This is a genomic window from Pseudoalteromonas porphyrae (assembly GCF_001298125.1).
Lineage (GTDB): Bacteria > Pseudomonadota > Gammaproteobacteria > Enterobacterales > Alteromonadaceae > Pseudoalteromonas > Pseudoalteromonas neustonica.
The window spans coordinates 173,015-288,357 of sequence record NZ_LHPH01000001.1; the positions used below are offsets into that span (position 1 = coordinate 173,015).

Consider the following 115,343-nt stretch of genomic DNA (forward strand, 5'->3'; position numbering starts at 1 on the left):
TCAATTAACCCTTCATGCCATCCATAACCGCGGGTAAATCACAGCAATGTCGACAATAAAAGCTAAAATAAAATATTTAACTTGAAATGAACAAATTAAAATAATACATTGTCGACAATAACTTCAGGGAGATAATATGTGGTATAACTTATTTGGAACAATCAACACACTCTTTATTTTTGTTAGTCTATATGGCGTTTTTTTGCAGTTAAATAAAATTTGGGCAAGAAAAAAAGATGGAGAACCTAGTGCGACTAATGTTTTATCTCAAAACCAGTTCACAATGAGCTTTCTAGCATATTTTTCTTTTTTTATATACGGATACAGCATAGAGCCATTAAATCATTACATCGTGTGGCCAAGGCTTATTGCTTCAATATTGGTTACTTTAATATTATTTGAAATGTGGCTCGACCGAAAATCAAAAACTTCATATTTTTGCATTTTATTCATCGGATGTAGTTTTATCTTTGGCATTACAGGGTTTATTTTCAAAGACAATTTTTCTGGTCAAAGTGAAAATTTGTCTACAATCTTGATTTTGGTAATAACCTTTTTATTAGCCCAAGGCTATATCCACCAAATAAAGTTAATTATGAATACAGGAAACACTGGCGCAATCGATATCCGAATGAGTCAATTTATTTTAATGATGGACGTTTCCACTATAGCATTCGCGATATCAATGGGCATCAGTCAAGGTTGGCCTTTAATTGTACTTGCTTTAGTGAGCGGTATAACTAAAATAATTATCATGTATTTATTCAGATGGGTTCGCATTAGTCCACTAGCTGAGTTTCGCAGGGCCTACAATAAGTCACTATAGCTTTTAAGTTAAGCACTCAAGCAACCTCAAAATGGAGCGTCACTTTTAAACCAAACAACTGGACGATAGATAGGAGCCTATTCTCATATACCCTGATTAAGAAAGGTAAGATTTTGAAGATCTGAGCTTATAGTGACAGTAACTATCCCTATTTGAAGCGAGAAGTAACTAATTTTCATAAATGTACGTTTAAATAATACTGTTTTAATCAATAGTCATAATTCTGTAATTTAAATAGTGGATACTTTCTATCCGATATAATTAATCACGTACAGACGACACACATAAATGACAGCTCCCATGGTGCAACTTGCATTTGCACTGCAATCTTATGAAGATCCATTATCAGCAGCTATGGCACATACCACTGAGTATGATCCGTTAATATTGCATGCAAATTCAGATCATAAAATTAGTTTTTTATGTGTATTACCTGATGATGCCCATGAAGGTGACATAATTTCGTTAAGTGCAACACATTTAGCGGCTAGAAATGCACGCTATTTTGTGACGTATACGTTAAAACAAGCTGATTTAGAACAAGGCACAATCATTTTAGCGTTTGATAAAGTAACCTGTAGCGATGATTACGTATTACAAATGATGTTACATGGCTTACATGCAACGCTCAAAGACAGCGCTCAATTTGACGTCTCAGTGAATGCTTTTAAGTGTGGTTACGTATCTGACGATCCTACACCACTGGCACTCACTAAAAGCCTTTCGTTTCGCCAGTATCTAAGCAGCTTTAGTAGCTCATTTTTATCTTTTTTTTAATCTGCAAAACTAATTTTACCCATTGTAATATTGGGGATCCCTTGTGTTTGATTGCCAAAACGCTGTTTTTCCCCCGCAAGACACTCGTTCGCTAAAATCGCAAATAATACCGCTTCTTTTGCATCAGGGTTAATACCTAGTGCCTGAGTATTCTTGATCTCGTCAAGTTGTGGGCATAATGCCAAAATATGTTTCATGAGTAATGGGTTATGAATTCCACCGCCACTTGCGTATACCTGGACATTAATTAGGTTAACGCTACATTGATTAATGGCATTAGCGATAACCTGCGCTGAAAAACGATTTAAAGTTGCCATCACATCAAAATGGCTTAAATGCGTTGTCTCACTTGCTGCCTGTGCTGTCGCTAAATACTGTAAATTAAAGACTTCGGGCCCGGTAGTTTTGGGAAAACCCAATGCAAAAAATGTGTTTTCACATAATGCATCAAGTAATCGTTGATTAATTGAGCCTTGATTTGCGACTAACGAATCACGGTCGTAATGCAGTGGTGCAAAGAAACGCTGAATATACGCATCCATGATGGTATTACCTGGACCGATATCTGAACTAAAAACCGCCTCTGGATCTGCACTTTTAGGCAAGTATGTTAAGTTCGCAATTCCTCCCATATTAAGTAAAATGCGATTTTCTGCGGGGCTAGTAAAAAACAAATAATCACCATATACCGCCAGTGGTGCGCCTTCGCCTCCTGCTGCAATATGCTTTTGGCGAAAATCACCGATTGTAGTGATGCCTGTTGTGACTGCTAGATGGTCGCTATCTCCAATTTGCAAAGTACCATGCTTAAAATCAGCATGTTGATGCTGACTTTTAGGGCAGTGGTATATTGTTTGCCCATGACTTGCTATAACGTCTATATCCTTTGCGCCTAGCTGCCACTTAGCTAGGCATTGGTTAACTATTTTTCCATGTAAAACGCCAATCCACGGATTTAATAAAGTAACGAGTTCAAGGTCGCAGTCGCGCTTTGCGAATACGGTTTTTATTTTTTGTTTGTAATCATCATCATAATCAACTGTTTCAAAAGCAAGCAACTCAATCTGAGTATTCATTCCATTGCCTGACATTTTACATAATGCGACATCAAGCCCATCTAATGATGTTCCGCTCATCAAACCTATTATTAGTTTTTGTTGTTTTTTTGCGCTGTTATAAAGCGCTAATATGTGCTGATGCATTTTATATGCCCTTGAATATCAATATATAAATTAGAATAAATACAAACCAACCCAAGGAATACTTTATACCTTACAAGTTAAGAATGAAAGAATAATTATTGCAAACAACTATGAAATGCTTTAAAACTAGGCATTCTATCAATTGTATTAAATAAGTAACCAGTGAGAGCTGCGAATTAACAGCGTGCAACATTGAATCGTATTTTAATGCAAAGATATTTTACATGCTTAGCCAATGCATGTACTGACAACAACCCATGGTAACAACATTACATAATAACGGGAACGACAATGAAACACTGCAATAACCGCTCAATGCGCCCTCTCATGTTACTTTCACCTATTGCGCTTGCTATAGTCACAACCACTAGCCCAGCATTATTCGCTGCAGAACAAACCACTGCAAAAAAGCAGCCTGAGGTTATTACTGTTACTGGTTCGCGTATTCAGCGCACAGAGCTGGTATCAAGTAGCCCTGTTATGAGTGTTGACGAAGTACAAATTCAACTCGACCGCGCTGTTAATGTTGAAGATATAACTGCAAAACTTCCGCAAGCCGCAGCGGGTGCAAATAGCACTGGGGCAACAGTCGGTGATTCATTTGGTTCATCAACAATCGATCTTCGTGGCCTTGGGCAAAACCGAACATTAGTGTTAATTGATGGTACCCGTGCAGTTCCTTTTAGTTTTCGTAATTCGGTTGATGTAAATATTATTCCTGCTGGGCTTATCAAACGTGTTGATGTACTAACCGGTGGTGCCGCGGCTGTATATGGCGCCGATGCAGTTGCTGGCGTAGTTAACTTTGTACTTAATGATGACTTTAATGGCGCTGAGTTTTCAAGCAGTTATGAAACGGCGGATGGGGGGAATGAAAAACTCAATTTTGAAGCCATTTTTGGTGGTGATATCGCGGATGGCAACGGTCACGTTACTGGTTACTTAGGCTATTCAGAACGTAAAGAGTTACTTGCCGGTGAGCGCGATTTCGCACTAAAAAATAGCGCAACGATGATCAATAGTGGTGGTTTTTATACCGATGTAGCCTCAGGAAATAGTATCGCTATTAATGATGCAGGGCAAACAGTCGCTGAACGTCAAACCAGTGATTTCACCCGTCAACGTTACTTAACCCAACCAATGGAAAGACTTTCAGCTGGGTTGCTATTCGATGTAGATGTTGCTGATAGCGCCATTGCTTATGGCCGTGCGATGTATTCTAAAGTCACAGTGAATGGGGCTGGTGCCAGCGGCCAGACGCCTATATTTGTTAATGAACAGGTTACGCTCAGCCAAGATAATCAATATATTCCTGCAGCATTACGCCAACAATTAACATTTGATACCGAAGGTAATGCACTCGTCAATGTAGAGCGAAACTTAGGGCTCGGTGTACAGCACACTAAAGCCGTACGCGACTCTTTACAATTTCAATTAGGCTTAAAAGGCGATATTACTGATTATTTACGTTACGACATTTACGGCCAGTATGGTCAAACTGATGAAGTAGCTACGCTTTATAATAATGGCTATAAAACGGATAGTAACGGCAATAGTCGCTTTGCCAGTCTTGCTAATACTAAGGACATTTTTGATCCTAACCTTGATTTGAGCAGTTTTAGCGACCCACTTATATACACTACTCGTGAGCGCACACAAAGTGTATTTTCTGCAACACTATCAGGGGATTCAAGCCCTTTATTTGAACTACCAGCAGGCTATGTTGATTTTGCAATTGGCTACGAATACCGTAAAGAAACCGGTAAACAAACCCCAGGGGATGCGTTTAGAAACCGTACTAGCTTTGCCGCTGTAAGCGCCTTCGATATGGATGCCAGTTTTAGCAGTGAAGAATTTTATGCTGAAATTTTAGTGCCTATTTTAGCTGATATGCCCTTTGTAAAAGAATTAAGTTTTGAAGGTGCTTATCGTATTTCTGATTACTCAAATACCGAAGCAGAAGACACCTACAAACTCGGTATTAATTGGGCAATCAACGACGATATTCGTATTAGAGCAAACAAACTCACAGCCTTTAGGGCACCAAATTTAGGTGAGTTTGCCAGCCCAATCACTGCGCTTTCACTGGCCTTATTTGATCAAAATAGTGATCAATTTGTTCCGCGTTTGGCTGGCCGCTACGATGGCGATCCTTGCTTACTAGGCACCGGTGACGCTACGCAATGCGCCGCTTTTGGCGCGCCAGCAGCAGGCTCTGTGTTTGATACCAGCCAAGCCGCTTATACTTACGGTGGTAACCCTGATATAAAACCTGAACAAGCCGAATCAGATACCTTAGGCGTTGTATTCACCCCGAGTTATATTGAGGGCTTTGATCTGTCATTAGATTATTACAGCATAAGAGTAACCGATGCAGTAAGCCAAATTCAGCCAGGTGCTGCGCTACAAAGCTGCTATATTGATAATCCAAACCCAAATAACCCACTGTGTAATGCCGTGCTTCGCGACCCTAATACCGGGTTTATTAGCACTGCGATCGTGAATGACTTTAACCTTGCCGCTATTGAACAAACGGGCTTTGATCTTGCGGCTAACTACGTGTTTGATGCACCGATGGACTTAGGTGGGCGTTTTCGATTTTCTTATCAAGGTAATTTTATTACCGAGCAGACTCGCCAAAATAACAGCACAGTAGCTGAAGTTGACTGTAAAGGTACGTATGGGAGTGCCTGCTCAGGCGACTTTGCCAGTATTTTACAAGCTGACTATAAGCACAGAGCAACATTTGACTGGCAACTTGATACTATGAATTTTCAGTTAGGCTGGCGCAGAATTGGAGAAGTAGACTACGCTGTAGATAGATCAGAAACAATTTCAGCACAAAATTACATGGATTTTGCTGCGTCGTGGCAAGCAACTGACGATATTGCCGTTAACTTTGGTATAGATAACTTGTTTGACAAAGCACCACCAACACCGGAGGTGGGCGCAAACCATTTTAATACTGTCAGCGATTACAGTGTAATTGGCCGTACAGTGGGTATTGCAGTTCGTTACTCACCACATTTTTAGTTAATCCAAAATTGCGACAGCAACACAGGATTAAACTCTAAAAGCGCACCCTGCCCGGTGCGCTTTTATTTCTATTAAGCTACTCATAGTAAAGTGGGTTTTAAGTGAATTATTCACAAAGAGGTTATGAAACGCTGCGCTGAAGAGGTAAATACGCTAGGTTCTAGAATTGTTCCGCAGTACGTCGCGCGAAACACGCAGCATTTTTGGTTTCTCATTTACTCTCATTCACTTCTCTTTGTGCAAATAGGTTTTATAGTTTGGGTTCAGCCCAAAATACCTCACCACAGAGCTGACTGAGAAAATAGTAATCGCAGCTAAGATCAATAAATGTCACCCAGCTTTGCTATAAAGCTAGCACTTCTATCGCGCCGCGTTTTTGCATTGTTACATAAAGCTTTGTTTGCTCTTCATTAAACGCAACGTTCGTTGGGTGCTGGCCTTTTAATGTGTATGTGTGGAGCACCTTGCCAGCTGGGCTTATTTTTAATATAACTCCTGCACCATAACGTGCTACAAATATATTCCCTTGATTATCAACCCGCATACCATCCATACCATGCTCGTCAAAACTGATCAGTAACTGTTTATTGCTGATATTTAAATCACTATCAAGGTCATATTGCCAAATATTGCGCTGTACGCTTTCGTTCACATAAAGTTTAGTATTGTCGTTATTGACCGCTACGCCGTTGGTAGTGCCCATTTTATTTTCAAGCAATACTGTTTGGCCGTCGGCATTTATTCGCCATAATTGCCCTGAACTATTTGCCCAATTAGGGTCGCTGGCAAACAGTGCACCGCGTTTTGTTATGGCTATATCATTAGGCTGGTTCATAGCGCTGTTGTGCGCAAATACACTAATTTGTTTCGTGTCTGCAGCTACTTTTAGCACATTATGATTTACGTAATCAGCAACATATAAATTACCTTGTGCATCAAATTGTAAACCATTACCAACGCTGTCATTAGGTAGCTTAACAAATAACTGTGTGTTGCCTGCGTTATCTACTTTGCCTATAGTCCCTTGCTGCGCAAAATTTACAGCGTATAAATGGTTTTTATAAAAGGCTGGTCCTTCAACACCTTGAGTGAAGGTGTTGTCGGTCACAAGATCGGTGCTTTGCTCAGCCAAAACGTAAGTACAACTTAATGCACATAAAAGTACAGGGAAACTATATTTCATGTCTTTCCTAATTAAAATTTTTGCTAGTGTAAATGGCTAAAATTGGATAGTCGGCTTCACCGAATGAGACTGTCACAGAGCGTAGTTCGCCATCATCGAGTTTAATCCCGTCAGTTAACGACGAGGGTCCTTTACGTGAGCCATCAGCAAATAATGCCATTAAGTGCGATCCTTCTAGAATACGCGAACCCGACGCATCATTGCGCACAGTAATAACAGCCAAGCGTTTCCCCGCTTCGCTACTCATAAAAACAGAGTTAACTACACTAAAGTCACTATTTTTTGGCTTAATGCGAGCATCGTTCTCAAAGGCAAACTGCATTCCTTGTAGCCCAACTTGATCGACAGATAAAACATCGTTCGCCGCCGCAGAGATAGGTAGTAATAGACTACATAAAAACAATAAATGCATGTTTTTCATTTCAATCCTTTGTTCTTTACGTTTATTCTTTAACCACCGTTTTTAACATACCTAGTCCCTTTTTTCGAGCTAAATCTGTAGTAAAGCCCACTATTGCAGATATGCAAAAATCATTACCTGTACAGAGATAAACATACCATTGAATTTGTACACCGCGCCCTAACTTCATATCTAAACCTGCTGATTTACTGCTAACAACGTGAATGACTGAGCATTTAGATTTACAGTTTTTACGAATAGCATTTCTTTATAGAACATGGAGCCTTTTTATGCAATCAATTGAAAATAGACAATTCACACTCGCATCTCGCCCACACGGCGCGCCTACCGATGAAAATTTCACGTTAAAAACAGTACAATTACCTGCACTTGAACAAGGTGACGTGTTGCTACGCACTATTTATTTATCGCTAGACCCTTACATGCGCGGCCGTATGAGTGATGCTAAATCATATGCTGAGCCTGTTGCGATTGGTGAAGTAATGGTCGGTGCGACTGTCTGCCAAGTTGAACAATCAAAAAATGATCAATTTACGCAAGGCGAATGGGTATTGGCCTACACCGGCTGGCAAGAATACGCGATAGTAAAAGGTGACGGTTTAATGTCGTTGGGCCATGCCCCTAGCAAACCATCTTATGCGTTAGGTATTATGGGTATGCCAGGCTTTACAGCTTACATGGGATTATTGGATATAGGTGCCCCTCAAGAAGGTGAAACCGTTGTTGTTGCTGCTGCAACAGGACCCGTTGGCGCAACGGTAGGCCAAATAGCGAAACTTAAAGGCTGTAAAGTAGTCGGTGTAGCAGGTGGCAGTGATAAGTGCCAATACGCTGTTGATAAACTTGGCTTTGATACCTGCATAGACCACCGAGCTGATGATTTTGCAGAGCAGTTAAACAAGGCGTGCGACAAAGGTATTGATGTTTATTATGAAAATGTGGGCGGAAAAGTATTTGACGCCGTACTACATTTACTTAATACCGCGGCCCGCATTCCTTTATGCGGACTAGTTTCACAATATAACGCCACCGAGCTACCACAAGGCCCCGATCGCTTAGGCATGTTGATGGGGCAATTACTCACTAAACGTATAAAAATGCAGGGCTTTATTATTTTTGATGATTATGGCCACCGTTATGATGAGTTTGCAGCTGATATGCAAACGTGGCTCAGTGAAGGAAAAATTCACTATCGCGAGCACCTCGTTGATGGGTTTGAAAATACCCTCAATGCATTTAACGATATGATCTCAGGTAAGAACTTTGGTAAAACTGTAGTTCAAGTAAATCAACCGCTTTAATATTATTTGCGCAGCAATTAATTGCTGCATGCTTAAGGACACACATGATTAAATTACATCACTTAAATAAATCACGTTCAAAACGTATTATTTGGTTACTAGAAGAGCTAAATCTGGATTACGAGATTGTTGCATATCAACGTAACAGTGACACTTTTTTAGCCCCTGATGAGCTTAAAAACATTCATCAACTTGGTAAATCACCTGTAATCGAAGACGAGGGTTTAATTGTTACTGAGTCAGGTGCAATAACCGATTACTTGATCACAAAATACGGTAACGGTGCATTAGCACCAAAAGCGGGCACAAATGAATATGTAGATTACCAACAGTGGCTGCATTTTGCAGAAAGCTCTGCAATCTTACCGCTGCTCTTAAAAATGTTTGTACTAAAAGATGGCGCTAAAACGCAATTTTTAGAAGGCTACGCAGACGCTGAATCAGCAAAAGTGATCAGCTACTTTAACGACCGCCTTGAAGGTAAACGCTACTTAGTAGGCGACACTCTCACCGGTGCAGATATTATGATGTCGTTTATTGTCGAGATTGTTAAAAATACAGGTCAATTAGCACATTTCCAAAATCTTGTACGTTATGATGAGCAACTACAAAGCCATGAAAAATGGCACACATCACAAGAACTCGAAGCTAAATACGATTAAAGCGTAATAGCTAATTATTTGCCAGTAAAGGGGTGTAAAGCCCCTTTACGTTTTATTTAGTCATTAACGTTATGTGAGCTTTTATACCCAAGCCACCTCAAGATGCAGAATTCGCATCTTGAGGTGGTTTGGGTATACTTATAAGCTTGGTGAGCAAACTAAAAGTTATAATACCTAAAATATCCGCAAGTAAATCAAACGCATCTAATGTTCTATTAGGTATGTAGTACTGACTTAACTCCTCCACAAGAGCAAGTAAAAATACCACCGTAGAGCCAACATATATATTGCATGAAATGAGTGAATATGACTTTAGTTTAAAGACAAAGTTAATGCCTAAGGTGAGCAGACCAAATAGACAAAAATGTCCGACTTTATCGCCGTAGGGAATGCTTCTGACAAGTTCAAAAAAAATGCTATTTTGTCCTGTGTTGGCTAAATATATTACCCACGCAATAAACCCGAGAAAGGCAACTGACAAACTAGAGATTAACTTATGCATAAATCGTTTTTAATATATCGTTATCGTTCAACAAACAATAACGGAGTAACATTTTAAATTCAATAACCTAGCCTAAATCGAGTGACTATTTTTATTAACACGTTAGCTTATTATATACCCGCTAACTCGCGTTCGGTAATACATTCGCCAGAGGCCATTTCAAACTCACGACACACCAGTGGTCGGTTTTCATAGATTGAGCACATTAAGGTGTTGCGATCGAGAGCTTGGCACCAGCCATCATCGGCGCGTTTCATCACTTCGCTGCCCCATTTATCATATTCAATATAATGAAATGGCACACCGGTGTCGGTCACTATACGTACCTCTAACTGACAACAACATGCTTGGCAATTAGCGCATGTAACAGGCTCTGGTGTGTTAGTAACTGTTTCGATTGGGGTAATAGGGATGACGGTTTGAGGCATAGCGGCTTACTAAAATAACGTTAGCCGCTTAGGATACACGAGCAAAACTAACGTGCCAGTAGTTTCGCTTTTATTTCACTGTAGCGTTGCTGCTCGCACAATCCAAAACCACTCAGTTGCCGTACTTTATTACGGGCAAATAATGGCACGCTCATACCCGCTAAAAAACGACATTGGGTTTCTATACCGATATTGTTAAAACCTTTTGCGGCCAAGTGGCTCAATAATTCATCCGTTCTTTGATAAATCACATCATCTGCAACATTGGTAGGTGTAATAGAGTATTCAAGCGTGACTGCTTGCCCACGACACACCGAGCAATGCCCGCATTGCTCGGGCGCTTTGTTGTCATCAAAATAGCGAGCCAAGTTATAACTTAAGCAGCTTTTTAGCTCAAAAAAGCGAATAAGTGCCGCTATACGCTTGATCTCTGCTTGCTCCTTATCAACAAAGTAATTATGCAATTGCTGAGCAAGCTCAGGATTATTAATTACCTCTGTATGCACTTGATACACCTGAGTAATGCGTTTGGTTTCAAGCGCGATTAAGTTTTTCTCTGCTAAATAATCAAGCGCCGCAACCACCCGTTTTCTATCAACTTGAGCGGCTTGAGTGAGCGTATCAAAATTAAGTGCGCCCCAGACTTTCTTAAACTGGGTGTGGCTGAATATTAAGTTTAAAAATGCTTGTCGTGTCGCATCAAAGTGACCAAGTAGCTGCGCTTTATCAACCAAAAATTTATATTTAAAATCGGCGTAATATGCGTAAAGTGGCGTAATAGCACCTTGCATTTCAAGTTGAACGAGCAGTGTTTTAAGTGCAAGTTGACGAATATTACTGTCGCTAGATAGGCTATATTCTTGCATTTCCCAACGCTGTTGCTGATCTAAATGTTGGCGAATATCATTAATAACATGCTCTATACCACTAAGCTCTGGCGTATCGCCATAAACAAAGTTTTCAACCGTGTTTAAACCATCTAAATTAGCCAGCGTAAAGCACTGCGATGGTTGTCCATCACGCCCTGCCCGGCCTATTTCTTGGCTGTAGTTTTCTATCGACTTTGGTAAATCATAGTGAATAACAAAACGAATGTCTGATTTATCAATGCCCATACCAAAAGCAATAGTGGCAACAACGACATTGATTTTACCGGCCATAAAATCATCTTGAATACCATAACGTAGCGTATCTTCAAGCCCTGCATGATAAGCGACAGCGTGTAAGCCTTGGCGGCTAAGCTCTGCAGCAACTTGCTCAGCGCTGTGTTGTAGCGTCACATAAACAATACCTGGGCCTTGTTGATCGCGGACAATATTAGCAAGTGTACTGGCTTTATCAGCCGTTTTAACACTCAGTACCGATAAATCTAAATTAGCGCGATAAAACCCCGTTTGCACAATACATTCTGGGGCTATTGCAAAACGTTCGCTCATATCGCGTTTTACTTTTTTAGTGGCCGTTGCTGTTAACAATAGCACTAAAGGAATATTCAGCTCTTCACGGTAACGTGGTAGTTTTAAATAATCAGGCCTGAAGTTATGGCCCCATTCAGAGATGCAGTGAGCCTCATCAACAACCAACATTGAAATAGCAACTTGATTAATAAATTCCCTAAAACGCTCATTCTTAAAACGCTCTACAGACACCATCAGTATTTTAACTTTTCCCGCGCGTACATCACTCATCACGGTGTGGCTTTGCTCACTGGTTTGGCTGGAATCTAAGCTTGCTGCATAAATACCTTTACTGTTTAAAAAACTAATTTGATCTTTCATCAAGGCCAATAATGGCGACACAACCAAAGTGAGATTGGGTAAATGTAATGCGGTTAATTGATAGCACAACGACTTACCAGAACCTGTTGGAAAAATAGCCAGTGAAGATTGCTGATTGAGGAGTTGCTCAATCGTTTGCTGCTGTCCTGAGCGAAACTGATTAAAACCAAAGTGTTGCTCAAGCGAAGTAATTAGCGAAGCCGTCATGTTATTCCTTTGTAGTAAATTCCCTAATAAAGGAAATAATAGCCGTAAATTTAACAAACTGCCATGTTACCTTTTTTGTGGCTTGATTTCTTTGCCTTTTTTACTGACAAATATATTTAAAAGGCGCACAATTAGCCTGTTGCCAAGGTATAGCCATACCTAAGTAGTTTACCCAGACTATTTAAGTATAATTCTTTTGAGGGCAACGTAATGATAACCACACATCCTAAAATAGTGATCATCGGTGGCGGCGCAGGTGGCTTAGAACTGGCAACACAATTAGGGCATAAATTAGGAAAGAGAAAACACGCAGATATTTTACTCATTGATAAAAACCGCACTCATATTTGGAAGCCGTTACTTCACGAAGTAGCAACAGGCTCTATTGATGCCGATTTAGACGGCGTTGTTTACTCAGCGCATGCAGCTAAACACCACTACAATTTTCAACTTGGCACCTTTTGCAACCTCGATAATACGCAAAAAACTATTACTCTGAGCCCATTAAATGATGAGCTTGGTCATCAAATACTTCCCCAGCGCATAGTGCATTATGACTACCTAGTGATCGCCATTGGCAGCGTAAGTAACAACTTCAACACGCCAGGTATTAAAGAGCACTGCTTTTATCTTGATTCAAACCAACAAGCTGAACGCTTTCAACATGCATTACTGGATAACTTTACTCGCTTACACCAAGACGACGACCCACAACATGCTTTAAATATTGCCATTGTTGGTGGTGGTGCTACGGGGGTTGAGTTAAGTGCTGAGCTTTACCATGTCTCTGATTTATTAAAAATCTATGGCTTGACGAATATGTCGGCTAAACGTTTGCATATTCATTTAATTGAAGCGGGACCACGTATTCTGCCCGCATTATCCGAGCGTATTGCCAGCGCAGCTAAGCGAGAGCTATTAAAGCTCGGTGTAACGGTGCGCGAAAATACGCAAGTTAAGCAAGCAATTGAGCATGGTTTTATTACCCAAGATGATGAACAGATTAATGCTGATATCATGCTCTGGGCCGCAGGTGTAAAAGCACCTGACTTTGTTAAAGAGATCGACATTTTTGAGCTAACCCGCAATAATCAAATTAAAGTGAACGATTATCTACAAAGTAACAATGATGAATTTATCTATGTGTTAGGTGACTGTTGTGCATTTACACAACCTGATGGGAGCTTAGTCCCACCACGTGCGCAATCTGCTCATCAAATGGCGCAATGTATTGAAAAAAACCTTATTGCAACTTTGCGCCAGCAGCCATTAAATAGTTTTAAATACAGCGATCATGGCTCGTTGGTTAACCTATCTCGCTACAGCACAGTAGGCAGTTTAATGGGTAATCTCACCAGTAACAGCTTTTTTATCGAAGGTAAAATAGCCCGTTTTATGTATATTTCACTGTACCGAATGCACCAACGCGCGATTCATGGCAGCGCGAAAACATTTGCACTGTGGATAAGCGAAAAAGTGCTGAGAGTTGTTCGTCCAAAAATGAAGTTGCACTAAAGTTAACCCGGTGAACTTTAATGTTCACCGGGTTATCATACTAATCTGCATAAATATTTGAACAATTTAACGAATTAAATTGACCCCATATCTACGCGGATTGGTATCACTGTATACTTTCGATCGTGATTTTTTATTTTGCATATCTGCGAAAGCGCCTTGTTATTACAAGCGGTGTCTTTAGCTAAAGTTGTTAGACAAAATAATTTAGCAATAACTGTCTTCAATTTTTAATATTTGCTGTGTAAAGTAAGATAAACCACATAAAGGAATGATGCTATGGCGCCCAAAACGCTGATTTTCAATTTTGATGGCACGGGAAGTGAGCCTCGTGATGCAGAGCAATTTAGCTCTGATCACTTTAAAGAAGATGCCAGCATTTCTAATATCCTCAAACTGCATTTATTGTTAGGCGGTACGCTAAACACTGAAAAAGCGGTGAAATTCGAATCACAACATAGTTTTTATTATCAAGGCATTGGCACTAAAGGCAGCAGGCTAAAGCGCGTTCTAAACCAAACATTTGCCCCGCGAGATGACGATGTAGCCAGTATTTTAAATCATGCGATAAGCGATTTTAAAAAATATTATGTTGGCGGTGACACCGTTTTATTAACTGGTTTTAGTCGTGGCGCCGCCTTAGCTCGGCGCTTTGCTAAATGCTTAGAAGCTTTGATCACACATCATGTTTATTTATGTGTATTTGATACTGTTGCTTCCATTGGGTTATCTAAAGTCACCAAAGCAACACGAGGTGCTGAACACGTTATTTTTGAAAACCACACCTTAGCAAATAATATTACGCAAGCACTGCATTGTGTTGCGCTGGACGAGAAACGTCGTGCTTTTGAGCCCACTTTAATCAATCATCAGCAAAACGTACAAGAAGTGTGGTTTGCAGGTGCGCATTCTGATATTGGCGGCGGCTATTATCGTGATGGATTGGCTGATATTTGTTTGCGCTTTGCGATAGAGTGGCTCTTAGAACAACCCCTTTCATTGCATTTTTTAACCAGCCAAGCTATTGACTACCAATCATTATTTGCCCAAGGTCAACATGCCTTAATTGCTCAAGATGACATGACTGTTACCCCAGACCCTTTTGCATTAAGCCACCAGCAAAATTACTTTTGGTTTAACCCCTTCTTTAAATTAGTTGATCGTGAATGCATAGTGCTGGTAAACGATGAAAAAAGTGAATTATTACCTCATGTTCATCATAGTGTTGCTAAACGTATTCATCATTTAACTAGCTATCGCCCTGAGTCACTCAAAAGCTTACCGTATCAATTGCTATATGCAGATCAACGCACACTTAACTTTATTGGTTTCAGGGATCATATTGCACTGGTTAATCAAAATATGACGGTACTACAAATAGGTCAACACCTTGATGTGATGATTTATGCCGCAGAGCAATATAACGCCACAGGGCTAATGCTCGAACAAGGTGCAACTTATCGTTTTCAAGCCTACCCTGAGCAACAATGGTATGACGACGGCATTAAGTGTGGCCCCCAAGGCTGGCATCGAGATGGTGTTAGATTAGGTGTAAAAGAAATATCGATGGCGATATTAGAACCATTTCGTCGCTTAGCGAGTGCACAATGGTTTGCATTAATTGGCGCGATTAATTATACAGATGATGATGTGTTTGAAATATCCGCAGGCGGCGAATTTAAAATGACTAAATCAGGCGAGTTCACGCCATTTGCAAATGATTTAATGCGCTTTTATGGTGCTAATGCGGGGCATATTAGGCTTAATGTGACGCGCTTAGGTTGAGTTACCCAAAAATGGTCTTGATTGGGTATAACTCTCGATAATTTGCTTTATTGCTGCTTGGTTATTGCTGATAGCAATATTTATTTTTTTTAGCTCAAGATGAGACAGGCTTTTACGACTTAACATAAAATGTATGGGATTATCATGCACAACGTGAGGGTGAAGTGTCACACCCGCTATTTTCTCTTGTTTAATTAAATACAGACCAGAGGTCTCATCATCAATCATAAAATCAACTCTTTTTGCTTTGAGCATATAAAGGCGTTGTTTAATCATTGGCACGCGCACTATCAACTCTTTAAACTGCTCCTGACTGCTGAGTGATTCAAACTCTTTCCCGTAATACCCTCCGTTGTTTACCACGAAGGTTTGTCGTAAACTCATTAAGCTCTGTAGGTTGTGATTAAATAACTTAGCGTCTTCATACCAAAAAAGACGCATCCTTTCACGCCTATAAGGAATAGAAAAATAACTATATTGTGCCCTTTGATGACTAAAGCTTGCTGCAGGTACTAAATCGACATGCCCTTTTTTCAATTCTACCAACCCTCGAATTGAAGAGGGTAGAACTACGAATTCACTGCAAAACCCCGCTTTATTTAATATAAGACGAGTTACTTCAATATCTATTCCTGATAACGTTTGCTCTCCTTCAAAGTAAAATGGCGGCCAAGGTTGCCCTAACCCTATTTTCATAGTTCTTTCACATGCAATACTGACTTGCGCAATCAAAGCGAACAGAATAAAAATATATTTGATAGGTGGCATACTCATTTTAAAACTCTTTAACTATTAGTATGGAGTATTAGAATGAAAACACAAAAAAAAGCAGCTCAGAAGCTGCTTTAAAAGGTATTTTTCACATTAATTAATCACCCAAGAGTAGGCTTGGGTGAAGTATTAATTAAAGTGATTTCCATACGTTTGCTTTGCCTGGCTCTTGTCCTTGAGTCCACCACTTAGCTTGGTATTTACCACCATTGTGAGAAACTTGGTCACCACTGTTATAAACAGCTGATGATTGCCAAATTACATTACCGCCACCATCAACTGGTTTTGTAGTTGCTTCCCAAACGCCACCTAAATCAGGACGGTTACCTTGAGTCCACCATTTAGCTTTGTATGTTACGCCGTTAAATACAACAGTATCACCACCTGTGTATACTTTACTCGCATCCCACGTGTCACCTGGAGGAGTTGTGGTGTCTTTGTTAGCCACTGTTACGGTAAAGCTGCGTGTTGTTGCAACTTGGCCATCACTTACTGAAACTGAAACAGTTAAGTTTGTGTCGGCGTCAACTGCACCAGCTGTAAGGCTTACATTTGCGCCATTACCTACAAGTGTTAAACCAGCAGGTACATTCCAGTCATAAGTAAGTGCATCATTTTGTGCATCCGTTGCTACAACAGCTACTGCTGCAGAAGCACCTTCTTCAACTGTAATGTTGGCAATTGCATCTACAACAGGAGCGGTGTTGTCGCCACCCGTTACTGGTGCAATAACGTTAACAACTACATCTTTACTTACTGTAGCTTTACCATCTGATACGCTTACAGTTGCAGTAAACTGGCTATCTTGCGTTACGTTTGGTGCAGTGATTGCAAGTGTGCTTGTTGAAGTACCTGTTACAGTAAGTTCAGCAGAAGCAACCCAAGAGTATGTAAGTGTATCGTTATCTGCATCGGTTGCTGTTGCGCTAACAGATACTGACTCACCCGCATTGACTGTTACAGCGTTTGTTACAGATAGCACAGGTTTTTTATTAATTGGTGCAACAACACCACCTAAGCCATCATGCATTGCATTAAGAATATCGCCGTTATCTGCATCAATTTCCCATGCAAATAGGCCACCTAGGTTATATTGGTTTACATATTGACCTTTAGCAATCACTGAACGAGGGCTATCATAAGTGATTAGTTTACCCGTTGAGCGGTTCCATACATATGCCGCCTCAGCTTGTTCGTCATAACCAACTTCAAAGCCATTTACACCATTACCTGATGCGCCAACCATATATGCTTGAATGCCTTTATAATCAATAACGCCTGCTTCCCACACACCTTGCGCTTTAGTGCCGGTAAGCTTGCCATTACCTGGCGCTGTCATTGGGTTATTTGCAATTGTAGCGTTACCCGGTGTTACACCTTCCCAACCACGGCCATACATTGCAGTACCTACAACGATTTTCTTAGATGGTACATTTTGCGCAAGTAATAGCTGCACTGCGTTATCAATTGTATAAGCAGGGCCTTTACGTGGTTCACCATTTTCATCAACACCTGTGCCATTACATTCGCCAGCACTGATGTGCTCACCACAGTAAATACCTGTTTGATGACCTGTTACATTATTCCAACCACCAAAGAAGTCATAAGTCATCGCAAAGATGTAATCCATATACTGACTTGCTGCTTGGTAATCAACATCTTGTATTTTGTCATAGCCGGTACCAATTGCAGAGCTAAGCTCATAAGTACGACCTGTTTCAGCTTCTAGCCTATCTAGCATCTCACGTAATTCTTTCATTAACGCAACATAAGCAGGACCATCTTTTACAGGGTCACCTAGATTTGGATTAGGGCCATCACCACCTGGGAATTCCCAGTCAATATCAATACCATCATAGAATTTCCATGTTCTTAAAAACTCTTCCATAGATGCTACAAACGTGTCACGGTTTGCTTTTTCAGTAAACGAGAAAAACGGGTCAGATAATGTCCAGCCGCCTACTGATGGTAAGATTTTAAGATCAGGGTAACGTTGCTTAAGTGCCATTAACTGTGAATAAGTACCACGAATTGGATCTTTTGCATCAACACCTGGAAGTGCTTTTTGTACTGCTGCCCATGGATCATGGATAACGACTTCAAAGTCGCTAGAACCCGCACATGCTTTTTCTAGTGCACGCCAGCTGTTACCGTTTTCGATTTCTTTTAATGATTCATTAGGGCCACAAATTGGAATGAAACCGTACAATAAATGCGATAAATTTTGCGCTGGAATATTTGATACATCGTAATCACGACCATAAATACCCCACTCAACAAAGTAAGCACCCGTCACTAAACCTTGTTTAGTACCGATGTTACGGTTGTTAGGGTTAACATCCATAGGTAGTGGTGCTAAATGGCCACCGTCTGTATCAGCAATTACAATTGGTTTACCTGCGCTGCGTGCACATGTTGCGCCAGCTTCACATAATTCAATATAAAGCGTATGACGACCAGATTTATCATACGGGAAGCTAATAGTGCCGCTTTTTGTGCCTGCAGGTAAAGCGCCCTCATTTACAAGCATGTCATCAAAGTACACTTTATAGCTATCGCCACCAGTACCACTCCATGCATTCCACTGTAAGTTGATGTTAACAGTGTCAACACGCTTGACCAGTTGCTTATAAGAGCCATTACTTTCAAGGTCTACTTCAACAAAAGAATACTGTTGAGGTTCCCAATTTAAGCTAGGTGTTGATGGCGCAGCTGTAGCCGTACCTGCGAATAATGCAACACCAATGGCTGCTGTTAAATGTTTAATATTCATATTTCTCTCTTATCCATGTTTTAATTATTGGGTAATAAGTTTGAACTACAAAACTTAGTAATAAAGTTATAGTTTTTTCCATACACTGGCTTGTCCAGGAGTATCACCTCGAGTCCACCATTTAGCGCTATAGCGCTGTCCTTGATACGTTACTTCTGCGCCACCTTGATAGGCTTTTCCTGCATTCCAATCTGTACTTGTGCCCGGATTAGATGCTGCCTTCCACGCATTTGAACTATCTGGCTGTTGCCCTTGATTCCACCATTTAGCTGTATACACAACGCCTTGGAAGGACGCCTTATCGCCAGCTTGATATGTCGCTGAGCTATCCCAAGCTGGTACTGTTGGATCAACTGGGTCGACAGGATCAACAACTGTTATGTCGTTAACTGTCACTTTAAACCGAGTTTGTGTAGTAAGTTCACCATCCGATACAGACACTGATACCGTATAATCGGTATTAGCTGTTACTTCTGGTGCACTAAGTTCAATATTTGCATCGCCACCTGTAAAGCTCAGCGGTGCAGGTACTGACCAGTTATAAGTCAACACACTTTGCTCATCATCAAATGCGTGTAAGTGCACTTTTGTTGTGGTGTTTTCGTCAACGACTAAATCAGCAGGTGTATGAACAATAGGCGCTGTATTAGCTGGTGCACCTTGTACACTTAGCGCGTAGGTATAATTAGCATTGCTACTATAAACTTGGTTAATCAAAGTGTCGGCGTCATTAAATACAACATCGCCAGCTTGGTTTTGCACACCGATTTGTACTAAATGTGCATAATCAAGATTTAGCTGTGTTGCAAGTGCTTGTTGCCAATTTGATTGGTTTTGCGTAGTCACTTTTAGTTGTTGATTAATAACCTCTTGGCCATTTTCATCAAATAAACGTGCCCATACGGTATCACCCGCGATTGCGTTTTGCCCTTGACGAACAAAGTAACCAACGCTGGTCCATACACTTGGATCTGTTGGAGTTGCGTCATTTACTATATTGATATCGCTACAGTTATAAAAACCTTCGCCAACTACATCATTACGCTGCCAACGGCTATACAAAATCGCATCACCGCTACGATCTTGCGGGATCGCAACGTTCATTTCGTAATAACGCTTACCATCTGGATCTTTAACAAAATCAATATTAGCGTGTTCTTGCACTAGCTCTAAATCAGCCCATGTCAATACATCAGTTGCTGCATTAAAGCTTGGTTTAGTTAAATAAAATTGCCAAAAACTCGGATTGTGGGGCGTTGCAGCAAGGTAACGAATTTGGATTTCACCATTAGCATTTGGCACCACATCACTGCGCTGCCAATGAGGCGATGGTAAATCCATACCGCGTTTTGCATTATCACCACCGGCACATAGCAACCCATTTGGTACCTTAGCTTCTACGGCTGCTTGATTTAGGTAATCAGGCGTATTTACAGAAAATTCAATATCTTGAACGAACTGCACTGTACCTGATTCTAAAAAGGCAGCACGACACGCTAGATTTGGAATATTGCTACCATCTGTTGGCCACCAATAACCTGCATCTGCCTGACAAAATGCTTGGCGAGCTTTAGGGGTATCCATATACCCATGCGCACTCACCTGTGCTGGCATTAATGTAAGTAATAAACCACTTGCTATTGCACTTAGTGATAATGTTTTAAATTTAATTGATGTCATTGCTCTGTCCTTTAAAAGACTCAATGTTGGGGCAAGTAATTACCTACCCCTTATTGTTTTATTATTACTTACAGGCTACAGCTCTTAGTCCAATCAGCCGTCGAACCAGGTGCTGAACTTGTCCACCACTTCGCTTTATAAACTGCGTTATTGTGAACCATTAGATCACCGCCTGTAGCGTGACTTGGATTGCCTGCCCAGTCTTTTTGAGCAAAATTTGGATAAACAGGGATTGCTGTAATAGCGACACCTTCACATGTACCAGATGTGTCACCACCGCCGTTACCTGGATTACCTGGCTCGCCAGAATTACCGCCTGTTGTTCCATCTGGAAGTTTTGGATACTCAAATTTGAATGCGTATACTTTGCCATCTTTTTCAATAGTAAAGTTACTTGGACCTGTGATTGGCATGTAGTACATCACTTGTGCATTTACAGTTTTACCTGCACTGAAGTCCTTAGGCTGACCGCCCCATTCGTTATTAAGCGTGATTGAAAAACGGTGGAATTCATTTTCATAACCACCAATATTATTACCTGCTGCATTAGAACCATTTACTTCTACTGCCATGCCCAGTTTTTCTTGTGCATTCCAGTTAGATTTAAAAATAGCCGATGTTGATACAGGTACATCAAATGAGATTTTCGCACCGCTTAGATCAATATTTGAATTATTAGTAAACGCAAATGTTGGGCTAATTGGGTAGTTATCATCACCAATTGGGAAGTCTTTTGCTTCAAACGTTACATCAACAGCTTCAGTTGGTACTGTGAAACTTGGGTTACCGCCATGTACATCATACGCAACACCACTTTGATTAAACTTGTCATACGCTAATGAAGTAAGTGTTGAACCCATGAAGTACTCGCCTTTAGCTGCATCGTAATCAAAGTCACCAGCAAGTTCCCAGAACATGATACCGCCTAGGCCATTGTTGATTACATAATCAACTTTAGTCGCCATAGACTCTTCATCTTCAATTGAAAGGAATACTTTTTTCTCTGCGTTCCATAACCAAGGTGCTACGGCAACGTTGTCATAATGGCGAGTATAAGTACCTGTTAGTTGATCGTTAGGATCTGTCTCTGGCGTTAAACCATAAACACCTAAATACGAACCAACAATACCGTTTTCTAAGTTTTTAACATGCCAAAGTGGATTAGACCCTGCAGGCATTTCTTGACCTGCGTCGTTCTTGTCATGCCAAAGGTTATCAATACCTAATGCACCGTTACCACATTTATTCTTCTCACCAACGCCTGTACCTTTAGCACAATCAGCTTGATTAGGAAGTGCAGCTTGACCCCAAAGACCATTTGTACCGCCACTTACATCTTTAAAACCACGCGTGTAATATGGAATACCGATATTAATACGACCAGCTGACATAGCACCACGGAAGTAACGCACAGCCCAATCAGTGTTTAAATAACCAATACCTTCAAACTCTTTAGTACCGTATACATTCCACTGTGCAAGTTCAGAGTCTAGCCCTGTATCGAATAATGCAGCGTTATGACCAACGTGTGAATTCCATGCACCGTGCAAGTCATAAGACATAATATTTACATAATCTAGGTACTTAACAGTTTGGAATGTTTCCATACCACGTAGTAAATAACCTGAAGATGGAGATGCGATAGTTAACAGATAATGTTTACCTGCTTTTTCACCCGCGCGATCTAATGCTTCACGTACTTTTTTCATCAGTACTTTATAAGACGCGTTTAAACCACCACGACGTGCATTTGAAATAGGGAAATCATCTGGATGACCAGAGTCTTTCATTGATGAAGGGTATTCGTAATCGATATCAACCCCGTCAAAACCATATTTCTCAATAAACTCAACTGAGCTTTGTGCAAATGCATCAATACCTGCATGGTTAACTGATCCATCTGCATTTGTTGTCATGGTGTAAAAACCACCACTTGCAACACGACCAGTTTCATCGAAGTAACCGCCTGTTTCAGCCCAACCACCAACAGACACTAATGTTTTTACATGTGGGTGCTGTTTTTTGTATTTATTTAGAAGGTTAAAATGACCTTTATAAGCAAAGCTAGGGTCCATCTCAGCGCCACTCACACCAGGCCATTCCATATTCGTTGCAGGGTTACCTGCTGAATTTGGATCGCCAATTGATACCTTATTGTTTGCATCAACATGTGCGAACGCATAGTTAATATGAGTGATTTTGTCCCACGGAATATCGTTTACTAAATAACTAGGCTGACCATTTGCGCCATTTCTCCAGCTAGTAAAGTAACCAATTACACGACGAGGATGATCTGCACCCATGATCTCACGACCATCGGCATCATATACGGTACAATAAGGCGTATTTACACCAGGTGTTTGGTATAAACCCTGAGGACGACAATCAGTGCCCGTACCAGGAGGAGTGCCCGTACCAGGAGGAGTGCCCGCTTCAACAACATTAAGTACTTTTGTTGTTTGTGACGTAGCGCCTTCATTATCTGTTGCGGTCAAGGTAAATGTGACTTGTCCAAGTGCAGTCGCTTGCCATGCATAGCTACTTGCGGCTGAATTTGCTTGATGAACATCTGCGCCATTAGCAGCAAAACTCAACGACGTTACTTGACCATCGCTATCTGTGCCAGAAAGTGCAAATACAACTTGTGAACCAACGATAAGCTGCTCAGGTAATGTACTGAATGAAATAGATGCTACAGGTGCCTGGTTAACTGGGTCAACTACGCTGCCTTGCACGCTAATCATACTAATGACTTCGCTCGACTGTGCACCTTTATCATCTGTAGCAACAGCACTAACTTGATGTGAACCAACGATGGCTTGCCAATTTGTACTAAATGGTGCACTGCTATCAGTTGCGACAAGGGCACCATCTACAAAAAACTCAACTTTAGTAACTGTGCCATCAGCATCAGATGCTTGCGCACTTATGACAACGCTGTCTTTTTCGTTAAATTGAGAATTATTTGCCGGTACTAAAGCTGTCACAGTTGGTATAAAGTTCTCTGTGACAGCGCTGTCACACAAACCCAATTTTTTCCATTCTTGCCATTGGCCAGAATTCTCTGCTGGATTAGATTGCGTCCACCACTTCGCTTCATACGCATTATTTTGCGCTTGAACTTGGCTTCCACCAGTATGTGTTTGACCAGCTTGCCATTGTGTTAACGCACTGCAATCAACTGCAGCTTGCGCACTTAAGCCAATAAAACTAAGTGACAAAGCACTTAGCTTAAAAGCATTTTTTATTATCATTGATGAGCTCATATGCTCCTCCGCCCAGGGGTTAAAAATAACATTTAATTTACAAATCTTCATTAAAGCTATCATAGTTTACACGCACGTCAACTTAATTTAAAAAAGACACGTACATATAATAGGTAAATTAGTAACAAAAAGTAATGATAAAGTCTAGTTTTTATATAGGTTATAATTGAAAATTGTATACCCGTATAAAGTTTGGGGAATTTTACGCATTAAACATGAACGCAAGGTTAACCTAAAGTTAACCAGCATAATCAGTGTTTACAGAGCTTTTTATTGCCCTTTACGGGCACGTAAAGTGATGGAATGAAGACGTCAGAAATATAATTACAGCTATATAACCACAAAACCCCGCTTAGAAAAAAATTATCTAAGCGGGGTTTATATTTTTATTCAGTAGGTGAAAGTTGTTAAACGAAAACAGCAAAAGCCCTATTTGATCACAACTATATTATGCAGCGATTAAATAGGACTCTTGTCCAGCATGTTTTTTGTTGCGCTTAAAAGACCCTTTGCCTTTTTTAGCTGATACAATTTGTGGTTTAAATATTTTAGATGTGACCAAAGCTGCCAACGCATTATCACGAATAACCCCTCGACCAGTATCAACACTGTTATTGTGAGATTTTTGACCTTTTTTATGTTTTTTCATTAATATTTCCAGTTCATAAAGTGAATAAATTAAGTAGCAAGTACCATGGTACTTGCTGCGGATTGTAGGACTTACTAGCTAATTAGCAAGTGTTTTTAATACTATTTTAAAGATATATTCTAGGGCGTGTTGACCTTTGTGGATTCAAATTTGTTCAATCTAGGGGCGATTTAATCGCGGCGAGAGATTTGTAACCTAGCGGGCTAAGTAAAAACCGAACTACAAAGAGTTAATCGCCCCTAGAGAACCCTTTGGGCAGCGCATGTTTGGCATTTATACTGTGTTATCGCCTATTTATGGGGAGCAACCACACACCATAGGCTCTGCCTTGCCTAAATACCAAACATACTGTTGCAAAATCAATCTCGAAAGGTCAACACGCCCTAGCCTTTAAATTAGCTTAAAATCCCCCTGCATAATTGCAAAATGTCCTGGAAAGGAACAAAAGAATTTATAAACAGTGCCTGCATTCAAATTCTCTGTTGAAAACTCGATAGACGTAGTCTCCCCACCACCAATAACCTCTGTAGAGGCCAGCACTCGAGGGTCATCTTTTGGAAGGTAACGATTCTCAAGCCCTGCTTGCATACCTGCCATCGCCAGCTCTTTAACATCAGCAGCCACACTAAGCACCCAATTATGTCCCATAACATTGGCGGGTAATTTACCGGTATGATTAAGTGTTAATGTTACAGTTTTACAGCTTTTATCAACTTCAAGCTGTTTAGTGGAAAATGCCATAGCATCATTAGCAGAAATAGTGACTTCGCATTTTGCAAAAACACCTGTAGATAAAACAAGGGAGGCTAAAAGAAAAAGTGGCTTGAACATAACAACACCTATAATGAGAATAATTATCAATACTATATATTGATATTAATTCTCATTCAATAAATATTTTTATGTGCGCAGTGAGTACTTCGCATATATTCTAAGTACTTATATCCGAAGTACCTACAGAAGCAAAATTCGCTTTTTAAGGCACTTCGGTGTGCATCAGAAGCTAAAGCTTACTTTTGCATAATACGTCATACCATCAAACCCATATGGCAATGCTCTAACTGGATATTTAAATGCACCATTTGTAATAAAATCAAGGGCCTCATCTTTCCCTAATTCATCAGGTGTTACATCAAACACATTATCAATACCTAAGTTAAAAGTCAGTGATTCACTCAGTTCATACCCAAAATTAATATCAACTAATACCGCAGATTCAACAACACTGGTGTCTTTAAATTCACCTGTTGGCGATAAAAAGTCAGGTAAACCGATATGATCATTACCAAAGTACTTAACGTCGGTTTCTCCAAAATAATTAAAACGTACCATTGCACTCATTGCATCACGCTCATAATCAAACGTTAACGTACCACGCTCACCTGGCTGTCCATTTGTTAAAAAGCTGCGTTGAGTATCATCTAAAGCTATCTCTTTAGGGACGCCTGTGGGGGCGTTTACTTTATCAATGTATGTGCGATTAATATTACCCGCAAATGTTGCAGAAAAGTCACCATCGTATAAATCTGTGCGATAAGAAAGAATGACATCAACACCCTTGGTTGTTGAATCGACTGAATTTGAGAAATAAGCGGCTTGATCTGCTCCCGTAGCATTAAGTGCAGCAACAGCCGCAGGGCTAAACGCAAGATCTTCGGCCTTCATAAAGTTACCCAAAGTAATACGATCTTTTATTGCTGTATGGTAAAAATCAACGGTTAATGACAACTCGCTACTTACATCATAAACAAAACCAAAACTAACATTTTTAGAGCTTTCTAGTTCTAAACTTTCAACGCCTAAAGCGACAGGAAGATCTGATCCTGCTTTAGCAATAAATGATTGTTCCAGTACACCACCATCACCTAAGTTTGTTGTAAAAGCTGTATATGCACTTTGTTGTAATGAAGGTGCTCTAAAACCACTAGAAATCGCACCACGCACAGCAAAATCATCATTCAATTCGTAACGAGATGCAAGCTTACCAATAATATCATCACCCGCGTCTGAGAAGTCTTCATAACGAAGTGCGGTACTGATATTCCACGCATCCGTAATCATCGTCTCTGCATTAACATAAAGTGCATGGCTATTACGACTTTGGCTATTTGATGCCTCAGGGCGTAAACCATTGTAAGCTTGGAAACCACACTCAGCCGAGGTACTTGGATCATTTGCTGAAGGGTAAACAATATTCTGATTCGCTAAACCACATGCATATGATGCTTCATCACCAGGCACTATTTGATAGTTTTCTTTACGGTATTCTGCACCAAAGGATAGGTATATAGGCTCACTTCGACCAATATCTATAATCCCATTTATATCGGCATTAACGGTTGTTTGATCAAAACGAAAACCACCCGAATATCCCCCATTTGGGCCTGAATTTGCTGCGATATCAGCATCAGTCGCATTAGGATTATTTAAAACATACTCGGCTGCATACGATGCATTTAGTGTGTTACGTGAAGTAAAATCATATTGATTTTCACCGTACACGGCTGACACATCGTACCCCCAGTCGGTATTAATGTCGCCTTTGATGCCCAACGCTAGCGAAATATCCTGCGCCTCATTATAAATACGTGGTAAAAAGCCATCGCTGTATACTTGAGTAACATTTTTAGAGGCCGCATCAAAATTACGATAAAAGCCATTACCTAACGCTGTACGTTCAGAGTAACCACCAAACGAATATAATTCTGCATCATCAAGTGGTAACGACATATTATAAAATAAAGACGTAAACTCACTTTCTGAATTCCCTTGCCCCCAACGTACGGTATCAGATAATGTACCTGCAGATACCGCTGCAGAGCCACCGGTATCACGTTCAGCACGGTTAGTTCCGTCAGCATCACGATACTCAGCAGAGACGTTTATAAAACCGCCTTGATCGCCTAAATCAAAACCACGGTTTAAACCAAGCGATATGGTATCACCATCGCCCTCACCCGTACTGCCAGCTTGAAAATAACCTGTTGTAATACCTGTTGAATCATTCAATGATAAGTTAATAACACCTGCGATTGCATCCGAGCCATATTGCGCAGCTGCGCCATCACGTAACACTTCAACCCCTTTAAGTGCAGATAAAGGAATCGCATTCATATCAGTACCGGCAGCACCAGCACCAACGGTGCCAACTAAGCCGAAAATAGATTGATTATGACGACGCTTACCATTTACCAACACTAGCGTCTGATCTGGCTGTAAGCCACGCAGTGTTGCCGGACGAAATAAATCTGAACCATCTGATACTTGCGTACGCGAGAAATTAAAAGAAGGTGCCGTTGCTTGTAAGCTTTGACCAAGTTCTGTGAAGCCACCTTTGTTAAGTGTATCAGCATCAATTAAATCTATCGGAGAAGAAGATTCCGTTACAGTTCGGTTTGATACTCTAGATCCCAAAACTGAAATTTGTTCAATGTTTTTTTCTGCTTGGACTTGTGCTTCTTCTGCAATAACCGAAGAGGCACTAAAAGCCAGTCCCACTGCAATAGCCAGTGTATTTAAACGAAGTGTTGTCATGTGTGTTCGACCCTGTTGACTCATTTCTGCTTTTAAGCTCGCCTTAAATAACAGTTGAGTTCATATAAAGATTATTAGAATTATTAATTTAATAGCTCGTCATTTACATAATGACGTCCTCTCAAACATCCTAGCAACATCTATCAACAAAAAGAAACATATTTAGCTACTACTATGGTCGAAATATGCAATATTCAGCTATTATTTATCTTCATAACTATTTTTGATTGAATTTTGGACAAAAAAAAGCATGATTATTCAAATCATGCTTCTCGAATCATTCTTTTTTGGGTATAAAAGTTCTAACCTTCCTCTTCAAACTGTGATAACTTTTCATCTTCAAGCATCAAAGCCATTGATGCAATTGCCGTTAAACTTTCATCCAAGCTTTTATATAGCAACGGGAAGTTAGCACTAAGTTTGTCTGGTTCGGGCTGCTGCGTTAATGTATTTTCCCATGCAGAAAACGTTGCCAATAAATTCAACGTAGCTTCAAAATTATCAATGAATAATTGCCCATCAGCTTGATTCGTAACTTGTTGCTTATCTGCACTGACCAAAAAGCTAAAATCTTGCTCCCACACAGCTTGATTTACTTCATAACCTGCCAGATAACCCTTGCACCAATGCTGCAAGCGCGGACTTGGCATTGTATCTGAGTCTGAATGTGGGTAAGTTTCAGCTAAAAAATGTCTCTGTTCAACCTGTGCCTGCGTAATATTGTCGAGCAAGGTAATCATTGCATCTCGTTCTTGTGACTCCGTCATCATAATTGCATAAGCCGGATCATTTTTATCCGCGATATAACCCACTATTTCTGACTCCCCATAAAATTCTGAGCAAGCAAGTAATCCACAAATAAAACCAAGCACACTATCAATGTCTGTTACTTTAAATTCAGCATGTTGACTAAGATAGTCGCTAAATATGATGGTACTTTTTTCATTAAGCATAAGTCACCCTGAGATTATTATTTAAGTTTACAATTACACTAGCTAACTATTGAGCAATTTAAAAGCAATTATTAATCACTGGAAATAAACACCGTACATTCGTCCCTTGATTTGCATGACTACTAATATCAATTGCGCCTTGGTGATCGCTCACCATTGAATACACTAAAGGCATCCCCATGCCAGTTCCTTTTCCCACCGATTTTGTAGTGAAAAACGGATCAAAAATACGCCCTTTAACTTCCTCGCTCATCCCACAACCATTATCTTCAACACCTATGATAATGTGCGGATCAGAAAACTTAACTTCAATATAGATTCGACCTTTCTTCTGCATTAAATTTTCGCATGCATGTTTCGCATTAATCAGTAAATTAACAACTATTTGATTAATAGCTGATAAGTTGCAATACGTTAACGGGATTGGCTGAAATTTAGTTATCACCTCAACCCCCTTGAGCTGACTCTTTAATAATTTAAGCGCATTATTTACACCATCGGTCATATCTACTAGAATTTTTTCATTATCTGACGGGCGTGCAAAATTAAGTAAATTGCGGACAATTTGATTTATCCTTCGCAAACCTTCAACACTATCATCAATCAGCTCGACAATATCTTGATTAATAACGTCAAAAGCATGTATTTCATTCATCTTTACTAGGAATTCTCGAAACTCTCGCTCACTCACCTCTCCCTGAGCCAACTTTTGGCTTAGCTCAAGTAACTTAAACACTGACTGGTTAATGTACTGAAGGCTTTCTAAATTACTCATCGCATAGGCTAAAGGGTTATTGATTTCATGGGCAACACCCGCAGATAATGTCCCTAAAGTGGCCATTTTTTCCGCATGAACAAGCAGTGCTTGCTGATGCTCCAAAGCAGCTACTTTCTTTTCTAACTCTTCATTTAATGCAAACAATACACGGCTTTTATCTTCAATCAGTTGCTCCGCTTGCAAGCGTGCTGACTGTTCACGTAGATAAGCTTGTTTATAGTCTATATCCATTGTCATTTATTTAGCCGGCTGGTAATAAATATTCAAAGTGCAGCGTTCATCCTCTCGAAGTAAACATTGCTCATGCTCAATCGTTACATCCATTAAAAAATACTCACCAGCGCCATAAATTAATCCTTCAGCCAAAAAACATAATTGCCGTGGTGATTGGTAATGCATCACGATATGCCCAGGACAGACCATCATACAATCCATAGTAGGTAAATTTGTATTTTGATAAAGCTTGCTCACCTCTTTATGAATAACACTATCAATATTTAATATTAGTGCTTCAAAATGCGAATAATGACCTACAACAACACTATAATGCTTCATAAAATAATTAAACAAATAGCGACCAAATTGATTCAACACCTTAGCCCTGCTAAGTTGTAACTCAATACAAATATCACTGACCAGAGCATTTAGTTCTTGATCAGGGTAATTATTAACTGATACATAGGCACGATCTTTCGGTGCATTTTTAGCGAGTAATTGATTCCAACAAGCCATGTCTCTATGAGTTAACACCAACCCTTCAAGCGACTGAAAAATAACACCTTTCATATAGTTACTAACTCCTGTATTAAAACAACTAAATCGAGATTTTCTAGCGCCTGAATATCACCTTCTGTTAATTCAAATTCAGGTGTTTGAACCACTTCTCGCGCTAAAAAATGTATTGCTATTATGGGATCCGTTATTTGGGATAACGTTTTTGGCAGCAACATTGCCTGGGTAATTTGCTCTGAAAAACCCCACAAATTTAATATGTATACAGATATAAGCTCTTCAGAGAGCAACGTCTGCTCACCTTCATTCAATTCTTTTACTAATACATAAAGCGCCATAGAGCCAACACCGCTTAATAAACCTAAAAGAAAAACAATATCTTGTGATTGAGAGGAAAGATGCGCTTTTTTTGCAAATACTTTGGCTTGCGTTGCTCGTGCAAATGCATGATCTGAAATAGTCGCTAGCAGCTTATTTGATAGTATTTTTTGATAATGACTCTGTACCTCACTGTTTACCACAAGTGCCCTACATAAACTTGTACCCACACGTATTAAAGCTTGCTGCAAATTGGTTGTTTCACTTGCAAAGCCTAATAAAGCTGAATTAGCTGCTTGAATCAGCTTACTACTTAAAAGTGGTTCATGTGAAATTAACCCTATGAGTACTTCAAAATTAACTGGTTTTTGCAAAAGTGCATTCGTGATTTGTATAACTTGTTGGCGTATTACTGGCAGCCCTTTCATTTTCCCTAACAAATTTTTTAGCTCTGGTGCTATTGCTAAATTAAGCAAACGTTGCGTGCATTGCATAACATGACGCAGCTGCGTATAAGTGAAAGGTTTTGCCAAACAAAAATGTGCCATTTCATCAGCTTGCCATGGTAAGTCATCAAAGCTAGTACCTTTTAATATGCAGCGAATTGTTGCAGGACTATGCTGCTGAAAACAGATAAGTGTTTCTTGAGTGACACGACTACTCATCCCTACTCCACATAAAACAATTTCTATACTTTGAGTATTAATTATCTCGATACATTTATCAGCATCAGTTAAGGCAGTCACAACAATGTGCGATCCTGCTCTTACAAGCGCTTTTGTTAGGGCCCTCAAGATTAAAGGCTCATCGTCAATAATCAGCACATGAATAGCTATTTGCATACCTATCTCAAATAATCTTGCCATTACTTAAAATTAGCACAATTAATTTCTATCGTATGTTTATATTAGAAAAACCCACATCAACCAACTATGCTTACAGAAAAGAATGCAATGAGGCATTAAGTGGATCAACTATCAAAAAAAAATGAATTACAAACAGTTCAAGTGCTATGTGTTGATGATGATGAGATTGTCTTACGCTCATTATCAAGACTGGCAAAGAATAATCAACTTTCAGCCATCACGTGTGACTCACCAGATAATGCATTAAAGCTATTAACGCAATATGAGTTTGACGTAATTATCTGCGACATGCGTATGCCAAAAATGACTGGCGCGGAGTTTTTAGAACAAGCACAAAAACTTGCACCTGACACTCAACGCATCTTGTTAACTGGCTATGCCGATATAGAAACCACTCTAGCCGCCGTTAATCAAGGGCAGATTCATGGCTATATACAAAAGCCATGGCAAAATGACCTGCTACTTAGAAGTATTGTTGGAAGCATTGAAAAATACCAACTCAAAAAGCAAAACAAGCTACTACAAGAGCAAGTAAATAAACACAATACCGCACTTAAAGAACTCAATAACTCTTTAGAGCAAAGAGTCGAAAAACGTACAAAACAAATCAAACAAGTATTAAAGCAGTTAGAAACCGCCAATGCCCACGAAATAAATGAACACAGATCGACTGTTGAGTTACTTTATAATTTTATTAATGCCAACCCCTATTTAGATAGTAATAAAGCACAAAATATTGCTAATACCTGTACCTTGATTGCTAAACAGCTACAACTTCCTGATAAAAACGTAGAAATGGCCTCTATGGCAGGATATTTAGCGCAAATTGGCTTACTTGCTATGGATCCTGAGCTATATAAAAAACCGGTCCATCAACTAACCGAACAACAACGTAAAATTTTTTATACTCACCCAAGTACAGCACAGTTAATGTTAATGCCTGCCACACATCTACATGATGTGTCTGATGCAATCTATCATCAGTACGAACGCTTTAAAGGTAACGGATTACCAAAAGGATTACGCGGTAATGATATTCCATTAAGTGCATTAATATTAGCACTGGCGCGTGATTATTGGGAAGCCTATGAGCAAAGTAATGCGACAGCAGAACAGCGTCATCAACATGCATTAGATACAGTAAAAATGTATAGCGGTAATTTCTATCATCCCAAATTAGTTAAAGCGTTAGATGCATCAGGAATCGCTAATTTCAAACAACAGTCGCAAGTCGGCTCGATGCAAATAATTAATGCTCAAGCACTAAAACAAAACATGATTCTCGGCCATGCTATACATAGCCATGCAGGTATTATGTTATTACCAAAAGGCCATGTATTTAGTATCAAATCAATCGAAAAACTACAGCAACTCGAATCTAAAAAACCGAGCCCTTTTAGGATCATGATCAAATCTACGTGAGAAAGTGATCACAAATCACCGTGGGTTCGTTACAATACCCATTAAAGTACCCATTCACAATTTTATTTGCTCAACAAGGAGCTTTGCGTGTCGCGATTTTCAGCCGTAACCGATAATCCCCATGATAGTCGTTTTAATCAAAAAACAGGTATTCTGCTTACTAACTTAGGCAGCCCTGATGCACCGACAGCTAAAGCACTACGGATATATTTAAGAGAGTTTTTATCAGACCCTCGGATAGTAGAAATTCCACGTATCGTGTGGATGATAATACTACATGGTATTATTTTACGTATTAGACCAAAGCGTTCAGCTAAACTATACGAAAGTATTTGGACTGAAAATGGTTCACCTTTAACGCACATTACACGCTTGCAACGCGATAAACTTGACGCTTATATCAAAGCCCAAGGATATACTAATACTGAAGTAGTGATGGCAATGCGCTATGGTAACCCATCAATTGAAGCGGGCCTTGAACAACTAAGAGAGAAAGGCTTGACGCGTATTGTTATTTTGCCTTTGTACCCACAATACTCAAGCCCTACTACAGGGTCCACATTTGATGCTGTCTCAAATGTACTACGTAAGTGGCGCTGGGTGCCAGAGCTACACTTTATTAATGGCTATCACAAAAACAGTACGTATATTGAATCTTTAGCTAACAGTATAAGCGAAGACTTACAAGCTCATGGTATGCCGCAAAAGCTCGTATTTTCATACCATGGCATGCCAAAACAATTTTTAGATAATGGCGACCCATACCATTGCTTATGCCTACAAACCACGCGTTTAGTGGTCGAAAAACTCGGGCTTGATAAAGATAATGTTATTTCTACTTTTCAAAGCCGCTTTGGTAAAGCTGAATGGCTTAAACCCTATACCGACGCCACACTTGAGGGTTTTCCTGAACAAGGTATCAAAGATATAGCAATTATCAGCCCAGCTTTTAGTGCTGATTGCCTAGAAACTCTTGAAGAAATTGAAGGCGAAAACCGTGAGATTTTTGAGCATGCTGGCGGCGAAAAATACCGTTATATTGCCGCATTAAATGACCGCGATGATCATATCGAAGCATTATTCGAAGTACTCAAACCTAATTTATAATTTTACACTGCCGCGCAGCGCTTTGGTGTTGCCGTGTTTGGTTTTTTTATCCATACGCCTGCGCTGCGAATTTCGTGTTGGTTTTGTTGCTCTTCTTGCTCGTTCTACCTTGGTAGCCGATACTATTAACTGTTTTAAACGTTTTAATGCATCTTCCCTGTTTAATTCTTGTGTGCGATGACTTTGCGCCTTGAGCACAATAACGCCATCTTTTGTAACGCGACTATCATTTAGAGCAAGTAAACGCTCTTTGTAAAATTCAGGTAACTTCGAGCGCTTAATATCAAAACGTAGATGAATGGCGCTAGCCACTTTATTGACATTCTGACCCCCCGCACCTTGAGAGCGAATAGCTGTCAACTCAAGCTCCCACTCATCGATTGTTACGGTATTCGAAATAATTAACATGACGTTCAGCTCGTTTTGGTAAAAATACAGTATATCATTATTAGAATTTTAAATAGCGCGATACTGATTTTTAGACTTTAATCCAAATAGCCATATAAAAAAGAGACCACCCTATGAAAAACATACTTATCTCACTTAGTTTATTAGCAATCAGCTTCTCAAGTTTTGCTAAAGATATTACTGAAAATGAATTACAAAGCTACATGAAAGCACTCCCTGCTGTAGTGGACTGGTCACAAAACCAAGACTCACTGCAAAGCATGGACTTTGGGAGTATGCTCGGTGGCTCCGAAGGCGGCACGAGTGCGCTGGCATTAAGTGCATTAGGTATGATCAAAGACAACGATCTTTATAAAGACTTTGCTGCCGTTACTAACGAATACGGTTTTACACCTGAACAACTTGTATCTGTCGGTTCAGAGGTATCAATGGCCTACTTAGAAAATATCAAAGGCGATTTATCTCCTGAGAATAAAGCTAAAGTAAACCAGCTAATGGGTGGCTTACAGTCAATGAGTAGCACGAAAGATAAAGGTGCAAGCGCAATGATGGGTACAATGGGTCATTCTGCTAATGCAGCGCAAACACAAGCAGAAGCCCCTGTAGTAAGTGACAGCAATTTAAACTTAGTAAAGCAATACATGCCACAGCTACAAAAGCTGTTTTCTATGGTGCAATAAAAACTATAAAATACAATAAAAAAGCGGCATTAAGTCGCTTTTTTATTGCTTGTTATAGTGTGATCTTTATACTCATTGTATTGTTTTAATTACTTTAGTTATTTTATGTCTTTGACTAACTTGCCTCGCGTTCAAACCGAAGATGAACAAAAACAATTATGTGTCTTGCTCGCTGTATTATTAGCCGCATCATCATATGGTTACCAAAACTCAATTCAACAATTCTCGCAGCGCCTTTTTAGCCATGTTAAAAAAGGCTATTCTTTTTCAAACGCGCAAGTCGCTAAATACGCTAAGCAATTAGAACAGCAAGAACTTATATGGAAACTCCCCTACGGCCCGCATTATAAAATATCGATCAATGCGGTCGCATACATCTGTGTGAATATTCTCAAGCAGCAACCAACACTGATACGTCCTTTTCTTGTTGAAGCATGCCAAAATTACTATCAACAAGACAAAGCATTAAATTTTTTAGTGGTACTCCTGCATTATTTTGATGATAAAAATAACAACAGAAAAACCGCTTTAATTAATATTGAGCGAGACTTAGACCCTCATTTTGTGAACTTATTAGGCCAATCTCGATTTAGTAAACAGTTGTGGGAAGTGCTTCCAGAGCAGTGGCAACAGGCTTGCTTAGTGCATTTTATTCGTGGTCAATTTTTTAATTTACATGACAGTCAGAGCTGGCCGTCATTGCTTTCAAATCCCACGTTAGCGTGTGAGCGAAAGCAGCGTATTTATCTCAATGAAAGCATGGCCGTTTTACTGCAAAAAAACGATTATGATGAATTACTCATTGATAAATCAGATCAACTTTTAGCCACCTTTATTGAGCCAAATATCAATGCAATTAATGGCAATCAATTAGATGTGACAATAGCTCAATATAAAAGCGCACTCACTGTTTTTAGAAAACAACACGGTAAAGGTGTCTATCCAGGGGAAATCACCGGTTTACTGTATATCACCTGCTTATTTGCCAGCGGTACTGCAACCGATCTTAAACAGTTACTCACAATTAAAAAGTGGTATCACAAGCACTTCGGCGAACTTAGCTATATCAGCCAAGCAAGTGATTACTTACTCGACAGTGACCCAATAGTGCACTTTAAAGATTATCGCATTAGCAGCACACTTGAGTATTTATTAGCTAACCCAAACGCGTTACCGGCACTTTTTAGTTTATTACTTGCGCTCGTTAAACACAGTAAAGACGAACAAATAAACGAGCTAAGAGGCAACACTGCGCTACTTACAAAACTTGTCAGTTACGCCCAGCAGCAATCACACTGGCTAGGCGAGCAATGCTTAACACTCGCTAATTGGTTACGTGACGACACGCCACTGCCTGATCAAGGCCTACTTCAACACTTTAAACGTGTGCCTCAGTGGCAACGCTGGTTGGATGAAGTGAGTCAAATTGAGCCACCAAAACAAAACCAGCGAGTTGTTTGGCAACTCGACTTAACACATTTAGATTTGCCGATTATTCAACCCAAAGTGCAACAACTTAATAATAAAGACGAATGGACTAAAGGGCGCAAAGTTAATGTTCACGATCTTGATAACGCGCAATACCTGCCTGCGCTATCAGAAGCTGATCGCAGTTTAATTCAAGTTATCTACAACCATGCAGGATTTGGCTATAAAGAAATACAAGCCACTGGCGCCGTTTTACAGGCATTAGTTGGATTTGTAGGTTTAGAAGATCACCACGGCGAGCCGCTTTCGCTTATCAAAGGTGAATTTATTATTGAGATTGCTCAAGATAAAAACGAATGCTATCGGTTAATTTTACAACCAGAGATCATCGACGAAAATGATGACTTTATACTCATCCATAGTCACTCTAATTGCTATCAAGTTTTTATTTTTGATGACAAACAACGTAAACTTGATGCGCTACTTTGTGAGCAACCAAATAATTTAACACAAGAAAAACTCCCTCAACTCAATGCAGCGCTTACTGCATTAGCCGCAGATCACCATATCAGTAGCCAACGTACAGAGTTTGCACAAGTGAATAATGTTCGCCAAGGGCTATGTGATTTCAGTGCAGTGATAAAACTAACGATGATGGGAATTGACGTTAATTTTTATGTCATGCCATTTGGTCTCGACGGCCCTTGGCTTGCCCCCGCACAAGGCGCAACAACCTTGGCACACAACGACGACACGCAAAACAACAGTATTGTAATTAAACGTGACCTGAAAGCAGAAAAACGCGCATTTAAAAAGCTACTTAAAGCATTGAGCGGTGTTTTTATAAATAAAGAATATCAACAGCACAGCGATCATCATCAATTCTTTGTGCCACCCGATATAAGCCAAGCAATCGAAATACTTGAAAATGCACAAAAAGACAACGCCCTCACATTAAGCTGGGACGAAAACACGCAAGGCATGAAAGTGGCTAAAAGTCAGCATTTATCACTTAACTTAAATGATGATAATGATTGGTTGAGCCTCAGTGGTAATGTTTCATTACCAAGTGGCGATGTTTACGCATTGCAAACACTACTCAAAGCCCCGCGTAGAGGCAGTATTATTAAGTTTGATGAAGATAACTCACTTTTATTGGATCAACGTTTAACTAACTTATTAAACCGCCTTGAAGGCATGCAAATTGACGATAAAAATACCCCTGATGACCAACTTCGTATCGCTAATGCACGCGCTCTGCCACTGTATCAAAGCGTCGCTGATTTAGGTGATGTTACTTTTGGTGAGAGTTGGCAAACACGATTAGCTAAATTCAATCACACAATAGAACCAATCCTACCCGTTCACCTTGTAAACATTCTGCGTGATTATCAAGTAGTAGGAGTAAACTGGCTAATGCAATTGGCTAATTGGGGCCTAAATGCGTGTTTAGCTGATGACATGGGACTAGGAAAGACTTTACAAACGCTTACCGTATTACAAATGCGTAGCAGCCTTGGCGCAAGCTTAGTTGTAGCACCTAAATCAGTGTGTCATAACTGGCGTGTTGAAGCAGATCGTTTTGCACCAGCACTCAATATAAAAACCATAGATAATGCCAGCACATGTGAGCAGGTACTCGCAAACGCCGCAGCAGGTGATATCGTGGTGGTAAGTTACGGGCTATTACCGCTAATTGGTGAACAACTGGCAACACATGAATTTGCAAATATAGTGTTTGATGAAGCACAAGCAATTAAAAATCCACTCAGCTTGCGAGCCAAAGCCGCGTTTGCATTAAATGGCCATTTTAAAATCGCGTTGTCTGGCACGCCTATCGAAAATCATTTAGGCGAACTGTGGAGCTTATTTAACTTTTTAATGCCCGGCTTTTTACACACACTACCAGTATTTAAAAAACGCTTTGGCAACGCAGATAAAAACCAACAACAAGCTGATACTCTCAAAACCTTGGTATCACCCTTTATTCTGCGCAGAACAAAACAAACGGTGCTCACTGAATTACCTGAAAAAACCGAGATCAACCTTACATTTGCGCTGAGTGAGAAAGAACAAGCCTTATACGAAGCAACCCGCTTAAATGCATTAGAGCAAGCAAACCAGGAAGACAGCCAATACATTACAATTTTGGCATCACTTACTAAACTACGCCGCGCGTGTATTGCACCGCAATTATTACTTGCTAACAGTAAGCTGCCTTCGAGTAAACTCGACACCGCAGAAGCGATTATTGAGGAACTACTACAGAACAATCACCAAGCGCTTATCTTTAGTCAATTTGTGGATGTTTTAAAACTGGTCGAGCAGCGATTGCAAAAAAGAGGCATAAACTATTGCTACCTCGATGGCAGTATGAGCAGCAATAAACGCAAACAACAAGTTGATAAATTTCAAGCCGGCGACGCACCACTGTTTTTAATTAGCCTTAAAGCCGGTGGCACAGGACTGAATTTAACAGCCGCAGATTATGTGTTGCATTTAGACCCTTGGTGGAACCCCGCGGTTGAACAACAAGCCTCAGATAGAGCACACCGCTTGGGGCAAACGCGCCCAGTGACGGTCTACAGATTAATTGCGCAAAACACCATTGAAGAAAAAATCTTGAAATTGCATGAACATAAACAAGCCCTTGCCGATAAAGTACTTTCTGGCACCGGTGATGCTGGGCAAATGTCTAAAGATCAACTACTGGCGTTATTAAGTAATACTGAGCTGTGATGTGATGGTTACTCTTGGTGCGCCAAAGTAACCAAAAATGCACTGCCGTCTTCTAATGCCTCAAGCATTGGCGGTGTCGGCAGGCAAATATCTTGCACAAAATGCAGTACATCGGGCTGTGGTTCACCAAATAAAATATCTAATGCGAGCCTATCTTTTCCGTATAGGCCGCGGTGAATCATATTCGCCGAAAAAATTAATAAGTCGCCAGCCCGCATTTCTATTACGTGCCCACTGTCTAAATCATCGCTTGGGTTATTATGCTCAGTAGCCAAACGTTTAGCTAACTCAGTCGGCGTATCCCAGCGCCTATGAGTCCCTGGCACAAGTTCAATACCAGGCTCATCCTCTAGTGCCACACGACAATGTATAACTTCAGGCCCGCCTAGTGCTGCTTGTTGCTCTTCTAAGTCTAAATGGTACTGCATATCCCGATGCCAATAATTTTCCTGCTCAGGGTTAACAGGATTAAAAAATAGCTGAGTATTCATAAATGCCGAAGTATTAAGCACGGAGTCAACTTGTGCCATCAGTTTATGCCTTGCTATAAACTTAAATAACACCAAACGCTGCGCATCATTTAAGTACGTATTGGCAGTTAAGTAAGCGCTATTAACAGCTTTGGTGTGATAAAAATTATGATTATCTTTAATCCATTGTTCATGAAAGCAATGGATTACTTCCCGCACTTGTGCAAGTTCACCTTCTGTATAAAACTTTTTCACATGAAAAAAGCCATGTTGCTCAAATTGCGTATTTATCATCACTTAATCACCCTGACACTCTAATATAGTGGCTACTCGTTGTGCTAAATGCGGCAGAACGTCTTGTTCAAACCATGGGTTTTTACTCAACCAAATATTATTACGCGGGCTGGGATGTGGTAACGGTAAAGTAGATGGCCAATAGTCACGCCACGATTTTACCAACTCAGTAAGCGGTAAATACTTAGTCTCTGGTAAGTGATACGTTTGCGCATGCTTTCCCAGTACAATTGTAAGCTTAATATTTGGCAGCGCCCTTAAAAGTTGTTCACGCCAAGCTGGCGCGCACTCTTTACGTGGCGGTAAATCGCCCGACTTACCTTTACCTGGGTAACAAAACCCCATGGGTAAAATCGCAATTTTAGACGCGTCATAAAATACCGCTTCAGATAAGCCTAGCCATTGACGTAATCGCTGGCCGCTGGCATCATCAAACGGCACACCACTTTGATGTACTTTAATTCCCGGCGCTTGCCCTGCAATTAATATTCGCGCTAGCGGATTAAACTGCACCACAGGACGCGCACCTAAAGGGAGCTCAGGTTCACAGATCACACATTTACTAACTTGGTTCAGTAACAAATCAGCTTTCATTATTATTTTGACTAATTCGCCATAACACACCACTTGGATCGTAGAGCACAAAATCAATCATATTCCATACCTGTAAGCGTGGTTCGCTCATCTTAACGTCATATTTTTCTATCAAACCAGCGCTTTTAAGCTGTGCATGCCATGCATATACATCCTGTACCAATAGATGCATCATAAAATTATTAGCGTGCTCCGCATTATAAAAATTTTGTAATAAAAAACTGCAATCACCATGATAAAAGTAAGCCATTTCAGGGCTTTCCCATGCAATTTCAAACCCCATGTCTTTATAAAAATGGTTGCTAACTATAAAATCCTTTGCTGGGACGAATGCTTTAATCTCTTCGCAGGCTAAATTTGCCACTATAATCATTTCCTTTAGTTAGTAAAATAATGATCTATATCCAAGTCACCTCTAGGTGCAGAATTTAGCTGATTTTAAAGCAATTTATACTGCGTTATTAATTTTTATAAAGGAGTAAACAGTGTTTGCAATTAATCCTTGCCTAAATCGCTTTTAATTCCAACGACGCTGACATTTTGAGGTGACTTAGGTATATGCACTTTACTCTGACCACACCGCAAATTCATTACCGCTAGGCTCTGTAAAATGAAACCGACAGCCACCTGGAAAATCAAATAGCGGCTTAATCACTAATCCACCGTGTTGCTCTACCTTTGCCAGTGTTTGCTGGATATCAGCGCTATAAAATACCAGCAGAGCTGAACCATTTGCTGTTAATGCGTTAAGCGGTGCTTTATAAAAACCACCATCAAGGCCTGCTTTATCTGCGCTAAAAGCCGTATATTCAGGGCCATAATCAGTAAATTGCCAGTCAAATACCTGACTAAAAAATGCTTTTGTTGCCTGTAAATCATTTGCTGCAAATTCAACATAATTAAGTTGTTCATGTACTGCCATAACGTCTCCTTTTAATAATGCCTATAACAATCATTCATCTTGCTTAATTAAGCATACAAGCAGTTGAAAAATTTGCGAACTTTTCTATTAAAAACAGTCATCACCAGCTTGCATACCCAAACCACCTCAAGATGAAGTCTGCATCTTTAGGTGGTTTGGGTATGGATCACTATTTTACTAAGTATAACGGGTTAGCTTTTAAGATTATAATAAAACCCAGCTATAATCAGGTAACCCTCCTTTCGAACGACCGCCTATAAATCAATCATAAAACATTCGTATTTGAATATTTAAATACGAATCACTATCTTTTCAGAACCTAAAATATATAATAGCCTTTTATTCACTCCCTTTGCAGGGGTTTTAAGGGACTATCTATGCATACTCAACCTATAGAAAATAGCCAACCACTCATGGAACGGGCTAAGTTAAGTCAATTTTATCAAACGCATAAATACCGTTTTGCTGTTTTCTCTCGCTTTTTGGCTGCCATTTTAGGTGGCTACGTTTTTACGGCTGTATTTACTTCATTATTGAGTATCATTTTACCGCTAAAAAAATCTGATGCCGTGTTGCTGAGTATCTCGTTAACTATTTTGGTATACAGCTGTGTATTTATTTGGGTATTTGCTATTAAGTCTCTCAAAAGAATTTGGATCACTATTTTACTAACAACTACTGCGTGTGCATTGTGTATTGCAATACTTAAGGACTGGCTATGAAAGAGAGTTTTTTCCGTTCAATGACCTGGATGCATACTTGGGTCGGATTATTGGTCTGTTGGCTGCTTTATTTAATCTTTTTTGCAGGCACGATTAGCTTCTTCCGTGATGAAGTAACGCTTTGGAACCAACCTGCATTACACCAAATAGCCACGCCGTCAAATCGCATACAAATACAACGAGAACAAATCGTTGCCGGCTACGATTATCTTAAAAACACGGCGCCTGACTCTAACCGTTGGGGGGTTTATTTACCTTCAGAACGAGAGCCGCAGCTTAATTATGCTTACGAAAAACCACGCCCAGAAGGTAAACGCTTTGGTGGCTGGCAAGATCATTATATAAACCCAGTAACAGGCCAAGAGCTTGATCAACCAAGAGAAACTCAAGGAGGAAATTTCTTTTACCGCCTACATTTTGACTTGCATTACCTCGATACACGTACCGCACGCTGGATTGTATGCTTAGCCAGTTTATTTATGCTGGTTGCATTAATATCTGGTGTCGTTATTCATAAGCGCATATTTAAAGATATGTTTAGTTTTCGTAGTAATAAAGGCAGCCGAAGCTGGCTTGACGGACATAATGTATCGTCGGTTTTAGCCTTGCCATTTCATATTATGATAACTTATACAGGTCTGATCACGCTGATATTTATGTTATTTCCCTACCCTGCGATGACAGCGTATGATAATGGTGTTCGTGGCTTATTTGATGATGTACAGCCAACCAATGTTCGCACTAAAAGCAACCCTGAAAAAGCATCGTTAGCCCCTATTGAACATGTATTAGATCAAGTTTATACCAACTGGCCAGATGCTGATTTAACACAAGTAACAATTCGTGACCCAAATAAAGCGTCTGCAACTATCACTGTAAGAGCAAACACTGGTTCACTGGTTCAAGATCAAAGCCCCACGATGCTTTTTAATGGTGTTGATGGCAGCTTAATAGCGAAAACTAAGCAAGAGTTCAGCGCCAGTGAAACAGTCTTCGACTCAATGACTGCCCTACATACGGGTCGCTTAGCAAACCCATTACTGCGCTGGCTATACTTTTTATGTGGTATTGCTGGCTGCGTCATGATTGCCAGCGGCTGTATTATGTGGGCTAAACGTATTCGTGAACGAATGAAAAAACAACAAACAGCCTCATTTGGCTTAAAGTTGGTAGAAGGGCTAAACCTAGCCACCTTAATGGGCTTACCACTGGCGACATGCGCTTTTTTTATCGCTAATAGATTACTTCCTATTACAACAGCTGAGCGTGCAGACAAAGAGATTTTGGCCTTTTTTCTAGCCTGGTTAGCTGTGGCATTATTTGCATTGTTTAAACGTGGTAAGTGCCAATGGATTCAATTGGCATGGCTCAACTGCGCAGCCTGCTTTAGTGTGCCACTCATTAACGCTATAACAACCGAAGGTAACCTAATTAGCTATCTAATCAACGGCCAATGGGCATTGTTTAGCTTTGATTTGATCTGTTTAGTATGCGCAGCTTTATTTATTGTTCAGGTCAAAAAATTACGTACTGCAACAAGTAAAATAGCACCAGTAAAACGTTCAAGCCGTTCACCTAAAAAACAGCTTGAGGAGCAAAAAGCATGAACGAATTACTGCAATTTAGCCTCTGTTTACTGGCATTTAACTGTTTTGCATTAGCAAAATTTAACCATTACCGCGATGTGTTTAAAAATCGCCCAACACAAAAGCAAAGTCAGCGCTTTATCATCGCCGCTTGGATCAGTATTTTACTAAGTTTAGTGCTCAGTGTCGCTCAAAATAACGGCTATGGTGCTTTGCTTTTTTGTGGGTATATGGCGCTAAGCCTTTTAATTTTAATGATTTTTTATAGTTTCAAGGCATCATGGGTAAAAATAATGAGTGCAGTAAATATCACGGTATTAATGCTTAGCGGGCTATTTTTAAGTGTTTTTTAGTCCAAGTTAGTAAAAATGTGATCTCAAATAAAATGTAATAAAAAAGGCAAGCTCATGAAGCTTGCCTTTTAAGGTTAATTCCACTCTAACTGCATATCCCATACATACCGCTTTTCTTCTTGTAGCGGAGCTTGTGACTCATCAACAACCTCAAGCACATTTTTAGCTTTGATCAACGTTGCATCTCGGCCAAATAAATAACTTTGCTCTTTTACAATGGTTAAATACGCTTTATTTAATTGCTGAGCACGCGCTTTAGATGGCGTAATTAATTCATACAAGTTCTTAGCACTGCGCACTTTTTGTTTATTAACCGTACCATCTTGATTAAACCAACGCATTAGCATTTCTTGATTTTGACGAAACTCATCTCCCCCGCCAACACGTTCAAAATACGTTAAAAACTCACCTTGTTGTTCGCCTTTATTTGGCACATCTTGCATTGCTCGTAAGTCAATGTAACCCCAGCCTTCCCGGCCTTCTACCTTACGTGGGAATGAAAAACTTTGGTCATATGTTGAGCCCACCGTTTTATGACACCCATTACAAAAAGCCAATTCTTGTTTATGTTGCGGCCTAAGATCACCCTCACTATCTTCGATGTAGCCATTGATAGTCCAACCAAACATGTTGTTGATCCCTTCATCACCGAGGTATCGTGTTTGCGGTAAGTTTTCAAAGTGTTTTTCTTTTGCCTCACTATAATAAGATGATGCTAAAAGCTGCTTAGATTTAAACGCATGCTTTTTCATATAACGCACTTCTTTCATACGAGGTGCATTATAGATTTCTCCATTCTCATCTACGCCAATGTAGCGCACAGTGTGCAAAAACTCAGTATCTTGCGGGTATAACTGATAGCTTAACTGGGTGTTTTTCGCATCGCCCACATAATTTGCTTGCTTAGTTATTTGGCTAATAACAGCACTGAGTTTGCCATCACCATCTAAATCTTGGCCGATTTTTTGTTCCGATATATCGGGCGTTGTAATTTTATCTAAATCTTTTACGGCCATTTCAACCAAGCTTAAGTTAGCAATGTAAACATCTTGATTGTACTGCCCTTCAAGCTGACGGAAATTATCACCTAAGCGGATCATCACATCCCCCGTAGAACCATTTGTTGGCCAAAACGTACTTGGAAAAGGCTTATAATTGAACGCGACCCAATGGCTGCCATCTTTTGCAAAACCCTGTGCATCAAATGCCTGTGCCGGGTAAGCTAGATTCTTCACTTCAGCAACTTCGCCTTGCCAATCTGGATTCGCTTTGAGCTTTTTAATAAAGTGGCTGTAATTATCTTGGTTTACCCAGCTGCTAATTTGATCATCTGAAATTTGTTCAATCAGCGCAGTGCGATCGATAAATAAATTTTTCCAATGATTTTTAAGCCCTAAATCAGAGAATTCATACACTCCCTGTAAGTGGCCATCGTTCATGGCATTAGGTCTATTTTTGTTTTTCTTATCGGTTTGATGACACGCATAACACGGGTTATTTGTGCCCTCTGTTTTTGTATAACATTGCGGCGGAATAACTGATTCAGGATTGTATTCTTCATCATGTTGCATATAGGCAAGTGCAGGAATATCATCCCCAACCTTGTAAGGGGGAGACTCTACTAACAGCTCAATATCTTCGCTTACTAGACTTTTTGTGGCCGAATCAAAGCAGCCACCTATTAGTGCAAAGTTAACTAACAGGAATAAGGGAATAAAATACTTCATTTTTATGACTCTGATTTTTTTTGCAAAAAAATGGGCAAGCGTATTGCTTGCCCTAAATATTACTTAGTTTTAGGATCATACATCCATAAAGTATTGTTCTCTTGGAAACCATCTTCACCGATAATGATACGGCCATCGCGCATAACAATAACGTTATCTGGCTGCGATAATTGCTCAACATCACAGCGCTCTGCACCGTTTAAGCTTGAACGGTAAGTACCGCCCATCACAACAGGTTCAATACGCGTTAAGCTGTAGCTTGTATCGATATGAGCACGGTAAACACCGCCACAATCTTTAACTCTACGTGATAACTGAATATCACCTTCGTCATCAATCATCGTGTTATCTAAATCTGCAATACCTATGTACATATACGCTTTAGTAACCACTTCATCTGCAATCATATCTTGGCCAGTAATTGCTTCAAGAACACGGTCGTGATTGATGCTAATACCTTCAAGCTTGCGCCATTCAGCTGTTGCGCCTTTCATTTTGGCCGCTTGACGTGACTCTAAAAATGCAGCGCGATCATCCATAGCTTTACCCGCTGTAACCGGGCTACCGCCTTCGGCTTCTGTAGGGTATGTTGCTTTACCATCTGCCCATGCTTGTACGTCAGCCAGTGTCATGTAACTGGTTTTACCTGCAACATAATCGCTGGTATCAATACCATCGTACTCACTGATCCACGTTTCGATGTTTGCATTTGTACCACTTGCAATTTCAACCCAATCAACATCAAAGCCAGTAACCGTTGGTTCGCTTAAGCCTGCATCTTGAGTTAGTTTGGCACCGTATAAAGTACCCGACGATAAATCTTCTGGTTGATCAGCAATAAACTTAAACAACACACCACCGGTATCATCCTGTGATGAATATACAGTGCGCTTGTCTGGCATAACGACTGAGTTTTCATGCTCATAACGACCAATCGTGTAATGTTTAACAACATCTGGTGTATCTGTCATTGGGTTTTGAATTTCAGCAATGTAGCCATAGCGGTAAGGATTAGGGAAATCGGGGGCTACTAGCGCTTCAAGGTTGTCTGTGCTGGTATTTGCCGGATCATTCCATGATGCATCTGTTGTTGAATCAACCGTTGAACGCACTATCCACTCTTCAGATGTTAACGGTGTGCCCCAAGGTGATACCGAGCCAAAGCAGTTAGCCGCCGTGCCTTTTACACCATCAAAATTAATCATCATCGCATCTGTCACTGACCATGCGCCTTCGGTATTTTTAGTCATTTTTAAACGACTTACACCACCTGGGTAGGACTCCCAGTTAGTAAATAAATAACCTTCGTTATCACCTGAAGCAATAAAGCCATTAAAGTCAGGGTTATCATTATCTAGAATATGTTCATTTGTGCTAATACTATAATGAACACCTAAACCACCCGCTAAACCTTTCTCGCCTAAATCAGCAAATGTATCGCCTGTTTGACCCAGTATTTGGTATTCGCCCAAAGCTGCAACAACCGTTTGGCGTTCAAACTCACTTTCAGGAACCGGCGAGTTCACAACATTACGAGGTAAGTTATTAAAATTAACACCGCGCAACACACCAACAGTACCGCGATTAATTACTTTACCATTAATTGAATCTTGCGCTGTATTGGTATCTGATGGATGCTGAACGTTGAAGAACAAATCACCACCATCACTTAAAAATATACCCGTTACCTCAGCACCGGCAGGCACAGTTGCCAAGCGTGTTAAGCCACTGCCACCATTTTGACCTGATGCACCATCAGCGCCATTTTGGCCGTTACTACCATCAACGCCATTTTGACCATTCGTTCCATCAACGCCATTTTGACCAACTGAACCTTGTGCTCCGGCTACGCCTTGCTTACCATCATCACCATTACAGGCTGTTAATGCTAAAGTGACGGCTCCAGCGATTAAAGAAAATGCTACACGCTTCATTATAAACTCCAGTAAAAATATTTTATTGTTAGGTTAACGCGCAGCATAGTCTGAGGTGTAACTATGACAATTGCCTTACAGATATATTATTATTTAGAGTCAATGATTTAGGAGGGTATTAAAGCGATAAGATCATATAAAATAAGAGGCGGTGTCACCCAGAAGCATTATAATATGCTTCTGAGCTTTAACATGAAGGGATTAAATTTGATTATCTATCGTGGCTCTGATTGTCGCCAAGCTTACTTCTTTAATAAGTTTACCGTCCTCAAAAACCACTTCCAATAAGCCCGTTGCTTCCTCTGCTTGTGTTACATCATCAAAAAGCACTAATTCTCCGTCAACACGCTCAACCTTTAACAACCCTTTTGCTGATTTTTTCTTACTATCCGTTTTAGGATCTTTAAAAATCGCTACTCGCTCGCCATTTTTAACCACACTCGTTGCTTTGACAGCTGATCCGTGTGTATCACGTGTCACATATTGATAACTGTAAGAGCCAATCCCCAATACCACCTTTGAGGCAAACCCTTTATCAAGCAAACGTTGTAAAATTTCGCGTTGGCGAACTAAGGTAATTGCATCACCATAAATCGCGCCAATATGTTCATCAAGCAACTTAAAGCCTTTATCTGTCATTGTGCCGCCAAAAATATCCCACAAGCATTCAATTAACCCTTTGATTTCGCAAGCCATCAGCGTGATTGTGCGCTCGCCTTCAAAACCAAAGTACTGACCATTAAAGCAATACGCTTCGTAGCCTTGTTGAAGTACCTGCTGCTCTGCTTCTTGCTGAGTTTCAAAAAGTGCGGCATGATCAGCAACAGGAGACACCTTATAACCCGTTAAAATTTTAACAGGATCCCCAGAGTCCGGACGAATAACTAACGTACCATCTCGCGCCATTATCTCATTTTTTAACTGGGGTAAATAATCCGTTACTAAAGTCCAAAAATCCCATGTATCAGATACAACACTTAACACACCCGTTGGCGATTGTTCTTTCATTAAATACTTAAAAAACTCAATCTCACCTTCCATAATCCAAGAACATGTTACTGAGTGCTCAGTTGCATCCACAGAGCAACCAACCAATTCCTTATCTACATTAGCGCCATAATATTTTTCAGCAAAAAGGACTGCCGTAATTGTATCTGTACCAACCAAGCCAGATGCCAAATGACCAAAACCACTCATTGCAGCCGCATGTTTACCAAACATCCCTCTAAAACTAAAATCATGACCTTGAAAAGGCACAAACTCTAAAGGCAACCCAGTTTTAAGTGCAAATTCTTTAAAGACCTTCAAATATGCAACGGATGTTGTGGCGCTCGTTTGGATAGGCCAATTTTCGCAGCTTAATACTGTTTCAATCATATTGGTTAACCACTGAAAGCCTTCTTTTGTATTCACAATGGTGATCGAAGGGACTAAATAAGGCACGAGTGTTCCCTCTGGCAATGCCTTTATTCTTAGCGGTAAGTAGCCTAAATCATGCAAATCTTCGAGATATTTAACATCGACTACGTACCCAAGCATCGCGCTTAAAATACGCTTATGCTCGCCAACAGCCGAGGCTTTATCTGCACTAAAAAATGCGCCCCATTCTTGTTCTAAATAACTTTTTATAAAATATTGTAGACCTACAAACGCTACTTTATTGTTATTTTCGACATTGCTTAACTTGCCACTTCGTGATGTAAAATTAGCGTACACCTGAGATACATCAGGGTGATAAGCGCGGCTATGAAACTCTTTATAAACGTCTTTTTGCATACTTGCTGCGGTAATAGTCATTATCGTTTCCTTACATTTCAATTATTTGTAATTTTATAGTGGTACTTGGCTTAAACTCGTTAACAGGCCTAAATGAATCCGTAGTGTAAATAGCATCTATCAGCCCTTCAAACACCGCCAACCCCTTAGAAAAAATACCATGCGTTATAAATAATGATATTTCTGCGGCCCCTTGGCTTTTTAATACTTTTGCAAGTTCAATAAACGTACGGCCCCCATCGCAAATATCATCCGCTATCAGCACACTTTTACCTTTCACATCACCCAAGATTTGCGTTTCGATGATGTTGCCTGTTTTTAAATCTCTGACCTTTTGCGCTTGAATAACGTCAAGCTCACTGTTAAATGTTTCAGCTATTTTTAAGGTTTTTTTACTCGCGCCAGCATCGGGTGAAATCAACGTTAACTCGCCTTTCGCTAAACGCGTACTCAACTCCTCACAACGGGCAAGTAATGCCATTTGCGGTACATTGACAACATTGTTAATTAGCGCGGGTGAAACATCACTGTGCGCATCCCATATGGTCACTTTTGATAAACCCATATTGTTAATAAACTGAGCCATTACCGCAGCGCCAAGTGCTTCCCCCTCAACGCATACACGATCTTGTCGTGCGTATGGAAAATATGGAATCGTTAATTCAATAGGTATAGCACCGTACGTTAATCGCTTTAATGCATCAACAGCGAGCATTAATCGTATTAATTTTGATGAATCAGTCAGGCGTTCAAATACTTCGATTTTTGTAGTCTCTGCAAAATCACTGGCATTAAATCGAATATGTTCTTCACCACCAGAAAATGTAAAGTAATCAAAATTGAGTAACGTTTTATGGCCCGTACTGGTATGACTAAATATTTCCATTTCATTCTTCCTTATTTACAATTAATGTCCCTAGGACACAATTAAATTTAGCAAAGACTAATCAATAACTCAAGCGCTTTGTGTCAAAAGGACACTATTTTATATACCTGAGCCACACGAACCATTCTTAGCCGTTTATAATAACGTTACCCAACGAATATAAGTAACCTTGATTTGCTTAAATATTGATATAAATGTAAAACTGCTTTAACGTGTCGTTAAGACATTAAGTTTATCTGACACTAATTAAATGACCGACTCTTACAATATTAATGAATACAAACACCCACTTTTTACCGTAGACAGTGTGCTTTTTACGATCACCGATAGTGCTTTAAAAGTACTTTTAGTCAAACGCGCAAATTCACCTTTTGAAGGAAGTTGGGGACTGCCTGGCGGGTTCGTGGATATTGACTCAGATAGCACCACAGACATCACCGCGCTGCGCAAATTAAAAGAGAAAACCAATGTAGAGCCACCTTACTTAGAACAATTGCAAACCTTCTCTGGCGCGCACCGTGATCCAAGAGGTTTCAGTGTTACATTGGTATATTTTGCACTTATTGCTGCACAAAATGTCAGTACCCACATAAAATCTATTGATGATGTACAGTGGGTAGACATCAACACTATTCAAGATTTATCTATTGCCTTTGATCATAAACACCTTATTGAACATGCCAAACAGCGGCTGCAACAAAAAACGCTGTATTCAATGGTGCCAATATATTGTTTGCCAGAATATTTTACCGTAGGGCAGCTAAAGTCTGTTATCGAAATAATCCTAGGAAAAACAATTCAGCGTAAAAGTTTAATAAGACGACTTGAATCAACAAACATTGTAGAAAAGAGTGATGAAAAAGTAAGTTCTGGTGGTCGTTTAGCACATTTGTACACGCTAAAGTCAGGGGTTGATATTGTTAATTTTGAACGAAACCTGAGCGCATAGCTTAATATGTCAGGCCATCTAGCGATGGCCTGACATATTAACCTATAAAGCCCCTTTACAGCAGCTACAAAGGTGTTTGTGTTACCCAAATTAACGAATCAGTATCAAAACCACGTGTTTTTGCAGCATTAATAAAATCTACTTTGCGTTCATTCGTAATTGTTGGTGTACGCGACAGTAACCATAAATATTCATTATTGTAACCAGACACATAAGCGTAATTATAATTTTTTTGATCAAGCCCAAACACCACATAAGAGCTATAAAAAGGGCCAAAAAACGACACTTTTAAATGCCCTGTATTTTTGTCGTCTACAAATTTAGCTTTGCCCTCAGCATCACTCCATGCTTGTTCTCCTTGATCAAACCCACGGTTTAAAACTTTTATGCTCCCGTCATTGTTCAAAGAGTAATCAGCGGTGACATTTTGCAAGCCACGCTCAAACGAATGATCTAATCGGGCAATTTCGTACCACTTTCCTTGATATCGCTCAACTGAAAATGGGCTTACGGGGTTAACTTTATCTGGCATACCTGTGCAACCAATCAACGCACTGGTAAAAATGAGTATAAGCACAACAAAAATTGCATTTTTCATATCAAATCCTTCTATAATTTTTTCTTAATACGCAACAAACATCAAAAAAGTTCACTAAACACTGGTTGTTATAAAAAGCTTAGGTTAGGATCATTTTTTTACTAACTATTCGAGCTAATAATGAAGATATGGGTTGATGCAGATGCTTGCCCTGTGGTGATCAAAGAGATTTTATTTCGCGCCGCTGAACGTACACACACACAGACAATTCTAGTCGCCAATCATGCAATGCGCATTCCGCCTTCTAAATATATTAGCCGTGTGCAAGTATCGTCTGGTTTTGACGTAGCCGATGACGAAATTGTAAAACGTATTGAAGCAAACGATTTAGTGATCACCGGTGATATTCCGCTGGCCTCAGAAGTAATTGATAACGGCGGCCAAGCTCTTAACCCTCGCGGTGAGTTGTATACCACTGAAAATATTCGCTCGTTGTTAAATGTACGTGACTTTATGGATACCATGCGCTCAAGTGGTGTTGAAATGAATGGCGGCCCGCCTCCATTGAGCCAAAGTGATAGACAAAACTTTGCCAATAACCTTGACCGCATACTCGCACAAAATAAATAATGCATCAGCAACCTATTGGTTTTGGCGATCAACCCTTTAACGTCGCAGTGTATATTGCCAATATTCCTAACATGCCGCAGTACAGTGAAATTAGCTCGTTACAAGCGATGATAGATGGGCAAATAGATACAATAAATCAAGCCTGTGGCAACGGTTGGCGCAAGGTATTTAATGTTTACGCTAAAGTACTGTTTGCATTGCCTAGTGAATATTATCACTTTGCTAAATTAGCCCCCACTTGGCAACACTACCGTGATACGCAGCTGCTGCAAAAAAATAGCCATACAGCGCTACTATTTAGCCCACCTATATTAACGAGCAATAATACTTTGCATATTATTGCCGGGCGCACGTATGCTAAAACACTGATCAATCAAGGGCAATTAACTGCGCAACTCGATTGGCTTGATGACGAATTTGCCATAGACAAAACAAACAAGGTTATTGTTTGCCCCTACTTTGATTACCGCCAATTAAGCAATATAAAAATAGCCCGACTAAGTGAATTAGTAGCGAGTATTCAATTTATTAACTAACCTTAAGGCTTTTATAGTCAAGTCACCTCAAGCCGCCTATTTCAGTTGAAATTAAAAACAAAGCATTGATTGCAAATAATAGCGGCTCTATTGTTAAATTAGTTTTGAGGCAGCTTGGGTATAGCACTTGCCACGGAGGCTTTAACGGTTATGAAAATACTTGTAGTAGATGATATGCCACTAATGCGCCATGTTTTAATCAACATGCTGCGAAAACTGGAGTTTAAAGATTTAATTGAAGCAACGGATGGCGTACAGGCTTTACAATTATTGCATCAACACACTTTTGATTTAGTGATAACCGATTTACACATGCCTAAAATGGATGGTAAAAGCTTACTAAATCGCATTCGTGATGATCAGCAGCTACAAAACACCCCTGTGCTAATGGTCACCTGCGAAGACAATGCCACCGAAATAAAAGAAATTATCGCCGCTAAAGTATCTGGCTTTATTATTAAGCCCTTTAGTTTAAATATTTTAGCCAAACAATTAAAAAAAATTGCTGAGCTTGTTTAGCTCTTTAATTTTTATAGCTTATATTACTGGCAGCCCTAAAAATGATGCGCCCTAAAAGGGGTTTTTAACCATTGCATATAATCATTATTAAGATCAGGAAAATGCGCAGCCAATGCACTTTGCAACTGCAACGGCGTTAATTGCACACAGGGTGATTTTTGCTGTTCTAGCATAATACTCTTTAAAAAATCTTTACCTTGTTTAGAATCCATTAAAAAGTAAACGCCAGCCCAGCTACTGGCATAAAGTTTTGTACTCTCACCTCGCTGCCAATTATCCTGTTGGTTTAATAACTCATTTAACGTCAATATGCTTGTCGATAATGTGTGGTTTTTTAGCCATGTCGTGCTTGGCTCTACGCTGACAGTTTGCATGGTATTGTTTGTATGCTCAAAATACTCAGCCAACCCTTCGTCTAACCAGCGGGGCGTACTTCCTAATACAGCTTTATTAATTGCATGCACCGCTTCATGCACTGCCGTGCGCATTGCACTTTGCTCGTTGTTATAATTTATAAAAGCCGTGTTACTGGAATTAAAATAAATACCCTGCGTATTGGTTGGATCTCCACCACGTCGCCTTACCGCATTTTCATAGTCAGTTTGTGTGGCTAAAACCCTAAGATCTAATTTTACTTTCCTCAGCGAATCAACACCGATAATTTGGCCATATACTTTAAACACAGCATTGAGCTTAACCCGTAATGCTTGCTTAAATGACGCTGGTAAATTAGGTGTACTTAAAGTCAGCTCAAAGTAATCGAGGGTATCTACAAAACCTGTGTTGTAAGGCGTTGCGTTAAGACTTGGTTTTTTATCACTAAAATGTGCAATACCCTCACTATCTGTCCAGCTATAAATATCGCCTTGTTGGGTATATTTAACCTCACCGAGTGATACATCAACACAGCGGGTTGTATCAATTTGCGGCCTATGATGTTGTTTAAGTATTTGAAGAGAGATGGGCTTAACAACAACTTCGTTCGTCTGAGCGTTTTTAACTGTATCGTCATGATAAATGTACGTCACTAAATCAACGTATAATTCATTTGCACTGCCTACCAACCCTTTATAACTCAATTGCCGACCTGATAAATACTGAGCCAGTAAAGCCGATGCAATTAACATGGCAATAAACAGCAAAACATTCCGTAGCTTGGTTTTAAACACTCTCAATCCTTGAGCTAATTACTCTGCGTAACTAACTGATATTTTAAATTAAAAGTAAATATAGGAGATTGACACTCAAATAACAACAGACGCTTTCAAACTTATCACACTCCCATTTGATTACTATTCGCTTTTGTTTAATCACTGCGGTAGTATCTTAAGCGGGTAAATAATCAACAAGGAAGGCAGTATGTTTACAACTAAATTTATACGCAATGTATACTCCACTTCCCTGTTGCTACTGCTGTTTATAAGCTACAACGCTAACGCTGATCCCGCCGTATTAAACCCTAATTTGAATTCAGATCTAACCACATTAGAGCTAAGCGCTGGTGAGTGGCCGCCCTTTATGAGCGAATCACTTCCACATCAAGGTGTTGTTGCCCATTTGATCAGTGATATTTTTGCCCAGGCAGGCATTAAAGTTAGTTTTACATTTTTACCTTGGTCACGGGCATATCACGATACTGTAAATGGTAAGTATGCGGCAACAGCAGTATGGATGTTAAGTGAAGCAAGAACGAAAATTTATTTATATAGCGAGCCTATACTCAGTGAAAAATTTGTGTTTTTTTACCAAAAACAACACCATTTTGACTGGAAAAATATAGCTGATTTAAAAGGCCTTTTACTTGGTGGCGGGCTTGGCTATAGCTACGGCACTGAGTTTGATAACGCACTAGAAAAAGAGCTTTTTGAAATGTCACGCGTTGGCAGTACAGAGCAAAACTTTCGCCGTTTAGCCATGGGCCGAATCGATGCCTTTGCTGAGGAACAAAGTGTTGGCTACTATGCACTCAACAACCAACTACCTGAGCTTGCTAATGTTATTAGTCATCACCCTAAACCATTATTAATAAATAAAAGCTTTTTATTATTCCCAAAGAACTCCGTTTATAGCAAAGAGCTATTAGCCATATTTAATCATCATTTATTACAGTTTAAACAAACGGGGCGTTATCAAGCTTATTTTGAAGGCTTAGGCAAAGGCGACTATCAAAATAAGTAATCCCCTTAGCACTACGTAAAACCCCACCTACGATAAGCCTGCTACTTATTATACAGGTAAACATTTTTTTCAAACCAATTGAAAAAATCACTGTTTAACATATTTTCCGGATCGAGTAGATCGATAGTATTTTCTTCGTTCACCGTTGAGCAACGCGGCAACATTTCATTATATAAAAACGAAATAAAAGGGTTTTTATCTTTTGGTAAACTACTAAAATACTGCGTATACACAAGGCTCGATGCATACAATATGGCTTCATCTTCTTGCCAAGATTTATTGGGTATAATCAAATCATCCATTACAAAGGGCTGACTCATAGAGCCTGTGCGCTTATCCCACTCATCAATTCGCAAAGAGGCAAGATGTTCGCCACTTTCAGAACGATAAGCAAAATATTGAGCCAGTCCCTCTTGTGCCCAACGCTGCATATACCCAAATTGTACAAAGTTAATGGCATGTACGGCTTCATGTGTAAGGATATCTATAAACAATGTGCGATTTAGGTAACCATTATCATAACGAGGTAAATTAATATAAGCCTGATGAATCCAAGGGATATACACTCCAGGGTTATTTACTGAACTTTCGGCACCATGCTTAACTAACTCATTAAAATATTGCTTATCATTAAGCGTTACTTTTAAATCTATAACACTTTTGGATAAGTTCTCTGGTTCAAACCAATCCATATACTCCTGATAAACAAACAATAAATTTCTGCGCAGTTCCCACTTAAGATCATCAACGAATTGTTCTGAAAAATAGTGTTCAAGTGGCCGATATTCTCCGCGAAATAACACCGAAATATTAATTTCAAAAAAACCGTAATACCTATTCATATAACGCTTAGAATCTGGGTCGTATATTCTTGTAAATTTAAGCGGCGGGCGCTCCAATAAACTACATAACCGTTTTTGTTCTGATGTAGGGTTAACCGCCAGCCATTGGTGAGGAGTATGCTCTATATGCGGGGGAGCTTCATGCTTTATAGTGTCAATGTTACGCCGTAAACGCTTTTCAACGTGCTCAGGTTTTATTTTATTCACGATCGGGGCCGCTGCAGGCTTAAAACCCTCATAATTTACATACACATTTTCCACAAGTGCTTCAATTGGCTCTGCATATACTCGCGTGTCTTGTGAATCGAACGAGTTAATAAATAAATTAACTCCCACAACCAAAATTAACACCGCCAAAAGTACTAAAAAAATGACCTTCGACCTACCCGCCTGTCTTTTATACACTTACACCTCTTAAACAATATTTGCAGAAAGCGACGAAGGCTTTTTTGCATCACCAAATCTTTGAATATAAAAACAGTGTAGCGAGTTTAAATACAATAAAGTACTCAAAAGAGGTCTAATCAGTTACTAGGCATCGAATAGGGGTTGTTAGCGAGTGAAAACCAAACCCGTAGGCGGGAGTTTACCTCGCGCTGTTTTACATTTTATGGTGCTTTATTTGCGCGGCGTAAAGCCCCGCCTACGACAAATCCTAGCACTTTTGTAGGTCGTGCTTTAGCGCGACAATAAATACACAAAGCAATCATCGCAGCTAAAGCTCGCTCCTACCAACAAACCCATGAACTAACCAAATATCGTAGGAACCCGCTTTAGCTGTGATTTTTGTAGAGCTAGTTGATGAACAATAAACCAAACCCGTAGGCGGGAGTTTACCTCGCGCTGTTTACATTTTATGGTGCTTTATTTGCGCGGCGTAAAGCCCCGCCCACAACAAATTAATGGTCTTTAAATTAAATTTTGATTAATCGCTTTTATTACCGCTTGGGTTCTATCTTTTACATTAAGCTTGGCTAGAACTTGCGACACATGGTTACGAATTGTTCCTTCAGAGTTATCCAACCTATTAGCAATCACTTTATTCGACATTCCCAAAGACATACACTGCAGCACAACTTGCTCTTTTGCCGTTAAACATTGTTGGGGTGTTAACTGTTGTTGTAATAAATAATCAGTCACTGCACTTTGCAGCACACGTTTACCCGCAATAACACGTTTAATCGCATCTATTAATTCTTCAAGCTCTATATTTTTAAGAACATAACCACGCGCGCCCAAATTTATAGCTTTAACTAATACGTCACAATCCTCAAAGGTAGTAATTATTAGTACCGGCGTGTTGTTTAAGCTTTCACGCATTTTCTCAAGAACACCGAGCCCATCAAGGTTTGGCATTCGCATATCTAACAGCACAATATCAAAGCTACGCTGCGTTAATTGAGTAATAGCCTGTAAACCATCCTCAGCATGGCCATCAATAAATATATCCTCATCTAAATTAAGTAAATTAGCTAAACCAAGGCGAACTAAAGTCTGATCTTCTACTAGTAGGCACTTAATCATTATTCGTCTCTATTAAAAATCAGTGGCAAAGCAATAGTATTTATAAGCACACCTTGCTCAATATACTGGGTAAAATCGCCATTATATTGCGCCATGCGCTCCTTTAATCCAGCTAAACCATTACCTTGTTTTGGTAACTCTGTTTCTGGTTGGTTGTTGTATGCCTGTGCGATAAGCTGTGTTTGTTGATCAATATGAGTGACCTTTGCACTCAATGTTATATGGTTTGCTTGTGTATGTTTAAGCGTATTACTGATCATTTCTTGGCAAAAGCGTAGCACACATAAGCCATAATCTTGGGGTAATTGTTCTGTTTGTGTATCAAGCTGTAAATCACATTGTAAGTTAGGGGTTAGCGCACAGAGGGCCTCGAGCGCATTTTTTAATATGGTTTTATTATTACGTTGGGTCGATACGATTTCTCGTACCTCTTCTAGTACTTCTTGGCTTAATTGATGACAACGAGTCAACGTTTCGACAGTTTCAGGGTTGGCTGTTCGTTTAGCAAAATCTAAGTTAATACTCAGCGCAGTGAGCTTATGACCCAAAGAGTCATGTAATTCTCGTGAAATGTTCTGACGTTCCTGCGCAGCACTCATCGCTCCCATCATTTGTTGCGTAGCTTTGAGTTCTTTATAGTTTTGTCGCGATTGATAATGCATATTAAGACTCTCCACAATACGCCTACTTACAAACCAATTCATCACACAAAAGAAAAACCATACTACAAACGTCACCCAAGGCACACTAGTTTCCCAGCGCGTATAATGTGTTGCGCCATATACAACCATGGCGCTCACCACCGCACACAGTATTTTAGGTAATGAAAAGTGAGGGCTGAAAGTTGCCGTAAACATCACTAAATGCAAAAACACGAGCGACGTCGACGTAAGTTGCATGAGTCCCAAGGTCAGCAAAAAATAAGTTAACGCAATTATATAAACGTGTTTATTTGGCTGCTTTAAAACATAAAATAGCAGTGCCAAAATAGCACCACTCACACCACCTTGTAGCAACAAAGCAAGTTCAGAGTTAGCATAATATGCGCAGGCTGAGGTTACCCCCAACCAAGAGGCCAACGTTGAAAAACGCCAATCTGTTGTATGCCGTATATTTGGAACCATTGAATAACCTACATTTTTTACTAATTATTACAGAATCAAAAAGTTAAGAACAGTGACATATGTCATAGCCCAAGCTATGAGGTTTGTGACTAGAGGGCTCAAGATACAATCACGTATGCTTTTAATACGAACTACACCACCCGAGCACTTAAAATGAATATGAATAATAGACTACATTACATTGATAATTTACGTAGCCTAGCGCTATTACTAGGTATTGTATTTCACGCAGCGCTGGCATACAGCCCCTTTTTTAGTAATCTTTGGTTCACAGCCGATCCAAATACACATTTCATCTTTGATTATATATCGCATGCATTACACTTATTTCGTATGCCACTCTTTTTTATTATTGCAGGTTTTTGCAGCGCCCTGCTTATAGATAAATCTAATACTAATCAATTTTTACGTCATCGAGCTAAACACATACTGTTGCCCTTTATGATCTTTTTGCCTTTAAGCTTTGCCATTTACTATCATGCCCTTAGCTTTGGTGCGAGTATTGCTAAACCAACGCCGCCCATTTTTGCTGTTTTTCAGGTCATTAAAGAGCCTGTAATCAGCACAATGCATTTATGGTTTTTGTGGAATCTATTTCAGTTTTGCGTCATCTTTTGGCTACTAAATAAGAGTAAGTTAGTAAGCAATAAGCTCGATAACTTCATAACTCACCCCGTATTTTTATATTGTATGCTACCCATTTTATTAACAGTCTCATTAATTGCACAGCCGATACCATTCCCAGCCCCCGATAAACTCACGCCTCAGCTTTGGTCATATGGCTTTTACGGCAGCCTTTACTTGGTCGGTGCAAGCCTTTTTAAAAAGCAAAACCTACTTTCAACGTATCAAAACTATATATGGCCTCTATCAGGAATAGCCACAATATCTATTGCGGCTTATTTTTATCTACTTCCAGCAGCGCCTACACTTGAAATGGTTATAACCGCCGCCTCCGCCGGAGAATTCACCCCAACAGGCCATCAACACTTTTTGCATGTAATGGTACAAACGAGCTGTATTTTATCGTTGACCGCAGTGTCTATTTTACTCGGCCACCGCTTTTTAAATAATGCAAATCGCGTAAGTCGCGCCATTTCCGATGCTTCGTATTGGGTTTATTTAATCCACGTACCAGTACTTATTTATATTCAAATGCCACTGATCAACACCGCACTCCCCGCACTGAGTAAATTTATTATTTCCGTATTCTTAACCTTATTGATTGGCCAAGTCAGTTACTTGCTATTAGTAAAAAGAACATGGCTTGGCTTATTACTCAATGGCAAAAAGCATTAAAGGAAAGCTACCCAGTTTATAAGTTGTGCATTAGCTTTATTTGCGCGGCATAAAGCCCCGCGCTTTTGTAGGTCGTGCTTTAGCGCGACAATAACAATAAATGCTAAAGCAATCATCGCAGCTAAAGCTCACTCCTACAATCAACCCATATCGTAGGAACCAGCTTTAGCTGTGATTGTTTGTAGAGTTACTGAAAAATAAACCAAAACCGTAGGCGGGAGTTTACCTCGCGCAAGTTTGCGTTTTATGGTGCTTTATTTGCGCGGCATAAAGCCCAGTCTACAAAAAAGCCCCGCGCTTTTGTAGGTCGTGCTTTAGCGCGACAATAACAATAAATACACAAAGCAATCATCGCAGCTAAAGCTCACTCCTACCGTCAACCTATATAGTAGGAACCCGCTTTAGCTGTGATTGTTTGTAGAGCTAGTTGATGAAAAATAAACCAAACCCGTAGGCGCGAGTTTACCTCGCGCTGTTTGCATTTTATGGTGCTTTAATTTGCGCGGCGTAAAGCCTCCCCCTACGACAAATCCTAGCACTTTTGTAGGTCGTGCTTTAGCGCGACAATAAATACACAAAGCAATCATCGCAGCTAAAACTCGCTCCTACCAACAAACCCATGAACTAACCAAATATCGTAGGAACCCGCTTTAGCTGTGATTGTTTGTAGAGCTAGTTGATGAACAATAAACCAAAACCGTAGGCGGGAGTTTACCTCGCGCTGTTTGCATTTTATGGTGCTTTATTTGCGCGGCGTAAAGATCCACCTACAAAAAAGCCCCGCGCTTTTTGTAGGTCGTGCTTTAGCGCGACAATGAATACACAAAGCAATCATCGCTATTAAAGTACACTGCGTTTATGTATCCCCAAGCCCCAAATATTAAACACTACCTGATTACAAGTACGGTTTAAACGCCTCATCATCTTGTTTAAATTGTGACAACAGCCATTCTTTAAACGCAATGACCTTTTCCCATTTAAAGTGATCTTTCGGACCCACTAAATAATATTTATAACTACACGCATACTCAAAACCAGGAAATAAAGCCAGCTGCCCTAATTTAATATGCGACTCAATTAAACGCCGCCTAACTAAAGCAATCCCCTGGCCAGCTAAAGTAGCTTGAATCACTAATGCGGCATTATCTATTTCTAAAAATACAGGAACTGATGCTGGACAAACTCCCAAGCTAGTGATTAAGGTTTGCCATCCTTGCTCAGCATCGGGGCAAATATCCATAATAATGTTTTGTTTAAGCAACTGCTCTTTAAGCGGCAAATTAACATCAAGTAGACCAGGCTTATAAGCTAAAAATAAGCTGTCATCAGCCAGCAGTTCACTATGTACATCACTGTAATTACCTAAACCAAACCGTATCCCTAAATCAACATGCCCCTGAGAAAAATTAGCATGATGGTCACTGGGGTCAATGCGTAAATGAATACCCGGATAAGCACGTTGAAAACCACTGACATGTTGCAACAACCAGCCACTGGCAAATGAAGGTAATACTGATAAGTTTAAACAATGGGGTTGTTCATCTTGGCGTAATGAATTCACACCATTTTGTAAGCAACTAAAGCCTTTTAAAACATGTGGTAATAATTGCTCACCTTGACGGGTTAGCGCAACAAATCGAGTATGACGAGTAAATAACTCACACTGTAAATTCGCCTCTAACAATCGAATTTGCTGACTTACAGCTGCTTGACTCACAAATAATTTTTCAGCCGCAAGCTTAAAACTTCCCAACTCTGCAGCATGCTTAAAATACCAAAGACTTTTTAATGGCGGTAAATTCACAGCTCACCCAAGTTAAGAAAAACTTAAGCATAGGTAACTTTTAATCGTTTGTCAGTATTTTTTATACACGCAATACTCACCCAGTCAGCCATCCGAAAACAGGAATATAACTTATGAAAAACCTAATAGTATTAGCTTTCTTTTTATTCAGTGGTCTCGCTCATACAGCACCTACAACCACATCAAAAATAAATACTGATGAAGGTTACCCTTATAAAAACTTAATTAACAAATCAGAAAGAGTAGAGCTGCGCTACACAGAAAACGGTCATAACGTTTCATGCAGAGTCGTTGTTCAATCTAAAGAAATTAAATACGCAGGGGAGCTGCAAACAGCATCAGCAAAACGCTTTAAAAAAAGCCCAATGAGCACTTGCTTGACCAGAGATAAAGCGAAAGAGATTTTAGCGCTATTGTAGATATTAAATCAGGAAAAAAATTAGTAAAAAATACATTGCAGAACGCTTGAGCACAGGGCAGATAATCTGCCCGCTTAAAGTTTAAATCATGTGTAATTTATTAATCTCTACAGGTAACGCAAGGGCTGATTCATAAAATGCGAACACCTCTTTCACATACGGTTGCTGGTAATGTTCATCAAGTGCAGCTTGTGATGCAAACTTTTCTATCAAAAATAAACACTGTTGATCTAAATCTTCATATAACTCAAAACGAATACACCCTGGCTCTGCTAATGTTGGTTGTAACATTTGCTGTAAACGCCCTTTACACTCAGTAAATAATGCCGCATTAGGCGTGATTTTTGCCACTATATTAATCATTTTAAACCCCTATTAAAAAACGTAATAACAACACAGCGAATAGGTGGAGCAACAGTAAATGCCACCACAAAAGCCGCAGGCCACGCATTAATAAATGCAATTAGCCAACTGTGTAAAAATGTTTCACTGAAACCTAAATTAACGTAGGTTACCCAAGCAGATAACAAAAACGACATCAAAAAAGATGCACCGCAAACTCGCCTAATTTTACCTTACACCCAAACTCAGTTACCAACAGGCATGCTTAACAAACTAACAGAACTCTACAGCGAAATAAGTTATTGCTTTGATATAACAATAGCCAGAAAAATAGTTGAAGAAGGTAATGGGGTTGGTTTATTACCGATGAGTGAAATTAGTTGTATTACTGACAAACAGGCTTTTGACTATATTGAATTGCAGCCAGCTTTTGCAAACAGGCCTATTTATGCCCTATGGCATAACACACGCCAGCCAAGTAAAACGGCAAGTCAGTTAATTACCTTAATACAGAGCGTAATTGAGCAAACGCCATGTTTACAGGGTGATATTGTAAAGTTAGGTTAAGGTTTTTTTATGCTGTAGGCGTGCAGCTTGCGGACGCGAAAAGCGCAGCTTTTAATATCTAAGCTCGATATCAGTTAAAACAGCTAAACTAAACGATTTAAATACATCAAATGCATGTTCCCAATTAACGCTATGACTACCGTAAACCATTGGAACAACATATTCATTAAAGCGCGTTTCATAGAGTGAATTAGTTTGCAATACATCTAAAGCAAACTTAAGTTCAACTATAGGATCTTCCATGAATTCTAAATGCTGATTACCGTAGCGGGTAATATCTTCTGCTATGACTTTTTTGACTAAAGGTGTACATCTTGAACATTCGCCAATGCTGCTTGTTGAATATAATAGGTATCATAAATATGACGAATTAGCGCAGGATCATCGTCTCTTTTATTATCACGTGCAAAGCTCGCTGTTCGCCTAAGCATAGACACTAACTTTTCAGCTTGTGTACTCTTAATACTAGAAAAATCCATCAGTGACACTTCTGGTGACTGTTGAGTTACCTCGTTCACTAAAGAAGATATATTGCGGCTTTGCACATTATCAAAAAGTAACGTTTCTATAAGCTCTAATTTAATAAAAGGTCGTAAGCATGGAGCTTTTGAATGGGCTTGAGGATAGCGAATATCAATTTGTTGATATCGATATTCATCGAACACGGTTGGAGTATTTTCTACAGAAAAATAATCATCTGAATTAATTGCATCAATTAGCTGTAAGTGGAGCGCTTTTCTAGCCTTTCTTCTTTTAGTTTTAGACGTGTTAGCAGCTAAATCTTTAGGAATGATTTTTATATCAACATCTTCAGACATTCGATGAGTTTTAATACCTGACTTTGTTAATGCCGTACCACCTGAAAAAACTAAAGTATGCGTATCAAAAGATAACTCTGAAAGTAGCTTAAGTAATAAAACTACGTAATAATCTTTTTCAACAATGGCAGGGTTACCCATACCAAGAGCATCAGCTACATCTAAAAATAAATCGCTATCAATTCGCATTGATAGCGCTATTATTTACAACAATCTTGCGCTTAAATCGACTGTTGGTCATTATTTTAAATGAAGCGGGAACCTGTAAGCTTTCACCATTAAGACTGCGTTGTGAAAATTCATCAAACTGATACTCAACGCCCAGTTTTTCAATAGCCTCTAAAATGACTCCATCTGCACCCGCAGGTGATGCTGGCATTAACTTACCAGTAATGCGATTTTCTCGCGCTTTGGTATAAAGCCCATAACCAATGCGTAACAATTGGCCACTATCAACCAACTTTTTTAGTACACGCCCAACTTGGTCGTAACCTGCAATATCAGCAAAATCAGCGCGCTCAAAAACATAACGCTTAGAGCGGTTTATTCTTGTGGTTACTTTACTTGCTATTGTCATATTAATTACTCTCGTTACTTAGATAAAATATAGCAAATATACGGCATCTAAACAATGCAAACATACGACATCCATATGCTTTGATCATTCGTCAGCTCTCGGCGCCCCGAGCATTTTGCTATTTCCTCAAAGCCTAAATTAATATGAGCGTAACCGCCGTGTAAGACGAGTAATTTGTCAGGCTAAAGCTTACTACCTTCTGAATCTATATTATTTATTAGTTCCTTAGATACTTCTTGCAGTGCTCTTTTTACATCTAAAGATATAAAACCAAGATCTAAAGGATTAGAAATCGCTAAATCGGAATTTTTAAATTCACGTAAATTTGCGATATTAGCTAAATAGCTTTCAAGTAATTCTGGCTTTGCTTTTCGCTTTAAATTTTGGCGGAATGTTTCTGTAAATTTACGCATTTCTTCAGGTTCATCATCTTCAAAGCGCTCACAATAAACTCGCTTGGCCATTTCTTTTTGAGTTAAACCTAGCTCTTTAATAATTATTTTAATTTTATTTTGTAATTCTTCGTGTTTTTCCATTTTCTGTCCCAGTTTGTCCCAACACCTTATTTATGATGATTTTGCTCTCAAAGCGAAGAGCATTCCTTAAACTAAACAAAGGTAATATTATGAAAAACATGAATCAAAGTGCCGCTGCACGAATCCAAGCTGCCGAGGCAAAAGCTAACAATGGCTTAGTTGAAAAAGGCGGTTTTGCTGCACGAGCTCAAAGAGCTGCTGCAAATAACCAGCAAACTTCACGTCCAGCCCCAAATAATGGACCTAGTAAAACAGGGAACCCTTCGGGCCCGGGCAGAGGTAATAATCCACCAAAATCGAAATAAAAAGAGTACCTTTAGCGATACGCAAGTATCGCTATCTACATTGACTTAACTTACTAACAAAAGTGTTAATAAATTTCTTCTTGTTTGACGATAACTCCGCCTCAGGTACAATTTTCATTGTTTCATCTAATGCGCAAATACACATCCTGGCATTAACGCGTAAATTGTTTTTACTAATTTTTGCTTGAGGGTTAGAACAAAAACTAACTATTTCAACAATAGCACCTGTCGAGTAGCGACTAGGCTCAAGTAACTCTCTATCTAACTTATACGCACCCACAGCACCTATTAATAGTGCAACTTTAGCTGTTAAAAACGGTTTCTTAAATTTTTTATAGGTGTGGCCTGCAAACGTTTTTGCACATTTACTACAAGTAATATGGTTTCCGTATTCTAAAGAGCTTTCTTCAGAACAGCAGGGGCAAACTAAGTTGAGCTGTTTTTCATTAGAGGTTGTATTTGGTGAGTTTCTACTAGCGTCCATTGCTATACCTTACTTCTGAATCCTTGTTATCATATCTTATTGATATTAATTAGATAAATCAATAAAATTAACGTGCCGTGAATTTATTTGTCGATATACCAAGAGTTATGTATATTAAATTTATACATAACTTGAGTAACTTAAATGGCTAATCAGGATCTAAAAGGTAAATGGCTTTCGAGTAAAGAAACCATGAAACAATTGAAAATATCAGGCTGTGAGCTTATGCACCGTCGCGAACGTGGTGAGCTTAAGTTTGAAAAGCGCGGGCGGGCGTATTTTTATTATTTTGAAAACCTCAAAAGCATTACCAAATGAATTTCCCAGAGTATCGTGATTTAGTAAAAAAGCTCAAACATGGTAAATCATTACCAACAGCCATTTATTTACATAAAAGTGCATTAGCTGAAGCCATACCACCTGAATTATTAAGCTTTATAACAAACACAATAAACAAGCTTGAAGTAGAACAACCGTGGAACCTTATAAAGCTCTATAAACGAGACTTAAAATTTACACTACTTAACTACCCTAATTTTGATGAATACGCATACCCTGCACTTCACACCAGCTATACAATTGATGCCCAAGAGCTAACTATAAAAACAACTAACTACAGTGGCTCAAATAACCCTCCCATCTTGCACCGTAAAGAAACCTTTGTTCTCCCTAATTATCCTCACTACCCATTCTTTAAAGCTATTACCAAGGAAGGAGAGCAAATTGGTCTGTACCAAAACACCAAAAGCATTGGTTTTAAACAGCAATGGCAAAACTTAATAAAGCGCAAAGGCTACGAGCTTGATGAGCAAGGCAGGTTAAACAAACTAGCAGAAATACCAAAACCTGAAATTGAACATGAGCCACAAAAAATACAGCGCCATTTAACGGCTATAAATCGCGATAGGCTTTCTGCTCCTTTTCAAAAGCTCGCAAAGTACGGTTATTTAAATGGTGATTATTCAATACTTGATTACGGCTGCGGCCTAGCTGATGACGCAACTGAGCTTGAAGCCCACGGGCTTAATATAAATGCGTGGGACCCAGTACACAGGCCAAACGGCAATAAACAAAAAAGTGATATTGTTAATTTGGGCTTTGTACTCAATGTTATTGAAGATCAACAAGAGCGTATAGATACACTAAAAGCAGCTTACCAACATACTAAAAAATTGCTTTTAGTATCAGTAATGCTCGCCAATGAAGCCAAACAAGAACACTTTAAACAATACAAAGATGGCGTAATAACTAAATGGAATACGTTTCAAAAATACTATAGCCAAGCCCAAATAAGAGCCTACATAGAGCAAACCCTAAATGTTAAAACAATGGCGTTTGGGCAAGGCATAATTGCTATTTTTAAATGCCCACAATTAGAAGAAGCACATCATTTAGAGCTGCAATTTCAAAATTATAATTGGCAACATATAACCCAAAGACCGCAGCCAAAAGCATTACCCAAAGCCCAACAAAAAACCTTGTTTGAAAAACACCAAATACTGCTTGATGATTTTTGGCAACATTGCCTGCACTTTGGCCGTTTACCTGCAAACGATGAGTTTGAGCAAAGTACAGCACTGCGTAAATACTTTGCCAGCCACAACAAAGCATTTAGCTTGCTGCAAAATTACTATGAACAAAATGTGTTTGAGCAAGCGCAACAAAAACGAAAACATGATTTACTGGTTTATTTTGCACTTAGCCTATTTGGTAAACGCCAAGCTAAAAGTCATATGCCTGCAAGGCTAACGCGAGATTTAAAAGTACATTTTAGCGATTACAACCAAGCATTAGAGCAAGCAAAGCAACTGCTTTTCTCGATTGCAGAGCCCGCTAATATTGGCAATGCCTGTTACCAAGCTTACGAGCAAATTCAGCTCGGTGAGTTACACGACAACCACTCGTATATTTTACCCACTCGTTACTTAAATCAGCTTCCCGCAATACTACGTGTTTACATTGGCTGTGCCGTGCAGTTGTATGGCGATATTGACGACGTAGATTTAGTAAAAATACATATGCGGTCGGGTAAAGTTACCTTTTTAAAATACGATGACTTTAATAAAAAGCTGCCATTACTCACTGAGCGAATAAAAGTAAAAATGCTAGAGCAAGATATAGACTATTTTTACTATGGCGATACCTACCCCTACCAGCCCTTTTATAACAAAATAGATTATTTACAAAAAGGCAGTAGCGAATACAAAAGCCAACAACGGTTTGATAAAAAATTAGCCGATATGCTAAAAGGGGTAACCAAAGCTGAGTGGCCCAACTGGCCTATTTTACTCAAGGTGTTTGACTATTGGGCTGCAGAGTTGAAGGGAGATAAATTTTTTAAGAAATAAAATTACTATTCATAATAAGGAACTATGTTTCCACGTATCGACATTGCGATAAATAAAACAATAAAAACTGTATTTATCACGTAAGGTACGTAATAATATTACGTACCTTACGTGATGAGATTAAACTATGAGCAACCTTGAAAGCAATTATTGCTACAGCTTCCCCGCAGTTCGTGGCCAACAGGCTGGCAAACCATTTTATATAGCAACCTGCCCTTTAAGGCTCATACCTAAAATATTCATGTATGATGAAGAAGAAGTCCCCGTAGAGCTAAGAGCTCAACGTACTCTCAATAAAGGTCGCATACCCGAAATGGCTCGATACCTAGTTGAGTCACCACACGATTATGTATTTTCAGCTATTACCGCCTCAATTGGTGCTGAGATCGATTTTATTGAAGTAGATAAAAATAGCAATATTGGCAGCTTAAAAGTACCAATGGATGCACAAATTTTAATAAACGATGGGCAACACCGTCGAGCAGCCATTGAAGAAGCCTTAAAAGAGCGCCCAGAGCTCAGTCAAGACAACATAGCCGTATTATTTTTTGTCGACGAAGGCTTACAACGTAGCCAACAAATGTTTGCCGATTTAAATAAATACGCAGTACGTCCTAGCCCATCGCTTGGCACCATGTACGATCACCGCGATCAAGCATCTGAACTTGCTCGTTATTTAGCTTTAAATACAAAACCGTTTGCAGGATTTACTGAATTTGAACGCTCTACAATTGCCGTTAAAAGTAGTAAACTGTTTACCCTTAGTGGCATTAAACAAGCAAACCGCGTTTTACTTGGCAAAGGGACTAAGGAAGGCTTTAATGAAGACGAAAGGCAAATTGCTGCAAAGTACTGGGAAGCACTAAATATTTATATGCCAGAATGGATACAAGTACAAAACAAACAGCTTTCGGCTGCAGAATTTCGACAAGAGTATATTTCGGCACATGGTATTGGTCTTCAAGCACTTGCACTAGTTGGTAAAAGCTTACTTACACTTAGCGAATCAGAAAAACAAAAAAAGCTTAAGTTAATTGCCAACATCAACTGGCTTAAAAGTAACCCAGCTTGGGCTCACAGAGCAATGCAACATGGCAGACTTTCAAAAGCTATGAGCAATATTTTCCTTACAAGCATGCAAATTAAACGTGAAATTGGCCTCCCTCTTTCGAAAGAAGATGTACAAAAAGAGAATGAATACTTAAACGCATGAAATTATTAAACCAGTACGATCTAGAAGACTACATCGAATTTATCGAAAACGAATCGTTTGCAGGTAGCCAACTACATAACTTTGTAGCCGACACCCAACGAGTATACATGGCTGACAAACGCCCATGGGTGTTAGGTTACAGTGGCGGTAAAGATTCATCTGCCGTGATGACTCTAATTTACTTTGCATTACTTGGTTTAAAACCAGAAGACCGTCATAAGCCTGTTTTTGTAGTCGCGTCCGACACCTTAGTTGAAACACCTATGGTGGTTGATCACGTCGAAAAATCATTAAAGTTGATTGAAGAAGGTGCAAAGCGCGAAGGCTTACCAATTACTTCACATAAAGTAGTGCCAAAATCGAATAATACGTTTTGGGCTAATCTACTTGGTAAAGGTTACCCTGCACCAACGCGTAACTTTCGTTGGTGTACAGAGCGAATGAAAATCGACCCTGTAAGTACCTTTATTAAAGAACGTGTAAGTGAATACGACGAAGTAATTGTTGTATTAGGCTCTCGCTCGCAAGAAAGCGCATCCCGTGCGCAAGTAATTAAAAAGCACAAAATTGATGGTTCAGACTTAGCCGTACACACCACTTTAAGCAACGCCTTTATTTACACACCAATTGATACATGGAGTGTTGACGATGTGTGGAAAATTCTACGCCTGTGTCACTTAAAAACCGAAGAAACGCCATACGGCACTAAAAACAAATGGTTTGATAAGTACGACCTAGAATGGGAAAACCCATGGGGCGGTAAAAACCTTGTGTTATGGAACCTATACAAAGATTCATCAGGCCAAGGCGAGTGCCCAATGGTTATTGATGAAACCACACCATCATGTGGTAACTCACGCTTTGGTTGTTGGACATGTACCGTAGTAACGCGCGACCGCGCAATGGAAAGCCTCATTCAAAACGGCGAGCAGTGGATGACACCACTACTTAAATACCGCAATATTTTATCGCGTAGTACATCGCCTAAGCTTAAAAAGAAATACCGCAACCATATTCGTCGAGATGGCCGGTTAGCGTTTAAAACCCTAAAAGAAGACAAAGAGCGCGTATTAACAGACGACTACACAACAGGCCCTTACAAATTAAAGTATCGCCAGCATGCCATGCGCTTACTGCTTAATATACAAAAGCAATTTAACGACCAAGGGCGTGATGTAGAGTTAATTACCGTTGATGAATTACACGCAGTAAGGCACGAATGGTTAAACGATCCCAACGAACCAGATTGGGACGATACCCTACCCGGTATTGTATTTGATGCGCTAGGCATAAAGCTCGACTGGACAATAGACGACTCAAACCAATTTAGCTTAACCGAAGGCCAATTGCTTAACGACATTGCACCTAAGCATGGCGTATCGCCGCAAATGGTTAAAAAGCTAATAGATGTTGAAACCCAAATGAGTGGCCTTGCTCGTCGTACAGGTATTTTTAATCGCATTGGCCGCTTAATTCAGCAAGACTGGGAAAGTGCCGAAGTTATTATTGCCTCTAATTTAGATATTCGTCAGAGCCAAATGCGCCAAAGTAACGAAGTAAAAGCGCTAGAAGACGACCTAAAACAAATTACTGCATTGCTCAAAGCTGAGGGCATAGAATGATTTTTAAAACACTGACCCTAAATAACTTTCGAGTTTTTAACGGCCAAACCACTATAGACCTAGACCCGCGTAAAGAAGGCATGTTTGAGCGCCCTATTATTTTATTTGGTGGCTTAAACGGTGCGGGTAAAACCTCTATTCTTACTGCCATTCGCTTAGCCTTATTAGGAAAGCGTGCGTTGGGTGCTGTAATCACTAAAAAAGATTACCTAAGCTACTTAAACGAGCAAACTAATAAAACAGCTACCAAAGCCCAGCAAGATGCCGAGGGCTGCATAACGCTTAGCTTTTCACATACTCATCAAGGCAAACATAACCTTTATGAAGTAACTCGAAAATGGCAGCTTGAAGGCGATGAAAAGTTAACGCTTACTATTAATGGCGAGCAAGATACCTCATTAAACTCAGAGCAAGTACAAGCGTTTCTGCACGAAATAGTACCGCCAGGTATCGGCGATTTATTCTTTTTTGATGGCGAAAAAATAGCAGAGCTAGCAGAGGATGATACCGGCTCTTACTTAAAAGAAGCCGTACAAAAACTGCTAGGTATCGATATTATAAACCGCCTAAGTAACGACCTTGATATTTACCTAAAAGGCCTAGGCGCAGAAACCGCCGATAAAGACACGCTTAAAAAAATTAAAGCTGCAGAAGATCAAAAAAAGCAAATCACTCAGCAAGTCAATGCCACAAGAGATAAAGCCGACAGCATTGGTGCACAATTAACCGAGCTTAAAAACAAAATAGCCGCCAAAGAGCACGAAATACAAGCCCAAGGTGGCGCATGGGCTAAAACCAAAGATCAAGAGCAAGCAAAAGCCTCTGAGCTTATTGAGCTTGAAAAAGAGCTAACCGCTAAAATACGCCAAGAGCTAAGTGGCAGCTTACCAATGGCACTTGCGCCAACAGCTATGCAAAACTTAATTGAGCAGCTAAATAGCGATCAACAAATAAAACAAGCTAAAGCGTTTGGTAATGAGCTAGTACAAGCGTTACCAAATCTAGAAAATGCGCTTAATCAAAAGTTTGATGCCCAAAGCAGCGATATAATGGCAACGGTAAATAGCTATTTTGGTCAGCTGGTAAATCAAACCGCCCTTGCCGAGCCAAAGCTTGATATTTCAGACTCTGAATTTGCACTTATAAACGCACAAGTAACAGAGGCTTCCCAGTCGCAAGCGTTAATAAAAGAGCTTTCGACAGCACTTACTCAAACGCAAAATAAATTAAGCTCACTTTCAATTAATATTGAACGAGCGCCTGATGCTGCCGACTTACACGAGCTATATACAGCGCTGCGCGAACTTGAAAAGCAGCGCGATGCGACAAGCAAAGAATACATAAGTGAACTATTAAAAGCTAAAGAATTTAAAGCTAAAGAGTTAGAGCTAGCTAAACGCTTAGAGAAAGACTACGCCAAACTTAAAAACAATCACTCAGCCGATAAAGCCGTTGAGCGTGTAGAGCTTAGCCAATACGTATTACAAGACTTTAAACATGCCCTTACAGAGCTGCGTGTAACGCAATTAGAAGAGCTATTTGTAAAAGCGTATCGTAAGCTTGCCCGTAAAGAAGACTTAAAGCTCTCAGCTAAAATAGACCCAGCCAGCTTTGACGTAAACCTCGTCGATGCCGAAGGTGTTATTATTAACCGTAAATCTATGTCGGCAGGCGAAAAGCAAATATTTGCCTTCGCTATTTTAGAAGCACTTGGCAAACTTTCGGGTAAAGTATTGCCTGTAGTGGTAGATACGCCACTAGGTCGTTTAGATTCAAAGCACCGCGATAAACTTATTAGGCACTATTTCCCAGAGGCCAGTGAGCAAGTAATACTGCTTTCAACCGATACCGAAGTAGACGAAGACTTTTATCAAGCCATTGAGCATAAAGTATCTCACGCGTTCGAGATTGAGTTTAACCAACATACTAATTGTTCAACCCTGCGAGAAGGTTACTTTTGGGCAGAGCTTGCACAGGAGGCTATATAACATGCTCCCACAAACTATGTGGCTTAATAAAGCCGTTGAAGAACAGCTGCAAACCCTAAAAGGCAAAACAGGCGTTACTCCAAATGTAGCGGCACGTATCGCATTTTTTCGTTCTATTGAAAAGGGGTTTATTTTTAATAAAGAAAAAGACTACAAGCTCTCTGGTAGCCTGAAGCTCGATAAATTTACGTGGTTGGGTAAAACCCAAATGGTAACCGAGTTGTTACTTAAACAGCGCTACCCTGAGTATTCTGATAAAGAATTGCAAACAGCATGGGCAGCGCACGTTGAGGATGGAGTAGCAGCTTTGAGAAATCACAAAACTTTGAATGACTTTTCAGATAATATCTAAGTGTAAAATTAACTCACGTTCACTAATAATTTGTGAGTGTGAGTTAATTTTAACTACCCCATGATCTCTTCAATTACAAAAATATCAGCTATTTCTTTATTATCTCGATAGCCTAGAGAAAAAACAGTAATCAGATCAATAAGCAAAGTTTTCTCTCTATCAACTTTGTTATCCAATATAAAATTCTCAAAGTGAGAGAGACTTTTAGTTATATTGATCCGACATCTATCATAAACTGCAGCTTTATCTTTAATTAACTTATTACCACATTCTTCATTCTCTTGTTGGTATAATAAGGCTAAATTACCTAGTTCATTTTTAATTCCTTCCATTTCAGGAAGTTGGTTTTTTATTTCAGTATTAGCTGGATATACATGCTCAATAGAAAAACTTTTTGGCTGGGCAAGAGTTTTAGAGTGATTTTTATAAATATTTAAATACCCCCCCTTACGACCATTGTTTATCCATTTTGAAGACTCTTCTAAAGTAATTAATAAGTACTTTAAGTTTTTATTATCTCCACCATCCACATAATTAAAACCTTTCAATTTTTCAGAAAATTCCGTTAGATTTATTTTTTCGATTATAGTTTTCAGATCATCACAAAACCACTTTACCTGATATTTAACTGGGCACTCATTTATTTTATTTATAGCACGATAATAAGCTTTGGTTACAGGTGTCATAGTTTTATTTAGGCAAACTCTAAACATGAAAAAGAACTTTTCTAGAAAGAAAACTAATTGATAAAATTTCTTTTCTGTTAGTGCTGTAGCCGAAATAAGAAGTGGTAAACAATGAGTGTGTTTAAACTGTAAAACAAGATTTTGCAATTTTGCATGTTGGTACTCTGTTAAGTTAGAGTTTGAATAAGGCCAAACTCCTTCTGAAAGATTTTTTAACTTAGTTAATTGCTTTTGAATATCATCAATCCTATTTGGGATCTCCTCATCATCAGAAAAAAAGTTAGAATTAAAGTCACCAAATAGACTTGTCTTGCTGATTGATTTAGCCTTTTTAGCAGTATAATAAGTAATTAATTTTTTATCTGTACTAAGTGACCCTTCAGCTGTAATTAAATCCCACTGTTTTTCTAAATTATCAATATCAATTTTATCTTCGTCATTTTTATGCTCATTAGCCCTATCAACTGTACCTAAAGATGACGCTCTCAATAAATCACCTGCTGTCAAGCTACGTCCTCTATCATTTATAACCTGAAATAACTTATAAGCATCGTTTACGTTAGTCATCTTTAATAACAAAATACGGCAAGACTTACAAAGGACTTTATACATTAAGTCTATATTTTCTATTACCGTAGCACCTACAGGATCATTGAATTTTTTTAACCATTTATCAATCTCATTAGATGCATTCTTTATTAATATATGGGACTTTGTCTTCGAATCAATAAATCGATTTTGTAAAACTTCTTTATAATATGCATCATCACGTTTAGATAGAGTGATTCTATCAAACTCCGTATCTTTTCCATTTTCTTCTGTTGTTAAAGTAACAAATTTTGATTTGTACTTTTGAACCCTTTTATCCCTAGTTTCTGACTCTTCACCCGTCAATTTTACTTCCTGTAAGTAGTTTATTATTCTTGAAACCATTAATACAGTAGTAGACAAGCGCTGTTGCCCATCAACTAGTTGATAAATTACTTTTTCATCCAATTCATCCTCATTCCCTTGTCTTACACAAACAATCCCACCTAAAAAGTGCTGACCAACATGCCCCTCCGTTTTTTTTTGCCTATATAAATCAAATAAATCATCACAAAATTGTTTAACATTATGAACTTGCCAAGAATAAGCCCTTTGGTATTTCGGCACTTTAAAAACTGTACTTTCACCGAATACGGTATCCATCGCACAATAGTTTGGTTTTACTTCCATCTTAATACCTTTTACCTTTTTATTGATTTTTTGTTTTCTACGCACGAGTACGCGCATAATGGTGCAACCACATCAAGCAGCTCTCTTTGATAAGTTGCTTCAACCAAAGTACGTACATTGTCACCAAACCTTTCTGTTACTCTTTTCACTCCACGCTTATGCAACTCTTTACCTAATGGACCTAGCTGCTTATAAGCTTCCATATAGTCAATTATTTCTTGTTGATGGTTAGTTGTGGAGTCATACCACTCTCGCAAAGTAACAACTTCTGCATCACGTTTAGCTTTTTCAACCATCTGTATGTATGCAACGACCTCAGGAGATTTTCGGCTTAGCATCTTTTTCTCTAAAACTGTTGAATCATTCATCATTAAGTAGCTCCCAAAATGCTTTATCTTTAATACGTTTAATTTGTTTTTCGCCATCAATATAAAGGCTTGTATGTTTTTCAAGCTCGCGGATGTTTTTCATCAGCAGCTCTTGCTCTGACTTATCATCTTTGTTGAATATGCCTTTAATATCTTGGGTTTTTATTTGCGCGACGCGATGCACAATCCAGCTTAAAATGTAGGCTGAATAGTCGTTTTCGCTGGTTTTAAAATGGGTGATATCTTGGGTCGATAAAATAACACCAACCCCGTATTCACGCCCTTCTTTTAATATTTTGCGAAGGCTTGGGAAGTTTTGCGACATAAAGTTGTCGGCTTCATCAACTAACACTAATTTAGTAACCTGCCTAAAGTCGCCCTGCACTTCTGGCTTACCTTGTTTTTGCATTTGCGAGTAAAACAAATCGAGAGTAAGCGCCACAACCAAGTTTTGTATTTCTCCTGGGTAGCCCGCCAGTTCAACTACGGTAATGCCATCGACAAGATCGTAAAGTGACATGCACTTGCTGGTATCGTCTTCAAATATTTCAAGCTCACAGATGCTCTCAAGCGCAGCGTAGAGTGAATCTTCCGCTGGTTCGCTATCTAAAAACAATGACCATATATCCGCCATTGTTGGGGCTGCTTTACTCCACGTTGACTTGTTTGCACGGTCAATTCCGGCTAAATCATATGCTTCGCCAATTATGCGGCGTAACTTCAATTGCTGTCTTTGACCCAAATTAAATGCTTTGCCCATAGTCTCTGAAAAGCCACGCGCTGTGTGCACAGGTAGCATGGGCGTATCACCGAACAAACTAAGTGGGTTATATGGCAATTTATGTAAGTTAAACTTTTTACCATTGGTGGCATCAATAAACTTATCATCTACGTAATCAGACTTGTAATCGAAAATGAGTATACCTATTGATTTACCATCAACATTATTGTGCTGATTACGATAAAGCTGAGTCACTACCGACTTAGTACACTGGGTTTTACCCGTGCCCATAGTGCCGATAATTCCTGAGTTGGTATTCATGAATTTAGCGGTATTGGTTGGCTCCCAATAAACAGGCTCATTATTTTGCATAACATGGCCAACAAGCACTTTTAATGAATCTGTTGAATTTGGCTTTGCCACAATGTTTGGCGCTGCTTCTTCGGCAACTTTAGGTATAGGCTCATCTACGGTTTTAGCTGCATTGGAATCCACTTTTTCAATAGGCTTTATTGGTGTCACACTGCTTTTATTTACTGCTTCACCTTCAAGAATATATTGCTCCGGTATGTAACAAAGCTCACTACTTTTAATATTACTAAGTAGTGTTTGTAGAGGCGTGCTTATAAAACGGTTTAAGTTAGCGCTTGGTAATATGATTTGTAAAATATCGTCTTCAACGGTGTATTCTTCTTTGGCAAAATCGGCGTTTTCAAAAAATGCCATCATAAAACCTTGCGGGTAATCAACTAAATCGGCGACTTGGTAATCACCTTGTAACCACCACTCACGATGGTTTTGTAGCTCGTTAAAGTAATCACTCTCGTACACTTTATATAATTCAAACTTATCCACTTGCATTAATACTTGGCGAATAAATAGGCCTCTGTATAAATGCCCCGCAAGGTCGTCACGGCCAAATAAGTTTTCGACCAAGTAACGCTTAAGCTCTTTAGCTTGTTGTATGCCTTTGCCGTGTGTACGTTTTTTACCAATTTTAACTTCAAGCGGTAGCAAGTACATGTTGCTACCTTTAAAGCCAACAAATAAAACATCGTCAGATATAGCGCCACTTTTTATATTTTGTGAGTAGCGCGAAAAGTCGCTATCACTCATTTTTAAGCCTATATTACCCGCTACACGCAGCATTTCGGCCACGCTCATTGGCACCCATGTAATATCGCTTTGATGCAGCAAACAGTTTACGTATTTATACGCACCTATTATGCTTTTTTTCTCTTTGCGGTCGTTGTCGTTACTGGTGATCATTTTAAGTAACCACTCACCATTAAACGCATTAAACTCGTCTATTAGGCCTTTAATACCTTGAGAAAGTACTTGGTCGTATAAGTCTCGGCGCTTGGTAACGGTTATCGCATCGTAGTTTGCTGAATTAGTAAAGTTGTCTGAGTAGTGGATCAGTACGGCATCTTTTTGGCCTTTAAAAAACTCAAGTGTGACTTTAGGGTCAATAATCACCGTCCAAACTGAATTTTCATAAACGCCTTCAAGCAGCTCTGACAGTTGCCCCGCTACTTTTAAACCTAAGCCATTACTGGTTTCGTACTTTTGCCCACACCATGCCGCTTTTGCTAAGCTGTTAAATTGGCTACTTAGTTTTAATGTAGCCGTACTGTCAACATCGAGTTTATTGAGGCCAAAGGTTGTAAAGTACGTGTTTTGCTCTTGATATGCGGTTTCGCCAGCTAATAAGCCATGGCATACGACGCCGGTTTTTTCGGTGAGTACATCAACAGGTACAGGCTCTACTGTTGTATCGTTACGTACAAAGCTAATGTGTGCATAGTTAAATGTTGGCTCTTGTGCATTTAACTTAAACTTACTGTACGTTATGCGATTTTTAAGCATATCTGCAATTGCATCGGCTTTGTCTTTTTCGCTACCGAGCTCTGCTAACTCTTTTAGTTCGTCGTAACTTGGCGCATCTGCAAAATCATCAAAGTAAGTACGTTGTAGTGCTTTGTCGTAAATATTTACGTGAATGCGGTTTGCTTCGTCAGGTGATTTCTTTTTTAGGTAATCAACTAAGCCTAAAAATAGCGCGGTGTTGTTACCATTATTGATAGAGTTAATATAAACGGTTTCTTTACCGCCCTTATCAAAAAGGACATCAAACGCTTTTGTAAACTCACTCGTTTTTTGCCTAACTAATGGGCGTACATATTCAAGTGCTACTTTTTTGTTAGAAACTAACTTGCACCACATGCGGTTATCAGCCACAGCTTGGTTGTATGCAAAGCCATCTGTTGCATGCCATACAAACGGTAAAAGGCCTTCTGCATTTAAACGCTTAATTGTGGCATTTGGTAACGTATTAAAGCTATTGTCGTTTTCATCACTCGCACTAGTAACTAGTTGGGAAAAGTATGCGAGAGTTAACGGGTGAAGCGGCGTTATGTATTCTTGCTCGTCAAACTCAGCTATACCTATATTTACCAGCATATTCGCTTGCGGAGATAACAGCGATTTGGTTTCTAATTTATCAACTTGCGCTAAGTAGCACTCAACAACTTTATTTGCTAAACCTAAAAACTCGGTCCCCCACGAGCAAGTACTTATAAGTGCCTTTCGCTCGTCTAGGTAATCAAATAGTGATTGATAAGCTACAAATAAATCTGGGAATGCGCTTTCAATATTTTCTAATGTAACTTCTGGCCTACCAGCAGTTTGTGTTGCAAGTATGCGCTCATCTTGTAGTTTTGCTTCCCAATTTAATAGGTTTTTACGCATACCGGTTGGGTTTAAGTCTTTCCCGTCAATAACGACTTTTTCTTTAGCGCGATTGTATAAGCCATTAAAATTATCATTGTATAAACGGTTGAACAAGTTGGTATCTAGCACTAGTGGCAGGCTTAATGTATCTGACGAAACAGCGCCATCTACTTCAAAATTAAGTACATGCGATCCACTTTGAACTGCAAAGGTTAGTGTGTCTGTTTCATTGGCAAACTGTGCAAAATCGACAACCTGTGTTTGGTCAACTAGGAAAGTTTGGTTTGATTGCGTAACTTTTGCAGGAGTTCCTTGTTCAGCAATCTGTAAAACCCCGGCATTTGTTTGCAAAGTTATAAGCTGCTTACGTGGTACGAGCAAAAAGCTATCGGCTAAATCATCAAGATAAAAAGCACCCTGTGGAATAACTAAAACTCTATATTTAAAACGCTCTTGCGGTTTTTCGCGTTTAAAATCAACACTAAAATAAAGAGGCTTATTATCAAACGTTCCCGAAATTTCAGCAATGCTACGTTTGTGAGAACGGTTATTTACATCAAGAGTAATTTGTTCTTTAGTGTGCTGTAGTTTTAATTCATTTTTTTGAATTTTACCGCCCACAAAACTAGCTTCAATTTTAAAGTCAGTTTTATCTGCTGGCATTTGAATGATTAAATGGCGTTCTTTTTTGTTTTCACGCGCTATAAAATCTATATCTGTGACTATTTCACTTTCAAACGACAGTAGGTTTTCTTTATTGTCTCGGCGCTCTTTTATGATTGCGCCAAAATCGAGCTCTTCCCAATTTTGACCATCTGCAAAATGAGTACTTACAAACTTTTCGCTAAGATCTAAATCGCCCAGCTTTTCGACAAGCTCTTGCGGGTACTTTTCAACTATTTCGCTAATATTGCCGTATAACTGGTGGTTTTGTGATAAACGTTTATCTATCTGGTCTGTATCGTCCCAGCTTACAATTGTGTTGTCGTTAAATAACCCTAATTCACTAAATTGAATAACGCCATCTTCTAACGCATCATAAAGCTCAGTAAAACCAAACATGGTTGCACCGTCTTCAATAATGAGCTTAAAGCGATGATCGAGCAGGCACTGCGATACTTTATCAGTACCGCTTATTGACGAAATAAGCTCACTGAGTGATTTTTTGATTGTTGAGGGATGCCAAACTTCACCAGCTTTACCTAAGTCACGTGCTGAATTAATTAGTGTATCTAAATAAGAGTTGTGGATAACGAGTAATGCGCAGTCTTTTAAAGGGCCGTCTTGCGCTGATACTAAATCGCGTAAATGTGAGATAAAGTTTTCACTCAGCCCTTGTGCGCTTTCGCTATGTACAACAGGTATCAACGTAGTTTTACCAAAAGTAATAGCAGGCAGCGTTTGGTTTATATCATTAGTTTTCAATTCAACGCGTGTATCTGCCTTATTAAGCATTGCCTGATAAAGCTTTAAACTATTATCACTATCTGGCGAGCGAAACTGAAAGCGGCTTTCACCTTCAAAACCTTTAGTTGCCCACTGACAAAAGTGCTCAACTAAAAAGTCTTCATATAGTTTTTTTGACATAAACTGCATCTCCGCTATCACTCATTCTTTCTACATTACCCATTCTTTCAAACAAATCGATTAAGCACTCTTCACTGCTTTTATCAAAAAATACACCGCGTTTTTGAAACTCAATTAACAGCTCATGAAGTCTTAATTTTTCGTTCCCACCAATACACAAATTAGTAAGCAATAGTAAATAATCTTGGTTTAATACTAAAAATGAGCCTGCTCGGCGGCGGTTTTGTTCAAACGGCTTAATTAATGTTTCTCTTGTGGCTTTTACAAAGTTGTTAAACGCTGTCTCGCGTGTTGTGCCCTTTTTAAACTGTTCAACAAAAAGCTGAGTTAAATGATTAATAGACTCGTCTATAGTGGTTGGCTGTTTCTGCTGACTCGTTAAATTTCTATCAATATAAAATTTATTAGCATAAGAATTTAATGCCTCAATGTCGGTATCCTTAATCTCATCGATTAACTGCCACAGAGGACTAATAGCTGTTTTTGTATCTTGTAAACTTTCATTTAATGCTAAATAAGGAAACAACGCATAACTAGACTCAATAACTTGCTTGTGCCCGTGTAACTGCAATTTAGTGCGCTCTTTACTGGCTTTTTCACTATCTAAAATAAAGTAGCAAGGTTTTACCTCGGGTTTTTGCGCCCAGCCTTTTATATTTAGCGACAATTGCGCCGTATACAAAAAGCCGTACAACTTTAAAAAGGCCTTAATATTTTGTAAAAAATGCTCTGGATAGCTAACTAAGAATTTAAGATCTTGCTGAAACTGTTCTGACAAAAAAGGCAGGTAAGCAATATGTTGCTTGCGTATTTTTTGATTTTTATTAGTAACAAGTGGCGAGTCAAAAACTTTTTTTACTTCTTGCTCTAAAAAATTAAGCTGCGCTTTTGGTGCATTAGCGACTTCAACATCACCCATTAAGCTATTAAATAATGACGTAAGCCGCTCATCACCTGAGTTACTTTTATCTGGGTTTAATACTTTTAACACTTGCATTTCAGGCGCTATGTTTAAGACCTGCTCGTTATCAAAATACATTTTTTCGATAACATGCCAAAACGGTTCGCCATCTAACTTATTGGTAAAATGCGTTTTACACAGCTTTTTAAAGTCGTCGAGTGACTCAATGTTTTTTTCCAGTTTAAGACTGTGGAGAGACTTGATGAAAAAACCAACGACCGTTTCCCAATCATACTTATTGTTAGCGCTATTAGCTGAAACAGGGAAATAACTAGCAGCACTATTATTTTTTGGCTTTAACTCTTCTAATAATGGCATTTATTAACCCTCATTAACCATAATGTCTTCATCATCAAGTTCTAAATGATATTTACCATCTACACCTGTAATGACTATTTCTTTGGCGGCCTTTGCTTGCTGTACGATTTCTGCGGCTAATTCATCTAGCAGTATTACCGAATTTTTGTCATGCTTATTAGGTCGATAACCATTGTTTATATTAATCAGTAGCGACAGAAGGTTAATATTAATTGGCAACTTAAACTTTTTATCCTGCAGCTTTAAATGCGCATTAAAAAATGCACTACTGGTGGTCGTAGAGTTTGAAATAGATTTAGAATCCATAGTGAGATCTGCTGGCGCCGCAATTTGGTAATTGCCAAAATCAGACAGTAAAAAGAACTTTTTACCCAATTTTGGTGCGTTACGGTTTATATAGGTGCGAATAGCGGCAATTAGCGTATCTCTATAAAACTCTTTTAAGTTATTTTTTTGACTGCTATCGCCATTGTAAGACTTGTGTAATTGATAAACTGAAAGATAACTTTTGATTAGTGACTCGTTAAAGTCACCAGCAAAGCTTTTATGGTAATTGTTAGCAAAGTCGTCGTATTTAAGTAGATAAAATAAACGCAGATACTGAGCGCCAGTTTCAATATTAGTAATACCTAACTGGTTTAATGTATTCTTGAATACATCAAACTCTTCATCTGGCAAACCTAGGTCGAAAGCAAGAATAAACCGATCGATTTCTTTGGTACGATGATGCGCAGGGTCAAAATTCTCTATTTTATTTGCGAGCTCGTTATCTCCACCTGCAAATAAGTTATCAAATAGATACCCATCACTTAATAAAAGCTCATGGATAAAATCAAGTAGTGCACGGGCTGTTAAAAATTGATCTCGCATTAAACGCGCTTTAAATAGCAGATCTATAATCACTTTTTGAACAGAAGGTAGGCTAAGTAATTCGAAGTTAGCGATTAAACGTAACGTTGAAGCATCGTTTTGTTGTAGCTTTTCTTTTTCAATAAGCTGGCGAATGATGTTGTTTTCTTGCTGTGTAATTCTTTGTAATAATTTTTTTGCAAAATCACATTTATAACCATCTTCTCCTATTTCAAACTTTGGGTAATCTTCAAAGTTAATAAAAATAGCAGTGTCATCTTGGGTATTTTTATTTTTAAGATATTCACTAATTTTGCTACGTATTAATTGATTTTGGCCTTCTTCAGCATAGTTACCTAGCATACCAGCGTTTATACCAACAACTAACGGGCTGCTTGAAGCTTCAAACTCATCAAATACCTTATCTAATGTTTGAATTGCTGTGCCATGCGGGTCAAAGCTGTGGGTAGCATCTAAATGGAATTTAACGCGCGTTCCAAAATTAACTTTAGCTTTTGTTAAGAGTTCTGATTTACCATCACCACTACTGCCACATAAAAACAATATTTTTTTATCGTTAGCACCAAAACTTGAAATAGTTTTATTAACTGCCTCTTCGATAGGCATTTGAATGTACAAGTATGACTTAATGCCATCAAGTAATGACTGGTTTTGTTGGCTTCTTTCAGTCGAAACAGCGTAAGGGGAAGACTTTGATAAAACGCTGAGGGCTTCTTTTAACCGCATAAATAAATCCCGTTACTGCGGTTTAAAATGAATAAACCGCTCCATGGTTGTTTTCTGGTACTTAACGATTAGTTGTTAAGTTTTCATTATAAGCTACATGAAAATGTATAGAAAATATATAGATTTTCGATGAGTACCAAGGACATAGCCTAATTAAGCGTTCAATCAAGTAATTATTCTAGACTATATCTCTGTATAAAGCTTTTGAAACTAAATATCATTAACATATTTTAACTTCGCCTTAAATGACGTTTGCTTCTGACTGCAGATACACCAGCATTGATGTTTAATTTGAAGAATATAAACTCGCAAGGTGAATTGTGCTTATTGATTAGGCTTTTTCACGCTAAAGCGTGAACTACAGTTACCGCCAAGCGCGAGGTAAACTCCCGCCTGCCGGTAAACCATCACGGCTGAAGCCTGTTCCTACGATATGGGGTAGATTAATGGTAGGAGCGAGCTTTAACCGCGATTGTTACTTTTGGTATTTATTGTCGCGCTAAAGCACGAGCTACGATTTAAAAGCGCGGGGTAAACTCCCACCTACGAATTGGGTTTGTGAGTTAACGTTATTTTTGCGAGCACAAACCATCACGGCTGAAGCCTGTTCCTACGATACGGGGAAATTGCTGGTAGGAGCGAGCTTTAGCCGCGATTGTTACTTTTGGTATTTATTTTCGCGCTAAAGCACGACCTACAATTTAAAAGCGCGAGGTAAACTCCCGCCTACGGGCAAACCATCACGGCTGAAGCCGGTTCCTACAATATGGGGGAAATTGCTGGTAGGAGCGAGCTTTAGCCGCGATTGTTACTTTTGGTATTTATTGTCGCGCTAAAGCACGAGCTACAATTTAAAAGCGCGAGGTAAACTCCCGCCTACGGGTAAACCATCACGGCTGAAGCCTGTTCCTACGATATGGGGTAAATTGCTGGTAGGAGCGAGCTTTAGCCGCGATTGTTACTTTTGGTATTTATTGTCGCGCTAAAGCACGACCTATAATTTAAAAGCGCGAGGTTCAATTCATAGCCAGTGACTCATTGATCGTGGCTTTTTGCCTTCTCATTTGCCGTCATTCACTGCTCTTTGTGCAAATTAGTTTTAAGAAATTATTCACAACACTAATAAGATTTATAAATCTCCTTGAAAACAATATAAATACCGCTAAACTAATCATTAACAACCTAATGACTGCATAGGTAATCATTTTTTGAAATCTGAACAAGCATTAAAACTGGCACAGCGGTTGGGTGACCTAATCCGCCAGCACCGCACTTTGCATTACACGCAGAGCACTTTTGCCAAGATGATTGGTGTGTCGCGCTCTACTGTACAAAAACTGGAGCAAGGGGAAGTGGTTAAAAGTGATGTTTTATTTGAAGCTCTCGTGGTGTTGCAATTACAAGGGTCACTGCTTGATGAAATAAACGAGCTGGCCGCTGATGTGGGTGGCTATAATGCGCGGCAACGTAAAACCAATAAAACCCAGGTGATTAACGATGACTTCTGAGTGTTATGTGTTTATTGATGGGCTAGAAGATAAACCCATTATTTGTGGCTTTTTTAAATTAAATACGCAAACTGGCCGAGGTGAGTTTAACTATGGTAAAAGTTACCTATCCCGCCATGATGCCTTTGCACTCGACCCAATCCATCTGCCTTTACAACCAGGCATTGTCAGTTATACCGCTAATAAAGGTGTATTTGGGGTATTAAGTGATGCAGGTGCTGATTCGTGGGGGCGTAAGCTGATTTTATCTTTACATAATACTAAGCCACAAAACGAGCTGGAGTTTTTACTTGCAGGCTCAGGCTATGGCGTGGGCGCACTGGTATTTAGCTTATCGCGCAGTGCCTCTAAACATAAAACCAATAAAAATACTTTGGCTGATTTAGCTTTGCTGGATCAAGCAAAAGATGATCTTTTAGCTAATAAAGCTATTTCAAATGAGGCTAAAAAAGCGTTTGAGTTTGGCCAAAGTATGGGCGGCGCAAGGCCCAAAACCTCAGTGCAAATTGGCACTAAGCTTTATTTGGCTAAGTTTAATCGCCAAGATGACTTATTCAATTTAGTACGAGCTGAACACGCAGCCATGTGTATGGCGAAAGAATTAGGTATTCGGTGTGCTAATACCCAAGTTCATGAAACTGAAAACGGTGATGTGCTATTAGTCGAACGATTTGATGTGAGTAATTGTTTACCTACTAATCACTTTTTAAGTGCCAACAGCTTACTGCAAAAGCCTAAAGTGGCAATGAGTGATTTAGAAACTTACTACAGTTACGGTGAATTGGCTGAGTTTATTCGCCACCATACTGGTGAGTATGCTGATGATGCAACAGAGCTTTATAAGCGAATGGTGTTTAATGCGCTGATTGGTAACACTGACGATCACAGCCGTAACCATGCTTTTTTATATCACTTTGCAGATAAAACATGGCGCTTGAGCCCAGCTTACGACATAACCCCTATCAATAATTCAAAGCAACATGGTATAGGGCTTGGCGATGATGGTCGATATGCCAGTATCGACAATTTATTATCTCAAGCTAAACGCTTTGGTTTAACGACTGCGAAAGCAACAAAAATAATCAGCCAAATAAAAGACTACACGCAGCAATGGCCAAGCCATTTTAAGCGTTTTGCTGATATTAGCGATATAGATATAAAACGCTTAGAAAGTGTGATTCCAAATATAGAATAGAAAGGTGCTAGGTGTATTCATAGCCCGTCGCGAGTTACTCGATGCCATAGTTTTTTCTTCTCGGTGTAGCCCGAAAACGCGGGGTTAACTCCCGTCTACGGGCAAACCATCACGGCTGAAGCCTGTTCCTACGATATGGGGGAAAATTGCAGGTAGGAGCGAGCTTTAGCCGCGATTGTTGTCAACAGTTGTTACTTTTGGTATTTATTGTCGCGCTAAAGCACGACCTACGGTTTCATTGAATCACAACAGTTACCACCAAGCGCGAGGTAAACTCCCGCCTACAGGCAAACCATCACGGCTGAAGCCTGTTCCTACGATATGGGATAGATTTATGGTAGGAGCGAGCTTTAGCCGCGATTGTTACTTTTGGTATTTATTGTCGCGCTAAAGCACGACCTACGGTTTCATTGAATCACAACAGTTACCACCAAGCGCGAGGTAAACTCCCGCCTACAGGCAAACCATCACGGCTGAAGCCTGTTCCTACGATATGGGGGAAAATTGCAGGTAGGAGCGAGCTTTAGCCGCGATTGTTGTCAACAGTTGTTACTTTTGGTATTTATTTTCGCGCTAAAGCACGACCTACGGTTTCATTAAATCACAACTATAATTAATGGCGTATATTTTAAAAGCGGGTCATACTCCGCCATCATCTTTTATTATTAACATTTATGACTAATTTACTCTTTTTGTTACTCGGTATTGCTTTACTTACACTCGGTGGTGAGGCGCTAATTCGTAGCTCTTTGGCGGCGGCGAAGCGTTTTGGGCTGTCGCCTTTGTTAAGCGGTTTAATTATTGTTGGCTTTGGTACGTCGGCACCAGAGCTTGTGGTATCGATTGATGCGGCTATGAGTCACCAAGCAGATATTGCAGTGGGTAATGTGGTGGGCAGTAATATTGGTAATATTCTGCTTATTTTAGGTTTATGTGCGGTTATAACGCCGCTAACTATTTCGGCGTTGGCGCTAAAGCGCGATGCATCGGTTATGTTGGCGTCGTCTGTTATTTTTAGTGTGTTGGCGTTTAATCACTTTATTAGTTTTTTTGATGGTTTGCTACTTCTCGCCATGCTGTTTATTTACCTTATTTACACTTACAAAACTGAAAAGCAGCAGCAATCTGCGCAGGCGTTGTTGCATGTAGATGAAGCAAACGAAGTAACTGTATTACCACAATCTTTGCTCGTTAGCAGTGCGATGCTGATTGCCGGTTTGGCGCTATTGATTGTTGGCTCTAAAGTATTGTTGATTGGTGCAATTGGTGTAGCGCAAGCATTTGGTATATCTGAGGGTGTAATTGGCTTAACCGTTGTGGCTGTTGGTACGTCGTTACCTGAGTTAACTGTGTCGGTTATTGCGGCGTTGCGTAAACATGCCGATGTGGCTGTGGGTAACATTTTAGGCAGTAACATTTTTAATATGCTAGGTATTTTAGGTGTGTCGGCGCTGTTGCAACCTTTACCATTAAGCTCGCGTATTATGCATTTTGATCAGTGGGTTTTGTTAGCTACTTCGCTACTTTTAGTGGCCTTTTTATATACTGGCCGTCGTGTTGGTCGCGGTGAAGGCGCTATATTACTGTTAGGTTATTGCGCCTATTTGGCTGTGACCGTTAACTTATAAACCACTGTGACCACAATTGTTACTATTGGTATTTATTTTCGTGCTAAAGCGTGACCGACAGTTACAACAAGCACGAGATCAACTCCGGCTTAAAGTTGATCTCGTATTGTTTATATAATGAAAAAAGGCCCTTTTGGGCCTTTGGGTACATCACTACCCTTTAGGAAATTACGCTGATTTAGCGACTAATGCTTTTAAACTGTTCCCTACAACAAATAACGAAGCAGCAAATAAGCCTATGTCTTTAAGTAAAAACTCACCTACAAAACTTAGTACCGGGAAACCGGCATCGGTAGTTATACCTGGTAGAAATACCATCATGCTAATGGTGACTATAAATAGCGCCATAGACAATAAACCACCGACAACTGAAAGCGCTGGATTTACAAAACGGCCAATAAATAATAAGCCGATTATAATTTCAAGGCTGCCTAAAAAGTTCACTAAGCCTTGTTTTGAAAAAATGGCGTACATCCATGATACCAATGGGTTATTGGCAATCATGCCGTACATGCCTTCGGCTTGCCCAGCGCTAAACTTGATCCCGCCAAACCAAATATAAATAACGCCTAGGGTAATATAAATTAATGGTAGGCCTGCTTTTTCGAGCTTGTTGCCTAAAGTTGTTAATGTATTTAATTGAGTTGATGTAAAGGTCATAACTAGCTCCACTGTATTTTGTGAGTCAAACAAACCTACTAGTAGGTAGGTTTGTTGGTTAAAATTTTTTGCATTACTTCAATTGCATTATGTTACTAGTGCAATTTTAGCGCCTGATAGCAAGCGCAATAACAAGGTAAAAATTCTGAAATATAACTGTTCTTGGCAATTGCTCCTGCATTGCTCTACTCTCTAAATCCATGTAGTTGTATATAAATAATTTTTAACACGGTTATTTTGGTGTTAATTGCCCATTGTAAATCAGACAATTAACATATTTATACAGGCATCACAGGTTTGCTTAAACAAATCTTGATGCTGACGTCGGTTTAACATTAGTGCGCCTTTTATAGCACAACAAATAATAACCGCCTGCTGATAAGGCGTTGCCTTAAATTTAAATTCACCTGATTGCGCACCAAGTTCTAAAATGCGCGCGAGTATTTGTAACTCTAGATCAGCGAGCTTATTCACCTGTTTTTGCAGTGGCTCACTCATTAGCTGCAAATCAGTTTGCATGGCATAAATGCCGCACATTTGTTGTTGCTGTACGCAACTTTCAAATATATTAAAGTAGCCTTGCAATTGCTCTGCTGCGTGCTTTTTAGCTTTCAGTTGCGAGTCTAACTGTGCTAATGCGTCACATTTTTGTAAACAATACGCGATACCCAAATCAGCTTTAGCCGGAAAGTGATGATGAATACTGGCTTTAGTAATACCCAATGTTTTTGATAAATCTGCATAGCTGAAGCCGTTAAAGCCATTGAGTTGAATTAACTCGTCCGCATGATGCAAAATAGTTGTATATGTTGTGTTCATGCAGTAATACTACCTACCAGTAGGTAGGTTTGCAAGCTGTTTTTTAACCATTTTATAAAATAAGATCATTATGATCTTTTAAGATCTTGTTGTTTATACTTAAGTTTAAATAATATTATTAATAACACGTAAGTTTGGCGTCTTTAGTTACCCTGTCATCAGATTTTTATTACTGCAATGTGCTCATTTAATGTGAATGTTTTGATTGTTAATTGAGCTACATATTAGACTTATGACTTTTGTGGCATTTATTTTCGCGCTAAAGCACGACCTACGGTTTAAAAGCGCGGGGTAAACTCCCGCCTACGGGCAAACCATTACGGCTGAAGCCTGTTCCTACGATGTGAGGTAAATTTATGGTAGGAGCGAGCTTTTTGGTATTTATTGTCGCGCTAAAGCACGACCTACGGTTTCATTGAATCACAACAATTACCACCAAGCGCGAGGTAAACTCCCGCCTACGGGTAAACCATCACGGCTGAAGCCGGTTCCTACGATATGGGGTAAATTTATGGTAGGAGCGAGCTTTAGCTGCGATTGTTGTCAACAGTTGTTACTTTTGGTATTTATCTTCGCGCTAAAGCACGACCTACGGTTTAAAAGCGCGAGGTAAACTCCCGCCTACGGGCAAACCATTACGGCTGAAGCCGGTTCCTACGATGTGGGGGAAAATTGCAGGTAGGAGCGAGCTTTAGCCGCGATTGTTACTTTTGGTATTTATTGTCGCGCTAAAGCACGACCTACGGTTTAAAAGCGCGAGGTACACTCACGCCTACGGGCAAACCATTACGGCTGAAGCCGGTTCCTACGATGTGGGGGTAAATTGCAGGTAGGAGCGAGCTTTAGCCGCGATTGTTGTCAACAGTTGTTACTTTTGGTATTTATCTTCGCGCTAAAGCACGACCTACGGTTTCATTGAATCACAACACTTGGGTATATAATTTAAATATGATCGTATTGGTTTGTTACCCCGTAATGGTATGAGAAGGGTTTAAAAGTGGCTATTTATATAGCGCACAATGGAGTACACCTTCACCATAACTACTATACCCAAACTACCTTAGGGTATTAGTAAAGTGCCACTAAGGTAGTTTGGGTATTGATTCAGATATTCATTAGCACAGATCAAAGCGCATTGTTAAGCCCAATGCGCTTTTTCTGTTTCTGGCACAGCAGATCGTCATTGGTAATGCTGTATTTATCAAAGGATCACATAACCCTATGAGATTATTAAGTAGTTGTTCAGATAAATTTGGTTATTATGCTCACTCACTCCTGTTAATACCCCTGACGACAATTTGTTGTTTAAGCAATTTTACCAGCTCTTTTTAGAGCTGGTTTTTTTTGCCTGTGTTTTGCCTAGTTACAACTAAGTAGTCATGGTACAGTTCGCCTTTAAGCACTTAAATTTATCTACTAGGCATTACTATGCGTCATTATTTTTTACTTGTTCCACTTTTTTTTGTTACTTTGCTGTCGTTTCAGGTACATGCTGAACAATCTCGTCCAGCGCCAAGCGAGCAACAGCAAGAACAAGCCTTAGCGCAAGTACAAGAACCTATGTATAAACCACTTATGGAACGCTATATTCTTGATGAGCTTAAAGCTGTACGCCAAGATCAACAAAAACTGCGTGAAGATGTCACTAAACAAGTAACTCACGCACAGTTAGATACCGCCGATAGAGCAATAACGTACACAACTGACACCATAAATAATGTATTTTTTATTATTACTGCCACTGCATCTATTTTGGTATTAGTGGGTTGGAACTCATTACGTGATGTAAAAAACAAAGTTGAAGATATTGTAAATACGCGTGTAAGTGTGATCACTAATGAATACGAAGCACGTCTAAACACGTTTGAAGAAAAACTACGTGAACGCTCAGAAGAAATTTTAAGTAACCAAGAAAAAATATCAGTCACAAATGAAGTCCACTCATTATGGATGCGCGCAAATCTAGAAAGCGATGTAGCCAATAAAATAGAGATATTCGACGAAATTTTAAATCGTAAACCTGAAGATGTTGAAGCAATAGCCTACAAGGCCGACGCATTATTAGAGCTTAATGAAACAGCACAAGCAATTGAGTTATGCAACCAAGCACTGGATATAGACAGTGACTACGGCTATGCCTATTGGCAACGTGCGTGTGCGTATGCGTTAACCCACAAACATGCCGATGCATTAGCAGATATTAAAATGTCGTTAGAGTACTCACCTAACTTACGTAATGAATTACTGCATGAAAGTGCATTCGCAAGTTTACATGATAACGCCAGCTTTAATGCTATTTTGGCAGGTGATGTTTAACGCTCAAAAAAGCGATCTATGGCTTGAGTGAGCAGCTCGTCGAGTTGCTCTTCAAACTCATCGATACAAGTATCAAAGCGTGCAAGATAAACTTGTGCATGCTGTTGCGATAATAAACGCCCATTAATACTGTATTGTCTTTCTGCTTTACTTTTATCTAATCGTGCAGTGAACTGATACAAAGCATAATAAGGCGAGCTAATATTCTGATTCGCATAATTGCAAAAACCTTCAATGTGATCTATTCCTTGCGGACCTAAACAACCAGGCTCAACACGATAAAGTAACTGAATTTTTTTATCATCACTAATTTGCATACCTTTCTCTCTTAAACCGTTACTTGAAAAATAACACTTTAGTTATTTTACCGTTTTCAACTTGATAACTAGAAACAAATTCAGCGCGCTTATCTACAACTTTAGGGTCGCTTGAGCAGGTTTCTGATAGCTCATGATCAATAACTATATTGCCATGAACAATACGCTTAATTGGCGATGACTGAATACATTTAAGTTTTTTAAACATAATACCGTAACGAGCAATCAGTTTTTCTTTGCCTTTAAAGAGTAGCTCATTTGGGAAAACATAAAACTCGACATTTTCATCATACAAATTTACAAATGCATCAATATTACGTGCGTTGTACGCTTTAAGTAATTGCTCAACAACTGCGAGTGACTCGCGAGACTGTTTAGCTTTTGCTTGCTGCTTTTGGGTTAATGCATCTTTTGCTTGCGCTACGACTTGCTCTGCATACGCGACTGCAGCCGCTTTTTCTTGCTTATTTTTTGGTATTTCTGCTGGCTTTGACACTTCACTACCCAGTACTTTGGTTGTGTCTGCATCTTGTTCAGTGGTTGTTGCCGTTGTTTGCTCAACCTTTGTGATCTGTGAAGGGTTATTTGGCGTCAGAGTAATCACCGCTGGGCCATCTTGAGAAGCGCCATTCATTGCTTCTGTCACTGCTTTTTTAGTATCAACGTGCTTTTTTTGCTGTTGGGCTTGAGCTGCGTTTACTTCTTGGTTTGCAAATGATGACCATGAAAGTAAAAAAATTAATACAAAGAATAACGATTTCATACAGTTCCTGACTAATTTAAGAAGGTTTAAAATAACAAAGTTTATCCTTTCATGATAGTTCTTTAACACTTAAAGCCGTGAGTAGTAACACACTCTACCAGTACTGCTCCACTGTGATTTGCCCAGGTTCTCGTCGGCGATTACGGGAGTAGCCTTGCTCGATTAATAATGCGCTGGTGTCTTTCACCATTTGCGGATTTCCACAAATCATAAATTGGCTATTTTGCGGACAAGTGGTGTTTTGGCTGTGTTTAAATAAACTCCCATCAATGATTTTATCTGTAATGCGCCCATTTAAGCCGATAATTGCCTGCTCTCGACTTACCACAGGTACATAACGCAGCCGCGTATACTGTTGCTGTAGCTGATTGATCTTTTTCTGGTAACTTAAATCTGCATTCAACCGCACGCCATGCACTAACGTTATTTGCTTAAACTTCTGCCATACATCAGCTTGATCTAAAATAGATAAAAATGGCCCGATTGCGGTGCCAGTGCTAAGCATAAACAGTTGTTCACTAGCGGGGATTTCATCAATAGTAAAAAAGCCACTGGCGCGGCTTTCGATCAACACTGTATCACCTGGAGTAAGTTTAGCTAATTGTTGTGATAACAAACCATCCATCACATTAATAAGGTAAAACTCTAAGTCGTTTGAATTTGGCGCATTAACATAAGAGTAAGCTCTAGCAATACGTTTGTCGTCTATCATCATTGATAGCTTTGTAAATTGCCCCGCTTTAAATGGCTCAACATCTGCATTAACAATTAAGCTAAATAATGTGTCAGTCCACCACACAACCTCTTTTACACTCGCCTCAATCCAATTAGACACAATGTATACTCCTTAAAAAATATTTCATACCCCACTTAACAGTGGCAAAGGAACAAAGGGGTGTCAATGATCGAGCAGCTTTAAGCGATAAGTTTTAAGCTCAACAATAAAAAAAGCCGCCTAGGGTTGCTAGGCGGCTTTGGGAGGTTAGTCTCACTGTATTTGGGCGTGTCTCCAAACGAGTGAATACGTTACCAAGGAACTGTTATATAGCTTAGATTGACTCTAGGGCAATTTTAACCATTTCGTTGAAGGTGCTTTGACGCTCTTCACTTGGGGTTGCTTCACCTGTGATCACGTGGTCACTTACGGTAAATAATGCCATGGCTTTTGCGCCATACTCTGCTGCAACGCCATACAAACCCGCGGTTTCCATATCTACGGCTAACATACCTAATTTATCAAGCTCTTGATAAAAGGTGTTGTCAGCTTGATAGAAAGTATCGGTTGTGAATACGTTTCCTACTTTTGCTTTAATGCCTAATTCTTTTGCTGCGTTAACGCCGCTTAATAGTAAGTCAAAGTCAGCAATTGCTGAAAAATCATAACCACGAACACGGGCACGGTTTACATTTGAATCTGTGCTGGCACCTTGTGCAAATATAACGTCGCGGATTTTAATATCACTACCAATACCACCACAAGTGCCAATACGAATAAGGTTTTTAACGCCATAACTTACGATTAACTCGCGAGCATAAATCGACATTGATGGAATACCCATCCCTGAACCCATAATGCTGACAGGCTTACCTTTGTATGTGCCGGTAAAACCGTACATATTACGAACACCCGTTACTTTAACGGCATCATCAAGAAAATTTTCAGCAATATATTGCGCACGTAATGGATCGCCTGGCATTAGCACTGTTTGTGCAAAATCACCGTTATTAGCGTCGATATGTGGTGTACTCATTATTCTTTTCCTTTTACTTTTGGTGCAGTTAGCTTGTCAATAAAGCCATCACCATATTCAAGTGCAGGTAAGTTAAACCACTGGGCAAGTGTTTGACCTATGTCTGCAAAACTAGCACGTTCACCAAGAGGGGTATTTTCAAGTCCTACTTGATAAGCAAGTACAGGCACATATTCACGGGTGTGCTCAGAGCCCGGAAATGTAGGATCGCATCCATGATCTGCTGTAATAACTAATACGTCATCCGCTTTTAGCTGATTAAGTATCGTTGGTAAATAATCGTCAAATTCTTTTAATGCCTTTGCATACCCAACAGGGTTGCGGCGATGACCAAACTTTTCATCAAAATCAACAAGATTAGTAAAAATCAAACTGTGGTCAGGCGCTGTTGCCATTACTTCAGTTGTTTTTTCTAACAAGTTTTGTAAGCCTGGAGCTTTATGTTTTTGGGTAATACCTTGATGCGCATAGATATCTGAAATTTTACCTATGCTAATCACTTCACCACCGTCTTGCGCCAGTTTATCTAGCAAAGTCGGTGCTGGCGGTAATACTGAGTAGTCACGACGGTTACCTGTTCTGGCAAAGTCTTGACTATTAGAACCCAAAAATGGCCGCGCAATAACTCGTCCTATATTCATTTCATCAAGCAGCGCCCGTGTGATTTCGCAAACCTGATAAAGCTTCTCTAGTCCGAATGATTCTTCATGCGCGGCTATTTGAAACACGCTGTCAGCTGAGGTGTAACAGATTGGTTTACCTGTTTTTACGTGCTCTTCACCTAGCTGTTCTAAAATGGTTGTTCCCGATGCGTGGCAATTGCCTAAAATGCCAGGAATACCGGTACGAGCAATTAGCTCGTCAATTAATTCTTGTGGAAAGCTCGGCTGCGTTTTAGGGAAATACCCCCAATCAAATAACACCGGCACACCGGCCATTTCCCAATGTCCAGATGGTGTGTCTTTGCCGCTTGAAAGCTCTTTTGCATAACCCCATGCACCAATTGGTGTTTGGCGGTCACTTATTAAGCATGGCTCGTTACCTGCCGCTTCACATGCGTCTACTAATCCTAATAACGATAAATTAGGCAGTGATAGCTTTTCGCCGGTCTCTTCAAAGTATGCTTTAAGCAAATGTGCAAATGTGTTTGCACCAATATCACCAAATTTATCTGCGTCTGGTGCTGCACCTATGCCTAGGCTATCTGCCATTAAAATAATTGCTCTTGCCATGCTTACCTCGTCTTTCCAATATGGCTACTTTATATTCTTGTGCTTTTTAACGTACAGGACATAAGTCCTGTTTCATAAAACCTAAACATTATAAATTTCACCCCCTGAGCGAAGCAAAAGAGATTATTCGTGTCTTTTTTGCTATTGTGATCTACCAACGATATATCCTTCTGTGTGGGTGAGAACTTTAGTGACACGAACAATAATAGCCATTGCTGGGGCATCTGCCTCTGGCAAATCTCTTTTTAGCCAAACAATTTATAATGAATTGGTTAATGAGCTTGAACCAGGTGCCATCGCCGTAATTGAAGAAGATGCGTATTATAAAGATCAATCACATTTACCGTTTGATCACCGTACGCAAACTAATTACGACCATCCCGAAGCGTTTGAGCATGAGCTAATGTGTAAGCATTTAACTCAGTTACGCAATGGTAAAGCTGTTGAAGTACCAACTTATGATTATGCTCAACATACGCGCAGTGATAAAACACGTACCGTAATGCCAGCACAAATATTGATAGTTGAAGGTATTTTATTGCTTAGCGATAAAGCGCTACGTAAAGAATTTGATATCAAGGTGTTTATTGATACACCCCTTGATATTTGCCTAATGCGCCGTATGCAACGTGATATGGAGCAACGAGGCAGAACATTACAGTCCGTTGTTGAACAATATCAGGCTACTGTGAGACCGATGTTTTATCAGTTTATTGAGCCCTCAAAGCACAAGGCTGATTTAGTGGTCACACGAGGTGGTATGAATCGCGTCGCCATTGATATAATTAAAAGTAAAATAAAATATTTACTGCAAGAATAACAACGGGAATAACAAAAAATGACAACATTTATGAGCTTAGTCGGCATGTGTGTGCTGCTAGGCATTGCGTTTACGGCTTCGACAAACCGCAAAGCAATTAATTTAAGAACTGTCGGTATCGCTTTTGCTATGCAATTTGTAATTGGTGGGTTTGTACTGTTTTCAGAGGCAGGCAAAAATGCACTCGTTGCCATGTCAAAAGCCGTATCATCAGTGATCGGTTTTGCTAATGATGGTATTAGTTTTTTGTTTGGACCATTAGCAAATCAAGATACTTTAGGGTTTATTTTTGCCATTCAAGTATTACCTGTGATTGTGTTTTTCTCAGCGTTAGTGGCTGTGCTATATCACTTAGGTATTATGGACTGGATTATTAGAATCCTCGGCGGTGGTTTACAAAAACTGTTAAAAACCTCCCGAACAGAATCGCTTTCAGCAACGGCAAACATTTTTGTAGGCCAAACTGAAGCACCGTTAATTGTTAAACCATTTATTGCAACCATGACTAAATCAGAGTTATTTGCAGTTATGGTGGGTGGCTTAGCCACTGTGGCAGGCTCTGTAATGGCCGGTTACGTTATTATTGGGGTTGAGCTGAAGTATTTAATTGCTGCCAGCTTTATGGCCGCACCGGGTGGTTTTTTAATGGCTAAAATGATTGTGCCAGAGACCGAAACCCCCAAAGATAACTTAGCTGACTTGGATATTGATGAAGATAAACCTGTTAACGTGATTGATGCAGCGGCATCAGGTGCTGCTAACGGAATGCATTTAGCATTAAATGTAGGCGCAATGTTGTTAGCATTTGTTGCTTTAATTGCCTTACTAAACGGTTTATTAGGTGGTATTGGCGGTTGGTTTGATTATCCAACACTGACATTACAAGAAATTTTAGGTTATATATTTGCACCGGTTGCCTGGTTATTAGGTGTGCCGTGGAGTGAAGCAATTATAGCTGGTAGCTTTATTGGTCAAAAATTAGTGGTCAACGAGTTTGTTGCTTACTTAGACTTTATGAATTATCGCGATACGTTAAGTGCGCACACACAAGCGATTGTCACATTCGCGTTATGTGGGTTTGCTAACTTATCATCGATAGCAATTTTACTAGGTGGATTGGGCGGTATGGCGCCTAGTCGGCGAAAGGATATCGCACGCTTAGGGCTCAGAGCAGTGTTAGCAGGATCTATGGCTAACCTTATGAGCGCTGCAATTGCAGGTTTTTTCCTCTCGCTAGCTTAGAAACTTTGAGATGAGCCTTGGTTGCAAAACAATAGGATGAGCCTTTAAGGGGTTAAAGACTTATCTGATTTGAACGATACTTCACAAAGGGCCGCAAGGCCCTTTTATCGTTTCGCCACAAAATTATTCCAAAAATGTACTACTCTTTTAACTTATACCGTGATCTAATATTGCACAGAGAAATTATACCAATCGTGTTAAGTTAATGACCATTTATAGCGAAAGATAAATACAGTGATAACAAGGCAGACATTTTGACATGCAGTTGTTCTTGGCAATTGCTCCTGCATTGCTCTGCATCCATGCAGTCGTACATGAAAAATTACTAACGCAGTTAGCGCTTTATTTAGTCCGCTAGAATGGTTAAATATTTAAGCCGATTGGTATTATCATAACAAAGTAACAATCGTTGCTCTGAGCAATTGCTACTATATCTATACAATCGTATATGGATAGTTTTTAACACAGCTAAATAGAGTAAATTAATGCAGATATTAATAGCGTGCTTTTTGCTTTTGGTAACTATGTCAAGTTTTGCACAACCAACGCTAGTCGTTGTTACTGAGTTCTCGCCTCCTCATCAAACACAAATTGGCAATAAGGTGGGTGGATTCAGCACTGACATTGTAACGATGATTGTTAATGAAGCGAACATGAATGCCTCCATTTCAATCTACCCTTGGGCTAGAGCTTATCAGATGGTCTCTCGACAAAAAAACACACTCATATATAGCCTTGCTAGAACGCCTGAGCGTGAATCTTTATTTCATTGGATAGCACCTATTGTTCATTTTAAGTTAGGCTTTGTAAAGCTTGCTCAGCGCGATGACGTACGAGTAAATAACATGCAGCAAGCGAAGCACTATAAAATTGCCGTACAACGGAATGATCTTGCCTATACTGTTTTAAACAACCATGGATTTGATCTGCTTTTAACTCCCGACATTCAAAACTCTTACCATTTATTACTAGCCAAAAAAGTCGATTTAATAATAGATGATGAAAATTATATTCCTGCAATGAGTAAGCACATAGGCGTTTCCCCTGATCGGTTTAGCTTCATATATGCGATTGATGAGCTCAACGTTGATGGTTACTTAGCTGCAAATTTGGATATCGATCCTGAAATTTTACATGCTTTACAGCAAGCATTTTTAAAAATAAAAGACGCCGCGAAATACAAAGCACTGTTGGAAGCCCATTAGCTGGAAGCGCTCAGCTGATAATGTTAAAAAGCATGCAAAGTGTATGCAATCACCGATGGCAAGTAATAGTGGTTCTATCATTAAAATAAATAACGCAGTATAAATCGTTTTAAACCAACCCTTTAGGTATTTCACAAGGACTTACTTCTGTATTGTTACTTCTTAAAAGGGACTGCCATTCTTACAAAGTAACGCCTTAATATTAAGCCCCTGCGAAACGCTGAATACTGTATATTGAGGTGGATTGAGTATATAGAACAACTATAATTAAGACTGGTTCAACTTTGCAATGCATTGCGGCTAGATAACATACTACTATTCATTCGTATATCGTTGTCGGTACAGCTTCAAATTGTCAAACGCTTTTAAGGCTGCTAACTCTTGATTAAATCGTTCAATAATTTCAGGGGGGATCGCTTTATTAAAAACAAGGTAATTCCCTTGTAGTTTATCAACAGGAAGCTCCACTAATTTTACAACTTCTTTGCCTCCGTAGCCAAATTGCTGTAATTGATAATCAAGTGTCTGTTCTGATCCAAGGATTAAGTCAATTTTATTCTTAAAAAATAAATTAATATATTCATAGTGGTGAGCGAATTTAAGTAAATTTTTATCTTTTTCAAAGCCTATTTCTTGTATTAGCTCTTCGTAAACATCTCCCCTTACTAACCCTAGGGTGTAATTAGCTGTTTGCGCTAAATTTACTGGTCTTATATGGTTATTTTTCGCTAAACGATAAAAATAAGTACGAGAAGATACGAGTGGTCCCACCCATTGAAATAAGCTTTCTCGCTCAGGGCTACGGGCTGTGGAGACAAGTCCAGACAACGGATTTTTTTGTACTAAACTGTATGCGCGTGTCCAGGGTAATAACTCAAACTTACACTCTAACTCTGTGCGTTCACATAGCGTGCGCACTATATCTAAATTAATACCTTGTAACTGCCCTTTATTTGAAAAATTATAAGGCGGAAACTGCTCTGTATAAATAGTTACAGTGGGCTTTTCGGTACCGACGCCGATGCAAGAAAACAAAAAACAGCAGGTTAGAGTAATAAATCGAAAGATAGTAAGCTCACTGCGAATGAAAATGTAGTTAAATAATAGGAAGGGGCTTATGCTACGTCAATTTTTAGACACAAAAAAAAGCGCCTTAAGCGCTTTTTTTTATTTTTACTTTAAAAGTAAAAATTATAACGGAGTGATGTTATCCGCTTGTGGACCTTTTTGACCTTGTGAAAGAGTAAACTCTACACGTTGGCCTTCAGCTAAAGTTTTGAAACCATCGCTTTTTATTGCTGAGAAATGTGCGAAAACGTCTGGACCGCTTTCTTGCTCGATGAAACCAAAACCTTTAGACTCGTTAAACCACTTAACTGTACCTGATACGATGTTAGACATAGTAATATCCTGATATAAAAATAAAATAATTGCCCTAGTGGGCGGGTGTAGCAAAAAATGAGATGGTACTTTAAAAACTTCAGGACGGTACTACAAGTATTACTTATACAACATCGAAATGGAGATTTATAGCTTACATGCTTTCTTTCTAGCTGGCGCTTAATATATAGATTTTTCAGAGTATGTCAAACTATTTATTACCTACCTTAAGCTTAAGCTAATTTATTTTCTAACGTAGCCTATTAAAACTCAAATTCTAAGGCTAACCTAAAGCTGTGGTTCTTTTCGGACTGACTTATTTCGGTAATAAACCCCACTTCCCACTTAAGCTGTCGCTGACCATTAAATCGGTGCAAGCCAATGAAACCGGGGCCAACGCCAAAAAAATCTTCCCCAACAAACAGTTCTAACGCGGGTTGAAACTCAGAGCGGTAACGGTAACGGTATTGCGCTCGGTATTCGCTTTCCCATTCATTTTTAATATCCCCCCCCCATTCGTATACTAAAAACGCATTCATAGTTAAACTGCTTTTGCCGAATTCTTTTTCCCATAAAAAACCTGTTGTTGCTTCGTATACATCACTATTATGGTGTTTTTCCAATTCAAACAATGCCCCCCAATCGGCCCATAGCCGTCCCTGCTCGACTAATTGCCAACGTAGCTCAACTTCATAGCCCGCTAAGCCAAAGTCACCATTGTCATCACGCTCGCCAATTATATACCCTTCTAAACTCATGGTGTCATTAATTGCACTACCAAGGCCAATGCGCTGCGCTAAAATATTCCCGCTACCCGTCTGGTGGGATACAATACGCCACTCTAACTCACGCTCAAATGGGAGAACATAAGGGTGGTAAACTTTATCGACCACAGTCCCATCTGCATATGCATGTGTATTAACTAAGTTTAATAAAACGCCTAATAAAATAACGCTTATAAACCTCATAACGTCTCCTTAAATTGGCTTTTTTTGCCTATCAATAAGCATACCAATACAAACACACTGAACGCAGCTGTATATACCCACAAAGCAGTCAAGCTTGGTGTCGCTTCGTATCCCATGAGCGCTTTTAATACTCGTCCTAATTCGGAGTTCTCGGCAATAAAACCTCGCCAGTCAACATAACGAGTGGTGATATCAAGTACATCAATTTGGCTTGCAAGATCTATCACGATCAATAGTTTTGCTGTGGCATTTGAAGCTAGCAAAATATGCAGTGAGTTATCACCGAAGTGCGTTTTTAAAGTTTCTAACAAAAAATAAAATAACGTACCAAAACTAAAACAAATGCCGACACCTAATAAGGTGCCAATTAATAAGGGCTCGGCGGCTTCCTTTGCTTGCCAAAAACCCACGATATAAATGATGTAGTGACTTAAATACAATACCATGGCACTGATGATAGCCACGGATGCTGCCCACTTTTGCTGATTACATGCCAACAATGACGCGATAAAAATAATGCAACACACCATTATTTGCGTGAACTCAAGCCCTCGATGCTCAAATAATTGACTGACTATGGCGGCACTTTGCACATAAGCAAAGCTGCAAACTATCCCCGAGCCTAAAATGACAAGCAGTTGCTTTCGGGTCAAATCAACTAATCCATTGAGTAATAAGCATAATATAACAACAGGCAGTAATTGATTAATACTCATTAATAAACTAGTTATCAGCATTAGTGACCTCTGTTGCAATGACTACACCACGCGCTGTATTAGGTGAAAACTCGCCAAAAAATTCATAACGCCCGGGACTTAGAGGGCCAATATAAATCACACTTTGACGCGCGGGATAAAGCACCTTTTCACGATTTAGGTCAAAGCTATCAAATTCTTCAGGTGTTGAGTCTTGATTCTCAATGAGTAGTTTTAATTTTTTATTCGCGGGTACATAAATTTCGCTCGGATAGAAAAGATGGTCTTTTAAAATAAGTATAAATTCTTCGCTTTTTACATTTAATGGGCTTAAGAGTAATAGTAATAAGTAGCCACGAGATAGGTTTTTATACATGTGTGTATACATTCCTATGTGCTTGTTTAAACTCTATATCAACTCGTAACCCGCCCAAAGGGCTGTCTGTTAAAGTTATTTTACCATTGTAAATTGCGACTATGTGCTCAACAATCGCCATACCCAAGCCTGCACCTTGCTCCCCGGAAGGGTGTTTATCACCACCAACACGGTAAAAACGGTTAAAGATACGTGCTTTTTGCGCGTCGTTAATACCTGTACCAGAATCATCAATCTGCCAAATATAAATACCCGGTCGTTGTAATAAACGAATAATGATCTGCCCACCTGCAGGAGTGTATTTAATTGCATTACTGAGCAAATTACTAAACAAGGTCGTTAAGGTAAACCCATCACCAGCAATGATAAAATCATCGCCTTCAAGACTAATTGTGTGGCCTTTTCTTTCAATTTTTTCATATAATTGTGCCACAACTTGTTGGCTAATCTCGAGCACTGAAATAGGATTAAAATTTGCATGCCACTGCTCTGGACATGTTCGCCCTAGAATAAGCATTTGCTCAACAATGTTACTCAGTTTATCAAGCCCTTGTGACATTGCTTTTAACTCAATGCTATCGGCTATGTCGTTTTGTAAATTATGAACATTAATTTTCAAACTACTCAAAGGTGTACGTAATTCATGCGCTGCATCAGATGCAAAAAAACGCTCCCTTAAATAAGCACTTTCAACACGTTTGAACAAATCATTTAGGCGGGTAATTAACGGCTTTATTTCTTGCTCTGATACTGTCCATTCAATGGCTGTAAAGTCATTTGCTTGGCGTTTTTGTAGCTGCGAAGACAACCGTGTTAGCGGCTTTAGTCCTTGTTTAACAAAGAAACTAATCAATATAGCGAGAATCGGCACACTCCAAAGTAGTGGCGTCATAGCTGATAATATAACGGACTCGGTCAATGCTTGGCGTTTACTTAGTGGCTCAGCAACAAGCACGTGTTTATTCGCTAAATGCAATCTGTACACCCGCATACGTTGCCCCGCTAAATTTTCAACACTCAACGCTTGCTGCCATTTAGCATCTATTAGCTGCACAGTTTGTAATGCCCTCGAACTACTGACTAGCTCTCGATTACGCCAAACTTGAAAAAGTAACTCAGGGAGATCATCACTTAACACCGTTTGACTCGATGTTACAGGTTGCTCTATGAGGACATGTCCTAAGGTCTTTAATTCATTATCAAGTAGTGTTTGTGCTTGATGCATACTTTCACGATAGCCTTTACTAAATGCTAAAAAGCACGTTAGCACGACAATAGAAAGAATGATCAGCGTTAAACGCCTTCTGATCGACACTAACGTTTACCCACAACATAGCCTATACCACGAAGGGTTTTTATTAAGTCTTTGGGAACCTTTTTACGCAAATGATGTATATGCACTTCTATGGTGTTGGATCCGACTTCTTCGCCCCATTCATACAATTTACTTTCGAGTTGTTGTTTTGATTGCACTCGCCCTTGGTTTTCTAATAAAGCTTTGAGTAACATAAACTCTTTACGAGGCAAGTCAACATCTTGTTGGCCAACGCGCACTCTATGCGCAGCAGTATCCATGGTTATATCACCCACTGATAATACACTACTTTGTGTCTGCGTTAAGCGCCGACTCGCCACTCTCAATCGTGCAAATAATTCAGCCGGATCAAATGGCTTTGCTAAATAATCATCAGCTCCTAGATCAAGGCCTTGCACTTTGTCGTCAATACTCCCTCGTGCTGTTAATATCACTACAGGCAAGGTTCTTGATTGCTTTTTTATATGCTTTAGTATGTCTATCCCGTCGCCATCTGGTAATCCTAAATCAAGAATAACCATTTCAATTTCATCACTTTGCAGACATTGCAACGCTGATTTAACGCTCGCGCAATGCTCTACGCTATAGCCTTGTTGGCGCAAGGAACGGCATAACCCTTGCGCTACTAACATATCATCTTCAACGAGCATCAAATGCATAGGACGTTATTATCTCTTTAGTTTTCTTTCAACTTTAGCCAGCAAAGTGGTTATTTCTTGCTGACGGTATAAATCGGCTTTAGGTCGCAACTCGCGCGCAGGAGCCGTTTGTGCAATCAATAAATGCTTTTTAGCGTCACTGTATTTACGTTCATCATATAAAAATGCCGCGTATAAATAATTACTATCAATACCTTGGGGATTCAACTCTAAAGCCTGCCTAAAGAGTGTGTCTGCTTTTTTAGCATCACCAAACCCAATCGGCCACCCCGGTACTTTGCCATATAAAGTAGCTAAACTGGTATAAGCCGAACCTGCCAATGCGCTTGCATCTAAGCTTATTGCTTGTTCAAACTCGGCTTTTGCATCTTTTGCGAGCCCCAATGCACCTAACCCGCCTTTAGCACCCGCGTAGCTTGATAACACAATACCATGCCAAATATGACTTGCTGCTTGTTCATTATTTGCTTTAGAGAACTCACGTGTTTGCTCTACAAGTTTTTCAAATGCCTTTAATTGGCTGTCTTCAACCAACTCATAATTTACACTTGCCCATTGCGTTTGTATTGTGTGTAAATCATCAGCAAATTCGGCATAAACACTTTGCGATAAAATTACCGCAGCCAATGCTAACGTTGTTAAAATTAGTTTAGTCATATTCGTTCACCTTTATCAATTTAGTTTGTAAAAAAACTTTTAATTTTAGGAAGTTGTTTTTCTATTGCGTTATCAACTATGGAAGGGAATACTCCGTTTATTCGGGCAAAAAAACCTTCTGGAAAACCAATAAAACGCCGTTTTTTAGTAGAATTCATTAATATAATGAGTGCTTTTGCTACTTGCTCGGGTGAGTCCATGGTGTTGCCAAGCGCTTTGTTCATGGCGCGAATTTGGGGGGAATTAATCGCGGTGTCTGTCGCGCGCGGAGCGAGATACAAAACCCGTACTTTACTGTGGCTAAGCTCTCTCGAGAGCGCTTCTGTCATTCCTCGCAGCCCAAACTTACTAGCACAGTAAAGTGTTTGATACGGGTAACCAATACTGCCAAATGACGACCCAATATTCACAATCGTGCCATTTTTTGCTGTGATTTGTGGTAGGAATAACTGGCATAGCTTAATTGGCACAGTCAAATTAATCGCTATTAACTGATCTATTTGCTGCTCAGTTATCTCGCTAAAAGCCTGCATCACATTAATGCCTGCATTATTAATGAGCAGCTGCGCACCTCCTAATTGCTGCGTAAACAATGCAAGCTCATCGCGCACATTAGCCTCACTTAAGTCACCTTGAAATATTTCAGCCTGATCATTACACTCGCCTTGAAGGCGTTTTAGGGCTGCTTCATCGCGGCCAACTAAAACTAATCGCCAGCCTTGTTGAGCAAGCTGCAACGCAATTGCATGACCAATCCCTCCTGTAGCCCCGGTCAGCACGCAAATTGATTTATTCATGCTATGCACGCCTTACTTTGTGATGTTGCTAAGGTTTGACTGAAAAATGGGTCTGTATCAAGCGCGCGGAAAATATTGCCATACAGTTTGTAAAAACATTTAGCCCCGTGGATAATGGCCTGTTGATCAGCTTCATCTGTTATTTCATTCATTAAACTTTCAAAAAACTTCACGTGTTCAATGTCTAATGCCCCATGTGATGTTAAGTAACTAAACGCATTTTTTGGTAACCCAACAGCATCACGAATTTTATTGGCGGCATTATCAGCTAACGCAATAGATGTCCCTTCAAGTACATGTACCATGCCAAAAAAACTCAGTGGGTTGCCACGATTAATACTATCGTAGGCATACGAAACCATCAGCTCTGTGGCAAATTGTGGCTTGCTTTGACGCACCGCTTCTTTATCGAAGCCGCAAGCTGCAATATCATTAAGTATCCATTCCTGATGGCCTAGCTCTTCTTCAATATATTCAGCAACCGCCTCTCGCAGCCATTCTTGTTGGTCGTTTAATTTTGCACCCAGTGACATCATTAAAGGCACGGTGTGTTTTACGTGGTGATATGCCTGAGCTAAAAAAGAGGCATATTCAGTTAAACTTACTTGGCCATTAAATACTCTCGTAATGATCGGTGCTGACAGTAAATACTCACGCTCGTTTTGAGTAGCTATTTGTAATGTATTAAAAAAGTGGCTCATAGTAAGTCCTCAGTACTTAAATTTGATTCGTATAACCTAGCTATTTGCTGATTATATTTGTTATGGATGGCTTCGCGTTTGGGTTTGTTATTACTGGTTAATAACCCTGCTTTATAACTCAATGCTACGTTTAATCGATACCAACGTTTTATTTTTGCGTAATCTGGCAGTTGTTGATTAACCGTGTCGATATGCTGTTTAAGTTGGTCATCATTCATGTCTTCATTTACATAAATTAATGCACACAAGTAAGGCTGACTTTCGCCAATAACAACGGCTTGTAAAATATCACTATGGCTTAGTAATAAAGACTCTGGCCATTCAGCACTGATGTTACGGCCAAAACTGGTGATAATTTGATTTTTTAATCGCCCTTTAATATGTAGTCGCCCTTGCTGTTTTATTACCAGATCGCCAGTTGCATACCATTGATTTTGATCGCGAGCAGACTGGCCTAAATACCCTAAAAATAAAGGGCCTTTTATGTATAATTGACCATTATCAATTCGTGTTTCTAAGTGAGGCAAAACACGTCCCGCACTGATAAGTAAATCATCATTATGCGTGTTAAGGCTCACCACAGAAGCCGCTTCTGATAAGCCATACCCTTGATAAACTGGCAAGCCAAGTTTGCGCGCTAATCTGATAACCTCACTACTTACTACTGCGCCGCCTACAGCTATAAACTTTAAACTTCTAGGCGCTTGCCAGCCTTGCTTAACAAAACTTATAAGGCAACTTAATAACTCAGGCACTAAAATTAGAGTATTAGGTTGTACTTGGTCAATCGCAGCTATTAACTGTTCAGGGTTAGCTAATTGTGAACCTGAAAAACCCAGTTTTTCCAGCGCCATTAAATGAACACACCCGCCAGCAAGTAAAGGGGCATAAACACCAGCAACATTCTCAAGTAATACAGGTAGAGGTAATAAACACAGATGCTTAGGCTGTTCTACTGCAATTTTTTGGTGTAACGATGTAGCAACTTGCAGTTGACTTGCAAGAGACAGGCAGACGCCTTTAGGGTTGCCTGTTGAACCCGATGTGAACGTTATTTTATGTGTATCATCAAAATACTTTACGCATGCTACATTTTGTAATTGGTAAATAAATAGCTCATAGCGCTGACATATTTTAATGCTGGCAATAAACTGAGCGTTATCAGCGTTATAAACTTGGCTAGTGATCAATATATCCGCGCCACTACTTACAAGACTATGCTGCACTTGCTGGGTGCTAAAAAACAATGGCAAGGGGATGGCAACTTGACGCAACTCACTGATCACACTATCTATCACTAGCCAAGCTGGGTTGTTATCAACTTGATAAGCAATGCCGTGCCCTTTAAGCGTTGCTAAGAGTTCGCCCAGCTTTATCGCTTCATCATTTAACTCAGCTTTAGTGAAAGTAGTTTCCTGCTCATCATGACTGACTAATACCGTTTGCTGAGCGTGATGCGGTAACATATTTAGCCAGTTCATAAAGTTTCCAACTTATGTAAAAGTTTTGCTGTAGCTTGTATATACTGTTGTTTAATATTAAAAAGTGCAGGGGTATTCAATATACATTCATGAGCATATTTTAAGTCAACCACACAGATGGTTGGCTGGTTGTCGTAATAGCTGCCCCAATCTGCTGGATGAAGTAGTGCATGGCTATTTGCAAGTGCTATTTCCGTACAGTTTATGCCAAGCACTTTAAGCAATGCGCGTACTTTTCTAGTTGCGCAAAACACCAAATATTCAGTACCGCTGTTATATAAAGCTTCGTTTACAACAACAAAGTGCGCCAATGTAGCTCTGCGGTGGCTTGAACACAAATTACCTAACTCATAAATGTGTTGGCGGGATGCATTTACAAAGTGTTCAATAGGTGTAGGAAGGTATTGCTCAATAAACAATGGCGTTGAGGCACAGCGCAGCCCTAACGTGCATGTGTCACTGGCAACCTGTAGCTCACATAGTAGCGGCATAAACTGCTGAACCTGTGCATTAAATGCCGCAGCAAAACCTGCTTTAATGGTGCTTTCTATACGTGCACGTGTCGGTGTTTGATCTGTTACACAAACAAAAGTAGGGTCGGTATGTAATTGTATTTCAGGTGGTGATTGCTCGGCTATATGCATTATATTCACTCCACTAAGACTATGAATAGAATCTAGCGAGCGAAACTTAAATAAACCTTAAGATTAGAAACTGTTTACCTTTCAGGATTTAAATTTATTCAATTACAAAGTCGAAATATGTGTTCGGGTAAGCCTGCTGTTTATAAGTAAAGTGCCACCACTCCATGCTGTAAGGTGCAAAACCCGCTGCAAGCATAATATTTTTAAGTTTGTACCTGTTGGCTTTTTGCCTAGTAGTTATACGTAGGTCATCCGTATTTGAAAGCGTATCAAACATATCAAATAGTGATCCCATATTCAGCTCAGTACCTTCACTGTCAGTTAGCGTCAGGTCAAGAGTTGAGCCACGACTGTGGCCTGATTTAGCTGCAATGTACCCACCTAGTAACTCATCTTTACCAAGGTTTGGATAATAGGTAGCCTTTGTTACTAAGTCTGTTGGGTCGTTCACCCAGCGTACAAAATGATCCACCGCACGTTGCGGGCGATAACAATCAAATATTTTAAAATTTAGACCGGCGAGCTGCGCTTGTTTATGGGCTTTTTGCAATGCGTAAGCAGTGGTTTTATGTAGCAAGCATTTTGCAGACTTATAGCCATCGATCGGTTTGCCAACAAAGTTATTACTGCTGTAATAACGAATATCAAACAAAGCGGTGGGCAAGAGTGTTGCTACATCAATAAACTCTTGTTGTTTTGTATTACGCACATTGGCGTTCGCGACACTACTGAAAGTAATAATACTGAGTAATAAGCACAATTTAAACTGTTTATATAACACCATAGTGCAGGCTTTAAAGATGGGAAAATTGTACTTTTAATATTGCATACATAAAAAATATTGCCAAGCATTTATACCCAAATCACCTCAAGGTGCGAGTTTCAGCGTTATGAGATGACTTTGGTATATATTCATGTGTATAAAGTTAGGCTGCAATTTGTAGCTTACGTAGCTTGTCACATAATGCAATCCAATCGCGGGCTTGGGTTTTACCTTCTGTACGTCTGCCAAATAGGGTCATAACGGTATTGCCGTCACAATCAAAAAACTCGATTGAGTGAACCGCCGTTTCGCCATTATCTGTTGGTTTTTTAACAACGAAGGCACGAGAAAATTGCTTATCCTGTACATGCAAATTAAACCCATCATCCAGTACATTATACCAATCACCGACTTGTTTAAGGTTAGTTAACGCCCCAGAGTATATTTGCACCGCACTGCTGTTATTAACAAAAATCATCAGCTCACTGTGTTGATCACGTACGGTTTCTAGCACTTCACTTAAACTATTAGCCGGGATCTCTTGTGCCCACTGCTTTCCGGCAATTTCTAAACCTTGAGTACGACTAACACCAAACTCTGTTAACAATGCAGGAAAGTGATGTACGTCTTGAAGGTTTTGCCAACCTTGTCTAAACCCTTGAATATCTATTTCGGCTAATGGGCGATACTCATTAACAGCAATATCAGCCTCTGTGATGCTTAGCTGAGTGCTTTGCTCTGTTGCTTTATGCGCCATTACTAACTGCTCAAATGCAGCCATATTTGTTTGCTGTGTTGTAAACACTTTATGTACAGCGATACCGTGCTTATCAAAAAATTGAACACTGCTGTGCTTTGCATTGTTGTTCACTGCAAATGCACTGTGCCACTTAGACACAAATAACCGTAAATCTATACCACCGGGGTTAATAGCGATGGCTGTTTTAATGTTATTGCGCTCAGAGCAGTAAATTTTCTCGTAACAGCCTGAAATTTCACTAACGACTTGTGCGTTACGTGTTAGTGCCATAACGTGTTGTAACTTTTTAAAACCCTTTAAAATCCCTTCAATATGGGTGATCTCAAGCTTTATAACGCCTTCGCCTACTTGTGCAGCAATTAGCTCTGCTTCAGTAATTTTTAGCTGCGCCGCTGCGTCAATAGCTCTAATATTAGGGTGTTGTATTTGCAGTTGGCGGTAATCATTTAGAATATTCATTGTGCGCTCCTAATACCAATTTCATTAAAAACATGGCCATACTAGTGAGCTAAATAGCTCACTAGTTCAATGCAATTGGTTTAACTTAAAATTTAAAGCTCAGTTGTGTTTTAATGTTACGGCCAACGCCATAGTCCCCTATCGCACCACCGGTGCCTGCCATCACCTGGTATTCTTCGTCAAATAAATTGTCGACAGCCAAACGTGCACTCCAACTATCATTAATATCCCAGTTTGCATTTAAACCAACCAAGGTGTAGCCATCATGCTCAACTTGCTTGGATGCCTGAGCCGCACGGTCGTATGCAAGTACGGTACGCGCTGAAATATTTTGAATGCTAATCCCTGTACGTACTGTTGAATCAAAAAACACTAAGCCGGCATCGACTGTTAACGTATCAGCGGGTAAATACCAAAGCGGTTTATCATCTTGATCATCACCCGATATTTCGCTATACGAAAAGTTTACATACCCGGCGCGATGAGCATAATTGACTTCGAGTTCAAAACCATCGCGGTCATTTTCACCACGGTTGCTATAGCGTGGTGCCGGCATAGGGTTTATAGTGGTGCTGGTATTTGACTGAATTTCGTCATCTACTTGAGTATTGAAGTAAATTGCTCGCGCTGTCAGTGAATCAATATCAGAGAACACATCGCTGACTTGATAACTGATACCCATTTCGCTATTACGGCTGTTTTCTACTTCCAAGGCTAAGTTTATATTTCGGCCACCGTATTGATCGTATATTTCATCCAGTAAAGGTGCTCTAAAGCCCTCTTGATAACTGGCAAATACAGCAAATTCGGAGGTAAACTGATAGTTAACCGTCAATGCTGGTACAACTTGTGAGTGCTTAACTTTTAAATCTTGACCTACAAAGCCCGCTGCAAATTTACTTGTTGGCGTACTTTGGTATTCTTCATAGCGAATACCCCCCGTAATTGTAAGCGCTTGCCATGTAAACTCGTCTTGAATATATACACCTAACCGCTTTTGCGTGCCGCCTGGCTGTGATGAAATCTCATTCCTTACGGCGTCTTTACCATACTCTAAGCATTCGTAAGTTTGCCTATTAAGATTTGTGCATGGGTAGCCTAACTTTTCACCAATACGCTCTTTATCTGAGTACTGCACACCATAAGTAAGCGCATGCATACCTAATACACTTGTGTTCATTATATCTAGTGTGTTGATGTTGTATTCGTAGTTAGAGGCAAGGCCAATGTAGTCTTTAAGCATTCCTTTACCGCCACTTTCTGTTACGTGGCTTTGGGTGTTGCCTACGCGTACAGATAAATCAAGGTAGGTATTATTTTCAGGGTTGAGTTCGTAACTAAGATTCGTGACAGATTGCTCAACCTCGCGGTAAACCGTGCCCCATGCACCGGGATCGGTGGTATTAAATTCGGTGCGTTGTGCATCTTCGCTCTCGGTATATGATAGAGCAATTAGCGCGTCTTCATTTATATAGTATTCGCCTTTAATAAGTAGTGACTCTGCCTTTATAGCTGAATTATCAAGCGTTTTTCCGTTTGATAATTCAAAGTCATCACTGCTGCGCTTTATAAATGCCGCTAGTAAATCTAACGATTCGATTGGCCGTGCATAGGTATACACACTGCCGTTAGCTTCGTTATTGTTGCTATTATGCCCCAGCTTTACTTTAGCGCCGTAAGTTTGATCAGGTGCTAAAAAGTCACTGGCGTCTTTAAGCTCCATGTCAACAACACCGCCTAATGCCCCACCGCCATGCAATACGGTACTTGGACCACGTTTAATACTGATTGTGCGATATAAATCTGCATCACTAAAAAAACTACCCATGCGGTATTTTTCAAATGTTTGAATAGCTCCATCAACACTTACCAGCACATCTTCGGCGTCATTAAAGCCACGTACACTAAACTTTTGACCACCGCTGCGCGGTCCACCGGTTGCCGTTACATTAGGCACCGAGATTAGGCTATCAAACACTGTTGTTGCTAGTACTTTTTCGATGTTTTCGCTGGTGATCACATTAACTGCTTGCGCAGAATTGAGTGCTGTTTTTTCGGTTCGCGTTGCGGTTACTGTTACGGCATCTAATGCAGTAGTTAGTTGCGATTGGTCGGCTGTAGTTGTTTCAGCCATAAGAGGCAGTGATACACTGGCAAGGCATAAAGCCAGTTTTGAAAGGCGCATGTGTCGCTCCATAAAATAAGTGAACTAAGTTAAAGTCATAAAATGACGTAATGCTTGGCTAAGCCCCTTACTCACCAAACTGTGTACTAATTCAACCTAAACAGGTACTCGGTTTTTAAATACCTAAAGCCAAGTTGAGGTTAATTAAAGTAGATGCACTATAACAAAATCACACGCAAATGATAATTGTTTTTATTCGTTTTTGATGAGTATATTCGCAACATTACGATCTTCACTCGATAACGCAGCTAACAACTTAACAAGTTCGCCACTAGGAACGTGTTGATCTATTGCTAAATACAAAGGCCGTTTTTTAGTTTGTAAACGCAATGCCTGCATTACGGTATTGAGCGAGCTGTAGGGTTCTTTGGCAAGTCCGTACGTTATTTTTTGCTCGCTAAAACGTACACTTAAAACCAAAGCATCGGGTTGTTCTATCGGGGCGTGTGTATTTTTACCCGCATCGGGTAAGTTAACATCCATCATGTCTAATTTGACAGCGGCCGTTAATAACAAAAATACCAACAAAATAAATAGCACATCTATTAATGCTGTCAGATCAGGCATTAAGGTGTGGTGGCTCGACTTTTTTGGTAACTCAAGCATTGGCGGCTTCATCAAAACAAAGCTGGTAATTTAAATGATTAATTATGCGCGTCATATCTGTTTGTAATCGTTCTAATAACGCGTTAAATATCCCACTTAATAATAAACAGGGAATCGCGATAATAAGCCCTGCCATAGTTGAATACATAGCCTCCCATAAACCATCGGCAAGTAATGCAGGGGTGACTGCTTGTTGGGTTTGCGCTATTTTTCTAAACATTAGTACTAATCCCCATACCGTGCCTAATAAACCCATTAACGGACTTAACGAACCGAGGAGAGCGAGTATATTTAACCTTTTTCGCCAATTAGCAAAGCTGTCCTGTAGATACAATTGACACCACTGCTGGCGTTGATCTGGTTGTAATTTTTTCTGTAATCGCTGGCTAAAATCACTGTCGGGGTGATTCATTTTTTGTAAATGTGACCATCCATATATAAAAGCCGTTACACGGTCTAACACAATCGCTAAAGCCAGTATTGATACTCCAAATAAAGGCCACGCCATAATTCCTACAGCTGAAAATACATCTTGCATTGTTAGTTCTCTTTTATAAAAGCGCTATGAGCGCAGGGAAAATTCGATTGGCACACTAAAGCGTGCTTTTATACCGTGGCTGTCGCGCATTACAGGGTGAAACTGCCACTTTGATACATTACCAATTGCGGCTTTATCAAGCTCAGCAAAACCGCTACTTTTTAAAATCTTAACATTCGTTATTAAGCCTTTTTCGCTGAGCTCAATTTG

106 protein-coding genes (1 of these 106 cut by a window edge) are annotated in these 115,343 nt (G+C 39.6%); 36 read left to right on the forward strand and 70 right to left on the reverse strand.

The genetic code is table 11. The features are described from left to right. The first annotated feature begins 136 nt into the window (after positions 1-136). The gene (locus ADS77_RS00695) at positions 137-826 is read left to right on the forward strand and encodes a hypothetical protein (RefSeq protein WP_054204066.1); all 690 of its coding nucleotides are present in this window, start codon (positions 137-139) and stop codon (positions 824-826) included. A gap of 288 nt (positions 827-1,114) precedes the next feature. Continuing rightward, positions 1,115-1,603, forward strand: coding sequence for a hypothetical protein (locus ADS77_RS00700; protein ID WP_054452354.1), 489 nt, complete (start codon positions 1,115-1,117; stop codon positions 1,601-1,603). On the opposite strand, the gene ADS77_RS00705 is transcribed toward ADS77_RS00700, so the two are convergent. After that, complete coding sequence (locus ADS77_RS00705; RefSeq protein ID WP_054452356.1) at positions 1,600-2,805, reverse strand: anhydro-N-acetylmuramic acid kinase; 1,206 nt, start codon at positions 2,803-2,805, stop codon at positions 1,600-1,602. The two genes, ADS77_RS00700 and ADS77_RS00705, sit on opposite strands and share 4 nt — an antisense overlap. Positions 2,806-3,120: 315 nt before the next feature. On the opposite strand from ADS77_RS00705, the gene ADS77_RS00710 reads away from it, so the two are divergent. Further along, positions 3,121-5,838, forward strand: a complete 2,718-nt coding sequence (locus ADS77_RS00710) for a TonB-dependent receptor domain-containing protein (RefSeq protein ID WP_410054809.1) — start codon at positions 3,121-3,123, stop codon at positions 5,836-5,838. A gap of 346 nt (positions 5,839-6,184) precedes the next feature. Here the strand turns inward: ADS77_RS00710 and ADS77_RS00715 are convergent, their stop codons facing one another. From ADS77_RS00715 to ADS77_RS22310, 3 genes are read right to left on the reverse strand one after another with little or no spacing between them, the layout of a single operon-like run. Beyond that, positions 6,185-7,024 carry an SMP-30/gluconolactonase/LRE family protein gene (locus ADS77_RS00715; RefSeq protein ID WP_054452360.1) on the reverse strand — a complete coding sequence of 280 codons (840 nt, stop codon included), beginning with the start codon at positions 7,022-7,024 and terminating at the stop codon, positions 6,185-6,187. A 7-nt stretch (positions 7,025-7,031) separates the two neighbouring features. Continuing rightward, positions 7,032-7,445, reverse strand: a complete 414-nt coding sequence (locus ADS77_RS00720) for a hypothetical protein (RefSeq protein WP_231658986.1) — start codon at positions 7,443-7,445, stop codon at positions 7,032-7,034. Positions 7,446-7,467: 22 nt separating this feature from the next. Continuing rightward, a complete protein-coding gene (locus tag ADS77_RS22310; RefSeq protein WP_157756404.1) occupies positions 7,468-7,614 on the reverse strand; it encodes a hypothetical protein in 147 nt (48 codons plus the stop codon). Positions 7,615-7,714: 100 nt separating this feature from the next. Here ADS77_RS22310 and ADS77_RS00725 point away from each other — a divergent pair, with 100 nt between their 5' ends. Beyond that, the gene (locus tag ADS77_RS00725) at positions 7,715-8,746 is read left to right on the forward strand and encodes an NADP-dependent oxidoreductase (RefSeq protein WP_054452362.1); all 1,032 of its coding nucleotides are present in this window, start codon (positions 7,715-7,717) and stop codon (positions 8,744-8,746) included. Between the two features lie 44 nt (positions 8,747-8,790). Next, a complete protein-coding gene (locus ADS77_RS00730) occupies positions 8,791-9,408 on the forward strand; it encodes a glutathione S-transferase family protein (RefSeq protein WP_054204060.1) in 618 nt (205 codons plus the stop codon). 97 nt (positions 9,409-9,505) lie between these two features. Here the strand turns inward: ADS77_RS00730 and ADS77_RS00735 are convergent, their stop codons facing one another. From ADS77_RS00735 to ADS77_RS00745, 3 genes are all read right to left on the reverse strand, one after another. Next, positions 9,506-9,910 carry a VanZ family protein gene (locus tag ADS77_RS00735; RefSeq protein ID WP_054204059.1) on the reverse strand — a complete coding sequence of 135 codons (405 nt, stop codon included), beginning with the start codon at positions 9,908-9,910 and terminating at the stop codon, positions 9,506-9,508. 110 nt (positions 9,911-10,020) lie between these two features. Continuing rightward, a complete protein-coding gene (locus ADS77_RS00740; RefSeq protein ID WP_054452364.1) occupies positions 10,021-10,338 on the reverse strand; it encodes a YkgJ family cysteine cluster protein in 318 nt (105 codons plus the stop codon). Between the two features lie 47 nt (positions 10,339-10,385). After that, positions 10,386-12,323 carry an ATP-dependent DNA helicase RecQ gene (locus tag ADS77_RS00745; protein WP_054204057.1) on the reverse strand — a complete coding sequence of 646 codons (1,938 nt, stop codon included), beginning with the start codon at positions 12,321-12,323 and terminating at the stop codon, positions 10,386-10,388. A gap of 210 nt (positions 12,324-12,533) precedes the next feature. Here ADS77_RS00745 and ADS77_RS00750 point away from each other — a divergent pair, with 210 nt between their 5' ends. Then, the gene (locus ADS77_RS00750) at positions 12,534-13,838 is read left to right on the forward strand and encodes an NAD(P)/FAD-dependent oxidoreductase (RefSeq protein ID WP_054452366.1); all 1,305 of its coding nucleotides are present in this window, start codon (positions 12,534-12,536) and stop codon (positions 13,836-13,838) included. Positions 13,839-14,117: 279 nt separating this feature from the next. Next, positions 14,118-15,623 (forward strand): T6SS phospholipase effector Tle1-like catalytic domain-containing protein, encoded by a 1,506-nt coding sequence (locus ADS77_RS00755; RefSeq protein WP_054204055.1) that lies wholly within the window; start codon positions 14,118-14,120, stop codon positions 15,621-15,623. On the opposite strand, the gene ADS77_RS00760 is transcribed toward ADS77_RS00755, so the two are convergent. From ADS77_RS00760 to ADS77_RS00810, 11 genes are all read right to left on the reverse strand, one after another. Then, positions 15,615-16,397, reverse strand: a complete 783-nt coding sequence (locus ADS77_RS00760; RefSeq protein ID WP_054204054.1) for a substrate-binding periplasmic protein — start codon at positions 16,395-16,397, stop codon at positions 15,615-15,617. The two genes, ADS77_RS00755 and ADS77_RS00760, sit on opposite strands and share 9 nt — an antisense overlap. A 130-nt stretch (positions 16,398-16,527) precedes the next feature. Next, on the reverse strand, positions 16,528-19,167 hold the full coding sequence (locus tag ADS77_RS00765; RefSeq protein ID WP_054452368.1) for a glycosyl hydrolase family 18 protein: 2,640 nt from the start codon (positions 19,165-19,167) through the stop codon (positions 16,528-16,530). 66 nt (positions 19,168-19,233) lie between these two features. Beyond that, positions 19,234-20,847 carry a lytic polysaccharide monooxygenase gene (locus ADS77_RS00770; protein WP_054204052.1) on the reverse strand — a complete coding sequence of 538 codons (1,614 nt, stop codon included), beginning with the start codon at positions 20,845-20,847 and terminating at the stop codon, positions 19,234-19,236. A gap of 68 nt (positions 20,848-20,915) precedes the next feature. Beyond that, positions 20,916-24,113, reverse strand: a complete 3,198-nt coding sequence (locus ADS77_RS00775) for a glycosyl hydrolase family 18 protein (protein ID WP_054452370.1) — start codon at positions 24,111-24,113, stop codon at positions 20,916-20,918. A 448-nt stretch (positions 24,114-24,561) separates the two neighbouring features. After that, on the reverse strand, positions 24,562-24,762 hold the full coding sequence (gene arfA, locus ADS77_RS00780) for an alternative ribosome rescue factor ArfA (protein WP_054204051.1): 201 nt from the start codon (positions 24,760-24,762) through the stop codon (positions 24,562-24,564). Between the two features lie 390 nt (positions 24,763-25,152). Further along, positions 25,153-25,593, reverse strand: a complete 441-nt coding sequence (gene azu, locus ADS77_RS00785; protein WP_054452374.1) for an azurin — start codon at positions 25,591-25,593, stop codon at positions 25,153-25,155. 165 nt (positions 25,594-25,758) lie between these two features. Next, a complete protein-coding gene (locus ADS77_RS00790; protein ID WP_054452376.1) occupies positions 25,759-28,296 on the reverse strand; it encodes a TonB-dependent receptor plug domain-containing protein in 2,538 nt (845 codons plus the stop codon). Between the two features lie 302 nt (positions 28,297-28,598). Beyond that, complete coding sequence (locus tag ADS77_RS00795) at positions 28,599-29,249, reverse strand: UPF0149 family protein (RefSeq protein ID WP_054452379.1); 651 nt, start codon at positions 29,247-29,249, stop codon at positions 28,599-28,601. Between the two features lie 58 nt (positions 29,250-29,307). Then, positions 29,308-30,264 (reverse strand): sensor histidine kinase, encoded by a 957-nt coding sequence (locus ADS77_RS00800; RefSeq protein ID WP_054204047.1) that lies wholly within the window; start codon positions 30,262-30,264, stop codon positions 29,308-29,310. Continuing rightward, positions 30,265-30,813, reverse strand: a complete 549-nt coding sequence (locus ADS77_RS00805) for a heme NO-binding domain-containing protein (protein ID WP_054204046.1) — start codon at positions 30,811-30,813, stop codon at positions 30,265-30,267. Next, positions 30,810-31,943 (reverse strand): HDOD domain-containing protein, encoded by a 1,134-nt coding sequence (locus ADS77_RS00810; RefSeq protein ID WP_054452381.1) that lies wholly within the window; start codon positions 31,941-31,943, stop codon positions 30,810-30,812. The genes ADS77_RS00805 and ADS77_RS00810 overlap by 4 nt, the downstream gene beginning before the upstream one ends. 99 nt (positions 31,944-32,042) lie before the next feature. Between ADS77_RS00810 and ADS77_RS00815 the strand changes: the two genes are divergently transcribed. Then, positions 32,043-33,365: an HD domain-containing phosphohydrolase gene (locus tag ADS77_RS00815; RefSeq protein WP_054452383.1), complete on the forward strand. Its 1,323-nt coding sequence runs from the start codon at positions 32,043-32,045 to the stop codon at positions 33,363-33,365. 87 nt (positions 33,366-33,452) lie between these two features. Then, on the forward strand, positions 33,453-34,472 hold the full coding sequence (hemH, locus tag ADS77_RS00820; RefSeq protein ID WP_054452385.1) for a ferrochelatase: 1,020 nt from the start codon (positions 33,453-33,455) through the stop codon (positions 34,470-34,472). Here the strand turns inward: hemH and arfB are convergent. Then, a complete protein-coding gene (gene arfB / locus ADS77_RS00825) occupies positions 34,467-34,880 on the reverse strand; it encodes an alternative ribosome rescue aminoacyl-tRNA hydrolase ArfB (protein ID WP_054204042.1) in 414 nt (137 codons plus the stop codon). The two genes, hemH and arfB, sit on opposite strands and share 6 nt — an antisense overlap. Positions 34,881-34,993: 113 nt before the next feature. Here arfB and ADS77_RS00830 point away from each other — a divergent pair, with 113 nt between their 5' ends. Then, positions 34,994-35,560, forward strand: a complete 567-nt coding sequence (locus ADS77_RS00830) for a hypothetical protein (protein ID WP_054452387.1) — start codon at positions 34,994-34,996, stop codon at positions 35,558-35,560. Positions 35,561-35,665: 105 nt separating this feature from the next. Next, positions 35,666-39,727 carry an SNF2-related protein gene (locus ADS77_RS00835; protein ID WP_054452389.1) on the forward strand — a complete coding sequence of 1,354 codons (4,062 nt, stop codon included), beginning with the start codon at positions 35,666-35,668 and terminating at the stop codon, positions 39,725-39,727. Positions 39,728-39,735: 8 nt separating this feature from the next. On the opposite strand, the gene ADS77_RS00840 is transcribed toward ADS77_RS00835, so the two are convergent. The 4 genes from ADS77_RS00840 to ADS77_RS00855 form a co-directional block, all read right to left on the reverse strand. Continuing rightward, the gene (locus tag ADS77_RS00840) at positions 39,736-40,491 is read right to left on the reverse strand and encodes a phytanoyl-CoA dioxygenase family protein (protein WP_082355577.1); all 756 of its coding nucleotides are present in this window, start codon (positions 40,489-40,491) and stop codon (positions 39,736-39,738) included. A 3-nt stretch (positions 40,492-40,494) separates the two neighbouring features. Beyond that, positions 40,495-41,085, reverse strand: a complete 591-nt coding sequence (locus ADS77_RS00845; protein WP_054204038.1) for a uracil-DNA glycosylase family protein — start codon at positions 41,083-41,085, stop codon at positions 40,495-40,497. Further along, on the reverse strand, positions 41,075-41,449 hold the full coding sequence (locus ADS77_RS00850; RefSeq protein ID WP_054204037.1) for a VOC family protein: 375 nt from the start codon (positions 41,447-41,449) through the stop codon (positions 41,075-41,077). The genes ADS77_RS00845 and ADS77_RS00850 overlap by 11 nt, the downstream gene beginning before the upstream one ends. Before the next feature lie 201 nt (positions 41,450-41,650). Then, complete coding sequence (locus tag ADS77_RS00855; RefSeq protein WP_054204036.1) at positions 41,651-42,007, reverse strand: VOC family protein; 357 nt, start codon at positions 42,005-42,007, stop codon at positions 41,651-41,653. Positions 42,008-42,384: 377 nt separating this feature from the next. On the opposite strand from ADS77_RS00855, the gene ADS77_RS00860 reads away from it, so the two are divergent. Genes ADS77_RS00860 through ADS77_RS00870 form a run of 3 tightly spaced genes read left to right on the forward strand, consistent with a single transcriptional unit; the run spans position 42,385 to position 44,668 of the window. Continuing rightward, on the forward strand, positions 42,385-42,729 hold the full coding sequence (locus ADS77_RS00860) for a hypothetical protein (RefSeq protein ID WP_054204035.1): 345 nt from the start codon (positions 42,385-42,387) through the stop codon (positions 42,727-42,729). After that, the gene (locus ADS77_RS00865; protein ID WP_054452391.1) at positions 42,726-44,336 is read left to right on the forward strand and encodes a PepSY-associated TM helix domain-containing protein; all 1,611 of its coding nucleotides are present in this window, start codon (positions 42,726-42,728) and stop codon (positions 44,334-44,336) included. The genes ADS77_RS00860 and ADS77_RS00865 overlap by 4 nt, the downstream gene beginning before the upstream one ends. After that, entirely contained in the window at positions 44,333-44,668 is a 336-nt protein-coding gene (locus ADS77_RS00870) for a DUF3325 domain-containing protein (protein WP_054204033.1), read from the forward strand. Before ADS77_RS00865 ends, ADS77_RS00870 begins: the two co-directional genes overlap by 4 nt. A gap of 74 nt (positions 44,669-44,742) precedes the next feature. On the opposite strand, the gene ADS77_RS00875 is transcribed toward ADS77_RS00870, so the two are convergent. The 4 genes from ADS77_RS00875 to prs form a co-directional block, all read right to left on the reverse strand. Continuing rightward, positions 44,743-46,395 carry a hypothetical protein gene (locus ADS77_RS00875; protein ID WP_054452393.1) on the reverse strand — a complete coding sequence of 551 codons (1,653 nt, stop codon included), beginning with the start codon at positions 46,393-46,395 and terminating at the stop codon, positions 44,743-44,745. A 59-nt stretch (positions 46,396-46,454) separates the two neighbouring features. After that, positions 46,455-48,329: an alkaline phosphatase PhoX gene (locus ADS77_RS00880; RefSeq protein ID WP_054204031.1), complete on the reverse strand. Its 1,875-nt coding sequence runs from the start codon at positions 48,327-48,329 to the stop codon at positions 46,455-46,457. 201 nt (positions 48,330-48,530) lie between these two features. Next, complete coding sequence (locus ADS77_RS00885) at positions 48,531-50,126, reverse strand: nicotinate phosphoribosyltransferase (RefSeq protein ID WP_054452395.1); 1,596 nt, start codon at positions 50,124-50,126, stop codon at positions 48,531-48,533. Between the two features lie 10 nt (positions 50,127-50,136). Beyond that, complete coding sequence (prs, locus tag ADS77_RS00890) at positions 50,137-50,991, reverse strand: ribose-phosphate diphosphokinase (protein WP_054204029.1); 855 nt, start codon at positions 50,989-50,991, stop codon at positions 50,137-50,139. Positions 50,992-51,241: 250 nt separating this feature from the next. Between prs and ADS77_RS00895 the strand changes: the two genes are divergently transcribed. After that, positions 51,242-51,940 carry an NUDIX hydrolase gene (locus tag ADS77_RS00895; RefSeq protein WP_054452396.1) on the forward strand — a complete coding sequence of 233 codons (699 nt, stop codon included), beginning with the start codon at positions 51,242-51,244 and terminating at the stop codon, positions 51,938-51,940. Positions 51,941-52,004: 64 nt separating this feature from the next. Here ADS77_RS00895 and ADS77_RS00900 read toward each other — a convergent pair whose 3' ends face one another. Then, positions 52,005-52,538 (reverse strand): lipocalin family protein, encoded by a 534-nt coding sequence (locus ADS77_RS00900; RefSeq protein ID WP_054204027.1) that lies wholly within the window; start codon positions 52,536-52,538, stop codon positions 52,005-52,007. A gap of 120 nt (positions 52,539-52,658) precedes the next feature. Between ADS77_RS00900 and ADS77_RS00905 the strand changes: the two genes are divergently transcribed. The 3 genes from ADS77_RS00905 to ADS77_RS00915 all read left to right on the forward strand — a co-directional run bounded on the left by ADS77_RS00905 (position 52,659) and on the right by ADS77_RS00915 (position 54,163). Further along, entirely contained in the window at positions 52,659-53,108 is a 450-nt protein-coding gene (locus ADS77_RS00905; protein WP_054204026.1) for a YaiI/YqxD family protein, read from the forward strand. After that, positions 53,108-53,644 (forward strand): DUF6942 family protein, encoded by a 537-nt coding sequence (locus tag ADS77_RS00910; RefSeq protein ID WP_054452399.1) that lies wholly within the window; start codon positions 53,108-53,110, stop codon positions 53,642-53,644. Before ADS77_RS00905 ends, ADS77_RS00910 begins: the two co-directional genes overlap by 1 nt. A gap of 150 nt (positions 53,645-53,794) precedes the next feature. Continuing rightward, on the forward strand, positions 53,795-54,163 hold the full coding sequence (locus ADS77_RS00915; protein ID WP_054204024.1) for a response regulator: 369 nt from the start codon (positions 53,795-53,797) through the stop codon (positions 54,161-54,163). Positions 54,164-54,198: 35 nt separating this feature from the next. On the opposite strand, the gene ADS77_RS00920 is transcribed toward ADS77_RS00915, so the two are convergent. After that, the gene (locus ADS77_RS00920) at positions 54,199-55,332 is read right to left on the reverse strand and encodes a DUF1570 domain-containing protein (RefSeq protein ID WP_054452401.1); all 1,134 of its coding nucleotides are present in this window, start codon (positions 55,330-55,332) and stop codon (positions 54,199-54,201) included. Between the two features lie 190 nt (positions 55,333-55,522). Between ADS77_RS00920 and ADS77_RS00925 the strand changes: the two genes are divergently transcribed. After that, on the forward strand, positions 55,523-56,341 hold the full coding sequence (locus ADS77_RS00925) for a substrate-binding periplasmic protein (RefSeq protein ID WP_054452403.1): 819 nt from the start codon (positions 55,523-55,525) through the stop codon (positions 56,339-56,341). 41 nt (positions 56,342-56,382) lie between these two features. On the opposite strand, the gene ADS77_RS00930 is transcribed toward ADS77_RS00925, so the two are convergent. The 3 genes from ADS77_RS00930 to ADS77_RS00940 all read right to left on the reverse strand — a co-directional run bounded on the left by ADS77_RS00930 (position 56,383) and on the right by ADS77_RS00940 (position 59,831). Continuing rightward, positions 56,383-57,588 (reverse strand): hypothetical protein, encoded by a 1,206-nt coding sequence (locus ADS77_RS00930; RefSeq protein ID WP_152960572.1) that lies wholly within the window; start codon positions 57,586-57,588, stop codon positions 56,383-56,385. A 504-nt stretch (positions 57,589-58,092) separates the two neighbouring features. Then, positions 58,093-58,707, reverse strand: a complete 615-nt coding sequence (locus ADS77_RS00935; protein WP_054204020.1) for a response regulator — start codon at positions 58,705-58,707, stop codon at positions 58,093-58,095. Beyond that, positions 58,707-59,831 carry a histidine kinase gene (locus tag ADS77_RS00940; RefSeq protein ID WP_054204019.1) on the reverse strand — a complete coding sequence of 375 codons (1,125 nt, stop codon included), beginning with the start codon at positions 59,829-59,831 and terminating at the stop codon, positions 58,707-58,709. Before ADS77_RS00940 ends, ADS77_RS00935 begins: the two co-directional genes overlap by 1 nt. 159 nt (positions 59,832-59,990) lie before the next feature. Between ADS77_RS00940 and ADS77_RS00945 the strand changes: the two genes are divergently transcribed. Continuing rightward, complete coding sequence (locus tag ADS77_RS00945; protein WP_316244658.1) at positions 59,991-61,130, forward strand: acyltransferase family protein; 1,140 nt, start codon at positions 59,991-59,993, stop codon at positions 61,128-61,130. A gap of 895 nt (positions 61,131-62,025) precedes the next feature. On the opposite strand, the gene ADS77_RS00955 is transcribed toward ADS77_RS00945, so the two are convergent. Further along, positions 62,026-62,934: a LysR substrate-binding domain-containing protein gene (locus ADS77_RS00955; RefSeq protein WP_054452410.1), complete on the reverse strand. Its 909-nt coding sequence runs from the start codon at positions 62,932-62,934 to the stop codon at positions 62,026-62,028. Positions 62,935-63,047: 113 nt separating this feature from the next. Here ADS77_RS00955 and ADS77_RS00960 point away from each other — a divergent pair, with 113 nt between their 5' ends. Continuing rightward, positions 63,048-63,353 carry a hypothetical protein gene (locus ADS77_RS00960; RefSeq protein ID WP_054452412.1) on the forward strand — a complete coding sequence of 102 codons (306 nt, stop codon included), beginning with the start codon at positions 63,048-63,050 and terminating at the stop codon, positions 63,351-63,353. Between the two features lie 81 nt (positions 63,354-63,434). Here the strand turns inward: ADS77_RS00960 and ADS77_RS00965 are convergent, their stop codons facing one another. Together ADS77_RS00965 and ADS77_RS00970 are read right to left on the reverse strand one after the other, a co-directional pair. Beyond that, positions 63,435-63,716: a putative quinol monooxygenase gene (locus tag ADS77_RS00965; RefSeq protein ID WP_054452414.1), complete on the reverse strand. Its 282-nt coding sequence runs from the start codon at positions 63,714-63,716 to the stop codon at positions 63,435-63,437. Next, complete coding sequence (locus ADS77_RS00970; protein WP_054452416.1) at positions 63,713-63,892, reverse strand: DUF2798 domain-containing protein; 180 nt, start codon at positions 63,890-63,892, stop codon at positions 63,713-63,715. The genes ADS77_RS00965 and ADS77_RS00970 overlap by 4 nt, the downstream gene beginning before the upstream one ends. A gap of 64 nt (positions 63,893-63,956) precedes the next feature. On the opposite strand from ADS77_RS00970, the gene ADS77_RS00975 reads away from it, so the two are divergent. Then, positions 63,957-64,262 (forward strand): LysR family transcriptional regulator, encoded by a 306-nt coding sequence (locus ADS77_RS00975; protein WP_054452417.1) that lies wholly within the window; start codon positions 63,957-63,959, stop codon positions 64,260-64,262. 51 nt (positions 64,263-64,313) lie between these two features. Here the strand turns inward: ADS77_RS00975 and ADS77_RS22465 are convergent, their stop codons facing one another. From ADS77_RS22465 to ADS77_RS00990, 4 genes are all read right to left on the reverse strand, one after another. Beyond that, the gene (locus tag ADS77_RS22465) at positions 64,314-64,505 is read right to left on the reverse strand and encodes a hypothetical protein (RefSeq protein ID WP_200909629.1); all 192 of its coding nucleotides are present in this window, start codon (positions 64,503-64,505) and stop codon (positions 64,314-64,316) included. 56 nt (positions 64,506-64,561) lie between these two features. Beyond that, a complete protein-coding gene (locus tag ADS77_RS00980) occupies positions 64,562-65,269 on the reverse strand; it encodes a nucleotidyl transferase AbiEii/AbiGii toxin family protein (RefSeq protein ID WP_200909630.1) in 708 nt (235 codons plus the stop codon). Then, entirely contained in the window at positions 65,259-65,657 is a 399-nt protein-coding gene (locus tag ADS77_RS00985) for a DUF6088 family protein (protein WP_054452419.1), read from the reverse strand. Before ADS77_RS00985 ends, ADS77_RS00980 begins: the two co-directional genes overlap by 11 nt. A gap of 182 nt (positions 65,658-65,839) precedes the next feature. Further along, the gene (locus ADS77_RS00990; RefSeq protein WP_054452421.1) at positions 65,840-66,193 is read right to left on the reverse strand and encodes a hypothetical protein; all 354 of its coding nucleotides are present in this window, start codon (positions 66,191-66,193) and stop codon (positions 65,840-65,842) included. 89 nt (positions 66,194-66,282) lie between these two features. On the opposite strand from ADS77_RS00990, the gene ADS77_RS00995 reads away from it, so the two are divergent. Further along, a complete protein-coding gene (locus ADS77_RS00995) occupies positions 66,283-66,498 on the forward strand; it encodes a hypothetical protein (RefSeq protein WP_054452423.1) in 216 nt (71 codons plus the stop codon). A 31-nt stretch (positions 66,499-66,529) separates the two neighbouring features. On the opposite strand, the gene ADS77_RS01000 is transcribed toward ADS77_RS00995, so the two are convergent. Then, the gene (locus ADS77_RS01000) at positions 66,530-66,982 is read right to left on the reverse strand and encodes a hypothetical protein (protein WP_054452425.1); all 453 of its coding nucleotides are present in this window, start codon (positions 66,980-66,982) and stop codon (positions 66,530-66,532) included. 144 nt (positions 66,983-67,126) lie between these two features. Between ADS77_RS01000 and ADS77_RS22470 the strand changes: the two genes are divergently transcribed. The 6 genes from ADS77_RS22470 to dndE all read left to right on the forward strand — a co-directional run bounded on the left by ADS77_RS22470 (position 67,127) and on the right by dndE (position 74,505). Next, positions 67,127-67,300 carry a hypothetical protein gene (locus tag ADS77_RS22470; RefSeq protein WP_200909631.1) on the forward strand — a complete coding sequence of 58 codons (174 nt, stop codon included), beginning with the start codon at positions 67,127-67,129 and terminating at the stop codon, positions 67,298-67,300. Beyond that, complete coding sequence (locus tag ADS77_RS01005; protein ID WP_054452427.1) at positions 67,297-69,330, forward strand: DNA phosphorothioation-associated putative methyltransferase; 2,034 nt, start codon at positions 67,297-67,299, stop codon at positions 69,328-69,330. The genes ADS77_RS22470 and ADS77_RS01005 overlap by 4 nt, the downstream gene beginning before the upstream one ends. 127 nt (positions 69,331-69,457) lie before the next feature. Next, a complete protein-coding gene (dndB, locus tag ADS77_RS01010; protein WP_054452429.1) occupies positions 69,458-70,543 on the forward strand; it encodes a DNA sulfur modification protein DndB in 1,086 nt (361 codons plus the stop codon). Beyond that, positions 70,540-72,165: a DNA phosphorothioation system sulfurtransferase DndC gene (locus ADS77_RS01015; protein ID WP_054452431.1), complete on the forward strand. Its 1,626-nt coding sequence runs from the start codon at positions 70,540-70,542 to the stop codon at positions 72,163-72,165. Before dndB ends, ADS77_RS01015 begins: the two co-directional genes overlap by 4 nt. Continuing rightward, the gene (gene dndD, locus ADS77_RS01020; RefSeq protein ID WP_054452433.1) at positions 72,162-74,153 is read left to right on the forward strand and encodes a DNA sulfur modification protein DndD; all 1,992 of its coding nucleotides are present in this window, start codon (positions 72,162-72,164) and stop codon (positions 74,151-74,153) included. Before ADS77_RS01015 ends, dndD begins: the two co-directional genes overlap by 4 nt. Position 74,154: 1 nt before the next feature. Next, on the forward strand, positions 74,155-74,505 hold the full coding sequence (gene dndE, locus ADS77_RS01025) for a DNA sulfur modification protein DndE (RefSeq protein WP_054452435.1): 351 nt from the start codon (positions 74,155-74,157) through the stop codon (positions 74,503-74,505). A 53-nt stretch (positions 74,506-74,558) separates the two neighbouring features. Here dndE and ADS77_RS01030 read toward each other — a convergent pair whose 3' ends face one another. From ADS77_RS01030 to dptF, 5 genes are read right to left on the reverse strand one after another with little or no spacing between them, the layout of a single operon-like run. Then, positions 74,559-76,409 carry a DUF262 domain-containing protein gene (locus ADS77_RS01030; RefSeq protein ID WP_054452437.1) on the reverse strand — a complete coding sequence of 617 codons (1,851 nt, stop codon included), beginning with the start codon at positions 76,407-76,409 and terminating at the stop codon, positions 74,559-74,561. Between the two features lie 11 nt (positions 76,410-76,420). Further along, positions 76,421-76,780, reverse strand: coding sequence for a hypothetical protein (locus ADS77_RS01035; RefSeq protein WP_200909632.1), 360 nt, complete (start codon positions 76,778-76,780; stop codon positions 76,421-76,423). Further along, a complete protein-coding gene (dptH, locus tag ADS77_RS01040; protein WP_054452683.1) occupies positions 76,770-81,818 on the reverse strand; it encodes a DNA phosphorothioation-dependent restriction protein DptH in 5,049 nt (1,682 codons plus the stop codon). The genes ADS77_RS01035 and dptH overlap by 11 nt, the downstream gene beginning before the upstream one ends. Next, positions 81,799-83,097, reverse strand: a complete 1,299-nt coding sequence (gene dptG, locus ADS77_RS01045; protein ID WP_054452439.1) for a DNA phosphorothioation-dependent restriction protein DptG — start codon at positions 83,095-83,097, stop codon at positions 81,799-81,801. Before dptG ends, dptH begins: the two co-directional genes overlap by 20 nt. A gap of 3 nt (positions 83,098-83,100) precedes the next feature. Next, positions 83,101-84,693, reverse strand: a complete 1,593-nt coding sequence (dptF, locus tag ADS77_RS01050; protein ID WP_054452441.1) for a DNA phosphorothioation-dependent restriction protein DptF — start codon at positions 84,691-84,693, stop codon at positions 83,101-83,103. Positions 84,694-85,901: 1,208 nt separating this feature from the next. On the opposite strand from dptF, the gene ADS77_RS01055 reads away from it, so the two are divergent. From ADS77_RS01055 to ADS77_RS01065, 3 genes are all read left to right on the forward strand, one after another. Further along, positions 85,902-86,201: a multiprotein-bridging factor 1 family protein gene (locus ADS77_RS01055; protein WP_054204006.1), complete on the forward strand. Its 300-nt coding sequence runs from the start codon at positions 85,902-85,904 to the stop codon at positions 86,199-86,201. Beyond that, the gene (locus tag ADS77_RS01060) at positions 86,191-87,396 is read left to right on the forward strand and encodes a type II toxin-antitoxin system HipA family toxin (RefSeq protein WP_054452443.1); all 1,206 of its coding nucleotides are present in this window, start codon (positions 86,191-86,193) and stop codon (positions 87,394-87,396) included. Before ADS77_RS01055 ends, ADS77_RS01060 begins: the two co-directional genes overlap by 11 nt. A 674-nt stretch (positions 87,397-88,070) precedes the next feature. After that, a complete protein-coding gene (locus tag ADS77_RS01065; protein ID WP_054204004.1) occupies positions 88,071-89,024 on the forward strand; it encodes a calcium/sodium antiporter in 954 nt (317 codons plus the stop codon). A gap of 168 nt (positions 89,025-89,192) precedes the next feature. On the opposite strand, the gene ADS77_RS01070 is transcribed toward ADS77_RS01065, so the two are convergent. Together ADS77_RS01070 and ADS77_RS01075 are read right to left on the reverse strand one after the other, a co-directional pair. Beyond that, positions 89,193-89,684, reverse strand: coding sequence for a DUF417 family protein (locus ADS77_RS01070; protein WP_054204003.1), 492 nt, complete (start codon positions 89,682-89,684; stop codon positions 89,193-89,195). A gap of 261 nt (positions 89,685-89,945) precedes the next feature. Further along, a complete protein-coding gene (locus tag ADS77_RS01075) occupies positions 89,946-90,503 on the reverse strand; it encodes a TetR/AcrR family transcriptional regulator (protein ID WP_054204002.1) in 558 nt (185 codons plus the stop codon). A 1,428-nt stretch (positions 90,504-91,931) separates the two neighbouring features. Here ADS77_RS01075 and ADS77_RS01080 point away from each other — a divergent pair. Beyond that, entirely contained in the window at positions 91,932-92,819 is an 888-nt protein-coding gene (locus ADS77_RS01080; RefSeq protein WP_054204001.1) for a tetratricopeptide repeat protein, read from the forward strand. Here the strand turns inward: ADS77_RS01080 and ADS77_RS01085 are convergent. The 5 genes from ADS77_RS01085 to ADS77_RS01105 form a co-directional block, all read right to left on the reverse strand. Then, the gene (locus tag ADS77_RS01085) at positions 92,816-93,136 is read right to left on the reverse strand and encodes a hypothetical protein (RefSeq protein ID WP_054204000.1); all 321 of its coding nucleotides are present in this window, start codon (positions 93,134-93,136) and stop codon (positions 92,816-92,818) included. The two genes, ADS77_RS01080 and ADS77_RS01085, sit on opposite strands and share 4 nt — an antisense overlap. Before the next feature lie 19 nt (positions 93,137-93,155). Continuing rightward, positions 93,156-93,899, reverse strand: coding sequence for a nuclear transport factor 2 family protein (locus ADS77_RS01090; RefSeq protein ID WP_054203999.1), 744 nt, complete (start codon positions 93,897-93,899; stop codon positions 93,156-93,158). Positions 93,900-93,993: 94 nt separating this feature from the next. Then, entirely contained in the window at positions 93,994-94,734 is a 741-nt protein-coding gene (locus ADS77_RS01095; protein ID WP_054203998.1) for a ferredoxin--NADP reductase, read from the reverse strand. A 214-nt stretch (positions 94,735-94,948) separates the two neighbouring features. Next, on the reverse strand, positions 94,949-95,650 hold the full coding sequence (deoD, locus tag ADS77_RS01100) for a purine-nucleoside phosphorylase (RefSeq protein ID WP_054203997.1): 702 nt from the start codon (positions 95,648-95,650) through the stop codon (positions 94,949-94,951). Next, positions 95,650-96,882, reverse strand: a complete 1,233-nt coding sequence (locus tag ADS77_RS01105; RefSeq protein WP_054203996.1) for a phosphopentomutase — start codon at positions 96,880-96,882, stop codon at positions 95,650-95,652. Before ADS77_RS01105 ends, deoD begins: the two co-directional genes overlap by 1 nt. 190 nt (positions 96,883-97,072) lie before the next feature. Here ADS77_RS01105 and udk point away from each other — a divergent pair, with 190 nt between their 5' ends. The 3 genes from udk (at position 97,073) to ADS77_RS01120 (ending at position 100,149) form a co-directional block, all read left to right on the forward strand. Continuing rightward, positions 97,073-97,702 (forward strand): uridine kinase, encoded by a 630-nt coding sequence (udk, locus tag ADS77_RS01110; protein WP_054203995.1) that lies wholly within the window; start codon positions 97,073-97,075, stop codon positions 97,700-97,702. Between the two features lie 18 nt (positions 97,703-97,720). Next, entirely contained in the window at positions 97,721-98,944 is a 1,224-nt protein-coding gene (locus tag ADS77_RS01115; RefSeq protein ID WP_054203994.1) for a NupC/NupG family nucleoside CNT transporter, read from the forward strand. Positions 98,945-99,468: 524 nt separating this feature from the next. Next, entirely contained in the window at positions 99,469-100,149 is a 681-nt protein-coding gene (locus tag ADS77_RS01120; protein ID WP_235575679.1) for a substrate-binding periplasmic protein, read from the forward strand. Positions 100,150-100,464: 315 nt separating this feature from the next. Here ADS77_RS01120 and ADS77_RS01125 read toward each other — a convergent pair whose 3' ends face one another. The 18 genes from ADS77_RS01125 to ADS77_RS01210 form a co-directional block, all read right to left on the reverse strand. Then, positions 100,465-101,184, reverse strand: coding sequence for a substrate-binding periplasmic protein (locus tag ADS77_RS01125; protein WP_235575680.1), 720 nt, complete (start codon positions 101,182-101,184; stop codon positions 100,465-100,467). 156 nt (positions 101,185-101,340) lie between these two features. Further along, the gene (locus ADS77_RS01130) at positions 101,341-101,550 is read right to left on the reverse strand and encodes a cold-shock protein (protein ID WP_054203991.1); all 210 of its coding nucleotides are present in this window, start codon (positions 101,548-101,550) and stop codon (positions 101,341-101,343) included. Positions 101,551-101,792: 242 nt separating this feature from the next. After that, entirely contained in the window at positions 101,793-102,497 is a 705-nt protein-coding gene (locus ADS77_RS01135) for a hypothetical protein (protein WP_054452450.1), read from the reverse strand. Then, positions 102,494-103,234 (reverse strand): hypothetical protein, encoded by a 741-nt coding sequence (locus ADS77_RS01140; RefSeq protein WP_054452453.1) that lies wholly within the window; start codon positions 103,232-103,234, stop codon positions 102,494-102,496. Before ADS77_RS01140 ends, ADS77_RS01135 begins: the two co-directional genes overlap by 4 nt. Then, positions 103,221-103,568: a cupredoxin domain-containing protein gene (locus ADS77_RS01145; RefSeq protein ID WP_054452456.1), complete on the reverse strand. Its 348-nt coding sequence runs from the start codon at positions 103,566-103,568 to the stop codon at positions 103,221-103,223. The genes ADS77_RS01140 and ADS77_RS01145 overlap by 14 nt, the downstream gene beginning before the upstream one ends. Continuing rightward, the gene (locus ADS77_RS01150; protein ID WP_054452459.1) at positions 103,561-104,883 is read right to left on the reverse strand and encodes an ATP-binding protein; all 1,323 of its coding nucleotides are present in this window, start codon (positions 104,881-104,883) and stop codon (positions 103,561-103,563) included. The genes ADS77_RS01145 and ADS77_RS01150 overlap by 8 nt, the downstream gene beginning before the upstream one ends. Beyond that, positions 104,883-105,542, reverse strand: coding sequence for a response regulator transcription factor (locus ADS77_RS01155; RefSeq protein ID WP_054452462.1), 660 nt, complete (start codon positions 105,540-105,542; stop codon positions 104,883-104,885). The genes ADS77_RS01150 and ADS77_RS01155 overlap by 1 nt, the downstream gene beginning before the upstream one ends. Before the next feature lie 9 nt (positions 105,543-105,551). Then, a complete protein-coding gene (locus tag ADS77_RS01160) occupies positions 105,552-106,199 on the reverse strand; it encodes a hypothetical protein (protein ID WP_054452465.1) in 648 nt (215 codons plus the stop codon). 20 nt (positions 106,200-106,219) lie between these two features. Next, on the reverse strand, positions 106,220-106,996 hold the full coding sequence (locus ADS77_RS01165) for an SDR family oxidoreductase (RefSeq protein ID WP_054452467.1): 777 nt from the start codon (positions 106,994-106,996) through the stop codon (positions 106,220-106,222). Continuing rightward, positions 106,993-107,697: a TenA family transcriptional regulator gene (locus ADS77_RS01170; protein WP_054452470.1), complete on the reverse strand. Its 705-nt coding sequence runs from the start codon at positions 107,695-107,697 to the stop codon at positions 106,993-106,995. Before ADS77_RS01170 ends, ADS77_RS01165 begins: the two co-directional genes overlap by 4 nt. Next, a complete protein-coding gene (locus ADS77_RS01175) occupies positions 107,694-109,178 on the reverse strand; it encodes an AMP-binding protein (RefSeq protein ID WP_054452472.1) in 1,485 nt (494 codons plus the stop codon). Before ADS77_RS01175 ends, ADS77_RS01170 begins: the two co-directional genes overlap by 4 nt. Beyond that, positions 109,175-109,822, reverse strand: coding sequence for a thermostable hemolysin (locus tag ADS77_RS01180; RefSeq protein ID WP_054452475.1), 648 nt, complete (start codon positions 109,820-109,822; stop codon positions 109,175-109,177). Before ADS77_RS01180 ends, ADS77_RS01175 begins: the two co-directional genes overlap by 4 nt. A 94-nt stretch (positions 109,823-109,916) precedes the next feature. Then, entirely contained in the window at positions 109,917-110,606 is a 690-nt protein-coding gene (locus ADS77_RS01185) for a M15 family metallopeptidase (protein WP_054452479.1), read from the reverse strand. A gap of 142 nt (positions 110,607-110,748) precedes the next feature. Continuing rightward, positions 110,749-111,804, reverse strand: a complete 1,056-nt coding sequence (locus ADS77_RS01190) for a hemin-degrading factor (protein WP_054452482.1) — start codon at positions 111,802-111,804, stop codon at positions 110,749-110,751. A gap of 85 nt (positions 111,805-111,889) precedes the next feature. Then, positions 111,890-113,989, reverse strand: a complete 2,100-nt coding sequence (locus ADS77_RS01195; RefSeq protein ID WP_054203988.1) for a TonB-dependent receptor domain-containing protein — start codon at positions 113,987-113,989, stop codon at positions 111,890-111,892. A 192-nt stretch (positions 113,990-114,181) separates the two neighbouring features. Next, positions 114,182-114,595 (reverse strand): biopolymer transporter ExbD, encoded by a 414-nt coding sequence (locus ADS77_RS01200; protein ID WP_054203987.1) that lies wholly within the window; start codon positions 114,593-114,595, stop codon positions 114,182-114,184. Further along, on the reverse strand, positions 114,588-115,133 hold the full coding sequence (locus ADS77_RS01205; RefSeq protein WP_054452485.1) for a MotA/TolQ/ExbB proton channel family protein: 546 nt from the start codon (positions 115,131-115,133) through the stop codon (positions 114,588-114,590). The genes ADS77_RS01200 and ADS77_RS01205 overlap by 8 nt, the downstream gene beginning before the upstream one ends. Positions 115,134-115,157: 24 nt before the next feature. Next, positions 115,158-115,343, reverse strand: the 3' end of a protein-coding gene (locus ADS77_RS01210) for an energy transducer TonB (RefSeq protein ID WP_054452487.1). Its footprint extends 612 nt past the window's final position; the window shows 186 of its 798 coding nt (coding positions 613-798); the start codon falls outside the window, past its right edge — the gene reads right to left on this strand; its stop codon occupies positions 115,158-115,160.

Excerpts from the sequence above, each read along its gene's own strand:
- ADS77_RS22310 (WP_157756404.1), bottom strand. The coding sequence starts at position 7,614 with ATGAAGTTAGGGCGCGGTGTACAAATTCAATGGTATGTTTATCTCTGT.
- ADS77_RS00870 (WP_054204033.1), top strand. The coding sequence starts at position 44,333 with ATGAACGAATTACTGCAATTTAGCCTCTGTTTACTGGCATTTAACTGT.
- ADS77_RS00800 (WP_054204047.1), bottom strand. The coding sequence starts at position 30,264 with ATGACAATGGATATAGACTATAAACAAGCTTATCTACGTGAACAGTCA.
- ADS77_RS00925 (WP_054452403.1), top strand. The coding sequence starts at position 55,523 with ATGTTTACAACTAAATTTATACGCAATGTATACTCCACTTCCCTGTTG.
- deoD (WP_054203997.1), bottom strand. The coding sequence starts at position 95,650 with ATGAGTACACCACATATCGACGCTAATAACGGTGATTTTGCACAAACA.
- ADS77_RS00965 (WP_054452414.1), bottom strand. The coding sequence starts at position 63,716 with ATGATTAATATAGTGGCAAAAATCACGCCTAATGCGGCATTATTTACT.
- ADS77_RS01130 (WP_054203991.1), bottom strand. The coding sequence starts at position 101,550 with ATGTCTAACATCGTATCAGGTACAGTTAAGTGGTTTAACGAGTCTAAA.
- ADS77_RS00980 (WP_200909630.1), bottom strand. The coding sequence starts at position 65,269 with ATGCGAATTGATAGCGATTTATTTTTAGATGTAGCTGATGCTCTTGGT.
- ADS77_RS00760 (WP_054204054.1), bottom strand. The coding sequence starts at position 16,397 with ATGAGTATGCCACCTATCAAATATATTTTTATTCTGTTCGCTTTGATT.
- ADS77_RS01175 (WP_054452472.1), bottom strand. The coding sequence starts at position 109,178 with ATGAACTGGCTAAATATGTTACCGCATCACGCTCAGCAAACGGTATTA.
- ADS77_RS00790 (WP_054452376.1), bottom strand. The coding sequence starts at position 28,296 with ATGACAACACTTCGTTTAAATACACTGGCTATTGCAGTGGGACTGGCT.
- dptF (WP_054452441.1), bottom strand. The coding sequence starts at position 84,693 with ATGCGGTTAAAAGAAGCCCTCAGCGTTTTATCAAAGTCTTCCCCTTAC.
- ADS77_RS00845 (WP_054204038.1), bottom strand. The coding sequence starts at position 41,085 with ATGAAAGCTGATTTGTTACTGAACCAAGTTAGTAAATGTGTGATCTGT.
- ADS77_RS00705 (WP_054452356.1), bottom strand. The coding sequence starts at position 2,805 with ATGCATCAGCACATATTAGCGCTTTATAACAGCGCAAAAAAACAACAA.
- ADS77_RS01070 (WP_054204003.1), bottom strand. The coding sequence starts at position 89,684 with ATGACCTTTACATCAACTCAATTAAATACATTAACAACTTTAGGCAAC.
- ADS77_RS01065 (WP_054204004.1), top strand. The coding sequence starts at position 88,071 with ATGACTAATTTACTCTTTTTGTTACTCGGTATTGCTTTACTTACACTC.
- ADS77_RS00880 (WP_054204031.1), bottom strand. The coding sequence starts at position 48,329 with ATGAAGCGTGTAGCATTTTCTTTAATCGCTGGAGCCGTCACTTTAGCA.
- ADS77_RS00995 (WP_054452423.1), top strand. The coding sequence starts at position 66,283 with ATGAAAAACATGAATCAAAGTGCCGCTGCACGAATCCAAGCTGCCGAG.
- ADS77_RS00770 (WP_054204052.1), bottom strand. The coding sequence starts at position 20,847 with ATGACATCAATTAAATTTAAAACATTATCACTAAGTGCAATAGCAAGT.
- ADS77_RS01170 (WP_054452470.1), bottom strand. The coding sequence starts at position 107,697 with ATGAGCCACTTTTTTAATACATTACAAATAGCTACTCAAAACGAGCGT.
- ADS77_RS00885 (WP_054452395.1), bottom strand. The coding sequence starts at position 50,126 with ATGACTATTACCGCAGCAAGTATGCAAAAAGACGTTTATAAAGAGTTT.
- ADS77_RS00900 (WP_054204027.1), bottom strand. The coding sequence starts at position 52,538 with ATGAAAAATGCAATTTTTGTTGTGCTTATACTCATTTTTACCAGTGCG.
- ADS77_RS00720 (WP_231658986.1), bottom strand. The coding sequence starts at position 7,445 with ATGAAAAACATGCATTTATTGTTTTTATGTAGTCTATTACTACCTATC.
- ADS77_RS00795 (WP_054452379.1), bottom strand. The coding sequence starts at position 29,249 with ATGCTTAATGAAAAAAGTACCATCATATTTAGCGACTATCTTAGTCAA.
- ADS77_RS00865 (WP_054452391.1), top strand. The coding sequence starts at position 42,726 with ATGAAAGAGAGTTTTTTCCGTTCAATGACCTGGATGCATACTTGGGTC.
- dptH (WP_054452683.1), bottom strand. The coding sequence starts at position 81,818 with ATGTCAAAAAAACTATATGAAGACTTTTTAGTTGAGCACTTTTGTCAG.
- ADS77_RS00695 (WP_054204066.1), top strand. The coding sequence starts at position 137 with ATGTGGTATAACTTATTTGGAACAATCAACACACTCTTTATTTTTGTT.
- dptG (WP_054452439.1), bottom strand. The coding sequence starts at position 83,097 with ATGCCATTATTAGAAGAGTTAAAGCCAAAAAATAATAGTGCTGCTAGT.
- ADS77_RS01195 (WP_054203988.1), bottom strand. The coding sequence starts at position 113,989 with ATGCGCCTTTCAAAACTGGCTTTATGCCTTGCCAGTGTATCACTGCCT.
- ADS77_RS01205 (WP_054452485.1), bottom strand. The coding sequence starts at position 115,133 with ATGCAAGATGTATTTTCAGCTGTAGGAATTATGGCGTGGCCTTTATTT.
- ADS77_RS00915 (WP_054204024.1), top strand. The coding sequence starts at position 53,795 with ATGAAAATACTTGTAGTAGATGATATGCCACTAATGCGCCATGTTTTA.
- ADS77_RS01115 (WP_054203994.1), top strand. The coding sequence starts at position 97,721 with ATGACAACATTTATGAGCTTAGTCGGCATGTGTGTGCTGCTAGGCATT.
- ADS77_RS00905 (WP_054204026.1), top strand. The coding sequence starts at position 52,659 with ATGAAGATATGGGTTGATGCAGATGCTTGCCCTGTGGTGATCAAAGAG.
- dndE (WP_054452435.1), top strand. The coding sequence starts at position 74,155 with ATGCTCCCACAAACTATGTGGCTTAATAAAGCCGTTGAAGAACAGCTG.
- ADS77_RS01165 (WP_054452467.1), bottom strand. The coding sequence starts at position 106,996 with ATGAATAAATCAATTTGCGTGCTGACCGGGGCTACAGGAGGGATTGGT.
- dndB (WP_054452429.1), top strand. The coding sequence starts at position 69,458 with ATGAGCAACCTTGAAAGCAATTATTGCTACAGCTTCCCCGCAGTTCGT.
- ADS77_RS01145 (WP_054452456.1), bottom strand. The coding sequence starts at position 103,568 with ATGTATAAAAACCTATCTCGTGGCTACTTATTACTATTACTCTTAAGC.
- ADS77_RS00745 (WP_054204057.1), bottom strand. The coding sequence starts at position 12,323 with ATGACGGCTTCGCTAATTACTTCGCTTGAGCAACACTTTGGTTTTAAT.
- ADS77_RS00960 (WP_054452412.1), top strand. The coding sequence starts at position 63,048 with ATGAAAAACCTAATAGTATTAGCTTTCTTTTTATTCAGTGGTCTCGCT.
- ADS77_RS00990 (WP_054452421.1), bottom strand. The coding sequence starts at position 66,193 with ATGGAAAAACACGAAGAATTACAAAATAAAATTAAAATAATTATTAAA.
- ADS77_RS00970 (WP_054452416.1), bottom strand. The coding sequence starts at position 63,892 with ATGTCGTTTTTGTTATCTGCTTGGGTAACCTACGTTAATTTAGGTTTC.
- ADS77_RS00875 (WP_054452393.1), bottom strand. The coding sequence starts at position 46,395 with ATGAAGTATTTTATTCCCTTATTCCTGTTAGTTAACTTTGCACTAATA.
- ADS77_RS00700 (WP_054452354.1), top strand. The coding sequence starts at position 1,115 with ATGACAGCTCCCATGGTGCAACTTGCATTTGCACTGCAATCTTATGAA.
- prs (WP_054204029.1), bottom strand. The coding sequence starts at position 50,991 with ATGGAAATATTTAGTCATACCAGTACGGGCCATAAAACGTTACTCAAT.
- ADS77_RS00735 (WP_054204059.1), bottom strand. The coding sequence starts at position 9,910 with ATGCATAAGTTAATCTCTAGTTTGTCAGTTGCCTTTCTCGGGTTTATT.
- ADS77_RS01185 (WP_054452479.1), bottom strand. The coding sequence starts at position 110,606 with ATGGTGTTATATAAACAGTTTAAATTGTGCTTATTACTCAGTATTATT.
- ADS77_RS01155 (WP_054452462.1), bottom strand. The coding sequence starts at position 105,542 with ATGCATTTGATGCTCGTTGAAGATGATATGTTAGTAGCGCAAGGGTTA.
- ADS77_RS00835 (WP_054452389.1), top strand. The coding sequence starts at position 35,666 with ATGTCTTTGACTAACTTGCCTCGCGTTCAAACCGAAGATGAACAAAAA.
- ADS77_RS00855 (WP_054204036.1), bottom strand. The coding sequence starts at position 42,007 with ATGGCAGTACATGAACAACTTAATTATGTTGAATTTGCAGCAAATGAT.
- ADS77_RS00725 (WP_054452362.1), top strand. The coding sequence starts at position 7,715 with ATGCAATCAATTGAAAATAGACAATTCACACTCGCATCTCGCCCACAC.
- arfB (WP_054204042.1), bottom strand. The coding sequence starts at position 34,880 with ATGTTAATTATTTCGAATACCGTAACAATCGATGAGTGGGAGCTTGAG.
- ADS77_RS00935 (WP_054204020.1), bottom strand. The coding sequence starts at position 58,707 with ATGATTAAGTGCCTACTAGTAGAAGATCAGACTTTAGTTCGCCTTGGT.
- azu (WP_054452374.1), bottom strand. The coding sequence starts at position 25,593 with ATGTTCAAGCCACTTTTTCTTTTAGCCTCCCTTGTTTTATCTACAGGT.
- ADS77_RS01075 (WP_054204002.1), bottom strand. The coding sequence starts at position 90,503 with ATGAACACAACATATACAACTATTTTGCATCATGCGGACGAGTTAATT.
- ADS77_RS00755 (WP_054204055.1), top strand. The coding sequence starts at position 14,118 with ATGGCGCCCAAAACGCTGATTTTCAATTTTGATGGCACGGGAAGTGAG.
- ADS77_RS00910 (WP_054452399.1), top strand. The coding sequence starts at position 53,108 with ATGCATCAGCAACCTATTGGTTTTGGCGATCAACCCTTTAACGTCGCA.
- ADS77_RS00940 (WP_054204019.1), bottom strand. The coding sequence starts at position 59,831 with ATGGTTCCAAATATACGGCATACAACAGATTGGCGTTTTTCAACGTTG.
- ADS77_RS00765 (WP_054452368.1), bottom strand. The coding sequence starts at position 19,167 with ATGAATATTAAACATTTAACAGCAGCCATTGGTGTTGCATTATTCGCA.
- dndD (WP_054452433.1), top strand. The coding sequence starts at position 72,162 with ATGATTTTTAAAACACTGACCCTAAATAACTTTCGAGTTTTTAACGGC.
- ADS77_RS22470 (WP_200909631.1), top strand. The coding sequence starts at position 67,127 with ATGGCTAATCAGGATCTAAAAGGTAAATGGCTTTCGAGTAAAGAAACC.
- ADS77_RS00805 (WP_054204046.1), bottom strand. The coding sequence starts at position 30,813 with ATGAAAGGTGTTATTTTTCAGTCGCTTGAAGGGTTGGTGTTAACTCAT.
- ADS77_RS00710 (WP_410054809.1), top strand. The coding sequence starts at position 3,121 with ATGCGCCCTCTCATGTTACTTTCACCTATTGCGCTTGCTATAGTCACA.
- ADS77_RS01105 (WP_054203996.1), bottom strand. The coding sequence starts at position 96,882 with ATGGCAAGAGCAATTATTTTAATGGCAGATAGCCTAGGCATAGGTGCA.
- ADS77_RS00750 (WP_054452366.1), top strand. The coding sequence starts at position 12,534 with ATGATAACCACACATCCTAAAATAGTGATCATCGGTGGCGGCGCAGGT.
- ADS77_RS22465 (WP_200909629.1), bottom strand. The coding sequence starts at position 64,505 with ATGGAAGATCCTATAGTTGAACTTAAGTTTGCTTTAGATGTATTGCAA.
- ADS77_RS01120 (WP_235575679.1), top strand. The coding sequence starts at position 99,469 with ATGTCAAGTTTTGCACAACCAACGCTAGTCGTTGTTACTGAGTTCTCG.
- ADS77_RS01060 (WP_054452443.1), top strand. The coding sequence starts at position 86,191 with ATGACTTCTGAGTGTTATGTGTTTATTGATGGGCTAGAAGATAAACCC.
- ADS77_RS00975 (WP_054452417.1), top strand. The coding sequence starts at position 63,957 with ATGCTTAACAAACTAACAGAACTCTACAGCGAAATAAGTTATTGCTTT.
- ADS77_RS00840 (WP_082355577.1), bottom strand. The coding sequence starts at position 40,491 with ATGATAAATACGCAATTTGAGCAACATGGCTTTTTTCATGTGAAAAAG.
- ADS77_RS00810 (WP_054452381.1), bottom strand. The coding sequence starts at position 31,943 with ATGGCAAGATTATTTGAGATAGGTATGCAAATAGCTATTCATGTGCTG.
- ADS77_RS00730 (WP_054204060.1), top strand. The coding sequence starts at position 8,791 with ATGATTAAATTACATCACTTAAATAAATCACGTTCAAAACGTATTATT.
- ADS77_RS01080 (WP_054204001.1), top strand. The coding sequence starts at position 91,932 with ATGCGTCATTATTTTTTACTTGTTCCACTTTTTTTTGTTACTTTGCTG.
- ADS77_RS00740 (WP_054452364.1), bottom strand. The coding sequence starts at position 10,338 with ATGCCTCAAACCGTCATCCCTATTACCCCAATCGAAACAGTTACTAAC.
- ADS77_RS01200 (WP_054203987.1), bottom strand. The coding sequence starts at position 114,595 with ATGCTTGAGTTACCAAAAAAGTCGAGCCACCACACCTTAATGCCTGAT.
- ADS77_RS00945 (WP_316244658.1), top strand. The coding sequence starts at position 59,991 with ATGAATAATAGACTACATTACATTGATAATTTACGTAGCCTAGCGCTA.
- ADS77_RS01015 (WP_054452431.1), top strand. The coding sequence starts at position 70,540 with ATGAAATTATTAAACCAGTACGATCTAGAAGACTACATCGAATTTATC.
- ADS77_RS01140 (WP_054452453.1), bottom strand. The coding sequence starts at position 103,234 with ATGCTGATAACTAGTTTATTAATGAGTATTAATCAATTACTGCCTGTT.
- ADS77_RS01180 (WP_054452475.1), bottom strand. The coding sequence starts at position 109,822 with ATGCATATAGCCGAGCAATCACCACCTGAAATACAATTACATACCGAC.
- ADS77_RS01030 (WP_054452437.1), bottom strand. The coding sequence starts at position 76,409 with ATGGAAGTAAAACCAAACTATTGTGCGATGGATACCGTATTCGGTGAA.
- ADS77_RS01190 (WP_054452482.1), bottom strand. The coding sequence starts at position 111,804 with ATGAATATTCTAAATGATTACCGCCAACTGCAAATACAACACCCTAAT.
- ADS77_RS01135 (WP_054452450.1), bottom strand. The coding sequence starts at position 102,497 with ATGAGGTTTATAAGCGTTATTTTATTAGGCGTTTTATTAAACTTAGTT.
- arfA (WP_054204051.1), bottom strand. The coding sequence starts at position 24,762 with ATGAAAAAACATAAAAAAGGTCAAAAATCTCACAATAACAGTGTTGAT.
- ADS77_RS01005 (WP_054452427.1), top strand. The coding sequence starts at position 67,297 with ATGAATTTCCCAGAGTATCGTGATTTAGTAAAAAAGCTCAAACATGGT.
- ADS77_RS00985 (WP_054452419.1), bottom strand. The coding sequence starts at position 65,657 with ATGACAATAGCAAGTAAAGTAACCACAAGAATAAACCGCTCTAAGCGT.
- ADS77_RS00775 (WP_054452370.1), bottom strand. The coding sequence starts at position 24,113 with ATGAGCTCATCAATGATAATAAAAAATGCTTTTAAGCTAAGTGCTTTG.
- ADS77_RS01035 (WP_200909632.1), bottom strand. The coding sequence starts at position 76,780 with ATGATGAATGATTCAACAGTTTTAGAGAAAAAGATGCTAAGCCGAAAA.
- ADS77_RS01000 (WP_054452425.1), bottom strand. The coding sequence starts at position 66,982 with ATGGACGCTAGTAGAAACTCACCAAATACAACCTCTAATGAAAAACAG.
- ADS77_RS00895 (WP_054452396.1), top strand. The coding sequence starts at position 51,242 with ATGACCGACTCTTACAATATTAATGAATACAAACACCCACTTTTTACC.
- ADS77_RS00830 (WP_054452387.1), top strand. The coding sequence starts at position 34,994 with ATGAAAAACATACTTATCTCACTTAGTTTATTAGCAATCAGCTTCTCA.
- ADS77_RS01160 (WP_054452465.1), bottom strand. The coding sequence starts at position 106,199 with ATGACTAAACTAATTTTAACAACGTTAGCATTGGCTGCGGTAATTTTA.
- ADS77_RS01090 (WP_054203999.1), bottom strand. The coding sequence starts at position 93,899 with ATGAAATCGTTATTCTTTGTATTAATTTTTTTACTTTCATGGTCATCA.
- ADS77_RS00715 (WP_054452360.1), bottom strand. The coding sequence starts at position 7,024 with ATGAAATATAGTTTCCCTGTACTTTTATGTGCATTAAGTTGTACTTAC.
- ADS77_RS00860 (WP_054204035.1), top strand. The coding sequence starts at position 42,385 with ATGCATACTCAACCTATAGAAAATAGCCAACCACTCATGGAACGGGCT.
- ADS77_RS01085 (WP_054204000.1), bottom strand. The coding sequence starts at position 93,136 with ATGCAAATTAGTGATGATAAAAAAATTCAGTTACTTTATCGTGTTGAG.